General features: G+C 63.3%; 102 protein-coding genes and 3 tRNA genes (2 of these 105 running past the window's edge). 58 read left to right on the top strand and 47 right to left on the bottom strand.

Annotated features, from left to right (window positions below; all coding sequences use genetic code 11):
- On the bottom strand, window positions 1-176 hold the beginning of the coding sequence (locus NEK97_RS15230; protein ID WP_257370642.1) for a hypothetical protein. 244 nt of this gene lie to the left of the window's left edge; only the first 176 of its 420 coding nucleotides appear in the window; its start codon is at window positions 174-176; its stop codon lies beyond the left edge, outside the window.
- A 128-nt stretch (window positions 177-304) separates the two neighbouring features.
- Entirely contained in the window at window positions 305-2,224 is a 1,920-nt protein-coding gene (locus NEK97_RS15225) for a hypothetical protein (RefSeq protein ID WP_257370641.1), read from the bottom strand.
- Window positions 2,225-2,378: 154 nt separating this feature from the next.
- Between NEK97_RS15225 and NEK97_RS15220 the strand changes: the two genes are divergently transcribed.
- Entirely contained in the window at window positions 2,379-3,416 is a 1,038-nt protein-coding gene (locus tag NEK97_RS15220) for an LLM class flavin-dependent oxidoreductase (protein WP_257370640.1), read from the top strand.
- On the opposite strand, the gene NEK97_RS15215 is transcribed toward NEK97_RS15220, so the two are convergent.
- Window positions 3,413-6,130 carry an aminotransferase class I/II-fold pyridoxal phosphate-dependent enzyme gene (locus NEK97_RS15215; protein ID WP_257370639.1) on the bottom strand — a complete coding sequence of 906 codons (2,718 nt, stop codon included), beginning with the start codon at window positions 6,128-6,130 and terminating at the stop codon, window positions 3,413-3,415. The genes NEK97_RS15220 and NEK97_RS15215 overlap by 4 nt on opposite strands.
- Before the next feature lie 27 nt (window positions 6,131-6,157).
- Window positions 6,158-7,648: an amino acid permease gene (locus NEK97_RS15210; protein WP_374111538.1), complete on the bottom strand. Its 1,491-nt coding sequence runs from the start codon at window positions 7,646-7,648 to the stop codon at window positions 6,158-6,160.
- Between the two features lie 341 nt (window positions 7,649-7,989).
- Between NEK97_RS15210 and NEK97_RS15205 the strand changes: the two genes are divergently transcribed.
- The 6 genes from NEK97_RS15205 to NEK97_RS15180 all read left to right on the top strand — a co-directional run bounded on the left by NEK97_RS15205 (window position 7,990) and on the right by NEK97_RS15180 (window position 15,656).
- Complete coding sequence (locus NEK97_RS15205; protein ID WP_257370638.1) at window positions 7,990-9,606, top strand: CdaR family transcriptional regulator; 1,617 nt, start codon at window positions 7,990-7,992, stop codon at window positions 9,604-9,606.
- 4 nt (window positions 9,607-9,610) lie between these two features.
- Entirely contained in the window at window positions 9,611-10,522 is a 912-nt protein-coding gene (locus tag NEK97_RS15200; RefSeq protein WP_257370637.1) for a glutaminase, read from the top strand.
- A gap of 15 nt (window positions 10,523-10,537) precedes the next feature.
- On the top strand, window positions 10,538-11,356 hold the full coding sequence (locus NEK97_RS15195; RefSeq protein WP_257370636.1) for a DNA alkylation repair protein: 819 nt from the start codon (window positions 10,538-10,540) through the stop codon (window positions 11,354-11,356).
- Between the two features lie 90 nt (window positions 11,357-11,446).
- Window positions 11,447-12,724, top strand: a complete 1,278-nt coding sequence (gene cobA, locus NEK97_RS15190; RefSeq protein ID WP_257370635.1) for a uroporphyrinogen-III C-methyltransferase — start codon at window positions 11,447-11,449, stop codon at window positions 12,722-12,724.
- A 20-nt stretch (window positions 12,725-12,744) separates the two neighbouring features.
- The gene (locus tag NEK97_RS15185; protein WP_257370634.1) at window positions 12,745-14,211 is read left to right on the top strand and encodes an FAD-dependent oxidoreductase; all 1,467 of its coding nucleotides are present in this window, start codon (window positions 12,745-12,747) and stop codon (window positions 14,209-14,211) included.
- Between the two features lie 80 nt (window positions 14,212-14,291).
- Complete coding sequence (locus NEK97_RS15180; protein ID WP_257370633.1) at window positions 14,292-15,656, top strand: rhodanese-like domain-containing protein; 1,365 nt, start codon at window positions 14,292-14,294, stop codon at window positions 15,654-15,656.
- A 3-nt stretch (window positions 15,657-15,659) separates the two neighbouring features.
- Here NEK97_RS15180 and NEK97_RS15175 read toward each other — a convergent pair whose 3' ends face one another.
- The 3 genes from NEK97_RS15175 to NEK97_RS15165 form a co-directional block, all read right to left on the bottom strand.
- Window positions 15,660-16,340: a FadR/GntR family transcriptional regulator gene (locus NEK97_RS15175; protein WP_257370632.1), complete on the bottom strand. Its 681-nt coding sequence runs from the start codon at window positions 16,338-16,340 to the stop codon at window positions 15,660-15,662.
- Window positions 16,337-17,635, bottom strand: a complete 1,299-nt coding sequence (locus NEK97_RS15170) for an MFS transporter (RefSeq protein ID WP_257370631.1) — start codon at window positions 17,633-17,635, stop codon at window positions 16,337-16,339. The genes NEK97_RS15175 and NEK97_RS15170 overlap by 4 nt, the downstream gene beginning before the upstream one ends.
- Window positions 17,636-17,702: 67 nt before the next feature.
- Window positions 17,703-19,145, bottom strand: coding sequence for a PucR family transcriptional regulator (locus tag NEK97_RS15165; protein ID WP_257370630.1), 1,443 nt, complete (start codon window positions 19,143-19,145; stop codon window positions 17,703-17,705).
- 143 nt (window positions 19,146-19,288) lie between these two features.
- Here NEK97_RS15165 and NEK97_RS15160 point away from each other — a divergent pair, with 143 nt between their 5' ends.
- Entirely contained in the window at window positions 19,289-20,719 is a 1,431-nt protein-coding gene (locus tag NEK97_RS15160) for a gamma-aminobutyraldehyde dehydrogenase (RefSeq protein WP_257370629.1), read from the top strand.
- A 56-nt stretch (window positions 20,720-20,775) separates the two neighbouring features.
- A complete protein-coding gene (gabT, locus tag NEK97_RS15155; RefSeq protein ID WP_257370628.1) occupies window positions 20,776-22,131 on the top strand; it encodes a 4-aminobutyrate--2-oxoglutarate transaminase in 1,356 nt (451 codons plus the stop codon).
- A gap of 172 nt (window positions 22,132-22,303) precedes the next feature.
- Here gabT and NEK97_RS15150 read toward each other — a convergent pair whose 3' ends face one another.
- Complete coding sequence (locus tag NEK97_RS15150) at window positions 22,304-24,709, bottom strand: polysaccharide lyase 8 family protein (RefSeq protein WP_257370627.1); 2,406 nt, start codon at window positions 24,707-24,709, stop codon at window positions 22,304-22,306.
- A gap of 155 nt (window positions 24,710-24,864) precedes the next feature.
- Complete coding sequence (gene rarD, locus NEK97_RS15145; RefSeq protein ID WP_257370626.1) at window positions 24,865-25,929, bottom strand: EamA family transporter RarD; 1,065 nt, start codon at window positions 25,927-25,929, stop codon at window positions 24,865-24,867.
- A gap of 116 nt (window positions 25,930-26,045) precedes the next feature.
- On the opposite strand from rarD, the gene NEK97_RS15140 reads away from it, so the two are divergent.
- The 6 genes from NEK97_RS15140 (at window position 26,046) to NEK97_RS15115 (ending at window position 33,777) form a co-directional block, all read left to right on the top strand.
- Window positions 26,046-27,497, top strand: coding sequence for an FAD-dependent oxidoreductase (locus NEK97_RS15140; RefSeq protein ID WP_257370625.1), 1,452 nt, complete (start codon window positions 26,046-26,048; stop codon window positions 27,495-27,497).
- A 121-nt stretch (window positions 27,498-27,618) separates the two neighbouring features.
- Window positions 27,619-28,968, top strand: coding sequence for a GAF domain-containing protein (locus NEK97_RS15135; RefSeq protein ID WP_257370624.1), 1,350 nt, complete (start codon window positions 27,619-27,621; stop codon window positions 28,966-28,968).
- 96 nt (window positions 28,969-29,064) lie between these two features.
- Window positions 29,065-30,588, top strand: a complete 1,524-nt coding sequence (locus tag NEK97_RS15130; protein WP_257370623.1) for an aldehyde dehydrogenase family protein — start codon at window positions 29,065-29,067, stop codon at window positions 30,586-30,588.
- 42 nt (window positions 30,589-30,630) lie between these two features.
- Entirely contained in the window at window positions 30,631-31,641 is a 1,011-nt protein-coding gene (gene adhP / locus NEK97_RS15125; RefSeq protein WP_257370697.1) for an alcohol dehydrogenase AdhP, read from the top strand.
- Window positions 31,641-32,057: a DUF779 domain-containing protein gene (locus tag NEK97_RS15120; protein ID WP_257370622.1), complete on the top strand. Its 417-nt coding sequence runs from the start codon at window positions 31,641-31,643 to the stop codon at window positions 32,055-32,057. The genes adhP and NEK97_RS15120 overlap by 1 nt, the downstream gene beginning before the upstream one ends.
- A 166-nt stretch (window positions 32,058-32,223) precedes the next feature.
- Complete coding sequence (locus NEK97_RS15115; protein ID WP_257370621.1) at window positions 32,224-33,777, top strand: APC family permease; 1,554 nt, start codon at window positions 32,224-32,226, stop codon at window positions 33,775-33,777.
- A 110-nt stretch (window positions 33,778-33,887) separates the two neighbouring features.
- On the opposite strand, the gene NEK97_RS15110 is transcribed toward NEK97_RS15115, so the two are convergent.
- From NEK97_RS15110 to NEK97_RS15095, 4 genes are all read right to left on the bottom strand, one after another.
- Window positions 33,888-34,523, bottom strand: a complete 636-nt coding sequence (locus NEK97_RS15110; protein WP_257370620.1) for a DUF2461 domain-containing protein — start codon at window positions 34,521-34,523, stop codon at window positions 33,888-33,890.
- Between the two features lie 124 nt (window positions 34,524-34,647).
- Entirely contained in the window at window positions 34,648-36,129 is a 1,482-nt protein-coding gene (locus tag NEK97_RS15105; protein ID WP_257370619.1) for a catalase, read from the bottom strand.
- A gap of 13 nt (window positions 36,130-36,142) precedes the next feature.
- A complete protein-coding gene (locus NEK97_RS15100; RefSeq protein WP_257370618.1) occupies window positions 36,143-36,619 on the bottom strand; it encodes a Fur family transcriptional regulator in 477 nt (158 codons plus the stop codon).
- Between the two features lie 30 nt (window positions 36,620-36,649).
- Window positions 36,650-37,417 (bottom strand): hypothetical protein, encoded by a 768-nt coding sequence (locus NEK97_RS15095; RefSeq protein ID WP_257370617.1) that lies wholly within the window; start codon window positions 37,415-37,417, stop codon window positions 36,650-36,652.
- Window positions 37,418-37,502: 85 nt separating this feature from the next.
- Between NEK97_RS15095 and NEK97_RS15090 the strand changes: the two genes are divergently transcribed.
- Window positions 37,503-38,774, top strand: coding sequence for an MFS transporter (locus tag NEK97_RS15090; protein WP_257370616.1), 1,272 nt, complete (start codon window positions 37,503-37,505; stop codon window positions 38,772-38,774).
- A 104-nt stretch (window positions 38,775-38,878) separates the two neighbouring features.
- Window positions 38,879-39,748 (top strand): zinc metalloprotease HtpX, encoded by an 870-nt coding sequence (gene htpX / locus NEK97_RS15085; RefSeq protein WP_257370615.1) that lies wholly within the window; start codon window positions 38,879-38,881, stop codon window positions 39,746-39,748.
- Here the strand turns inward: htpX and efeB are convergent.
- From efeB to NEK97_RS15065, 4 genes are all read right to left on the bottom strand, one after another.
- Window positions 39,745-41,085 (bottom strand): iron uptake transporter deferrochelatase/peroxidase subunit, encoded by a 1,341-nt coding sequence (efeB, locus tag NEK97_RS15080; RefSeq protein ID WP_257370696.1) that lies wholly within the window; start codon window positions 41,083-41,085, stop codon window positions 39,745-39,747. The two genes, htpX and efeB, sit on opposite strands and share 4 nt — an antisense overlap.
- Before the next feature lie 95 nt (window positions 41,086-41,180).
- Complete coding sequence (efeO, locus tag NEK97_RS15075) at window positions 41,181-42,368, bottom strand: iron uptake system protein EfeO (protein WP_257370614.1); 1,188 nt, start codon at window positions 42,366-42,368, stop codon at window positions 41,181-41,183.
- 43 nt (window positions 42,369-42,411) lie between these two features.
- A complete protein-coding gene (gene efeU / locus NEK97_RS15070) occupies window positions 42,412-43,266 on the bottom strand; it encodes an iron uptake transporter permease EfeU (protein WP_235517204.1) in 855 nt (284 codons plus the stop codon).
- A 1,391-nt stretch (window positions 43,267-44,657) separates the two neighbouring features.
- A complete protein-coding gene (locus NEK97_RS15065; protein WP_017200185.1) occupies window positions 44,658-45,149 on the bottom strand; it encodes a YajQ family cyclic di-GMP-binding protein in 492 nt (163 codons plus the stop codon).
- Window positions 45,150-45,331: 182 nt separating this feature from the next.
- Here NEK97_RS15065 and NEK97_RS15060 point away from each other — a divergent pair, with 182 nt between their 5' ends.
- Together NEK97_RS15060 and NEK97_RS15055 are read left to right on the top strand one after the other, a co-directional pair.
- Window positions 45,332-45,598, top strand: a complete 267-nt coding sequence (locus NEK97_RS15060; RefSeq protein ID WP_257370613.1) for a hypothetical protein — start codon at window positions 45,332-45,334, stop codon at window positions 45,596-45,598.
- Window positions 45,599-45,726: 128 nt separating this feature from the next.
- A tRNA-Tyr gene (locus NEK97_RS15055) sits at window positions 45,727-45,808 on the top strand.
- A 141-nt stretch (window positions 45,809-45,949) separates the two neighbouring features.
- On the opposite strand, the gene NEK97_RS15050 is transcribed toward NEK97_RS15055, so the two are convergent.
- Both NEK97_RS15050 and NEK97_RS15045 read right to left on the bottom strand, forming a co-directional pair.
- Window positions 45,950-46,708, bottom strand: a complete 759-nt coding sequence (locus NEK97_RS15050; RefSeq protein ID WP_257370612.1) for a potassium channel family protein — start codon at window positions 46,706-46,708, stop codon at window positions 45,950-45,952.
- 36 nt (window positions 46,709-46,744) lie between these two features.
- Window positions 46,745-46,966: a hypothetical protein gene (locus NEK97_RS15045; RefSeq protein ID WP_211712050.1), complete on the bottom strand. Its 222-nt coding sequence runs from the start codon at window positions 46,964-46,966 to the stop codon at window positions 46,745-46,747.
- A 165-nt stretch (window positions 46,967-47,131) separates the two neighbouring features.
- On the opposite strand from NEK97_RS15045, the gene NEK97_RS15040 reads away from it, so the two are divergent.
- Window positions 47,132-47,677 carry a thioesterase family protein gene (locus NEK97_RS15040; RefSeq protein ID WP_257370611.1) on the top strand — a complete coding sequence of 182 codons (546 nt, stop codon included), beginning with the start codon at window positions 47,132-47,134 and terminating at the stop codon, window positions 47,675-47,677.
- Here the strand turns inward: NEK97_RS15040 and NEK97_RS15035 are convergent.
- From NEK97_RS15035 to NEK97_RS15025, 3 genes are read right to left on the bottom strand one after another with little or no spacing between them, the layout of a single operon-like run.
- Complete coding sequence (locus tag NEK97_RS15035; RefSeq protein WP_257370610.1) at window positions 47,674-48,474, bottom strand: ABC transporter permease; 801 nt, start codon at window positions 48,472-48,474, stop codon at window positions 47,674-47,676. The two genes, NEK97_RS15040 and NEK97_RS15035, sit on opposite strands and share 4 nt — an antisense overlap.
- Window positions 48,467-49,492 (bottom strand): ABC transporter ATP-binding protein, encoded by a 1,026-nt coding sequence (locus NEK97_RS15030; RefSeq protein WP_257370609.1) that lies wholly within the window; start codon window positions 49,490-49,492, stop codon window positions 48,467-48,469. The genes NEK97_RS15035 and NEK97_RS15030 overlap by 8 nt, the downstream gene beginning before the upstream one ends.
- A complete protein-coding gene (locus NEK97_RS15025; RefSeq protein ID WP_257370608.1) occupies window positions 49,458-50,165 on the bottom strand; it encodes a TetR/AcrR family transcriptional regulator in 708 nt (235 codons plus the stop codon). The genes NEK97_RS15030 and NEK97_RS15025 overlap by 35 nt, the downstream gene beginning before the upstream one ends.
- A 178-nt stretch (window positions 50,166-50,343) precedes the next feature.
- Here NEK97_RS15025 and NEK97_RS15020 point away from each other — a divergent pair, with 178 nt between their 5' ends.
- Window positions 50,344-52,149, top strand: a complete 1,806-nt coding sequence (locus NEK97_RS15020) for a GDSL-type esterase/lipase family protein (protein WP_257370607.1) — start codon at window positions 50,344-50,346, stop codon at window positions 52,147-52,149.
- 150 nt (window positions 52,150-52,299) lie between these two features.
- On the top strand, window positions 52,300-52,677 hold the full coding sequence (locus NEK97_RS15015; RefSeq protein WP_211712055.1) for a co-chaperone YbbN: 378 nt from the start codon (window positions 52,300-52,302) through the stop codon (window positions 52,675-52,677).
- A 96-nt stretch (window positions 52,678-52,773) separates the two neighbouring features.
- On the opposite strand, the gene NEK97_RS15010 is transcribed toward NEK97_RS15015, so the two are convergent.
- The gene (locus tag NEK97_RS15010; RefSeq protein ID WP_211712056.1) at window positions 52,774-53,052 is read right to left on the bottom strand and encodes a putative quinol monooxygenase; all 279 of its coding nucleotides are present in this window, start codon (window positions 53,050-53,052) and stop codon (window positions 52,774-52,776) included.
- An 83-nt stretch (window positions 53,053-53,135) separates the two neighbouring features.
- Here NEK97_RS15010 and NEK97_RS15005 point away from each other — a divergent pair, with 83 nt between their 5' ends.
- Window positions 53,136-54,812 (top strand): AMP-binding protein, encoded by a 1,677-nt coding sequence (locus NEK97_RS15005; RefSeq protein ID WP_257370606.1) that lies wholly within the window; start codon window positions 53,136-53,138, stop codon window positions 54,810-54,812.
- On the opposite strand, the gene NEK97_RS15000 is transcribed toward NEK97_RS15005, so the two are convergent.
- The gene (locus tag NEK97_RS15000; RefSeq protein WP_257370605.1) at window positions 54,809-55,780 is read right to left on the bottom strand and encodes a DNA-3-methyladenine glycosylase; all 972 of its coding nucleotides are present in this window, start codon (window positions 55,778-55,780) and stop codon (window positions 54,809-54,811) included. The genes NEK97_RS15005 and NEK97_RS15000 overlap by 4 nt on opposite strands.
- A 162-nt stretch (window positions 55,781-55,942) precedes the next feature.
- Here NEK97_RS15000 and NEK97_RS14995 point away from each other — a divergent pair, with 162 nt between their 5' ends.
- The 3 genes from NEK97_RS14995 to NEK97_RS14985 all read left to right on the top strand — a co-directional run bounded on the left by NEK97_RS14995 (window position 55,943) and on the right by NEK97_RS14985 (window position 59,008).
- Window positions 55,943-56,335 (top strand): VOC family protein, encoded by a 393-nt coding sequence (locus NEK97_RS14995; RefSeq protein WP_235517194.1) that lies wholly within the window; start codon window positions 55,943-55,945, stop codon window positions 56,333-56,335.
- Window positions 56,336-56,399: 64 nt separating this feature from the next.
- Complete coding sequence (locus NEK97_RS14990) at window positions 56,400-57,785, top strand: cystathionine beta-synthase (protein ID WP_235517193.1); 1,386 nt, start codon at window positions 56,400-56,402, stop codon at window positions 57,783-57,785.
- A gap of 59 nt (window positions 57,786-57,844) precedes the next feature.
- Entirely contained in the window at window positions 57,845-59,008 is a 1,164-nt protein-coding gene (locus tag NEK97_RS14985; protein WP_257370604.1) for a cystathionine gamma-synthase, read from the top strand.
- Window positions 59,009-59,090: 82 nt separating this feature from the next.
- Here the strand turns inward: NEK97_RS14985 and NEK97_RS14980 are convergent, their stop codons facing one another.
- Entirely contained in the window at window positions 59,091-61,208 is a 2,118-nt protein-coding gene (locus NEK97_RS14980) for a phosphocholine-specific phospholipase C (RefSeq protein WP_257370603.1), read from the bottom strand.
- Window positions 61,209-61,367: 159 nt separating this feature from the next.
- Here NEK97_RS14980 and NEK97_RS14975 point away from each other — a divergent pair, with 159 nt between their 5' ends.
- Together NEK97_RS14975 and NEK97_RS14970 are read left to right on the top strand one after the other, a co-directional pair.
- A complete protein-coding gene (locus NEK97_RS14975) occupies window positions 61,368-61,898 on the top strand; it encodes a helix-turn-helix domain-containing protein (protein WP_257370602.1) in 531 nt (176 codons plus the stop codon).
- The gene (locus tag NEK97_RS14970) at window positions 61,895-63,277 is read left to right on the top strand and encodes an MFS transporter (RefSeq protein ID WP_257370601.1); all 1,383 of its coding nucleotides are present in this window, start codon (window positions 61,895-61,897) and stop codon (window positions 63,275-63,277) included. The genes NEK97_RS14975 and NEK97_RS14970 overlap by 4 nt, the downstream gene beginning before the upstream one ends.
- 75 nt (window positions 63,278-63,352) lie before the next feature.
- Here the strand turns inward: NEK97_RS14970 and NEK97_RS14965 are convergent, their stop codons facing one another.
- The 4 genes from NEK97_RS14965 to NEK97_RS14950 are packed head-to-tail and all read right to left on the bottom strand — an operon-like array spanning window position 63,353 to window position 67,996.
- Entirely contained in the window at window positions 63,353-64,528 is a 1,176-nt protein-coding gene (locus NEK97_RS14965) for an acyl-CoA dehydrogenase family protein (RefSeq protein WP_257370600.1), read from the bottom strand.
- A 17-nt stretch (window positions 64,529-64,545) separates the two neighbouring features.
- Complete coding sequence (locus tag NEK97_RS14960; RefSeq protein ID WP_257370599.1) at window positions 64,546-66,072, bottom strand: APC family permease; 1,527 nt, start codon at window positions 66,070-66,072, stop codon at window positions 64,546-64,548.
- The gene (locus tag NEK97_RS14955; protein ID WP_257370598.1) at window positions 66,069-67,274 is read right to left on the bottom strand and encodes a glutathionylspermidine synthase family protein; all 1,206 of its coding nucleotides are present in this window, start codon (window positions 67,272-67,274) and stop codon (window positions 66,069-66,071) included. The genes NEK97_RS14960 and NEK97_RS14955 overlap by 4 nt, the downstream gene beginning before the upstream one ends.
- 2 nt (window positions 67,275-67,276) lie before the next feature.
- Window positions 67,277-67,996, bottom strand: a complete 720-nt coding sequence (locus NEK97_RS14950) for a Tat pathway signal protein (RefSeq protein ID WP_257370597.1) — start codon at window positions 67,994-67,996, stop codon at window positions 67,277-67,279.
- A gap of 151 nt (window positions 67,997-68,147) precedes the next feature.
- On the opposite strand from NEK97_RS14950, the gene NEK97_RS14945 reads away from it, so the two are divergent.
- The 9 genes from NEK97_RS14945 (at window position 68,148) to NEK97_RS14905 (ending at window position 76,833) form a co-directional block, all read left to right on the top strand.
- Entirely contained in the window at window positions 68,148-69,647 is a 1,500-nt protein-coding gene (locus NEK97_RS14945; protein ID WP_257370596.1) for an ATP-binding protein, read from the top strand.
- Entirely contained in the window at window positions 69,644-70,318 is a 675-nt protein-coding gene (locus NEK97_RS14940) for a response regulator (RefSeq protein ID WP_257370595.1), read from the top strand. The genes NEK97_RS14945 and NEK97_RS14940 overlap by 4 nt, the downstream gene beginning before the upstream one ends.
- Before the next feature lie 30 nt (window positions 70,319-70,348).
- Window positions 70,349-71,002 (top strand): MOSC domain-containing protein, encoded by a 654-nt coding sequence (locus NEK97_RS14935; protein WP_257370594.1) that lies wholly within the window; start codon window positions 70,349-70,351, stop codon window positions 71,000-71,002.
- Window positions 71,003-71,410: 408 nt separating this feature from the next.
- Window positions 71,411-73,558: a DEAD/DEAH box helicase gene (locus tag NEK97_RS14930; protein WP_257370593.1), complete on the top strand. Its 2,148-nt coding sequence runs from the start codon at window positions 71,411-71,413 to the stop codon at window positions 73,556-73,558.
- 190 nt (window positions 73,559-73,748) lie between these two features.
- Complete coding sequence (locus tag NEK97_RS14925; protein WP_257370592.1) at window positions 73,749-74,123, top strand: LysM peptidoglycan-binding domain-containing protein; 375 nt, start codon at window positions 73,749-73,751, stop codon at window positions 74,121-74,123.
- Window positions 74,124-74,241: 118 nt separating this feature from the next.
- Window positions 74,242-74,313 (top strand) — tRNA-Thr (locus NEK97_RS14920).
- 61 nt (window positions 74,314-74,374) lie between these two features.
- Window positions 74,375-74,448, top strand: a tRNA-Met gene (locus NEK97_RS14915).
- A 65-nt stretch (window positions 74,449-74,513) separates the two neighbouring features.
- The gene (locus tag NEK97_RS14910; protein ID WP_257370591.1) at window positions 74,514-75,170 is read left to right on the top strand and encodes an NAD(P)-binding oxidoreductase; all 657 of its coding nucleotides are present in this window, start codon (window positions 74,514-74,516) and stop codon (window positions 75,168-75,170) included.
- A 94-nt stretch (window positions 75,171-75,264) separates the two neighbouring features.
- Window positions 75,265-76,833, top strand: a complete 1,569-nt coding sequence (locus tag NEK97_RS14905) for a Na+/H+ antiporter (RefSeq protein ID WP_257370590.1) — start codon at window positions 75,265-75,267, stop codon at window positions 76,831-76,833.
- A 13-nt stretch (window positions 76,834-76,846) separates the two neighbouring features.
- On the opposite strand, the gene NEK97_RS14900 is transcribed toward NEK97_RS14905, so the two are convergent.
- Complete coding sequence (locus NEK97_RS14900; RefSeq protein WP_257370589.1) at window positions 76,847-78,058, bottom strand: ROK family protein; 1,212 nt, start codon at window positions 78,056-78,058, stop codon at window positions 76,847-76,849.
- Window positions 78,059-78,291: 233 nt separating this feature from the next.
- Between NEK97_RS14900 and NEK97_RS14895 the strand changes: the two genes are divergently transcribed.
- The 5 genes from NEK97_RS14895 to NEK97_RS14875 all read left to right on the top strand — a co-directional run bounded on the left by NEK97_RS14895 (window position 78,292) and on the right by NEK97_RS14875 (window position 84,213).
- Window positions 78,292-79,563: an extracellular solute-binding protein gene (locus tag NEK97_RS14895; RefSeq protein ID WP_257370695.1), complete on the top strand. Its 1,272-nt coding sequence runs from the start codon at window positions 78,292-78,294 to the stop codon at window positions 79,561-79,563.
- Between the two features lie 22 nt (window positions 79,564-79,585).
- Entirely contained in the window at window positions 79,586-80,500 is a 915-nt protein-coding gene (locus NEK97_RS14890; RefSeq protein ID WP_235517174.1) for a carbohydrate ABC transporter permease, read from the top strand.
- Window positions 80,500-81,411, top strand: coding sequence for a carbohydrate ABC transporter permease (locus NEK97_RS14885; protein WP_235517173.1), 912 nt, complete (start codon window positions 80,500-80,502; stop codon window positions 81,409-81,411). The genes NEK97_RS14890 and NEK97_RS14885 overlap by 1 nt, the downstream gene beginning before the upstream one ends.
- A 78-nt stretch (window positions 81,412-81,489) precedes the next feature.
- Window positions 81,490-83,244 (top strand): glycoside hydrolase family 13 protein, encoded by a 1,755-nt coding sequence (locus tag NEK97_RS14880; RefSeq protein WP_257370588.1) that lies wholly within the window; start codon window positions 81,490-81,492, stop codon window positions 83,242-83,244.
- Window positions 83,245-83,259: 15 nt separating this feature from the next.
- Complete coding sequence (locus NEK97_RS14875; RefSeq protein ID WP_257370587.1) at window positions 83,260-84,213, top strand: aldo/keto reductase family oxidoreductase; 954 nt, start codon at window positions 83,260-83,262, stop codon at window positions 84,211-84,213.
- Between the two features lie 97 nt (window positions 84,214-84,310).
- On the opposite strand, the gene NEK97_RS14870 is transcribed toward NEK97_RS14875, so the two are convergent.
- The 4 genes from NEK97_RS14870 to NEK97_RS14855 are packed head-to-tail and all read right to left on the bottom strand — an operon-like array spanning window position 84,311 to window position 88,122.
- Entirely contained in the window at window positions 84,311-85,243 is a 933-nt protein-coding gene (locus NEK97_RS14870) for a TauD/TfdA family dioxygenase (RefSeq protein ID WP_257370586.1), read from the bottom strand.
- Between the two features lie 55 nt (window positions 85,244-85,298).
- Entirely contained in the window at window positions 85,299-86,207 is a 909-nt protein-coding gene (locus tag NEK97_RS14865; protein WP_257370585.1) for an ABC transporter permease, read from the bottom strand.
- The gene (locus NEK97_RS14860) at window positions 86,207-87,097 is read right to left on the bottom strand and encodes an ABC transporter ATP-binding protein (protein WP_235517168.1); all 891 of its coding nucleotides are present in this window, start codon (window positions 87,095-87,097) and stop codon (window positions 86,207-86,209) included. Before NEK97_RS14860 ends, NEK97_RS14865 begins: the two co-directional genes overlap by 1 nt.
- A gap of 2 nt (window positions 87,098-87,099) precedes the next feature.
- Window positions 87,100-88,122, bottom strand: a complete 1,023-nt coding sequence (locus tag NEK97_RS14855; protein ID WP_257370584.1) for an ABC transporter substrate-binding protein — start codon at window positions 88,120-88,122, stop codon at window positions 87,100-87,102.
- Window positions 88,123-88,497: 375 nt separating this feature from the next.
- Here NEK97_RS14855 and NEK97_RS14850 point away from each other — a divergent pair, with 375 nt between their 5' ends.
- From NEK97_RS14850 to NEK97_RS14820, 7 genes are all read left to right on the top strand, one after another.
- Complete coding sequence (locus tag NEK97_RS14850) at window positions 88,498-89,361, top strand: CoA ester lyase (RefSeq protein ID WP_235517166.1); 864 nt, start codon at window positions 88,498-88,500, stop codon at window positions 89,359-89,361.
- A 2-nt stretch (window positions 89,362-89,363) separates the two neighbouring features.
- Window positions 89,364-90,278 carry a DUF2797 domain-containing protein gene (locus tag NEK97_RS14845; RefSeq protein ID WP_257370583.1) on the top strand — a complete coding sequence of 305 codons (915 nt, stop codon included), beginning with the start codon at window positions 89,364-89,366 and terminating at the stop codon, window positions 90,276-90,278.
- A 105-nt stretch (window positions 90,279-90,383) separates the two neighbouring features.
- On the top strand, window positions 90,384-90,608 hold the full coding sequence (locus NEK97_RS14840; protein ID WP_257370582.1) for a DUF3188 domain-containing protein: 225 nt from the start codon (window positions 90,384-90,386) through the stop codon (window positions 90,606-90,608).
- A gap of 30 nt (window positions 90,609-90,638) precedes the next feature.
- Window positions 90,639-91,088 carry a MaoC family dehydratase N-terminal domain-containing protein gene (locus NEK97_RS14835; RefSeq protein ID WP_211712086.1) on the top strand — a complete coding sequence of 150 codons (450 nt, stop codon included), beginning with the start codon at window positions 90,639-90,641 and terminating at the stop codon, window positions 91,086-91,088.
- A gap of 2 nt (window positions 91,089-91,090) precedes the next feature.
- The gene (locus NEK97_RS14830; protein ID WP_257370581.1) at window positions 91,091-91,528 is read left to right on the top strand and encodes a MaoC family dehydratase; all 438 of its coding nucleotides are present in this window, start codon (window positions 91,091-91,093) and stop codon (window positions 91,526-91,528) included.
- Window positions 91,529-91,569: 41 nt separating this feature from the next.
- Window positions 91,570-92,844, top strand: a complete 1,275-nt coding sequence (locus NEK97_RS14825; RefSeq protein WP_257370694.1) for a sugar MFS transporter — start codon at window positions 91,570-91,572, stop codon at window positions 92,842-92,844.
- Window positions 92,845-92,853: 9 nt separating this feature from the next.
- Window positions 92,854-93,921, top strand: a complete 1,068-nt coding sequence (locus NEK97_RS14820) for a UDP-N-acetylmuramate dehydrogenase (protein ID WP_257370580.1) — start codon at window positions 92,854-92,856, stop codon at window positions 93,919-93,921.
- Window positions 93,922-93,967: 46 nt separating this feature from the next.
- Here the strand turns inward: NEK97_RS14820 and NEK97_RS14815 are convergent, their stop codons facing one another.
- Window positions 93,968-94,447 carry a hypothetical protein gene (locus NEK97_RS14815; protein WP_235517162.1) on the bottom strand — a complete coding sequence of 160 codons (480 nt, stop codon included), beginning with the start codon at window positions 94,445-94,447 and terminating at the stop codon, window positions 93,968-93,970.
- Window positions 94,448-94,532: 85 nt separating this feature from the next.
- Here NEK97_RS14815 and NEK97_RS14810 point away from each other — a divergent pair, with 85 nt between their 5' ends.
- Both NEK97_RS14810 and NEK97_RS14805 read left to right on the top strand, forming a co-directional pair.
- A complete protein-coding gene (locus NEK97_RS14810) occupies window positions 94,533-95,657 on the top strand; it encodes a winged helix DNA-binding domain-containing protein (RefSeq protein WP_257370579.1) in 1,125 nt (374 codons plus the stop codon).
- Between the two features lie 645 nt (window positions 95,658-96,302).
- Entirely contained in the window at window positions 96,303-96,986 is a 684-nt protein-coding gene (locus tag NEK97_RS14805; RefSeq protein WP_257370578.1) for a DUF559 domain-containing protein, read from the top strand.
- A gap of 22 nt (window positions 96,987-97,008) precedes the next feature.
- Here the strand turns inward: NEK97_RS14805 and asd are convergent, their stop codons facing one another.
- From asd to NEK97_RS14760, 9 genes are all read right to left on the bottom strand, one after another.
- Window positions 97,009-98,151: an aspartate-semialdehyde dehydrogenase gene (gene asd / locus NEK97_RS14800; protein ID WP_235517159.1), complete on the bottom strand. Its 1,143-nt coding sequence runs from the start codon at window positions 98,149-98,151 to the stop codon at window positions 97,009-97,011.
- Between the two features lie 121 nt (window positions 98,152-98,272).
- Entirely contained in the window at window positions 98,273-98,494 is a 222-nt protein-coding gene (locus NEK97_RS14795) for an NF038396 family protein (RefSeq protein ID WP_235517158.1), read from the bottom strand.
- 10 nt (window positions 98,495-98,504) lie between these two features.
- A complete protein-coding gene (locus tag NEK97_RS14790; RefSeq protein WP_257370577.1) occupies window positions 98,505-99,104 on the bottom strand; it encodes a dihydrofolate reductase in 600 nt (199 codons plus the stop codon).
- Window positions 99,101-99,904 carry a thymidylate synthase gene (locus tag NEK97_RS14785; RefSeq protein WP_308292493.1) on the bottom strand — a complete coding sequence of 268 codons (804 nt, stop codon included), beginning with the start codon at window positions 99,902-99,904 and terminating at the stop codon, window positions 99,101-99,103. Before NEK97_RS14785 ends, NEK97_RS14790 begins: the two co-directional genes overlap by 4 nt.
- Window positions 99,901-101,550, bottom strand: a complete 1,650-nt coding sequence (locus tag NEK97_RS14780) for a hypothetical protein (protein WP_257370576.1) — start codon at window positions 101,548-101,550, stop codon at window positions 99,901-99,903. Before NEK97_RS14780 ends, NEK97_RS14785 begins: the two co-directional genes overlap by 4 nt.
- 71 nt (window positions 101,551-101,621) lie before the next feature.
- Window positions 101,622-102,590 carry an NUDIX hydrolase gene (locus tag NEK97_RS14775; protein WP_257370692.1) on the bottom strand — a complete coding sequence of 323 codons (969 nt, stop codon included), beginning with the start codon at window positions 102,588-102,590 and terminating at the stop codon, window positions 101,622-101,624.
- Between the two features lie 8 nt (window positions 102,591-102,598).
- The gene (locus NEK97_RS14770; RefSeq protein ID WP_257370575.1) at window positions 102,599-104,848 is read right to left on the bottom strand and encodes an RNA degradosome polyphosphate kinase; all 2,250 of its coding nucleotides are present in this window, start codon (window positions 104,846-104,848) and stop codon (window positions 102,599-102,601) included.
- Between the two features lie 90 nt (window positions 104,849-104,938).
- Window positions 104,939-105,910, bottom strand: a complete 972-nt coding sequence (gene mshD / locus NEK97_RS14765; protein ID WP_257370574.1) for a mycothiol synthase — start codon at window positions 105,908-105,910, stop codon at window positions 104,939-104,941.
- Between the two features lie 237 nt (window positions 105,911-106,147).
- Window positions 106,148-106,846: a response regulator transcription factor gene (locus NEK97_RS14760; RefSeq protein WP_090817688.1), complete on the bottom strand. Its 699-nt coding sequence runs from the start codon at window positions 106,844-106,846 to the stop codon at window positions 106,148-106,150.
- Between the two features lie 261 nt (window positions 106,847-107,107).
- Here NEK97_RS14760 and NEK97_RS14755 point away from each other — a divergent pair, with 261 nt between their 5' ends.
- The 7 genes from NEK97_RS14755 (at window position 107,108) to NEK97_RS14725 (ending at window position 113,150) form a co-directional block, all read left to right on the top strand.
- Window positions 107,108-107,842: a permease gene (locus NEK97_RS14755; RefSeq protein ID WP_257370573.1), complete on the top strand. Its 735-nt coding sequence runs from the start codon at window positions 107,108-107,110 to the stop codon at window positions 107,840-107,842.
- Window positions 107,843-108,008: 166 nt separating this feature from the next.
- Window positions 108,009-108,608 carry an FABP family protein gene (locus tag NEK97_RS14750; protein ID WP_235517151.1) on the top strand — a complete coding sequence of 200 codons (600 nt, stop codon included), beginning with the start codon at window positions 108,009-108,011 and terminating at the stop codon, window positions 108,606-108,608.
- A gap of 67 nt (window positions 108,609-108,675) precedes the next feature.
- Entirely contained in the window at window positions 108,676-109,398 is a 723-nt protein-coding gene (locus NEK97_RS14745; RefSeq protein WP_235517150.1) for a flavodoxin family protein, read from the top strand.
- 22 nt (window positions 109,399-109,420) lie between these two features.
- The gene (locus NEK97_RS14740) at window positions 109,421-110,506 is read left to right on the top strand and encodes a folate-binding protein YgfZ (RefSeq protein WP_257370572.1); all 1,086 of its coding nucleotides are present in this window, start codon (window positions 109,421-109,423) and stop codon (window positions 110,504-110,506) included.
- The gene (locus NEK97_RS14735; protein WP_257370571.1) at window positions 110,503-110,913 is read left to right on the top strand and encodes an ankyrin repeat domain-containing protein; all 411 of its coding nucleotides are present in this window, start codon (window positions 110,503-110,505) and stop codon (window positions 110,911-110,913) included. The genes NEK97_RS14740 and NEK97_RS14735 overlap by 4 nt, the downstream gene beginning before the upstream one ends.
- A 103-nt stretch (window positions 110,914-111,016) precedes the next feature.
- Entirely contained in the window at window positions 111,017-111,646 is a 630-nt protein-coding gene (locus NEK97_RS14730) for a PadR family transcriptional regulator (RefSeq protein ID WP_257370569.1), read from the top strand.
- Window positions 111,630-113,150: a DHA2 family efflux MFS transporter permease subunit gene (locus NEK97_RS14725; RefSeq protein WP_257370568.1), complete on the top strand. Its 1,521-nt coding sequence runs from the start codon at window positions 111,630-111,632 to the stop codon at window positions 113,148-113,150. Before NEK97_RS14730 ends, NEK97_RS14725 begins: the two co-directional genes overlap by 17 nt.
- Window positions 113,151-113,227: 77 nt before the next feature.
- On the opposite strand, the gene NEK97_RS14720 is transcribed toward NEK97_RS14725, so the two are convergent.
- The 3 genes from NEK97_RS14720 to NEK97_RS14710 all read right to left on the bottom strand — a co-directional run.
- Complete coding sequence (locus NEK97_RS14720) at window positions 113,228-113,977, bottom strand: GNAT family N-acetyltransferase (protein ID WP_257370567.1); 750 nt, start codon at window positions 113,975-113,977, stop codon at window positions 113,228-113,230.
- A gap of 17 nt (window positions 113,978-113,994) precedes the next feature.
- Window positions 113,995-115,020, bottom strand: a complete 1,026-nt coding sequence (locus tag NEK97_RS14715) for a 6-phosphofructokinase (protein ID WP_018776708.1) — start codon at window positions 115,018-115,020, stop codon at window positions 113,995-113,997.
- Window positions 115,021-115,209: 189 nt separating this feature from the next.
- On the bottom strand, window positions 115,210-115,343 hold the 3' portion of the coding sequence (locus NEK97_RS14710; RefSeq protein WP_235517143.1) for a PspC domain-containing protein. 115 nt of this gene lie beyond the right edge of the window; only the last 134 of its 249 coding nucleotides appear in the window; its start codon lies beyond the right edge, outside the window; the stop codon is at window positions 115,210-115,212.

Here is a 115,343-nt window from a genome sequence, read left to right as displayed (position 1 = left end):
ACCGTGATTGTCGTTGAACCATTCCAGCTGTGTTTGGTTCGGTTGCAGGACAGAAGCATGCCCTTCGTCTTCTGATCGATCGAGATAACGGCGTCCTTAGGGACTTGGGCGGCGATCTCCAGTTCCAAAGCTTGGGTATGAGCTTTGGCATCCTGCCACGTCAGTTCAACTTTCACTGGTTCCTCCTGTGTTTTGGCGGCGCTTGGCACAGTTGACTCTGTCGAACTCGTATTTGGGGTTCCAGCGCAACCCGTAAGCCCCATGAGGCCCGTCAGTAACAACGCCATGGTGCCGCGTCGCCCAATCATCGAGTCACAATTCCAAGCATGTCTTTGAGCGCTTTCTTGTTGTCTTTGCTGTCGGAGGCAATGAGGTTGTGGTTTTCCATGAGGATGTTCCCTTCTTCGACAGTGGTGATTGCCCTAAGTTGGTCGTCGTGGGGGCCGCGGTAGTAGTGCTGTTCAAACTCTTCGCGATGAATCGGATTGTTTCCTTCCCACACCACCCCTTTTTTCGTGACGGGGTTGGTGACTCCCTGGCCATGGATGAGCAGATCATAGTAATATAGGTTCGAATATTCCGTAGTTGGCTGTGGTTTCCAGTCCGGGAGCATGCCTGCCCCAGCAAGAGAGACCACCTTGTCGTATCGGGTTCCGGCGACTTCGGAGCTGGTGAGGTTTGCCAGGCCCCAGCTGTGCCCGATGCCGGTTTGTTCGGCACCGTTCAGGTAGGGATCAGTGCGCATCCCGGCCTCGAACGATGCCAGTTGCTGGCCGGACGTGCGCGCCAGGTTCTCATCGTTCGCCTCCCCGATTCTCGCCAGGTTGGGACCGCCGGCGGTGTTCTCCTCCCCGGGGAACCGTCCATCCTTATAGACGAAAGCCACCGTCCCCGGCACGGCGCCACCGAGGTACTTCGAGACCTGCTGTACCCCGCCTGTGTAAAAGATGTCCATCCCGGTGAAGGTGCCCGGAACGTAGGTGATCACATGCCGTGTGTCGGAGCCCGGAGTGCCGATCATTTCCACAATCCTGGACCGGTCCCGGTCATAAAGGTAAAGCTGTACGTCCCCGGCTTCCACCCGTTTCAGGTACGCCACTTCATTTTCCAGCATTTTTGTTCGGTTAGGGTCGTGGTGGCTTTGCCCGAACTCGGACAACTTCCGTGCTGATTCCAGGTCGTTCTCCGCCGCGCGGAGCAGGCTTGGCACATTCAACTGGTGGGCCCGGACCCTGGCCAGTGCGGGCATTCCGTCCAAAGCGCCGAACACGGCCGGAGCCGCAGTCAGCAGCAGCTCTTGCACCCGCGAGAACCCAGCCACGGCCGTGGCGGTGCCGGCCGGAGGGTTCATGCCCGCCCACCAAGTCCCGATTTTCGATGGCTCGATGCCTTGCAGGGCCTGCTTCCATCCAGGCATTGTGGCCAACGCCTTCACGTCCGCCTCGGTGGCACTGGACAAGTAGCTCAGCAGCGCCGCGCCCGACAACGACATCGGTGCCGTGGCAAGCACAAGAAGGCCGTTCGATACCGTTATCTGGCCAACGTCCCCGCTGCCGCCGGCAGCGCGGAACGTCGACGCGATGTCGGAAAGCCGGCTCGCGTCCTGATGGTTGTCTTCGAGGAACCGTCGTAGCCCGCCACGGACAGCGTGGAGGTCAGAGTGCACCCAGGAGCACTTCTCCTCGAAATCGGACACAGCTGCACTGACTTTGTCAGCCGAAGCTCGGTCTGAGTCGTCGTGGATCCTGAAGGTCGACGCTGCCGAGTCCAAGGTGTCCGGATCAGCGGAACTCGCCCCAGCAGTTCTTCCGCTCGCCCAGACACGCAACCCTTGCCGGGCCGTCTCCACGCTCACCACCGGACGGTCAGTCTCCGCCGTCGACGGGCGGGGCCCTACATCCACCCCGAAACCGCCGCCAGCACGGGCCCAGCCGGAGGCCAGCGCCCACTCGGTCACGTCATCCAAGCGACGCTGCTCAACCTCGGCCGCGTTCTTCGCGTCCTGGACCTGACGGGCAACATCTTCCAACATATGGACCAGCTCGGACCGGGCCGCCCTTTCAGAGGCAACGTTTTCCCGGAAGCAGTCTGCGAACACGCCCCGAAATTCCGTGAGAGCAGCAGTCGAGGCCGATTCCCGTCCGCCTCGTTGATCCTGCAACGTACGCGCGGCGTCTCGACATGCACCGATCAGGCGATCAGCAGCATGAGCATCGAAATCCATAAAAACTCCATCGAATAGATAAAGCATCCCCGACGCCTACTCTACCTAATCCTGCGGATCTATTTGCACAGGTAACGGGAAGTGACGGACTATGGACCCTGAGCGGGCACGGTGCCGGTGGAATTTCCCGGCACCGTGAAGAGTTGTCCCGAACATGCACAACAAACGGATCGGTTTCCTCTCCTTCGGTCACTGGGCCCGCGTCCCGGGTTCCCTCGTGTCAACGGCTGGGGAGGCCCTGAAACAGGGCATTGAACTCGCTGTGGCCGCTGAGGAACTGGGCATCGACGGAGCCTTCTTCCGGGTGCACCACTTCGCCCGGCAGCAAGCATCGCCCTTTCCACTGCTGAGTGCTATTGCGGCGCGGACCAGCCGGATCGAGATGGGCACCGGCGTCATCGACATGCGCTACGAAAACCCGCTCTACATGGCTGAGGAGGCAGCAGCCACAGACCTCATCAGTGACGGCAGGCTGCAACTCGGCGTGAGCCGTGGTTCACCCGAACCCGCGCGGAACGGTGCAGCGAACTTCGGCTACGTTCCCGGAGACGGCGAGGACGGCGGCGACATGGCCCGCCGCCACACTGCTCTGTTCCGGAAGGCAATCGCCGGGCACGGCGTGGCCGAAGCGGACCCGCAGTACGCTGGCGGGGCCACAGGTCTGCTTCCCATCCAGCCTCAGTCACCGGGCCTTCCTCAGCGGATCTGGTGGGGTGCGGGAACCCGGAAGACCGCTGTCTGGGCCGCAGAGCAGGGGATGAACCTCATGAGTTCCACCCTCCTTACCGAGGACACCGGTGTTCCTTTCGATGAACTGCAGGCCGAGCAGATCAGCCTTTTCCGCGAAGCTTGGGCCGCCGCCGGGCACGACTTCGAGCCAAGGATCTCCGTCAGCCGAAGCGTGATTCCGATCGTCGACAGCCAAGACAACCACTATTTCGGTCTGCGTGCCCAAGCGGACAGCCAGGACCAGGTAGGAATTCTCGACGGCGCGTTGTCCCGTTTCGGGAAAAGCTACATCGGCGAGCCGGATCAATTAGCGGACGAACTGGCGAAGGACGCAGCCGTGCAAGCAGCCGACACGGTCCTGCTCACAGTGCCCAACCAGCTAGGCGTCGACTACAACGCCAAGCTGCTGGGCAACGTCGCCAAGCACGTCGCCCCTGCTTTCGGTTGGAACGCGAAAGCCTAGGACGCCACGGCCAACAGCCCGGCAGCTGAAAACGAAGCAGGCTCCACGAATACCCGGTACCCCCGTTCGTGATCGAATCCGTGGATTTCCCGGGTATCCAAAGCAGCCATGAATTCGAGGGTCTCCCGCGTGATCACCTGCCCAGGGACAAGGATGGGGAACCCGGGCGGATACGGCGTAACGAACCCTGCCGAGATTACTTCCTGTCCTTCGGCCACCGCCGCAGCCACTTGGGCCGCGGACAGGTACACCGTGGTATCGAGCTTGTAACTCTCAAAGTAGGCCGCCCGGATGTCTCCGTCCTCGCAGGAACCATTCGTACGAAAGCGCGCGGCGAAGGTGCTGAAGTCCGGGAGCGGGGGAGTGGGATGCGGGGCATCGGATGAGGCAGGTAACGTCCGAGCCCGCGCCGAAGGATGTGGATTCTCAAAACCCTCGGCCAGCTTGACGAGGACCTCGATCAGGTACGCTACGGAGCTGCGGGACGTGCCGATGTTGGTCATGAACAGCACCGTGTTCCGGGACGTTTTGTTCACTTGGATGCCGTGATCATCCATGAGGTAGCTGTGGCGGAAAGTATCGCCGTCGATCCCTGTCTTGCTGATGTCCAGCGTCAGGCGGCTTGGATCGATGACGAACTCGTCCCGCTGCCATGCCTCCTCCAGCTCCGACAGCCCATCCCGCAGCGGCATGCTGGAGCCGGTTTCCCTGTAGCGCGGACCGATGAGGTCCCGCGAGGAAAGCACCCGGAAGTACTTCTTCAGCAGGGGGTGCCGGGCTACGGCTTGGGCCACGGACACGGCAAGGTCGGATTGCCGTTGCACCAGGCCGAAACCTTCCAGTTCCACCTGTCGTCTGCCAATGTCCAAGGACGCCAGAATCTGGTAGTTGGGCGAGGTGGACGTGTGGGTCATGTACGCCTCGCGGAAGGATTCCCGGTTGGAGCCGGCAAAGTCCTGGTCAAACACGTGGATCATTGAACCCTGCCGCAGCGAGGTCAACGTTTTGTGGGTCGACTGCGTTGCGTAGACCCGCAAACGTGCCTTGGCAGGATCCGGAATCAGCCTGGTGGTGAGCCAGGTTTCGTCATCAATGGGTTCGCCGGTGACCGGGTCATGAAGGGCGGCTGCCTGCTCCGCGTAGCGGGCTGCGTAGGCGGGATCGCTGAAGGAAGCTTCCAGGGCGGCTGCTGCCGCCATGCCGGTTCGACGTCGGTACACCGGATGGGAGCGGGCGAAGGCAAACCACGCCTCATCCCACAGGAAGACGAGATCCGGTTTGATGGCCAGGCATTCCTCCATGACCCTTTCGACGTCGTACACAACGCCGTCAAAGGTGCAGTTGGTGAGGGTCACCATTTTCACCTCGTGAAGCCTGCCTGCCCGCCGGTATTCCAGCAGCCTGCGTTTGAGGCTGGCCAGGGGGACAGCACCATAAAAGGCGTACTTGTCCAAGGGATAGGCGTCCAGGTACGAAACCCGGGCGCCCGCGAGCACGAACGCGTAGTGGTGCGATTTGTGGCAGTTCCGGTCCACCAGCACCACATCGCCCGGGGCAAGCAGCGATTGATGCACAATTTTGTTGGCCGTGGACGTGCCGTTGGTGACAAAGTAGGTTCGTTGCGCCCCGAAGGCCCGGGCCGCGAGTTCCTGTGCGCGTTTGATGGACCCATGCGGATCCAGCAAAGAGTCCAGACCGCCCGAGGTGGCGGAGGTTTCGGCCAGCAGCAGGTTTGTCCCATAGAAATCGGCCATGTCCCGGATCCACGGTGAAGTCCCCACCGACGCGCCCCGGGAAATCGGCAGGGCGTGGAAGACGCTGGCCGGGCGGCGGCTGTAGTCCTGCAGAGCGGTGAAGAACGGCGTTTCGTAGCGTTCAGCCACCCCGGACAGCAGTGACAGATGCAGGTCCAAATGATCCTGTCGCCGGAAAATCCGCCGGAACTTCCTGGTGAGGGATCCCGCCAGGGACTCGATGGAAACCCCTGCCACCAAGTAGACGTCCAGCTCCGGCCGCAGCCCGGAAATTGCATCGGCCAGCGCAAGGATCCGTCTGATGGGTCGCGAGTCCTGCAAGTCTGCGGAGGTATGCCGGGCCAGGAACCTCCGGAGGTCGCTGCCCAACAGGTGGGAGCTGCGGAGGGAGAAGCCCGGGCGAAGAACAACGGACTGGATATCGGGGTTCAGCATGATGGCCACCAAGGCATCCTCATAGCTGGGAACCACGTTGACCGTGTACGTGAACGCATCCGAAGGGCGGCGCTGCGCAGCCATGGTGTTCTTGAGCGCCTCGGCTTCTTCGGGCTCAATGGTATCCACCACCAGGACCTCAAAGCGTGGCCGCTCCGCCGGCTCGGACTGGTCAACAACTTCCTCGTCCGGGAGCTCAGCGCGCGGCACCGCAGCTGTTTCCCCGGCAGAGGCGAGCGGGAGGTGGGACAAACCGCCCAGAAGCTGGAGCGCGGCCTGGGGTTCGCCGTCGTCGATTAATTGGCGCAACTGCGCCACGGCGTTGACTCCGGGCTCTGCCCAATACGGTTCCACCGCCGCCAGGAGGGCAAGGCTTCGGTGGATCTGGGACAACAGGCCGGGCTCCTGGTGCCTGGCTGAGGCAAGCTGCCTGAGCGCGTACCCCAGGAATTCCCATGCATCGGCTCGGGACCGCCAAGCCCTGCTGGGCGTGCCGATTTTGAGGGACGGGGAAGGGTTGCTCATGTGTTTCACTTTCGAACTGGGAAGGGTCTAAGACGTCAGCGCTGTGCGGATGCGGCCGCGATACGCATACCAGCCCGCGATCAGGAGCGGCACCAGCACCAGCAATGACGCGAGAACCCAGCGGCCCGTTTCCGAGAAGCCCATGGTTACGACCACAAAGGCGAGGAACCCAAGCGTGAGGTAGGAGGTAAAGGGTGCTCCGAACAGCCGGAAGGCCGGGCGGACCACCTTGCCGCTGCGGACCCACCGCTGGAGCTTGATGTGGCAGAGCATGATGGTGGCCCAGCCGCCGATGATGCCCACCGCCGAGATTTCCAGCACGATCTCAAAGACCTGCGAGGGGACAACGGCGTTCAATCCAACGCCCACCAGGGTGATGACCGCTGTCAGGAGGATGCCACCGTAGGGCACTCCGGACGCGCTGATCCGTCCGGTGAATTGCGGAGCCGAGCCATTCACAGCCATGGACCGGAGGATGCGGCCAGTGGAATAGAGGCCGGCGTTGAGGCTGGAGAGCGCGGCGGTGAGGACCACGAAGTTCATCACGGAGGCGGAGATGGCTCCGGCCTGCGGATCGCCGAGGTGCGAGAAGAAGGTGACAAAGGGGGACTCGCCGGCCTTGTAGGACGTGAAGGGAAGCAGGAGCGAGAGCAGCAGGACGGAGCCCACGTAGAACACCCCGATGCGGATTACTACGGTGTTCACGGCCTTGGGCATCACCTTGTGGGGTTCGGCGGTTTCTCCGGCTGCAGTGCCCACCAGCTCCACAGCAGCGTAGGCGAACACCACGCCGCTGATGGCCAAGAGCGGCGCCACGGCGCCCATGGGAAACATGCCACCGTTGTCGGCGATGACGTTGAAGCCCGGAACGCCAACGTCCGTCCGGCCGCCGAAAACAATGAAGCAGATGCCCACCACGAGGAACGCGACCAGGGCGCCCACCTTGATCATGGCGAACCAGAACTCCATCTCGCCGAAGATCTTCACGGACACCAGGTTCAAGGAGAGCACCACTACCAGAGCGATCAACGCGATCAACCACTGCGGGATGTCATTGATGGGCGCCCAATATTGGCCCCAGAACTTCACGTAGAGGGCAACGGCGGTGACGTCCACAATGGAGGTCATGGCCCAGTTCAGGAAGTAGAGCCAGCCCGCCGCGTAGGCCATCTTTTCGCCGTAGAACTCCCGGGCGTAGGAAACGAATGAGCCGGACGTGGGGCGGTACAGCACCAGTTCGCCCAGCGCCCGGAGGATCAGGAATGCGAAGAATCCGCAGACGGCATAAACGAGCACCAGCGCGGGCCCGGACCCGTTGAGCCGGCCTCCGGCGCCCATGAAGAGCCCGGTTCCGATCGCACCGCCAATGGCGATCATCTGAATTTGCCGGGGCTTGAGGGTTTTGCGGTAGCCGCTTTCCTCCGGGGCTACAGCGTTCGACGACGGCGCCGCGGCTATGTCTTTCGGGGAATCTTTGGGGGCGGAAAGGGTGTGTGTGGACGCAGGGGTGGGTATCACTTCGGGGGTCTCCTTTGACTCCGTTGCCACCTTAGGTGGCTCAATACTCCAAAACGTGGGGGTGGCCTGCCGGCTTGATGTATCTGAATTTGGCCCAGATGCAGACAGGCTTTGTGGTGTTTGGGACAGTCACCAACTCTAGGTCGCCGCCGTCGCCGACAAATTGGCTGGCGAACCAAATTCCAGGGCCGGCTCTTGTGCCGGGCGGACAACACTGGTGTTCTGAAGGGCCGGTAATGTTTCTCGCTGTGCGTGCCTGCGTACAGGTACCGGCTGCGCCCCTCAATGGCGAGGAAGCGTCTTGCCGAAGACACTGATGAGGAAAGGAAGCGATAGCTTCGTTGAACGCTTTGGACATTGACGACGACGGTGTCGTCACCTTATTGAGCGACGTCCTGGAAGACCTTGGCGTCGACAACGCCCGGTTGGTGCTGGCCCCTGCAAGTGACAACAGAACTGTCAGTGAAACAGTCATTGTCGACGCTGAAGACGACGATGAGATCCGCCCCCGGGTGCTGGTCATGCTGATTGGTGTCCGTGGACGTGCCGCCCTCCCCGCACTTCGTCGCATCATTGCCGGCCGCCCCACCGCGATAGCAGTCAAGGGCAGTGAGCGCGAGCTGGAGGCCGCTGCTGAGTTGCTCCAGGCAACGGGTATTGGCCTGGTGGCCGTGGCTCCCGGACTCCGCTGGGACAAATTCGAAAGCATCGCACTGGACCGGATCCGCGAAAACGATGTGCCGGGGGAATCCCCAAACGCCGTCCACCGGGACCTGTTTGCGATCGCGCAAACTACAGCCACGCTGACCAACGGCCACGTGGTGATCGAAGATCCGGGCAACAGGGTGCTTGCCTACTCGCCTGCGTCCAATGACGTTGATGAGCTTCGAAGGCTGTCCATCCTGGCGCGGCGTGGCCCTGAGAAATACCAGAAACTCTTGAAGGAATCAGGAGTTTACAAGCATCTGCAAGCCACTGAAGCACCCGTTCATGTGGAGGCCAACCTGGAGGCCGGGCTTCGGGAACGCGTCGCAATCGGCATTCACGCCGGCAGCCGGGTCATGGGATACATCTGGTTGCAGGAAGGCGCAGAACCCCTGGCGGAAAACACTGACCGCATCATGGTGGGCGCCGCCCGGCACGCAGCCATTGAGCTGGTACGGCACCGCAACGAGCAGTCGCAATCGATGCGGGAGGACCGGGTATCCAGCCTGCTCAGCGGCACGGCACAAGTTCATTCCCAAGCCCAAGCTGCTGGAATCGATCCTTCCAAACCAGCGGCTTTGGTTCTGATTTCTGCAGGGGGCCTCAGCCAAAGCGCAGCCGGTCTCCAGCTGCGCAGGGGCGAACTCTCCAAAGTGGCCTCGATTCATGCCGCGGCTTACCGGCCAGGCGCGGTGGTGGGTGCGCTTGGCATGGAGACCGCCATCATTCTCCCGGACCTGGACCCGCAGAAATCGCTGCCCGCCATCAATCGGCTGGTCAACACGATTGTCCGTGATGCCACCACCCACCTCCACTTCCAAGTGCAGGCAGCAGTAGGCCCCATCGTTCCACGCCTGGACGCACTGCAAGCCACTCTTGACCATGTGCGCAGCGTCCTGAAAGTCATGGAATCAACCCCCGATGTTCGCGTTGCCTCGTACAGCGACGTTGAGACCACCGTCCTGACCCGGGAACTGCTGGAACTGTTGGAATCACGGACCGGTTTGCGTCATGCGGGTATCACCCGGCTTTGCAGCCGCTATCCGGAATTCGCGCTGACCCTCCTGACCTACCTGGAGTTCTTCGGTGACGTGAACCGGTGCGCCGAGGAAATGGCTGTCCACCGAAACACTGTTCATTACAGGCTTCGCCGTGCCTGCGAAGTGGCTGGCCTGGACCTGCAATCCGCGGATGAACGCCTGCTGGCACACCTTCAGATCAGGCTCTGGACCTATGCAGGGACCAAAGGCTAGAACTGTGGACATTCAAAACCTCCTCGACGACATCGTCGGAGCAGTTCAACCGCATATCGGCCAAGGAAATGTGGCTGACTACATTCCGCAACTCGGTGCTGTTGACCCGTATCAATTCGGGATCTCGGTAGTTACCCGCGACGGTGAAGTCTTCTCGGCGGGTGATGCGCACGTGGAGTTCTCCATTCAAAGCATCTCCAAGGTGTTCGCTCTCGCCCTTGTGCTGGCTTCCGACGGCGACCACATCTGGAAGAGGGTCTTCCGCGAACCATCGGGCAATCCGTTCAACTCGTTGGTTCAGCTGGAGAGCGAGGAAGGCATTCCCCGCAACCCCTTCATCAACGCCGGTGCGATTGTGGTGACGGACCGGCTCCTGAGCCTGACCGGCAACGCAGCGCACGCCGTGCGGGACCTGATGCGGCAGGAAACCACCAAGGAAAGCATCGACACCGATCAGCGTGTTGCCGGCTCGGAACTGGCCAATAGCCACCGCAACGCTTCCTTGGCGCACTTCCTTGCGAGCTGCGGAAACCTGGAGAATCCTGTCGAGGATGTCCTGGACTCCTACGCAAAGCAATGCGCGCTCGCCATGACCTGCGAGGACTTGGCGCTCGCCACCCGTTTCCTTGCCTCGAATGGTCTGGGCGTGGACGGAAACCTGCTGCTGTCTCCAGCCCAGACCAAGCGCATCAATGCCGTCATGCTGACCTGCGGAACCTACGACGCCGCGGGCGAGTTCGCTTACCGGGTGGGTCTGCCGGGCAAGAGCGGGGTGGGCGGTGGAATCGTTGCCGTGGTTCCCAACAAGTGCTCCATCAGCGTGTGGAGTCCGGGCCTGGGAAGGTCCGGGAATTCGGTTGCGGGAGTAGCGGCACTGGACGAATTCACCACCCGCACTGGCTGGTCGGTCTTTTAGGCGCATGATGGAGTCATGACCCCCAAAGACGGTAAGGCTCCCAAGGACGGTAAGGCGCCCAAAGACGGAAAGGCCCGCAAGCCTGCCGCGCCCGCGCCGGGAACGCAGCCCACCGCCGTCGCATTTTTGCAGCGCCTGAAAATCCGTCAGTCGGACGTGGAGCAAGCTAAATACCAGCGGTACTTCAAGACCGGCAAGGGCGACTATGCCGAGGGTGACTTCTTCATGGGCGTGCGCATGGGTGAGGTTTTCACGTTGAGCAAAGAGTTCGCAGCCATGTCAATGGAGGACATCGAGCAGCTTCTGGAGCAGGACATCCACGAGGCCCGCGCAGGAGCCGTGAAGATCATGTCGCTCCAAGCCCAGAAAAAGAAGACCACCGAAGAGCGTCGCCAACGCCTCTACGAGCTCTACTTGCGGAAGCATGACCGGATCAATAACTGGGACTTGGTGGATCTTGGGGCAGGACGCGTGGTGGGTGGCTGGCTGATGGACAAGCCTCGTGACCCGCTGTACCAACTGGCTCGCTCGGAGAACATGTGGGAGCGCAGGACAGCAATCGTAGCGACGTCCGCGTTCATCCGCGAAGGCCAGCTGGATGACACGTTCGCCATCGCCGAGGTCCTGCTTCACGACCCGGAGGACCTGATCCAGAAAGCCGTGGGCGGGTGGATTCGTGACGCAGGCCGGAGCAGCCGCGAGCGTCTTCTGGCTTTCCTCGACGAGCACGCCGCCACCATGCCGCGGACCACGCTTCGTTACGCGATCGAGCACCTCGGCAAGGAGCAGCGGGCCCACTACCTGACGCTGAAAGACAGGGTTTCCCCGAACTAGGCCGGTAGATATGTGACGCCGGATTACCCAGCGTTACCGGGTGTTTCCGAGCCTTTGAAGCATATTACGAGCCCGCCCTACAGTTTTTTCATGGCAATACAGGACATTTACCCCACCGCGCTGCGGCTGCTCGGGCGCCCGGTGCTGGTGGTGGGCGGCGGACCCGTGGCTGAGCGCAGAGCCAAGGGACTGCTCGACGCCGGTGCGAAAGTCACCGTCGTCGGCCCCGTTGCCACCGAAAACCTTCACGGCCTGGCCGCTTCAGGGCTGCTCACCTTGGAGCAGCGCGAGTACGTAACGTCAGACCTCGACGGCGTCTGGTTCGTCCAGACGGCCACTGGCACTTCCGCTGTGGACACCCAAGTAGCGTCCGACGCCGAAGCGCAGCGCATCTGGTGCGTCAACGCCTCCGACCACGAAGCCTCAGCAGCATGGACCCCCGCCGTAGCCGTGGTGGACGACGTCAAGATCGCCATCAACGCCGGGGGAGATCCGCGCCGCGCCATGGCTCTTCGAAATGCCGTTGCCACTGCCCTGGAAACAGGTGACCTTCCGCTGCGCCGCCACCGCAAACCGGACGCCTCCGGCACGGCTCCAGTTGGCTCCGTCGCCTTGGTGGGCGGCGGTCCCGGCGACTCCGGCCTCATCACAGTCCGCGGTCGGCGCCTCCTGGGCCAAGCAGATGTCGTGGTTGCCGACCGTCTCGGCCCGCGCGAGCTGCTGAAAGAACTGGCTCCGGATGTCCGTGTGATTGAAGTTGGCAAGACGCCCGGCCACCATCCCGTCCCGCAGCTTGAGATCAACCGGATCCTCGTTGAGGAAGCCCTTAAGGGCAACCGCGTGGTCCGTCTTAAAGGCGGCGATCCCTATGTCCTGGGCCGCGGTGGTGAGGAAGCAGAATTCTGCCGGCAGAACGGCGTCGAGGTTGAAGTGGTGTCCGGCGTGACGTCGGCCATCTCGGTCCCGGCCGCAGCGGGCATTCCTGTCACGCACCGCGGACTGGCCAAGGGCTTCAGCGTGGTGACCGGCCATGAAGAGCTGTCCGAAGTCCCCGCACGCCCGGACCACACTGTGGTGTTGCTCATGGGAGTGGCTCAATTGCGCGATTCCGCGGCTGCCCTGGCAGGCTCGGGTCTGCCTTTGGACACACCAGTAGGTATCGTAGAGAACGGGTATTTGCCGGATCAGCGCGTCACCATCGGCACCTTGGGTACCATCGCGGACCAGGCGGAAGCCGTTGGCGTGGCCAGCCCGGCAGTCATCGTGATCGGCGATGTCGTCCGTGTCAGCCCCTTTGCACCGCAGCATTTCAAGACCGCTGACTACAGCACCATCACCCCCAACCGTCCCCGCGTCCGCAGTAACTGAGAAAAAGAAGGAACACAGCCGTGTCAATTAGCACCCCCGTAGGTTCTGCGGACCGTCCGCTTCGCGTCGCCGTCATCGGTTCCGGCCCGGCCGGCGTGTACGCAGCGGACATCCTGACCAAGAGCGAAGCTGTCAAGAGCGGCGAACTCACCGTCAGCATCGACCTCTTTGACCGCTACCCGGCACCGTACGGCCTGATCCGCTACGGCGTTGCACCGGACCACCCCCGCATCAAGGGCATCGTCAACGCTTTGCACAAGGTGCTTGACCGCGGCGACATCCGTTTCTTCGGCAACGTGGACTACGGCACGGACATCTCCATCGAGGACCTCCGCAAGCACTACGACGCCATCATCTTCGCCACCGGCGCCATCAAGGACGCCGACCTGAACATTCCGGGCATCGAACTCCAGGGCTCCTTCGGCGGGGCCGACTTCGTGTCCTGGTTCGACGGACACCCGGACGTTCCCCGGGAATGGCCGCTGGAAGCCAAGGAAATCGCCGTCCTGGGCAACGGCAACGTGGCCTTGGACGTAGCCCGTGTCCTGTCCAAGCACGCCGACGACCTGCTGGTCACCGAAATCCCGGACAACGTCTACGCCGGCCTGAAGGCCTCCCCCGTCACCGACGTGCACGTCTTCGGCCGCCGCGGTCCTGCACAGGTGAAGTTCACCCCTCTGGAACTGCGCGAACTCTCGCACTCCAAGGACGTGGACATCATCCTCTACGCCGAGGACTTCGAATTCGACGAAGAATCCGACCGCCAGATCCAGAGCAACAACCAGATCAAGACCATGGTTGGCACACTCACCAACTGGATCGCCGAGCAGCCCGAGGATCTTTCCGAGCTCACGGCGTCCCGTCGCCTGCACCTGCACTTCCTGCACAGCCCGGTTGAGATTGTTGACTCCACCGAAACTCCGGGCAAGGTTGCCGGTATTAAGTTCGAGCGCACCGAGCTGGACGGCACGGGTAACGCCCGCGGCACCGGCGAGTTCATCGACTACCCCGTCCAGGCCGTCTACCGTGCCATCGGCTACTTCGGTTCGGCCCTGCCGGACGTCGAGTTCGACCACAAGAAGGGCGTGATTACGAACGACGGCGGTCGTGTCCTGGATGCCGACGGCCAGCACGTCCCTGGCCTTTACGCTACGGGTTGGATCAAGCGCGGTCCGGTTGGCCTCATCGGCCACACCAAGGGCGATGCCCTGGAAACCGTGACCTACTTGCTGGAGGACCGCGAAAACCTGCCGGTCGCCGAGGTTCCTGCGGCAGACGCCGTCGTGGATCTGCTCGACGCCCGCGGCGTGAAGTTCACCAGCTGGGAAGGCTGGCTTGCGCTCGACGCGCACGAGCTAGCCCTCGGCGCCGCGGCTACCGAAGCCGGCGGTTCGCACGGTGTTGAGGTCAAGCGTGAGCGCATCAAGGTTGTGCCGCGCGAGGACATGGTCAACATCTCCCGCGACGGCGTAACGGCCGAAGTTTAACTACAACGCGGGGTCACTTAGTGCCGGTCCGGGGCTTCCGGATGGGCCCTAAGTGACCCCGCGTTGTTTTATGGTGGGGTATGGACGTCGTGGTCATCGAGACACCCCAGCTGGGGGACCGGAGCTACCTGGTGCATGATGGCACCGTGGCGTTGGTGATCGACCCCCAACGGGACATTGACCGGGTGGAGGCCGCCGCCACAGCTGCGGGCGTGCGGATCACGCATGTGGCCGAAACACACCTCCACAATGACTACGTCACCGGCGGTTTGGTACTGGCTTTGAAACACGGCGCTGACTACCTGGTAAACGCCGAGGACCACGTCTCTTTCGCCCGAGTCCCTGTCAGCGACGGCCAGGTTCTGCGCATCGGCCGGTTGTTGGTGCGGGTTGTGGCGACCCCGGGACACACCCACACGCACCTTTCGTACGTGGTGCGGGATGAAACGCACGACGGCGGCACGGAGGCCGTTTTTTCCGGCGGCAGCCTGCTCTACGGTTCAGTTGGACGGACGGACCTGGTCTCGCCCCACGACACCGCTGCGTTGACGCATGAGCAGTACGCATCGGTCCGGCGGCTGGCCTCCCAAGCCAGCCCCGACGCGGCGTTGTACCCGACACACGGCTTCGGCTCGTTTTGTTCGATAGGGCCCGCCAGCCACCAGGAAGCGTCCACCATCTCCGAGCAAGCAGCTTCCAACCACGCGCTGACGGACGCCAATGAGGACCACTTCGTTGCAGAGCTGTTGGCGAACATCACGGCCTACCCGTCCTATTACGCCCACATGAGCCCACTCAATGCTGCCGGGGTAGGGCCTGCGTCATTGGATGTACCCGAGTCGGTGGATGCCGAAGAGCTTGGGCGGCGCCTCAAGGCAGGGGAGTGGGTAGTAGACCTCAGGCATCGGGTGGCCTTCGCGGACAACCATCTTCAGGGCAGTTTGAGCTTCGAATACGGTCGCGGGGACAACTTCACCAGCTACATCGGCTGGGTGATCCCGTGGAACCAGCCGCTCACTTTACTGGGGCCGGGGGACGAGGTGGAACAGGCGATCCGTGATCTGGCGAGGATCGGCATCGAAAGTCCGGATGCCGCCGTCGGGCCTGAACCGGGCGCTTTGGCGCCTGACTCTCAGCGAACCTCCTACCCCCACGGTAACTGGAGCCTCCTGGCCAAAGAACGGGCACCCCACGATGTCGTATTGGACGTTCGAAGGCCGGAGGAATTCGAAGCATCGCACGTGGGTGGAGCGCTTAACGTGCCCGTGTATGAGCTGCCCGGGAGGATCCCAGAGCTGCCGGTGGCGAGGACCTGGGTGCATTGCGCCACGGGTTACCGCGCAAGTATTGCGGCCAGCCTATTGGACCGGGCGGGCCGGAACGTGGTGCTCATTGATGCCAGGTTCAAGGACGCAGCCGGCGCGGGGATCGAAACAGTGCCGTAAGACTTACGGCTGGGCCTGGTCAGCGCAGAAGTCCAGGTTCCGGTACACACTGCTGACCGCAGCATCGGGATCATGGGCTTCCAGCGCATCCACCAACTCGTCATGCCCTTCGCGGGGAATGCCATTGAAGCCGCCCTTGCGCTGCTGGCGGAGGAGGTCGTTGTGGAAGACACCGCCGAACGAGACGTACAACTGGTGAAGCAGGGGGTTCCCGGAGGCCACGGCCACACGTTCGTGGAATTCCCAGTCGGCCGAGGCCCACGAGGGGTAGTCCTCGGCGAGCCACGCATCATGACGAAGGGCGAGGAGGCGGCGCATCTCTGCGATGTCCTCTGGTGTGGCATGCTTCGTGGCCAAACGGGCTGCCTGCGTGTCCAGGCCGAGCCGGACCTCCACAATGTGCTCTTGCGTGTGCTCCAAATACATCCGCTGGGCGGCGCCGGACATCTCGCTGTTCGCCCGGACGTACGTGCCGTCGCCGCGACGGACCTCAAGCATGCCCGAGTGTGCCAGCGCCTTAATGGCTTCCCGCAGTGTTCCGCGGGAAACACCAAGAGTCGCCATCAGTTCGGGCTCCGCAGGAATGCGTTCCTGCAGCGGCCACTCTCCGGACTTGATCATGTCCCGCAGCTTGGCCGTGATTTCCTCGGCCAAGGCTGGGCGATGCGAAGGGGTCAGGGTCATGCTGTCCTCGGTCCGGTCTTGGTGGCAGTGCGCTTGCTGGTGAGCATATGGCAGGTAACCATGAGTGCCACCGCCACGATCGACAGCAGGCTCAGGGGCAGCACCCAGCCGCCCGTGGCGCTGTGGAGGAGTCCCATGCCAAAGGGGCCAACTGCCGCAATCAAGTATCCCAGCGATTGGGCGATGGTGGAGAGGGCGGTGGTTTCCGCCGTCGAACGTCCGCTGCGGCTGATGATCACCAGGACCAACGGGAAGATGCCCAAGCCGAAACCGAACAGCACAGCCGGCACGACTGCCAAGGATGTGGGCAACCAGATCATGGCGGCGATGGCCAACAGCGTGGAGCTGCTGGCGAGGTACAGCGCCGGGCGCAGCATGCCCGGCCGGGAGCCGAACGCGAGCAGGATCATGCCAGCAGCGACGGAGACGAGCTGCATGACCCCGAACTGCAGACCGCTTTCGGAAGCGCTGAGGCCCTGCGAGGTCAGGATGTAGGCGAACCAGCTCATCACGGCGTAAGCCAGGAAGGCCTGGAACGTGAAGATCGCGGTGATCAGGATGCCGAGGCGGGTGCGCAGGAGCGGCCACATGGAGACGCGGGCGCGCTCGGTCCTGGTGCTGTTGCGGTGCGTGTGCAGGACCATGGGCAGGAAGCCCAGGAGGGCGGCAACGCCCAGCAGGCCCCAAGCGGCCAGGCCCATCGAGGGAGAGCCGAGCTGTTGGGACAGGGGGACGCTGACCGCTGCGGCGAAGGTGGCCCCGCCTGACATGGTGAAGGTGTAGAGGCCGGTCATCATGGAGGTGCGCTCGGAGTAGTGCTCCCGGATGAACGACGGCATGGCCACGTTGCAGACGGCCAGGCCGGACATTGCCAGCACCGTTCCACCCAGCAGGGCCCCGGTCGCGGGAATACCCCGCACCAGCAAGCCAGCGGCGAGCAATGCCAATGCGATGGCGATGGCCTTCTCGACTCCTACGCGGCGCGTCAGCCATGAAGTTCCCATTCCGGCGACAGCGAAGCAGAGCAACGGGATGGACGGCAGGATGGACGCCACCAGTGCGCCGTACCCCAGGACCTGCTGGAGATCGTGGAACAAGGCGGCGGCGCTGGTAATACCGGCGCGAAGGTTCAGGCCGATGAGCACCACGGCGATAATGCCGACGACGGCGACGACGCGCGTCTTTGGAACTGCCTGGCTCGCCGAACTCGCCGAAGTCACCGAACTGGCAGTGTCAGCGGGGCAGGTCGTAGGGATGTTTCCTGTCGTGGGAGTCAAAGGGGTCGTCGCAGCCATAACTAAAGGTTAGACGTTTGACGTCTAATGTCCACACTTCTGTGGCGAACCTCTCCGCCCTGGGTGCCTACCTGGGGTTCCGCGAGCCCAGACGCTGGACGGCCAGCGCCAGCCAGAGCTGAACGCGATCCTGCGTCTGGGAAGGGTCGTAGCCCGTGAGCTCGGTGATCTGCGCAAGCCGGTAGCGGACGGTGTTCCGGTGCAGCGTCAGGGCTTCGGCCACGGCTGCCACTGATCCGTTGTGGTTGAGGTAGCTCTCCAACGTGGTCACCAGCTCGGCTCCGTGGGCGGCATCGAACTTCCGGAGGGGAGTCAGCGATTCGCTCGCCATATCGGCAAGGGGCACATCCTCGCTGGCGAGCAACAAGGACGTCAGGCTTAGGCGTTCCGGTTCGTTGACCGGCAAGCCGTGCGCCACGGCGTCGCGCGCTTCAAAGTAGCTCCAACGCAATCCGTTCGGCTTCGTGTAGGCGCCACCGATACCAATCACGGCGTGGATGCCGGCTTCCTGCAGGTGATCGCTGAGGCTCTTGGCCAAGGCGGTGGCCGAACTGCCGTCGTCGCTGATGACCGTGACCAGGTCCTTCCCGACGACGGCGCTGACGCCGGCTTCCAGGGCTTGGGGGAGCGAGATGCTGACCAGTTGTTTGTGGTGCGCCGTGGACTCCGCCACCAGCACCACGTTCTTCCGTGTGCTGTTGATGCCAACCCCGGCCAAGCGGCGGGCAGCTTCAATGGTTTCCAAGGTGCCGTGAATGACGTCATCCAGCACCTGTCCCGCCATGGCCCGCTGCGACTGCCGCTGCTTGACCATGTTGTTGAGCTCCACGCTGATCAGGTTCTGCGCGTAACTCACAATCCCGGAGTCCACGAAGGGCTGTCGCAACCACAGCGTGCAGGCGTCCCTGCGGCCGGTGGGAATAGGGTACGACGCCCAGCCATCCGCCGTCGGCGCCGGCTTCCCAGCCACGCTGTTGTAAAGCTGGGCACTGAACTGGGTGAGCACCACATCGGTGCGGAGCATGCTGCCCAACTGCTTGAGGAGCTCGTTGAGCCCGCCTCCGGTGAGGAGCGAGCGGGCCAGGATCTGGTGCCCGGCCAGGAGGCGTTCGAGGTTGGCATAGTGGTCCGCGGAGTGCGACTCGGCCACGAGTTTACCGATGGCAATGAACGGGATCTCGTAGGGGACCTCCACCAGTGGCAGACCCCAGCGGTTGGCCTCTGCGACCAGAGCCTCCGGGACGGACTCGTGGGTCAGGCCGATGCCGAAACCGATCCCGACGGCACCGGCGCGTTGGGCCTGCCGGACGAAACGCCGTTGGTCCGCGGCGCTCTTGAGGCGCAAGCCCGTGGTGAGGACCAGCTCGCCACCGCTCAGGAAGCGCTGGGGATCCTCGAGCTCCGTTACCGCGACCCAGCTGATGTCCTGGTTAAGCGTGGTCTCTGCGAGGCCAGCCTGGCGGAGTTTGAGGGAGGGGACAGCGACGAGCGAAGCGAGGGACATGGCCATGGATTAAGGGTAACCCGGCGCTGGGCAAGCGCACTAAGGGAGCGGGTCGTCTGTGTGCAGCTGACTATTCCTTGGACCCCCTCCCTGGCATAGGCTCTGATCAGCTCAATCCATGCCCAGACACCGAAAGAGGGTTGCACGCCGTGGTTCAAACCTTGCAGAACTTCATCAATGGCGAATTCGTTACGCCGGCAGGTACGGGTCTCCTGGACATCGTCAATCCTGCCACCGGCGACATCGTTGCCAAGTCGCCCATTTCGGTCCAGGCCGACGTGGACGCCGCCATGACCGCTGCCAATGAAGCGTTCAGGTCGTGGAAGAAGGCCACCCCCGGCCAGCGCCAGCTCATGCTCCTCAAGCTCGCGGACGCAGTAGAGGCGCACAGCGACGAACTGGTCGAAGCTCAGCACCGCAACACCGGACAGGTCCGCTCGCTGATCGCCTCCGAGGAAATCGCGGCAGGCGCAGACCAGCTCCGCTTCTTCGCCGGTGCTGCACGCATCATGGAAGGCAAGTCCGCGGGCGAGTACTTCGAAGGCCACACTTCCTACGTGCGCCGCGAACCCATCGGCGTCGTGGCCCAGGTTGCGCCGTGGAACTACCCGTTCCTGATGGCCATCTGGAAGATCGGCCCCGCACTTGCTGCCGGTAACACGGTGGTCCTCAAGCCTTCCGACACCACGCCGGAATCCACCCTCGTCCTGGCCCGCCTCGCAGGCGAGATCTTCCCTGCCGGCGTCCTCAACGTCGTCCTCGGCACTGGAGAGACCGGCGCCATGATGGTTGACCACAAGGTCCCCGGCCTGGTGTCCATCACCGGTTCCGTCCGCGCCGGCATCGCCGTCGCCAGCGGCGCAGCCAAGGGCCTCAAGCGTGCCCACCTGGAACTTGGCGGCAAGGCCCCGGCCATCGTCTTCAAGGATGCCGACATCAAGAAGAGCGCAGCGGCCATCGCCGAGTTCGCTTTCTTCAACGCCGGCCAGGACTGCACCGCCATCACCCGCGTGCTGATCGAGGACTCGGTCCACGACGACGTTGTGGCAGCGATGGTGGAGCACACCAAGACCCTGCACACCGGCTCGCAGAACGACGAAGACAACTACTTCGGCCCGCTCAACAACGTGAACCACTTCAACGCCGTGACCTCCGTGGTGGAGCACCTCCCGGAGAACTGCAAGATCGAAACCGGTGGCCACCGTGCAGGCGAGAAGGGCTTCTTCTTCGAGCCCACCATCATCTCCGGCGCCAAGCAGAGCGACGACATCGTGCAGAAGGAAACCTTCGGACCGGTCATCACCGTCCAGAAGTTCAGCACTGAAGAAGAAGCGATCGAAATGGCCAATGACGTCGAGTACGCCCTGGCTTCCAGCGTCTGGACCACCGACCACGGAACGGCCATGCGCATGAGCCGCGACCTGGACTTCGGTGCAGTCTGGATCAACACCCACATCCTCCTCACGGCAGAGATGCCGCACGGTGGCTTCAAGCAGTCCGGCTACGGCAAGGACCTCTCCATGTACGGCGTGGAGGACTACACGCGCATTAAGCACGTGATGTCTGCATTGGATGCATGACACACCCGCGTAGCGCGTCCGCCCCACCCGTACGAATTTCCCAGAAAGGCAAACCCATGACCACCACCGCGAACGAGCTCTCGTACCGCATCGAGCAGAAGCGCAACATCAACGGCACTTTCCCCGGCCCCAAGTCGCAGGCACTTGCCGAGCGTCGCGCCGCCGTCGTTGCTGCCGGCGTTGCTTCCGGCGTTCCCGTCTACGTTGAAGACGCCGACGGCGGCATCATCCGCGACGTCGACGGCAACTCCTTCATCGACCTCGGCTCCGGCATCGCCGTGACCAGCGTCGGCGCGTCCGATCCCGCCGTCGTCGCCGCCGTGCAGGAAGCTGCCGCACACTTCACGCACACCTGCTTCATGGTGACCCCGTACGAGGGTTACGTTGCAGTCGCCGAGCAGCTCAACCGCCTGACCCCGGGCGACCACGCCAAGCGCACCGTGCTGTTCAACTCCGGCGCTGAAGCTGTGGAGAACGCCGTCAAGGTTGCACGTCTGGCCACCGGCCGCGACGCCGTCGTAGCTTTCGACCACGCCTACCACGGCCGCACCAACCTGACCATGGCACTGACTGCCAAGGCCATGCCGTACAAGACCAACTTCGGCCCGTTCGCGCCCGAGGTCTACCGCATGCCCATGAGCTACCCGTTCCGTGAAGAGAACCCGGAGATCACCGGTGCCGAGGCCGCCAAGCGTGCCATCACCATGATCGAGAAGCAGATCGGTGGCGACCAGGTTGCCGCGATCATCATCGAGCCCATCCAGGGTGAAGGTGGCTTCATTGTTCCGGCCGAAGGCTTCTTGCCGGCACTGTCCGCATGGGCCAAGGAAAAGGGCATCGTGTTCATCGCTGACGAGGTCCAGTCCGGCTTCTGCCGCACGGGCGAATGGTTCGCCGTTGACCACGAAGGTGTTGTCCCGGACATCATCACCATGGCCAAGGGCATCGCCGGCGGCCTTCCGCTCTCGGCCATCACCGGCCGCGCGGACCTGCTCGACGCCGTTCACCCGGGCGGCCTCGGCGGCACCTACGGTGGCAACCCGGTAGCTTGTGCAGCAGCGCTGGCAGCCATCGACACCATGGAGCAGCACGACCTCAACGGCCGTGCCCGCCACATCGAAGAGCTGGCCCTGGGCAAGCTCCGCGAGCTGGCAGCTGAAGTTTCCGTTGTTGGCGACGTCCGTGGTCGCGGCGCCATGCTGGCCATCGAGCTGGTTCAGGCCGGCTCCAAGGAACCGAACGCCGAGCTCACCAAGGCTGTTGCGGCTGCTTGCCTCCAGGAAGGCGTCGTCATCCTGACCTGCGGCACCTACGGCAACGTCATCCGCCTGCTCCCGCCGCTGGTCATCAGCGACGAGCTGCTCATCGACGGCCTCGAGGTCCTCGCCGCAGCCATCAAGGCCCACGCGTAAGGGCAGTTTTCCAGCGCAAGAGGCGGGCCGGGGTTTTACTTCCCCGGCCCGCCTCTTTTGCGTTTCCACCATGGACCGAGTTCGTGGGAACCGCGCGAGTTCGCTGTCCAGCTCCGGACTGTTTGGCGCTCTTCCCACGATTTGGGCGCGTATGCACGACGGCGGTGCTTGCCTAGCTGCCCAGCGTCAGGTTCTTATGGTGGCCGTGTCCGTCGAGCTGGACCTCGATGGTGTTGCCGGCAGTGAGCACAGCACCGGCATCCGCCTGGACCACGGTGTTCCACGAGCCGGGAAGCGTCACACGCACCGAAGCCTGCGTCCGTGACGGGTCCGCCACGGACACCGTGAGGTTGTCACCGATCCTGTGTGCGGACACCGTGCATGGCCCGGATGCTGTGTATCCGCCCCCGGATGCTGCAGCGAAGAAGTTGGCCATGACCAGGCTGTCTTTGCCGGACTCAACCATCTGCACATCCGCCGAGTTGGCAAGAACTTTCACATCCGGGTTCGCCGACTGGGAGAACGTGGTCGAATGGTCGGCGGCAGGCAGGATCATGTAGGCGTAGCCCGATCCCGCAGGGTCAACGCCGTGGCGGTGCGTGATGGTCACATAGTCCCTCGTGACGGGATCCGTGCTTCCACCGGTGTCTGCACCTGAATTGATGTCGAACCAGGTCCCTGTCCGGCGCACCACCGCAACGTCGGGAGCCCCGGAAACGCCCGGAGCATCAAGGAAGACGTACCCGCCGTGGCCTTCAAGATGCACGGACCGTTTCAAGACCACGGGCGCTTCCCCGGGCGCCATCCGCCGGTTCCTGGAGTCTGTCCGGACCGCCGGGGCGGAATCTGTGGCGAAGGACCTGTTCTCAATGGTGGTCCGCACCGCAGCTCCGCCCGTTCCCGTGATGCCTGCGCCGAGGCAGACCACAGCGTCATCCAGGAAAAACCACGACTTACGGCCGGACAGGGTCTTGTTGTGGTTGAGGTGGTCCATGCCGATGACACCCCAGCGGCCGTCCACGGTAAGCCCGCCGGCAAAGGCCTGGAAGGCGCGGGGGATTCCGGTTCCTGCGGCCCCCGCCCCAGTGGCACGAACTTGGTCGTTAACGGTGGTGCCGGGAAGGGCATAGGGGTCCACAGTGGGCCAGAAATCGGCACTGAACTGGGACGGATCCTGCCGCGTGTAAAGGAACGTCATGCCATCGCCCTGGTACCAGCCGAGGTTGTTCTCGCTGTTGCCCCACTCATAGCGTCCAATCCGCTTGGAGGACAGGTTTACCGTGCAGCCCCAGTCCGGACGGTGCTGGACCAACCTGTCCTGGTCGGCGAACATCCGGCTGTAGACGGGAGCCGGTGCGGCAACCACTGCGGAATCAGAAAGCACTCCGAGGGACAGCAACGACTTTGCCAGGCTCTGGGTAGGATGCCCGACGAGCTTCTGGTCCGCGCAGCGTTCCAGCCAGCCTTTCGCCAGAGCCAGGAAGCGGGAACGGTACGGTTCGTCGCAACCAGGCGCCAGGAGAAGGACCGCTGAGATAAGACCGAAGCCGCTGACGTAGTCGGGTTCGCGCTGGCGGGAGACGGCGCGTCCGCGGATGGTGTCCATGATCCGCCCATCCCAGACGAAGGGGGCGTAGGTGTCCTCCACGGCATCAAGGAGCACCGAACGTTTGGGATCATTGACGGCCCAGCTGCTTCCCCCGAGCATCGCGATGATCTCGGCGATCCCAGCCAAAGCCACCACACCGTAAGTTCCTGCGTAGGGCAGATAGGAGTGCTGGACATAGGAGCCGTCCGCGTAGAAGCCGTCGCCGCTGGTGACATAGGTGAAGACACTGTTGGTTCCGCCGCGTACGGTATCGCTCAGGGCGTCGCGGCCCAGGGCGATCTCGTCCGGTCTGTTATCCAGGATCCCCCGCATGCAGCAGGCCAACGACTTGTCGACGCGGTTGGCGCCCGTCTCTGCCAGGGAGGGAGCGCGGCCGCGCCAGTTCGGGTTGGGTGCGAACCAGCGGACAGCTGCCAACAGGGAGGTCCGCAATGCTTCGGGAACTTCGGCATGAAGAAGCGTCAGGATGTCGACGGCTTTGCGCGGGACGCCGATCTCCCAGAACCACCAGTTGCCGGCTGCCTTGATGGACGGCTTGTACGCAGTGTCATTCAGGAGTTGCAAGCCGGCAACGATGTCCGCGGCCAGGTTCGCGTTGCCGGCGCAGGGGTTGCCTGGGACTGCGTATCCGAGGGCCATGTCGTAGAGGCGGTTGAAGTGCAGGCCCATGTTTCCGGTAGCGGCAGTGGACTGCCCGATGCCGGTCAGCGGAATGTCGGCCCACAATGCTGTCCGGGAGGATGCCTTGTCCATGGAGGACCACCATTTCTCGGTGGTCTGGCCCATGCCTTCAAGCTGCGAGGCCAATTCCGGAATGCCCGCTGCGCTCTGTCCACCCGTGAGGACCAGCCGCCGTCGGTCGATGAGTTCCTGCAGCCCGGAAGCCGCAAAAGAAGGTCCAGCCTGGGAAAGCATGACGCCGGCAAGGGCGGCCGCCCCTCCGGCGCGGAAAAGGGTCCTGCGGCTCACTGGGGGTCCATTGAAGTTCAAAACTGCTCCGTTCAAAACTGCTGGGTGCGGGGAGTGGACATTGCGGTAAAAGTTTCCGCAACTTTATGTCCGACTCCCGGGCCCCTCAGCAGAAATGAACAAAAGTGCTCATGGCTCCCGGATAGCGGAAACCCTTACGGGTGCGACGCCTCGAGCCGGGCTTTCTTCTTGAGCACGGAGTTTTTCCGCGTCGTCCGGAGCATGTCGATGGTCAGGAGAACCAGGGCGAGCCACACCACGCAGAAACCGATCCAGCGGGCCGTGGTCATGGTCTCGTTGAAGACTGTCAGGGCAACGATGAACTGGAGGACCGGGGCGAAGTATTGGAGCAGGCCGATGGTGGTCATGGGCAAACGGCGGGCCGAAGCACCAAAGAAGAGCAGGGGGACGGCCGTGATGACGCCCGATGCCACCAGCAACCAGAAGTGTCCGGCGCCGTGGGTGGTCAATGTTGCGGCCCCCGATACGCCGAGGACCACCATGGTGATCGCGGCGAACGGGGCCAGCACCACCGTTTCAACCGACAGACTCGTGAGCGCGTCAACCTTGGGTCCTACGCGCTTTTTCACGAAGCCGTACAAACCGAAACTGAAGGCAAGGATCAGCGCGATCCAGGGAAGCTGTCCGTAGGAGAACGTCAGGACGCCAACTGCGACGAAGCCGATGCCCACCGCTGCCCACTGGAGGGGACGCAATTTTTCCTTCAGGACGAAGACGCCCAGCAGGACCGAGACCAGCGGGTTGATGAAGTACCCCAGGGACGTTTCGACGGCGTGTCCCGTGGTCACGCCGAAGGTGTAGGTGAGCCAGTTGATGGCGATCAGGCCGGCGGCCAACGCCAAAGGACCAAAGACGGACCGGTCTTTGACTGCGGCACCGAAGACGCGCCACGCGCGGGTAATGGTGATGAGCAGCGCGCAGAAGATCAACGACCAGACAACCCGGTTGGCGACGATTTCCACGGCACTGGCCGGCATGAGAATGAAGAAATAGAGCGGGAGCAGACCCCACAGCCCGTACGCGCCAATGCCGAACAGGACGCCCGCCGTCGATTCGCTCCTCACCGGTTTACCGGCGTTGCCGGTACCGCCGCCCTTGCCACCCGCCGTCGTTGACGTAGTTGTAGAGGAGCTTGAGATGATCTGATCCGGAGTCGACACAATGTCGCAAACACCGTTCATGGGCGCAATATTCCGCAATCTTTATGAATTTCTGTGACTCCTGCCATATAAGCGGCTTGGCGTAGGGTCGACATCTAGAATTGAACCCTGCGCGCCCACCAACGGCGCGGCTCACTGCTTCGGAAGGGCTTACGGTGCCAAATTCAGCCGCAACCAATCGTCCGTTACGCGTTGCCATCGTTGGCGCTGGCCCGGCGGGTGTCTATGCCGCGGATATCCTGACCAAGTCCAACGAGGTCAAGGACGGCGAGGTTGAGGTCAGCATCGATCTCTTCGAGGCATACCCCGCACCGTACGGTCTGATCCGCTACGGAGTTGCCCCCGATCACCCCCGGATCAAGGGCATCGTCAACGCCCTGCACAAGGTGTTGGACCGCGGCGATATCCGCTTCCTGGGCAACGTGACCTACGGCCGGGACCTGACTCTCCATGATTTCCGCGCGTTCTACGATGCCGTGATTTTCTCGACGGGTGCCATCAAGGATGCGGACCTGAACATTCCCGGCGTCCACCTGGACGGTTCCTTCGGCGGCGCAGATTTCGTGTCCTGGTACGACGGGCACCCCGATGTGCCCCGCGAATGGCCCTTGGATGCCAAGGAGATCGCGGTCATCGGTAACGGCAACGTCGCCCTCGATGTTGCCCGCATGCTGGTCAAACACCCGGAAGAGCTGTTGGTCACCGAGATTCCGGACAATGTTTACGCCGGGCTCAAAAAATCGCCTGTCACCGACGTCCACGTGTTCGGGCGCCGCGGTCCTGCGCAAGTGAAATTCACCCCCTTGGAACTGCGGGAGCTTTCGCACTGCAAGGACGTGGACATCGTGCTCTACCCAGAGGATTTCGAATTCGACGAAGCCTCCGACGAAGCCATTCGCACCAACAACCAGATCAAGACCATGGTGAACACCATGACCAACTGGCTGGTGGAGGAGCACGCCGAGTCCGAGCAGCCCTCGTCCCGTCGCCTTCACCTGCACTTCCTGCACAGCCCCGTGGAAATCCTGGACTCACCCGAAACTCCGGGCAAGGTGTCCGGAATCAAGTTCGAGAGGATGGAGCTCGACGGCACGGGCAACGTCAAGGGCACTGGCGAGTTCATCGAGTACCCGGTCCAGTCTGTCTACCGCGCCATCGGCTACCATGGCTCGCCGTTGGAGGAACTTGAGTACGACGCCCGCCGCGGTGTGATCCCGAACGACGGCGGTCGGGTCCTGGACTCGGACGGTAACCACGTCCCGGGTATCTACGCCACCGGCTGGATCAAACGCGGTCCTGTAGGTCTCATCGGCCACACCAAGGGCGATGCGCTGGAGACAATCGGCTTCCTCCTTGAAGACCGGCTCACGCTGCCGCCGGCAGAAAACCCGGATCCGCAGGCGATCATCGACCTCCTTGAAGAGCGCGGGATCGAATACACGACGTGGGAAGGTTGGAACCGGCTGGATGCCCATGAGGCCGCGTTGGGCGCGTCATGGAGCGAAGCCGCAGCCGCGGCTGCCGGTGATGGTTCGGGCGACGGGGTGGTCCGCGAGCGCATCAAGGTGGTCCCGCGCGAGGAGATGGTCCGGATCTCGCGTGGCTGACCCTGGAGTTTTTGTCCACCTGGCCGCTCCGAGGGCGTTGGCTGTACAAAAACTCCGGCTCCCGAACTAGACTGCTGGGTACTGTGCCGCCCACCACATGCACGGTACCCAGGGGAGTTCGATGAGGAATCCAATCCATCCACCGGTTCCAGGCGACACCGCGGAATTGGTGCAGAGGCGTGCGCTGGCAGGCCATGAGCGCCTGAATCACAGCGGCCTCCTGGACGATGAAGGCATCGTTGGCCTGCGTCGCCTGGTCCGTGAGTCCTGGCAGCGTTCTGCGACCCTGCAAGCCAATCCAGACGTCGCCGAGGCGCCCCTTGCGATGGACAGGGACGAACTCGAGGAGTATCGCAGGCAGCATCCGTTGGCTGCGATCATGCCGGTGATCAAGAAGCTCCTGGTCCAACCCAGCCATGACAGTGGTTTGTTGGTAGCGGTAGGCGACGATGTCGGGCGGCTCCTGTGGGTTGACGGCGACCCCGTGATGCAGCGCCGCGCCGAGGGCATGATGTTCGTGGCCGGCGCTGACTGGTCCGAAGCCTCCGTTGGGACCAGCGCCCCCGGAACTGCCTTGGCCCTGGACCGCAGCATCCAGATCTCCGGTGCCGAACATTTCAAACGGTCCGTTCACCCGTGGAGCTGTACAGCCGTGCCGTTCCATGACCCTGATTCCGGTGCCGTGCTGGGCGTCGTGGACATTACCGGCACGGAAACAGCAGTGGCGCCGCACACCCTGTCCCTGGTGGAGGCAACCGTTGCTGCGGCCCAGGCACAGTTGCGCATCGAACGGCTCCAACTCGCCGCAGCCATTCGAGACAAACCACGACGGCGGAGCGCGCCTTCAACGTCGACCCAAACCACTGGTGCGCTGTACCGGAACAGCTTGCAATTGTTGGGTCGCGATCAGGCGTTGCTGAGCATTGATGGCCGAACCGTCTCCTTGTCAGCCCGGCACAGCGAAATCCTGGCGATCCTCGGCAACCACCCTTCCGGCCTGAGCGCTGACGATCTCTGCGCCCAGTTGTACCCAGGAGACGGTTCTGCCGTGACGCTGCGCGCCGAGATGGTGCGGCTGCGCAAGGTCCTCCACGGGCTCAGCCCCGATGCTGTTCCCGAATCCCGTCCCTACCGCTTGCCCGTGGAATTGCTGCCCGACTCCGGACAGGTCCTCAGCTGCCTCCAACGCGGCGCCCACCGCATCGCCTTGGAAATCTACAAAGGTGCTGTCCTTCCGCGGTCGGAGGCACCCGGCGTCGTGCAGTTGCGTGAGCGGGTATCGCACTTGTTGCGCGAGGCGTTGCTCAGCGACGGCAGCGTCGATTCGCTCCTCAAGTACGCGGAGCTGCCTGAGGCGAAGTACGACGTCGACCTCCGCCTGGCCGTGCTGAAGCTGCTGCCGCCCCGCTCACCCAAGCGGGCCGCCGTCGTGGCCGACCTAGAGCGGATCGAAACGGACATGACGGCGTGAGCTGAATCACAGGGTTGCAACGTAGCTGCAACCTCCCCGCTCCTAGGCTCGGATCAATGGCGACAGCCACCGTGATTCGCAGCAAAGGAGCTAGCAATGACTGTTTACGCACAGCCGGGTGCCGAGGGTTCGAAGGTCACCTTCAAGGACCGCTACGAGAACTGGATCGGCGGCGAGTGGGTTGCCCCCGTCAAGGGCGGCTACTTCGAGAACATCACCCCCGTCACGGGCAAGGCCTTCTGCGAAGTTGCCCGCGGAACCTCCGAGGACATCGAGCTTGCGCTCGACGCCGCCCACAAGGTTGCACCGTCCTGGGGCAAGACCTCCGCCACTGAGCGCGCAGCGATCCTGAACAAGATCGCCGACCGTATTGACGAGAATGTGGAGCTCCTTGCGGTTGCGGAGACCTGGGACAACGGCAAGCCCGTCCGCGAGACCCTGAACGCCGACATTCCGTTGGCAGCTGACCACTTCCGCTACTTCGCCTCCGCCGTGCGAGCACAGGAAGGCCACCTGTCCCAGTTGGACGACGACACTACGGCATACCACTTCAAGGAGCCGCTGGGAGTTGTTGGCCAGATCATCCCGTGGAACTTCCCCATCCTCATGGCTGTTTGGAAGCTGGCCCCGGCGCTCGCGGCCGGAAACGCCGTGGTGCTCAAGCCCGCCGAGCAGACGCCGACGTCAATCCTGGTTTTGATGGAGCTCATTGGTGATCTCCTTCCGGCCGGTGTGGTGAACGTGGTCAACGGCTTCGGCGTCGAGGCCGGCAAGCCGCTCGCTTCGAGTTCCCGTATCCGCAAGATCGCCTTCACGGGTGAGACCACCACAGGCAGACTCATCAGCCAGTACGCGTCGAACAACCTCATCCCCGTCACCTTGGAACTTGGCGGCAAGAGCCCCAACATCTTCTTCGACGACGTCGCCGACCAGAACGACGCCTTCTACGACAAGGCGCAGGAGGGCTTCACGCTCTTCGCGTTCAACCAGGGAGAGGTCTGCACCTGCCCTTCCCGGGCCCTGGTCCAGGAAGGTATCTACGACTCCTTCATGGCCGACGTCACGGCCCGGACCAACAAGATCATCCAGGGCAACCCGTTGGATACGGATACCCAGGTCGGTGCCCAGGCCTCCAACGACCAGCTGGAGAAGATCCTGTCCTACATCGACATCGGAAAGCAGGAAGGCGCCAAGATCCTCACCGGCGGCGCCCGAGCCGAACTGGACGGTGACTTCGCCGGGGGCTACTACGTCCAGCCCACCATTTTCGAAGGCCACAACCGCATGCGCATCTTCCAGGAGGAGATCTTCGGCCCAGTGGTGTCAGTGACCAAGTTCAGCGACTACAACGACGCCATCGGCATCGCCAACGACACGCTCTATGGCTTGGGCGCGGGCGTCTGGTCGCGCAATGGAAACGTCGCCTACCGCGCAGGCCGGGAAATCCAGGCCGGCCGCGTGTGGGTCAACAACTACCACGCCTACCCGGCAGGGGCTGCGTTCGGCGGCTACAAGTCCTCAGGTATTGGCCGTGAGAACCACGCCATGATGCTGGACCACTACCAGCAGACCAAGAACCTCCTGGTCAGCTACAACGAGAACAAGCTCGGCTTCTTCTAAACCGTCTTGTCTACCGATCAAAGGAGATCGTCAATGAGCACCATGCAAGCTGCAGTCGTCACCAAGTTCGGTACCGATCTCGAGATCAAGGAAGTGGAAAGGCCGACGCCGGGTCCCGGCCAGGCGCTGGTCCGCCTCATCACATCGGGGGTATGTCATACCGACCTGCACGCCGCCGAAGGCGACTGGCCGGTCAAGCCGACGCCACCGTTTATCCCAGGCCATGAAGGTGTGGGGGAAGTGGTGGCCCTCGGTGAGGGCGTCACGGATGTTGCTGTCGGCGACCTGGTGGGCAACGCCTGGCTCTGGTCTGCCTGTGGTGACTGCCAGTACTGCCGGACCGGCTGGGAAACCCTGTGCGAGTCCCAGCAAAACGGTGGCTACAGCGTGGATGGCTCGTTCGGTGAGTACATGCTGGTGGACACCCGTTTTGCTGCGCGGATTCCAGACGGTTCGGACCCGTTGGAAGTGGCGCCTGTACTGTGCGCCGGCGTCACGGTGTACAAGGGTTTGAAGATGACGGAGACCAGGCCCGGCCAGTGGGTCACCATCTCGGGCATTGGCGGACTCGGACACATCGCTGTCCAGTACGCCGTGGCCATGGGGCTGCGCGTGGCAGCCGTGGACATCGCCGACGACAAGCTGGCGCTCGCCAAGGAACACGGCGCAGAGCTGACGGTCAACGCACTGCATGAGGACCCGGCTGAGGTCATCCAACGGGAAACCGGTGGCTGTCACGGCGTGCTGGTGACTGCCGTGCATCCATCCGCATTTGGGCAAGCCATTGGCATGGCCCGGCGCGGCGGAACAATTGTGTTCAACGGTCTTCCTCCGGGGGATTTCCCGGCGCCCATTTTCGAGATCGTCCTCAAAGGCCTCACCGTCCGCGGCTCAATCGTGGGAACGCGGCAGGATCTTGAAGAGGCACTGGAATTTTACGCCCAGGGGAAGATCAAGCCGACGGTCTCCACCCGTGAGCTCTCCGAGGTCAACGCGGTCTTTGACGAAATGAAGCACGCCAAGATCGATGGCCGAGTGGTGCTGAAGTTCTGATGAACAACACCAGCTTGGAAGCTGCGGTGACGCTGCCAGGGGAAGATTTTTCCCGGGTGGCGCTCACCGCAGCGTCCGTGGAACTGTTGCGGAAGCTGTGGGAGCAGCATGGCCCGCTGATGTTCCATCAGTCCGGTGGTTGCTGCGACGGTTCCGCCCCCATGTGCTACCCGGCGGGGGAGTTCCTGACCGGGGATTCCGATGTCCTGCTGGGCCGGTTCGACATCGGGTCCGATGGGCAAGCGCAACCGTTGGAGTTCTGGATGTCCAAGGAACAGTTCGCCTACTGGTCCCACACGCACCTCACCGTGGACGTGGTTCCGGGACGGGGTAGTGGGTTCTCCGTTGAGTCTCCCGAAGGGAAGCGGTTCCTGATCCGCTCAACGCTCATGGACTGGGACGTTCCGAGCAATTAGGTGGTTGGGCTGGTGAGACGGGGGCAACGCGTCCCCGTCACACCAGTCACAGCAGTCACGCTGATTCGGTGGTCGTCTCACTATCTGGGATAAATATGGTCGTCCATTGGCCGGACACTATCCTTGATGAGTCCTATACCACTCCCATCCAGAATGTGGCATTTTTATGAACATTTTCAGGACCAAGTCGATCGAGCAGTCGATCGCTGATGCCGACGAACCCGGGCGCAAGCTGAAACGCAGCCTCAGCACCTGGGACCTCATGATCATGGGTGTCGCCGTAGCCGTCGGCGCCGGCATCTTCTCCGTTGGTGCGAAAGCCGCCGCAAACTTTGCAGGCCCGGCCGTCACCATCTCCTTTGCCATCGCCGCCGTCACCTGTGCGCTGGCCATCATGTGCTACGCAGAATTCGCTACAGCCATCCCCGTGGCAGGCTCAGCGTACGTTTTTACCTACGCCACCATGGGCGAAGTCCTCGCGTGGATCATCGGCTGGAACCTCATCCTTGAGCTGTTCACCGCCGCTGCCGTTATCGCGAAGTACTGGGGAATTTACCTCAGCACCGTCTTTGGCCTGATGGGCGTGGACATGCCGCCGTCAGTGAGCGTTGGCGGCGTTGATCTTTACTGGGGCGCTTTCCTTATTGTCGCGATCTTCACCGTGCTGCTGGTGCTGGGGACAAAGTTGTCCGCACGCGTCGGCAACGTCTTCACGCTGATCAAGATCGCAGTGGTGCTCTTCGTGATCGTTGTTGGCTTCAGCTACGTGAAGTTCTCCAACTACACGCCGTTCGTACCGGCCTCGCAGCCCACTGATTCCGGAGCTGCCGATGTCATGAAGCAATCCTTCTTCGGCTTCCTTACCGGTGCTGCTCCAGCGCAGTACGGGACCTTGGGTGTCTTCGCCGGTGCAGCCCTGGTGTTCTTCGCCTTCATCGGCTTTGACGTGGTGGCAACGTCCGCCGAAGAGGTCAAGAACCCGCAGAAGACCCTTCCCCGCGGTATCTTCGGCGGCCTGGCAGTGGTCACGCTGCTCTACATCTTGGTCTCCCTCGCACTGACCGGCATGGTCTCGTATACGCAATTGGCCGAGGTCAAGAACCCCACCCTGACCACAGCCTTCGAGGCCGTCGGCAACACGGATGCAGCCAAGGTCATTGCGTTCGGCTCCCTGGTTGGCCTCACCACCGTGATCATGGTGCTCCTCATGGGCCTGTCCCGCGTTGTCCTTGCCATGAGCCGCGACGGCCTGCTGCCGCGCTCCTTGTCCAAGACCAGCGACAAGCGCTCCACTCCGGCCCGTCTGCAGATAATCTGTGGCGCCGCAGTGGCAGTGGTGGCCGGCGTGACCAAGGTGGATCTGCTCGAGGAAATGATCAACATCGGTACGCTCTCCGCGTTCGTGATGGTCAGCCTGGGTATTTTGGTGCTGCGCAAGAAGCGCCCGGACCTGAAGCCTGCCTTCCGTGTCCCTCTCGGCAAGGTCATCCCCTGGGTCTCCGCAGTACTCTGCCTTTACCTGATGACCAACCTGGCTGTTGAAACCTGGATCTTCTTCGCGATCTGGCTGGTTATCGGCATGGTCATCTACTTCGCATACGGCCAGCGCCACTCACGCCTCAACGAGAGGTTCGCTTCTGCCAAGGCTTCCGTCAACGCTCCGGCCGGAAGCAAGCAGTCCAAGGGCGACGAGGACGAAGACACCTTCACCAAGGTCTGACACGACCTACGCCTGACCGTAAGAGAGGCTGCCTGTCAGACAGCCATGACGAATCAGCCACAAAAGCGTCCGGAAACAAACAGTTTCCGGGCGCTTTTGGTGTCACCACCCTACGGCGCTGCATGCTCACTGACCCACTCCACCAAAGGCCTCAGCACTTCCCAGCGGGCAGCGATCTGGTCTTTCGCCGCCGGAGTGGATAACCACTCGGGCTGCCCGATCTCCTCCCCGGCGGAGAGGGACTTGTGCTTGAGCAGCTCAGCGCGTGGATGGTCTTTGTCGAAACCCCGCGGAACAGTCTTGAGCTTTTCACCTTCAATGGCGAAGCCGGCCGATCCGACCGCGTCAACGATTCCCTGCAGCTCCGATCCGCTGTCCGGGGCATCCACTGCCGCACGGAAACGGGCCAGCTGGGCCGGGGTATGGGAGTGGTATCCACCGCCAATCAACAGTCCGTCGGCGCTGATCTGGACGTAGTACCCCACGCCTTCCTGGGTTGCCGCGAAGGCTCCCTGCGCTGTCTTATACGGTGACTTGTCTTGGGAGAACCTGATATCCCTGTTCGGCCGGAAGATCTTGGCCGGGCCGAACTGCGGCTCCAGCTCCGAAAGCAGGGCTGTCAGCGGCTCCTTCACCTCGGCGTCGTACGTTGCTTTATGCTCCAGCCACCACTCACGGTTGTTGTTCTCTTCAAGCTCCTCGTAGAAGCGGAATGCAGCCGGGGAAATGCCTTTGAATGTGCTCATGCAAGGATCCTATGAACCGCGCGGTGGTCGGAGCCATAGGTTCAAAGCGCTATGTGGAAAAAGAACACCCCGCTGCGGAGATCCGCAACGGGGTGTTCCAGGAATTGCTGGAGAGCGAAGACGCTTAGAGCTTGTTGGCTGCTTCTGCGTCGGACTCGGTCTGGCCTGCGCCGAGGTTGGCGCGGAGCTTGGCGCCGAGGTCGGCGTCAACGTTGGTCCAGTACTGGATGGCGCGTTCCTTGATGTCAGCGTTCTTCACGCCGCCAACAGCACCGGTGATGGTGTCCAGGAGGCGGGCCTTGGCGGCGTCATCGTAGACCTCGCGGTACAGCGTACCGGCCTGGCCGAAGTCGTCGTCCTCAGCGTGCAGGGTGTGCGCGGAGAGGGTGAGCTCGCCGTCGTTCTCCCAGCCACCGGCGGGCGACGTCGGCTCAACAGCGGCCGGGCCACCCACGGAGTTCGGTGCGTACACCGGGGTGGACGGGGAGTTGAACAGGTAACGTCCCTGGCCGTCCTGGCTGTAGTTGTTGACCTGGTTCTTGGGCTGGTTCACCGGGATCTGGGCGTGGTTGGTGCCCACGCGGTAACGGTGTGCATCGGCGTAGGAGAAGATGCGGGCCTGCAGCATCTTGTCCGGGGAAGCAGCGATGCCCGGTACGAAGTTCGACGGCGCGAAGGTGGCCTGCTCGATCTGCGCGAAGTAGTTCTCCGGGTTCTTGTTCAGCTCCATGGTGCCCACGTGGATCAGCGGGTAGTCCGAGTGCGGCCAAACCTTGGTCAGGTCGAACGGGTTGAAGCGGTACGTCTTGGCGTCTTCGTAAGGCATGACCTGGACGTGCAGTTCCCAGGAGGGGAAGTTGCCGGCGTCGATGTTTTCCTTGAGGTCGCGGATGTAGAAGTCCGCGTCCGAACCAGCAAGCTCTTCAGCCTGGTCGCCGGTGATGGTCTTGACGCCCTGGTTGGACTTGAAGTGGTACTTGACCCAGAAACGCTCGCCTGCGGCGTTGATCCACTGGTACGTGTGCGAACCGTAGCCCTGCATTTCACGCCAGGAAGCCGGGAGGCCACGGTCGCCCATGAGCCAGGTGACCTGGTGTGCGGACTCGGGGGACAGGGTCCAGAAGTCCCACTGCATGTCGGCGTCGCGCAGGTGGCTGCCCGGGAGGCGCTTCTGGGAGTGGATGAAGTCCGGGAACTTGATGCCGTCGCGGATGAAGAAGACCGGGGTGTTGTTGCCCACGAGGTCGTAGTTGCCCTCGGAGGTGTAGAACTTCACGGCGAAACCACGGGGGTCGCGCCACGTGTCGGGGGAGCCGTTCTCGCCTGCGACGGAGGAGAAACGGATCAGCATTTCGGTCTCGGCACCCGGCTGCAGGAAAGCTGCCTTGGTGTAGGCCGAAACGTCCGAGGTGGTCTTGAACGTACCGAATGCGCCGCCGCCCTTGGCGTGCACTACGCGCTCCGGCACCCGCTCGCGGTTGAACTGTGCGAGCTTTTCCACCAGGTAGTGGTCGGTGAGGATGATGGCACCGTCAGCGCCGACGGACTTCGAGTGCGCGTCGGAAGTAACGGGGGCACCTGACTGGGTTGTTGAAATGGCAGTCATTGTTCTCCTATTTCTATTTATGAGTTACGGAAGTTGCGGGAAGCTGTTGTTTGGACTGGCAGTCCTGGCAGATGCCTTGGTACAGGACATCTGCGATCTGGATGGTCATTGGCTTGGAGTTTTCATCCCAGTGCGGTGTCAGGCACGGGGCGTGTCCCACGGCGCAATCCACGTCTTCCACCCTGCCGCAGCTGATGCACACAGCGTGGTGGTGATTATCGCCAACCCGGGTCTCATAAAGCGCCGGGGAGTGCGGGGGTTCGAAGCGGCGCAGCATCTGCAGGTCCGTGAGATCGCTAAGCACTACATAAACGGACTGCGCCGTCAGTTCAGGAAGCTCTTTGCGGGCAGCAGCAAGGATGCCTTCTGCCGGGGAGTGCGGGTGGTGCTGGACGGCGGCGAGGACTGCCAGACGCTGTTTGGTCACACGCCGGCCGTGGGCATGCAGGGCTGCGGCCCATTCTGCTTGCTCGGCTGTGTGATCGGTCATGTAATCAGTAAAACACTTATTATGAGGAGTTCACAATAAGGCAAGACTAACTTCGGGTGAACAGAGCAAAGACTCCAAGGGATTCGCTTCCTCTGCGGCCGACCGTCCCAGTGCATGGACGCGTACTGTGGCCCCGTTGTCTGGTTCCAGCGCCAGGCAGCTGAACCCGCTGAGCCCGCCGGCCAGGGGCAGCGAGCCCAGGGCAGCGCCCATGGCCAAGAGCTCCGCCGGAGAGACTTCCGCGATCGACCCCACGGCCCTGATCGGTTGGATCACTGCGTGGTTGCGCCCCGCGCCCGTCGATTCAACCAGCCCGCCCGGGTCCAGGATGGGCTCGACGGCGGTACCCACCCCGTCCGGGAACGGAGCCGTCGCTGCTGGTCGGGCACGTACCAGCGCATCCCTGATCGCATCGTCAGTTGCTTCCAAACGTTCCAGCGGTTCCCCCGCGCGCCGGTGCGCCGGCAACAACAGTTGGTGTCCCGGCGTCGTGGTTTCACCCGGTCCACGCCCGAAGAGGTGGAAGGTGGGTGTGGAGGATTCGGCGACGGGTTCGCCGATCGCAGCACCGAGCGGGTGCCAACGGTAGGTAAACATGATTGGGCAACGGACAACGCCCATGACATCGCGGAGTGCCGTCCGGATCAGGTTGTGGCAGAGCAGCCAGTCGGTCGCCGAGGGGTAGGCGAACTCTGTGGAAGGGTCAGACAACCTGAGCAGCACATGGCCGGCGGTGAGGGGATGGCGCGGCCGGGCTATCTCCCAGAAGGCCGAACGGTACAGCAATCGTCGCGACATGACGTGTCAACTCCCTCCCCGGGGTGAGCCTACCAAGCAGGGAGCCGCGTGCGGGAGGCGCCCTCATGCTGGTTAGGGTTGGACGGTGGCGAAACTACTGGCAGACATCACTCCGTTGAAGGAGAGTCCCGCTTTCCGACGACTCTGGCTGGGAGCCTCGGTGGCCGCCATTGGTACCCAACTGACGTTGGTGGCCGTCAGCCTGGAGGTTTACAGGCTGACGCAGGAAAGTTTTTACGTGGGCCTCCTGGGAATCTTCGCACTGGTTCCCTTGGTCATTGCAGGGCTCTACGGAGGCTCTGTCTCGGATGCCTACGATCGCCGCAAGGTGGCGATCATCGCTTCACTGGTCCTCTGGGCAACCACGGCAGGACTGGCGTTGCAGGCCTGGCTGGGGATTGGCAACATCTGGATCCTCTACGCCCTGGTGGCGATCCAAAGCGGAGCGCAGGGCATCAACGGTCCGGCCCGCAGCGCCATCATTCCGCTCCTTGTCCGGAAGGACCTGCTTCCGGCCGCCAACGCCCTGAGCATGCTGACCTTCGGCCTTTCCATGACGGCCGGACCACTGCTTGCCGGTGTCCTCGTTGCCACCATCGGGTTTGGTTGGACCTACACCATTGACGTCATCAGCTTCACGTTTGCCCTCTGGGGACTCTTCAGGCTTCCGCCGCTGCCGCCGTCCAAGGACGCGGTGCGGCCGGGGCTGCGTTCAGTGGTGGAAGGCTTCCGCTTCCTGGGAACCCGGCCCAATGTCCGCATGACCTTCATCATTGACCTCATCGCCATGATCTGTGCCCAACCCAGGGCGCTCATGCCTGCCATTGGCGCCGTCATGATCGGCGGAGGCGAAACAACGGTGGGCGTATTGCTGGCGTCCACAGCCGTGGGGGCTTTCCTTGCCGGGCTCTTCTCCGGGCCCCTCGGCCGGGTACGGAAACAGGGGAGCGCCGTGGTGTGGTCCGTGGTTGGCTGGGGAGCCTCAATTGCCGGATTCGGACTGGTGGTGCTGCTGGCCGGGGACTCGGGCCGTGAGGGCGTCACGCCCTGGTTGCTGCCTGCTGCGCTGTGTTGCGCACTTGCGGGGATCTCCGACTCCATCAGTGCGGTCTTCCGCACCACTATTCTTCAGTCCGCAACTCCCGACCATCTCCGGGGACGGCTTCAGGGCGTGTTCATCGTGGTGGTTGCGGGCGGCCCGCGGGTCGGCGACATGCTGGCCGGTGGGGTCTCCCAGTTCCTCAGCGAAGGCGGGGTGCTGTTGCTCGGCGGGCTTTTGTGCATTGTCCTGGCGTGGCTGGCCTCGCGCATCCAGCCCGGCTTCGTCGCCTACGACGCCAAGCACCCCGTCCCTTAGCTCCGCCAGCGGCAACGCCGACGTAGGCTGATAACGGAACCCGGGGACCGGCGTCGGCGTTAATCCGTACAGAACCCCTGCAAGAGCGGAAGAAAGCGATAACCGTGCATAAACACAACAATGGACTCAAGACTGCAGCGCTTTTTGGTGTGCTGTGGGCAGTGTTGTTGGGGTTGGGCGCCATCATCGCAGCCGGGACGCGCAGCACCACGCCCATCTGGATCATGGCCTTGATCGGCGTGGGCACAACAGCTTACGGATACTGGAACAGCGACAAGATCGCCATCCGTTCCATGGCCGCCTACCCGGTCACCGAAGCGCAGGCGCCGCAGCTTTACCAGATTGTTCGTGAGCTGTCCGTGCGCGCCAACAAGCCCATGCCGCGGATCTACCTTTCGCCCACCATGACACCCAACGCTTTTGCCACGGGCCGCAATCCCAAGAATGCCGCTGTCTGCTGCACCGAGGGAATCCTGCATTTGCTTGATGCCCGTGAACTTAGGGGCGTGTTGGGGCATGAACTGATGCACGTGTACAACCGCGACATCCTCACCTCGTCCGTCGCTGCGGCGGTGGCCGGCGTCATTACGTCCGTGGGTCAGATGCTGTTGATCTTCGGCGGCGGCGATCGGCGAAACGCCAACCCGTTGGCCACCATTGCCATGGCCCTGCTGGCACCGTTCGCGGCCTCATTGATCCAGATGGCTATCTCCCGGACGCGCGAGTACGACGCCGACGAGGACGGCGCCCAGCTGACGGGTGATCCACTGGCCCTGGCTTCGGCCCTGCGCAAGATCGAGTCCGGCGTGAGCCAACTGCCGCTGCCGCAGGACCAGCAGCTGGTCAATGCCTCACACCTCATGATCGCCAACCCGTTCCGGGGCGGTGGCATGCGGCGGATGTTCTCCACGCATCCTCCGATGAAGGACCGGATCAGCAGGCTGGAGCAGATGGCCGGGCGGCCGCTCTCCTAGCCAGCGAACAGCCCTTGGCCGATAAACCCGCCCGCCTCCACGCCCGGAGGCACCGCGAAGAGACCCGAACCGGTGTGCTTCAAGTACTCCACGGACAGGGTGTCACCCTTGGCCAGTGCCAGTTGCATGGGGACGTAGTGCGTCCGTGGATCCTTGACGAAAGCAATGAAGAACAGCCCGGCGTCCAGGTGTCCCAGGCCGTCTGAACCGTCGGTGAAGTTGTAGCCGCGGCGCAGCATCCTCACACCGCCGTTCTGGTCCGGGTGGGCGAGGCGCATGTGGGAGTCGAGTGGGATGAGCGGAGCGCCTTCCCGGCCGGCCAAGGCAAAGTCGGGAGCGGTAAATTCATCGCCGCCGGACAGGGGAGCGCCGGCACCCTTGGTCCGGCCGATCAGTCCCTCCTGTTCCCGGAGCGAGGTCCGGTCCCAGGTTTCGATGTGCATTTGGATCCTGCGCGCTACCAGGTAGCTGCCGCCGGCCATCCACTGCTCGGACGAACGAGCCGTGTTGGAAACCCAAACGTGCTCCTCCAGCAGTGCATTGTCCTCAACCTTGAGGTTGTTGGTGCCGTCCTTGAAGCCAAAAAGGTTTCGCGGTGTCACTTGGGCCCTGGACGTCGATGACGTTCGGCCAAAGCCCAGCTGCGACCAACGGACCCGGACCTTGCCGAAGCCAATCCTCGCCAGGTTCCTGATAGCGTGCACAGCGACCTGGGGGTCGTCGGCGCAGGCCTGGACTACAAGGTCGCCACCGGTGCGTGCTGGCTGCAGGTCGTCACCCGGGAAATGCGGGAGATCGATCAAAGCCTCGGGGCGGCGCCCCTCGAGACCAAAGCGGACCTTGCCGTCCTTTTCAAACAACCCAGCGCCGAAACCGAACGTCAGGGTCAATTTCGCCGCCGGCAGGTCCAACGCTTCGCCGGTGTCCTCCGGTGGGGCATCGTAAGGTCCATCCACCGCGCCGGTTTTACCCGTCGAAGCGCCGGTGGTCATGGCCTCAGCCGCGGCAGTCCAATCCTTCAGGAGCTTGATGAGTTCCTTGCGGTCCTCGGTGGTGACATCGAACGCGGCCATATGTAGACGGTCCTGCGCTGGTGTCGTGATGCCGGCCTGATGCTGGCCAAAAAACGGAACAACCGCTGACGAAGCATCTGGTGTTGCTGCCTTCGCTTCAGCAGCCGTCACCACGTCATGGCCTAGGAAACCGGCCGCGAGGCCTGCCACGGCGCCCGCGCCGCCCACACCGGCGAGGGACAGGAGCCCGCGGCGGGAAAAGCGCGTCCTGCCGGTTCCAGCAGCAGCTGCCGTACCGCCGTCGGACGCTTCCTGCGAACTCACCACGGCGGCAGTCCCGCCGGAACGTTCGACGCCGGCAACCTCACCAGTGCGGTCCGCGTCGGCGGGACCGCTGGTGTGCCCGTAGGGGCAGCCGCTCACAACACGACGGCTGAAGTGAGCTTGGACAGGGGCTCACCCAGCGAATCGACCAAAGCTGCGAGCTGCTGGACCTGTTCCGGGGTCAGCTCGTTGTAGTAGGCGAAGCCGTCGCCCTTGGCGTGCTTCTTGAGCTCAGCCTGGAGGGCGTCGAACTTGCCTGCCAGGGACGTGGCGAGCTCAGGGTTCTTCTGCTCCAAGGCCGGCTTCAGGCTCTCGAAGGCGATCCGGGCCCCGTCAACGTTGGCCTGGAAGTCCCACAAATCGGTGTGCGACCAGATCTCTTCCTCACCCGTGACCTTGCCCGTGGCTACTTCGTCCAGCAGTTCCTTGGCTCCGTTGCCCAGCTTGTCCGCCGTGAGCTCCACTGTACGGGTGCGCTTGGCAAGGTCCTCGGTGTCGGCGACGAGCTGCGTGGAGATGGCGGTCCGCTCGGCGGAGGTCATGGCCGTGTAGCCTGCCGGCGGGAAGAGGTCCTTCTCGGCCCGGTGCCAACCAGTCCATTCCTGGCCAGGCTCAAGGTCTGCTTCCCGGGCGTCGAGCTTGGGGTCCAGATCGCCAAAGGACTCCGCGACGGGTTCAATGCGCTCCCAGTGCATTCGTGTGGCGGCGTACAGGTCACGTGCCTTGGCGGCGTCACCCGCAGCGAAAGCGTCTGCGAACGCCTTGGTGCCCGTGACCAGCTGCTCGGTCTGGTCCTTGACGTAGGCCGCGTACTGCTGGGTCCCCGTGTCCACGAGCTTCTGGAGATCGGCATCGACGCTGGGCTTGTTGCCGGACTCAGTGACTTCGAAGGACGCCCGGATGCCGTCACCCTGCATGCCCGGCTTGCACGCCGTGGTGTACTTTCCTGCGGGAGCAGTCACCACCAGGTTTCGGGAAATGCCCGGGCCGATGTTCTCCACTTCACCAATGATCCGCAGGCCATCCTCGGCGAGCAGGTAGAACTCGGTGACTTCCGTGCCCTCATTCTTCACGGAAAAGGTCAGGTTGCCGCTGGGTGCCGTGCCCGTGGACACCTTGCACTCGTTGGCGGTGCTGGAGACCTGGATGGGGCCATCGGTGGCGCTCACCGGCTTGGTGTTGTCCGTGCAGCCCGTCAGGACCAAAGGCACGGCAACCGCTGCTCCGATGACGGCAAGGGCCTTTCGGAACGTGGGGGATGAGGGCAGGAAAGTGCCAAACATAGGTGTTTCCTTCGTTAAGGAGGAGTGGCGTCGGGGCGCAGGATCAGGGGTGGGCCGCGACGACGGGAGCGGAGGTCTTGCTTGCAGCCTGGGTTGAAGGCTTGCGGTTGGCCCGGATGTACAGGAACAAGACGGGAACAACGTAGAGGAGCCAGGCTGCGGCTTCAAGCCAGGTGGTGGCCGGGGAAAAGTTGAGGGTGCCCTTCAGCAAGGTGCCGTACCAGGACGACGGCGGGATGGCAGCTGAGACGTCGAAGGCAAGGTTGTGGAGGCCCGGGAGGATTCCGGCTTCCTGGAGATCATGGATTCCGTACGCCAGGACGCCGCCTGCGATGACGATCAGGCCTACCCCGGTCCAGGTGAAGAACCGGCCCAGGTTTACTTTGAGGACGCCCCGGTGGAGCAGGTAACCCAGGCCCGCGGCGGCCAGCAGGCCCAACAACGCGCCGAGCAGCGGGAACGTGGTTTGTCCGGTGGCTTGCGCCGCGGCCCAAATAAACAGCGCTGTCTCCAGCCCTTCCCGTCCCACGGCGAGTGCTGCCACGAGCACCAGGCCCCAGGCGGCGCCGTCGGCTGCTTTGTCCACGTGGGAGCGAAGCTCGCTGCCCAGGCTGCGCGCAGTGCGTGCCATCCAAAAGACCATCCAGGTCACCAGGCCCACAGCGACGATGGACAGTCCGCCGCCTATGGCTTCCTGGGCTTCGAACGTCAGGCCGCGCGGACCGAAGGTGAGGACTGCACCGAAGGCGAGGGAAACTGCGATGGCGAGTCCCACTCCGGCCCAGAGCCGGGGGATCAGGTGCCGCCGGTCGGTCTTGACGAGGTAGGCCATCAGGAGGACCACGACGAGTGATGCCTCAAGGCCTTCGCGCAGGCCGATCAGGAAGTTGGCGGTCATGTAGGTTTCTTTCACTAAGGGGAGCCGTACTTAGGCCCGCCTAAGGAAGAAGAATACTGGGTTCCATCGATTACGCAAACTATTCATGTCCTAATTTGCGGCTGCATTACGGTGATCATGTCGCCGAAGGGCTGGGGCTCGCTTCGTGCTCGCCCAGTTCCTAGGGGATTCGCAACTCCGCGGCCCACCTTGTATCGAAGTCGGCTGAGCTACCCAGGGAGTTCGCTCGGGTAGCCGTCAACCGAATGGAGCCGGTGAGCAGGTCGAGACGCTTCCAGCTTCTGCGGGAGGTCGCGACTGACTCCCTGGCGCTATCAAACTATCGGACAAGCTATTTAGCCATTTGTTGGATTTATTAGTTGGGTATTGATAGTCTCGGCCATGTCCGGCCCCGGTGGTGATGCCGCTGGCGGTTCATATTTTCACTTTGGGGGTTTCTATGTCGCGTGTGTTGTCGAATGCCAGCGATTAGGACGCATATAAGGATTCTCACGGCTGCGACGGCTGTGCTCATGATGGGAATGACAATGACCGCATGCGCTGAGAAGGGGCCCAACTCGACAATGTCTGACGATGCGACGCCGGAAGAGACCATCAGTGCCAGGGAAGGACGGGACCGCGTGGTCGAACTCGTCATCAACACCACGAAGCAGCTCGACGTCACCGGTTGGTGGCCACGCAACGGCGTAGCGTGGGCACAGGAGTGCTCCCTCGGAACGGGCGGGAAGGGAGCCGGCTACGGTTACGACCACTGGGCGCCGCAAGGAACTAATCATATTGAGGACGCCAAACGCGTAGCCGAGTATTGGAAATCTCTCGGCATGACCGTACGCACCGTGAACCCGACAACCCACCCGACCGTTTACGGGGAGGGTGGACCGGTCCTGCGCGCTAGCTTCGATACAGATAGGCTGCGTGAATACTACGATGTGGGCGCTGTTGCCCCCTGTTCACCGGGCGACGCGGTTACTTTGGACGACGAAGACGAAACAGAACGTAACAAGGCAAAGTACTCCCCGGGGACGAAGGCGTTGTCGTTCGAGAAGACCCCACGCAATAGCTCCGCGAGGCGACCACACCCGCTGTCCGCCACGCGGTCCTTACTGTCGCTCCCGCGAGGCAGCCGGGATAGGGGACTTCACCCTTCACGAGTTCAGCCACTTCGCATCCGGTCTGATCGCCGATGGCTGCGACGTCGTGACCGTACAGCGGTCGCTGGGGCATGCGGCGCCGTCGACCACGCTAAACACCTACTCCCACCTGTGGCCTACCGCCGAAGACAAAAACGAGGACCGCAGGATCAAGGCTGATCGCTGCGGTCCTCGGAGATTCTGCGGACCCTATGCAGACTACCGGGACAAGCGCCCAATAATCACGCGGCCAGATCCGGTTTAGCTGCGGAAGTTCACGAACTGAAGGTCGGCCTCTTCGAACTTCTTGAGGATGTTCATGGTCTCCTGCAGATCGTCGCGCGACTTGGAGGTAACCCGGAGTTCATCGCCCTGGATCTGGGACTTGACGGACTTGGGAGCCTCGTCGCGGATGATCTTGTTGATCTTCTTGGCGATGTCCTGGGCAATGCCCTCCTTGATGGTGCACTCAAGGCGGAACTCCTTGCCGGACGGGAACGGCTCACCCTGGTCCAGGGACTTCAGCGAAATGCCGCGCTTGATCAGCTTGGACTGGAAGACATCCAGGACAGCCAGGACGCGGTCCTCGGAGTTGGCCTTCATGAGGATCTTCTCACCGCTGAAGTCGATCTCCGCGCCGACGCCCTTGAAGTCGTATCGCTGCGCGATTTCCTTCTGGGACTGGTTGAGCGCGTTGGCGACCTCTTGCTTGTCTACCTTGCTGACGACGTCGAATGTGGATTCGCCTGCCATGACTCTCCTTAGGTTTGGGGCCCTGTAGGGCGGGGTTGGTCTGCCATCCAGCCTAATACGGAAGGCGCCTTTAGGGGCGGTGGACGGCTTTCACAGTTCGCTCACAGCACACGCAAGGTTGGAACTGAGGCAACGCGCCGAAAGTTGTACCAGTTGGAAGAGCGCAACGTCGGAGGAACAGCATGAGCAGCAAGGCCGTCCAGTCCATCAGCAAGTCCGCTTCCGCGGCAGCGGGCTCCATTGGGACGGCGGCAGTGGCTGCGGCGAGTGCGGTGGCAGCGGCGGCTGTGGCAGCCTCGATTGTCCTGAGCCCCGTTCCGGATGCAACGTCCCGCATGGACGGTGTGCACGCGGACCTGCTCCGGGCCGTACAGCTGAACCAGATCACTCCTGAGCAGGCCGAGAAGTTCGAAGCGAAACTGGCCGGCCGGATCCTCGGCGAATCCTGAACCACGTGGAATTTCAGCGTGCTGAGCCTCGATTAGATTCTTCGCACAAACTTCTGTAAGGTTGTCTCTGCCTTCGGTTACCGGATCGAAAAGAAACGGTCTCCGGAAGTGATCTTCTTTTGAAGTTCGGCAGATTACCCGAGCGGCCAAAGGGGGCTGACTGTAAATCAGCTGGCAACGCCTACGGGGGTTCGAATCCCTCATCTGCCACCCAGGAAAAATCCCCGGAACCAATGGTTCCGGGGATTTTTTTTATGCCCAAAAGCGCGCGGGTCCAGCGGGGCGCGCGGGTCCAGCGGGGCCCGCGAGCCCGCGGGTCCAGCGGGGCATGCGAGCCCGCCGGGCCTATAACTAGGGGCGTTCGGTGATGCGCCGGAGCTCGGCGATCTCCATCCTCAGTGCGGCGATTTCAGCAACCAGGTCGGCCATCTCCGCGCGGACGGGCTGCTCGGCCGCTGCGGCCTTCACTTCGGCGGCCGCCGCCATGCCCTCCGCGTTCTCCTCGATCCTTTGCACCAGCCAGGATGCGATGGACGCGGTGACGATACCCAGGACAGCGATGCCGCTCATCATGAGGGCAGCGGCCACCACCCTGCCAATGGGGGTAACCGGGTAGAGGTCGCCGTAGCCCACTGTCGTTATGGTGGTGACAGCCCACCAGGCGGCGTCGCCGAAGGTCAGGATTTTGGCGTCGGGGGCGTTTTGCTCGACGTCGAGGACCGCAAGGGCGCCAATGAGGATGAGCATCGCGGCGGCCCCCGCCACATACGTGGCCACGCGCCCTCGCAACGTTTCTCCTACCGTGCGTTGGAGGACCGAGAGGAGTGTCACCAGCCGCAACAGACGCAGGGGGCGGAAGAAGGGAAGCACGACGATCAGGAGTTCATGCAGGTTCCACAGGAACCAGCGCGTTCTGTTCTCGGCGAGCCACAGGTTGACGAAGTAGTCCAGCGCGAAGATGCCCCAAGTGATCCACATGATGACTTCGAAGGGTGTACCCGCGGCACCGTCGACGCGCCCGATGACCTGCCAGGCGTAGGCAGTGAGGAAAATAAGTGCCGTGGCCATGAGCGGCCATTCCACCAGATCGCGGTATCGCGCTTGAGTCATAGGGGAATACTAGCCACGGCGGAAGCTAAGCCTGCGTTAGGCGGCAGGTGCTTCGAGCCAGTAACCGTCCAGGTAGTGAATCAGTTGCCGCCCCAGGCCGCCTTTGAGTTGGATCCACAGGGTGCTGCGGTCATTCGTCATACCGTCAATGGTTCCTTCGATGCGGTTGCCGCGGGCATCCTGAAGGACAACAACCTGGTGGCGGGAGAGTTCCGGCCAGACTTCACCGTGAGGCTTGGTGGTTTGCAGCGTGCTCAAAGGGGTCCCCTTGTATGTTCTTCCATCGATTCAGTTCCAGATATTGTGCACGTGTTTGATGAACCGGCGGTAAACGTTAGTGCAATCGTTGGACATGAAGTGCGGCATGCGTCCAACCCGGGCTCGTCTATTCCCTCAGAAGTTACCCGCGGGTAACATTGGGGTATGCACCTGTTACTTCGCACTCTCATGCTGCTGTTCACCTCGTCACGACGCTCCCGGCTGGGCGTGTGGGAGGAATCATCCCTGCCTTTGCGGGTGCTGCCGACGGACATTGACATCGCCATGCACGTCAACAACGGTATGTATTTCTCGCTCATGGACCTGGGCCGGTTCGACCTCATGGTCCGCAGCGGTATCTGGAGCAAGATGCGCAAACGCGGATGGACCCCGGTTGCAGCCGGGGAGACCATTGCCTTCCGCAAATCCCTGCAGCTGTGGCAGCAATACAGCATCGAAACACGCATCATTGGCTTGGACACCAAGGCCATCTACTTTGAGCAGCGGATGGTGGTGGACGGCGAGATCTACGCCCGCGCGCACATCGCCACCCGCTTGGTCCGCAAGGGCAAGCCGGTCACGCAGGAAGAAATCATCGCGGAATTCGGTGCACCTCCCGCAGGCCTGGAACTGCCGGAATGGATCCATGAATGGCGGGAGAACAACGCCCTCCCGGGAGCACGCCGCCCCGCCCCGCATGCTTGGAGCTAGACTCCCACATCCCTGCGCTGCAGAGCCACGGCCGCCAGCACGATCAGTGCTGCCGAGATCCCGAGCAAACCCACGGCAACTCCCCAATCGGCCCCATTGGCCACCGGGGAGTTGCCGTACGCCCAGTGGTAGGGCGAAAGGTTCAGCAACCAATCAACTTTGGGGCTTTGCCTGCCCACGGCGTTGAACACGTAGCCCAGGACCGCCACCGCGGCGCCAGCCGCGACGCCGAACACCTTCCGGCCCGTCAGGGCGCCCACGAAGAGCGCGGCCGTCGCGCTCAGCAAGGCCAACGCGGCGAACAGCAGGACAGCGCCGGCGAGATGCCCGACGTCGATGTTCAGTTGCGCCGGACCGTTCAGTCCCAGCACCAACACGAAGACGAGAACGGAGAGGGCTGCAACCCGGACAACGATCGCCAGTGCCCTCTCCAGCACCACCTGAACACGGGTAACGCTGTGCGCCAGGGTCAGTTCCAGCAACCCTGATTCCTCGTCGCCGCCAACCGCGGCAGCGCCCCAGCCAACAGAAGCCATGGACATCAGCAAGAAGCCAATCAACCCGAACAGGGTGGCCTGCGTATAGCCGGGACCGGTCGCGATCTGGTCGTAGTTCAAGGCTTTGGTCATCTGTGGTGGCAACGCATTGATCAGCTCCTGCATCTGCGAGCTGCCCCCGATGGAGGGATAGATCGGCAGGTACAGCATGCAGGCCCCGGTGAGGCCCAAAGCCCACGCGAGGGTGGAGCGCCAGGAGTCCGTCAGGGCTTTTGTGAACAGTGGCAGGATCCTAGGCACGGTGTGCCCCTTCCTTAAGGTTGCGGCCGGCTTCAGGGCTGCGGTTGGCTGCGGAGCCGTCAGATATACCGGTGTTATCCGATTCCGCAAGGTCACTTCCTGCGTAAAGCGTCAGCACCGCCTCTTCGAGGTCGGGTTCTTCAAGCACAAGGTCCGTCAGGTTCAAACGCGCCAACTCCTGGACAAGGGCCTGGACGGGTCCGGAGAGCGAGGCGGTGGCCTCCACTGTCCGGGCCGCATGGCCGTCGGCGGGGAGCTCCCGTACTACCACGTTGGCGACTCCCGGCACCCTGGCCAGCAACGCGCCGACGTCGTCCGTCCGTGTGCCTATTGCGTTGAACTTCAGCTGCCGGACGGCAGCGGTGCGGAGGGCTTCCACCGTGGAAACGGTGACAATGTCGCCGTCGCGAAGGATGGCTACCGCGTCTGCTGCCTGCTGGACTTCGCTGAGGACGTGAGAGCTGAGGAACACCGTGGCGCCGGCATCGACCGCCTCACGGACCATCGCGTGGAACTGTTGCTGGACCAGGGGATCCAGGCCGCTGGTGGGTTCGTCCAGCACCAGCAGCTCGGGTCGGTGCATGAACGCCTGCAGAAGACCGAGCTTTTGTTTGTTGCCTTTGGAGAGCTTGCGGGTCTGCCGGTCCAGGTCCAGGTTCAGCCGGTCCGCCAACTCGTTGATGTACCGCGGTTCCACTGGCCCGCTGATTGCCGCGAAGTGATCCAGCATGCGACGTCCGGTGGTCCGGTTTTCAAGTTGCAGCTCACCTGGCAGGTACCCGATCCGGCGTCGAAGGCCTGTCCCCGCGCGCCGCGGATCCTGGCCCAGCACCGAGATGGTTCCCGCGCTGGGCCTGATGATGTCCAGCAGGCAGCGCATGGTGGTGGTTTTTCCTGCGCCGTTCGGTCCGATGACTCCGAACACCGTTCCGGCCTCGACGGCGAAGTCCAGTCCGTGCAGGACCTCGCGACGGCCGAACTTCTTACGCAACCCCTCGACGACGATTGCCTGGGTCACGGGGCATGCTCCCTTCGGTGGTGCTTTCTTGTTGTTGGAGGGCTTCGCGGGCCGCATCAAGGAACCGCGAGTCTGTGTAGAAACCGTTCGTGTAGACATCCAGGGCGGGCAACGTCAGCTGCCTCAGCAACTCCGGGCCGATGCCGTGTGGCCCGGACACCGGAGCGCCCAGCACCCGGGACAGGTGCCTGCCCAGCATCAGCATGGACAGGCTGTTGGAAGCGATAACGACGGCGGTGGCCCGGATATCCGCAAAGGCCCGGATGGTTCCGGCCTGGATACCGGCGTTGATGATGTCCTCTGTCTGGCTGACCACGCCATCAAAAAACGCGTTGCCGGCATCTGATTCATCGCCCAGTGCACGCCGGATGTATGCGATCTCATCGGCGTATTCGTCCGGGTGGTTGAGGTAATCCTGGATAAGCATCCGGGTTGTTCCCGGGTCGGTCTTCTCGCGGCCTTGGCTGGCGGTCTGTGACAGTACGTGCTGGTCGCAGGCCTCACGGAGTCCGGCTTTGCTGCCGAAGTGGTGGATTACCAGGCCCGGGCTAACTCCTGCCTCGGTTGCCACGGAGCGGACCGTGGCGCGGGAGAAACCTTCACGGCCAAAGAGGCCAATTGCCGCATCCCGGATACGCGCCCTGGTGGTCAAATCTTCTACGGTTGAACGCATGTTTCAAATACTAAACACTTGTTCAATGTGCGGCAAGGGCTGCAAGAAAAGTAACGATGTCGCAGCAATGGACGCGTCGCCGTGCAACTGGGTGACATGCATCGGGATACTTGGCTGAGTGTTTCCGGCAGGGAAGCAACGGCAGGGCAATCCGCCCGCGTTTATATGGGGTAGCAGCATGGGGTCCTCAGGATCGGACACCGGAGGATTCCGGCACAAAATCGCCACAGCGGCAGCGGCATTGCTGCTCATGGTCCTTCCGTCAGGGGTGGCGTCGGCGGAAACCGGGGTGCAGGGGCCGGCCGTCAGTGGCGCCATAGGACAGCTGTACAACACGAGCCCCTGGGCGCGCGGCGTCTTGCTGCGGCCAACAGGTACCGAGCAGTGCACCTCTACAGGATGCGTGCAGAAATTCGCCGGTGGAGACATCGCGTGGTCGGCCAGGACTGGAGCCAGGGTTGTAGTGAACGGTGCCGTTCGCACGGCGTGGTGGGACTTGGGTGGGCCGTTCGGCTCCCACGGCTATCCCACGACCGACACGGCGAGCGGGCTTCGGGATGGTGGAACAAAGCAGGTCTTCGAACGCGGCGCCATCATTTCCTCGAGGGCCACCGGCACGCAGGAGACCACGGGATCGATCCACTTTGCCTGGCTGCGTACGGGATCCGAATCCGGCTACCTTGGCTATCCCGTTACCGGCGAGCGTACGGGACTGCCCGACGGCGGCACGTACCAGGTGTACGAACACGGCTTCATCGTTTGGTCGCAGGCAAGCGGAGCGCATCCGTCCATGGGAGCCATCCGTGAGCGCTGGCGCCAGTCAGGGCTTGAAGGCGGGGAACTTGGATACCCCACCACGGACGAATCCACCGGACTGAAGAACGGGGGATCGGCACAGCAGTACCAACGCGGAATGATCGCAAGGTCCCCGGCCACCGGAGCCCACGCTCTGACCGGTGCAATCCGTGCCTACTGGTCGTCCACGGGCGGACAGAACGGTGCACTGGGGTATCCCGTGGGGGAGGAAAACCGCCAAGGGAACTTTGTGTACCAACAGTTCCAAGGCGGCACGGTCTATTGGTCGGCGGCAACCGGGGCGCACTCCACCACGCACGGTGACATCCACAACCGCTACGTGGCCCTTGGGGGAGCGGCCGGGAGCCTGGGCCTGCCCCTCACAGACAAACTTCCGCGGGCCGGCGGTTTGGTACAGCAATTCTCCAAGGGGTGGCTGGTCTGGGGGCCGGGCACCGGAGCGCAAGTCGTTGGGAATCCGACATACAGGGTGTGGTCGGAAAACCCGGGTGACTTCGGCTGGCCGCTGCGTGACACCTGGACCGATTACCGCGGCGAACATGCGGCATTCCAAAAATTGGAGACCATCTGGAACAAGGCCACCCAGGAGCTGTATTCAGCCGAGCCCGTGGACGCATCGACAGCTGTGTTCCTTGGCGACTCCCAGCTCGACCTTGATTCCTGGGCGGAACAGGGAGCCCGTGCTGCCGGCTACCCCCGGCAGGTGGTGCGGAGCATCGGCGGAATAGGTTACGTCTCCGGAAGCGCGGTTGGCTCGGCAACGGACGCTGTCCTGAACGACCGGATCCTTCTGCCCCAAGGCAACCCGGGCCTGGTGGTGGTGAACCTTGGTGGCAACGATGCGCGGATCTTCGCGACGGATGCAGCCATCCTGTCCCAGGCCAACAAGCTGTGGGACGAGCTCAGACGCAAGTACCCGCGCAGCACCATCGTGATCAATGGCGTTTTGTCCCGCTACGACTCCAGCCACTTCCAGCGTCGATGGGTGGATGGAATGCTGATGCGCGAAACCGCGCTCCGTGGCTGGCCGCACATTTCCATGGCCGGTACTGCCACCATTGCCGGAGCAGACGGCAATTACCTCGACAACATCCACATGAACCAGGTTGGCCACAACAAAGTGGCTCCGCTCTACGCATCGGCCCTGAGGTACGTCCTGGGCAGGTAGCATCCCGTTGCGGGGCCCGCTCTACGCCCTGCGGATTGGTTTTGGCCCGCTAAGGGGACCCCGCAACGGAGGGGACCCCGCCGTTATTCCCTGTGACGCGGGAAGCGAACACCGCGGGACATAGCAGGCAGGGTCGCGTACCGTGGAAGCATGGCTACAGTTGACATCACTGGAGAACAGTTCGCATCGACCATCGAGGACAACGATATTGTCCTGGTGGATTTCTGGGCTGCCTGGTGCAGCCCATGCCGCCAGTTTGCTCCCACTTACGGGGCAGCCTCGGAGAAGCACTCTGACGTCGTCTTCGCGAAGGTGGACACCGAGGCCGAGCAGCAGCTCGCCGCCGAAGCCGGAATCACATCCATCCCCACGTTGATGGCCTTCCGCGAGAAGGTTCTGGTCTTCTCCCAGCCCGGCGCCCTCAACGGACCCCAGCTGGAACAGGTCATTGAAGCCGTCAAGGGCCTGGACATGGAAGAAGTCCACGCCCACGTTGCCAAGGCCCGTGCCGAGGCCCAGGAAAGCTAAACCCCTCCGGTGAATTCGCCGGAAACGCACCGAGGTCGCCGGAAAATTCCGGCGACCTCGGTGCTTTAAGGCGTTCTCGCAACCCCCGGCGAATCCTTAGAGCCTGTCGAGCTTGACGGGCTCGGCAAGCAGGGCGCTCAGCGACTCGTTGAGGTCCTGCACCGCGATGCCCTTGGAGTGCTTCTCGAGGAGTTCCTCGGATTCCCAGCGCTCCGTGAGGACGAGCTTTTCTTCGGTGGCTTCCGTCAGTTCGTAACGGATGCAGCCGGGTTCGTTGACGACCTCATCGATCGCGATTTCCAAAGCGAGCTTCACGCGGAAGAACTCGCCCTCGTTGGGGATAAATGTGGCCTGCAGGTCAATGGGTGCACTCATGGTTCCAACCCTACCGGCAGGACACGGCGGCGCTGGAGGTGATGACGGTTCTGTTGCGGGCACTGTCTTGGTAGCGTTCCGTCATGTTGTCCTACACCGCCGGAGACACTGACGTCCCGCTGCTCGAAGAGACCATTGGTGCCAATTTTGAGCGCATCGCCGCCCGGTTTCCCCTCCGGGACGCCCTGATCGAGGCGGCGCCCACACCGGGAGGGGACGCCCGCCGCTGGAGCTACCAGAAGCTGAACGACGACGTCGACCGCCTCGCCCGCGCGCTGCTGGCCACAGGCGTGGCCAAGGGCGAAAGGGTGGGTATCTGGAGCCCCAACTGCGCCGAGTGGACCATCCTGCAGTACGCCACAGCGAAGATCGGCGCGGTGCTGGTCAACGTCAATCCTGCCTACCGTAGCCATGAGCTGGAGTTCGTGGTGAAGCAGAACGGCATGCGGATGCTGGTGACTGCCCCGTCGGACAAAAACAGCGACTACGTCGGCATGGCGCGTGCTGCGGCTGTCTCCTGTCCCGAGCTTCGCGAGGTGGTGTTCCTCCCCGGTGACCCGGCGAACGGACTCACAGCCGGCGTCCCCGAAGCGGGCCACGAACTGTCCTACGCCGAGCTGCTGACCCGTGCTGACGGCGTCGGGCCCTCAGCGGTACGCGACCGCATGGCAGAACTCGATCCGCACGATCCCATCAACCTGCAGTACACCTCGGGCACCACGGGCTTCCCGAAGGGCGCCACCCTGACCCACCACAACATCCTCAACAACGGGCACTCGATCGGCAGGCTCCTGAACTATACAGAGCATGACCGTGTGGTCATCCCGGTGCCCTTCTATCACTGCTTCGGTATGGTGATCGGCAACCTGAATGCGCTGAGCTTCGGTGCTGCCACTATTATTCCCAGCCGTGGGTTCAGCCCGTCGGCGGCCCTGGAAGCGGTGCAGGACTTCGGCGGCACCTCGCTGTACGGCGTTCCAACCATGTTCATCGCGGAGCTGGCCCTGGAGGATTTCGGCTCCTATGATCTCTCGACCTTGAGGACGGGAGTCATGGCCGGATCCCTTTGTCCCATCGAGGTTATGCGGCGGGTCATCGATGAGATGCACATGGTGGATGTGGCCATTTGCTATGGCATGACCGAGACCTCGCCCGTGTCCACCATGACGCGCGCCGGAGATACGTTGGAGCAGCGGACCAGCACCGTGGGACGGACCATGCCGCACCTCGAGAGCCGGATCGTTGACCCTGGAACCGGTGAGGTGGTGGAGCGGGGAGTGATTGGTGAGCTCTGCACCAGGGGCTACGCGGTGATGCAGGGATACTGGGGCCAGCCGGACAAGACCGCCGAGGCCATCGACGCCGAGGGTTGGATGCACACCGGCGACCTCGCCCGCATGGACCAGGACGGCTACCTAGTGATCGAGGGCAGGATCAAGGACATGGTGATCCGCGGTGGTGAAAACATCTACCCGCGTGAAATCGAGGAGTTCCTGTACTTGCACCCGTCCATCCAGGACGTGCAGGTGATCGGCGTCCCCGACGAAAAGTACGGCGAGGAGCTCATGGCCTGCATCATACTCAAACCCGGAGCCGGTCCGCTGACTGCCGCGGACCTGGCCGAGTACTGCCGGGGCAAACTGGCCCACTACAAGATCCCGCGCTACGTGGATGTCCGCGAGAGCTTCCCCATGACGGTGTCCGGCAAGGTACGGAAAGTGGACATGCGCCAAGAGGCGGTCTCCCGCCTCCACCTCTAATGGGAGCGGTGGTCCTGCACTGTCATCCGGGGTCCGAACGTGGGCTTCCGGAAGCCACTCAAGTACAGCATCCGGACCACCCGTTGCCGCTGCCCATGCCAGGGTTTCATCAGCTCGATCATGCCGGCGTCGTCGGTCTTCTGTCCGGTCAGCGCGTACCCGACGTAGGAAGCCAAATGGTAGTCGCCCACGGAAATCGAGTCGGGGCAGCCGTGGGTTCGTTGGACCACCTCGGCGGCGGTCCAGATCCCGATGCCCGGGATGGTCTGCAGCTTGGCTCCGGCCTCGGCTGAGTCCAGTTGCCCGAGACGTTCAAGGGCGACGGCGGACTGCAGCGCCCGCATGACTGTTGCCGAGCGCTGTGGCCCGACTCCGGCTTTGTGCCACTCCCACGATGGAATGGCCAACCACTGCCTGGCAGTTGGGGGAACGAGGAGCCCCGCGGGGGCCATGCCAGGGGCCGGCGTTCCATACCTGTACATCAGGTACCGGTACCCGCGCCGTGCCTCCAAGGTGGTGACCTTCTGCTCCAGGATGGTGGGCACCAATGAGTCAACCATTCGCCCGGTGGAGGGTAGCCGCACAGCCAGGTTCCGGCGTCGTGATTCTGTGACCAGGCGGGGGAGCGTGGCATGGAAGGCTGGTTCGTCGAAAGCGGTCCAGTCATCGTGGGCGCCGAGCAACCTGGGCACCGCGGCCACGGCATCCGCGGCGCCGGGGCCCCACGCCTGGGCATCCACGAAGCAGCCGGCCCCGAGGCCGCCTCCCGAGAGACGCAGCGTAACCGGTCCCGAAGCAGCGGTGAACGCCATCCAGTAACCGGAGGAGTGCGCCGCAAAGGATGGATCAGCATTGCCCCGCATGAGGGGGAACATGGTCTGATCCAAACGGAAGGAACTGCCGGGATGCCACCTGATGGCTGCATCTGCCGCGGCCGCAATGCGTGGCGGGGCTTCTGCGATGGTCATGTTTTCATGGTCCCACGCCCGGCTGACAATCCCATTAATAGCCCCTTACGGCAGCTAATAGCCCCTTACGGCAGCGGCCGCCCGGGTCTAGACTCCCTGATGTGGCACGGGTGGGCCGCGCCGCATCCCAGGAAAGACTTCCAGGAACAAGGAGCGCCAACCATGGCCGCAATAGTGCATTTCGAGATCCCCACGGATGACAAAGAACGGGCAAACACCTTTTACCAGAGTGCTTTCGGCTGGAACCTCAGCCCCATGCAGGGGATGGACTACACCATCGCCATGACCACCCCATCCGACGAGAAGACCGGTGCCCCCAAGGAGCCAGGCGCCATCAACGGTGCCCTGTTTCCCCGGACGGAGGCGCTGAGGACTCCTATCCTGACCATCGACGTCGATGACATCGGCGCGGCCCTGGCGCAGGTGGAGTCGGCCGGAGGCAGTGTGGTTCAAGGGAAAGACGCGGTACCAACCATGGGCTGGTACGCCTACTTCAAGGACACCGAAGGAAACATCATGGGCCTCTGGCAAACGGATCCGGGGGCGGGTAGCTAGTCGGCGGTGGCGGCCCACATGGCTGAGGCAGGGCTGGGCGCAGGCAAGCGGTAGCTTTGTATCTATGAAGTACGCCCAGTCCGTGTTGGACCTCATCGGCAATACGCCGCTCATCAAGCTCAACCACGTCACCGACGGCATCAAAGCCACCGTCCTGGTCAAGCTCGAATACATCAATCCCGGCGGGTCCATCAAGGACCGGATCGCCGTGAAGATGATCGAAGATGCCGAGAAGGATGGCCGGCTCAAGCCGGGCGGAACCATCGTTGAGCCGACGTCGGGCAACACAGGCGTGGGTTTGGCGCTCGTGGCCCAGCAAAAGGGCTACAAGTGCATCTTCGTGGTGCCGGACAAGGTGGGAGAGGACAAGCGTGCGGTCCTGAAGGCGTATGGCGCTGACGTGGTGGTAACGCCCACTTCCGTTGCTCCCGAAAGCCCGCAAAGCTACTACGGCGTGTCCGACCGCCTGGTCAAGGAGATCCCGGGCGCCTTCAAGCCTGACCAGTTCTCCAATCCTGCCGCTCCCGGCAGCCACTTCGAATCCACCGGCCCGGAGATCTGGAACGACACCGACGGCAAGGTCACGCACGTGGTGATCGGCGCCGGTACCGGCGGCACCATCACCGGCACCGGGCGGTATCTCAAGCAGGTATCAGCCGACCGGGCAGAGTCCGACGGCGGCCCGGTCAAGGTCATCGGGGCGGATCCGGAAGGTTCGGTCTACTCCGGCGGCACCGGCAGGCCCTACTTCGTTGAGGGTGTGGGCGAGGACATGTGGCCGGCCAACTACGATCCCGCCGTCCCGGACCGGGTCATCGCCGTCTCGGATGCCGACTCGTTCTCCATGACGCGCCGCCTTGCCCGCGAAGAGGGCCTCCTGGTGGGAGGCTCGTCCGGCATGGCCGTGGTTGCGGCCCTCGAGGCGGCCAAGGACCTGGACGAATCGGCCGTGGTTGTGGTGATCCTTCCGGACTCCGGCCGTGGATACCTTGCCAAGATCTTCAACGACCAATGGATGCGCTCCTACGGCTTCCTTTCCGGCGGTGAGGAAGCATCGGTGGGTGAAGTCCTGAAGTCCAAGACCGGCGAAATGCCGGACCTGGTGCATATCCACCCGAACGAAACCGTCCGCGACGTCATCAACATCATGAACGAGTTTGGTGTCTCCCACATCCCGGTCCTCTCGCAGGAACCGCCCGTGGTCATGGGCGAGGTCCTGGGTGCCGTGGACGAACGCAGCCTCACCAGCAAGCTGTTCCGTGGCGAAGCCAAGCTGGCGGACAAGATCTCCGAACACATGGGTGAACGCCTCCCGGTGATCGGCTCGCTGGAAACCATTTCCGCCGCCCGTGAGCTGCTGTCCGACGTTGATACCGTCATGGTGACCTTCGCGGGGGCCCCGGTGGGCATCCTGACCCGTCACGACCTTTTGGCGTACCTGAGCAACTAAGCGTGCGCCCGATCCACCCGCTGAACGAACAAACCTTCAAGAAACAAAGAGGTGCTTCCATGACTGCCAACAACAACGCCGGATTCAACACGCGAGCCGTTCATGCGGGACAGGCTTTCGAGCCCCGGACCGGGGCAGTTGTTCCGCCGCTGCATTTCAGCACCACCTACGCGCAGGACGGCATTGGCAACCTGCGGTCCGGCTACGAGTATGGCCGCGGTGGCAACCCAACACGTGACGCACTGCAGGAACAGCTGGCCGCCCTGGAAGGTGGATCGGCCGCGTTTTCCTTCGGTTCCGGGCTCGCCGCCGAAGACTCGCTGATCCGCGCGCTGGCCCGCCCGGGCGACCACATCGTGCTCGGCAACGACGCTTACGGCGGCACCTACCGGCTCATCAACCGTGTCCTGGGGGACTGGGGCATCGGCAACACCCCCGTGGACATGTCCGACCTCGATGCCGTAGCTGCGGCAGTCAGGGCCAACAAGACACGTATTGTCTGGGTCGAAACGCCGTCCAACCCGATGATGAAGATCACCGACATTGAGGCGCTCGCCGCCGTAGCGCACGACGCCGGGGCCCTCCTGGTGGTCGACAACACCTTCGCGTCTCCCTACTTGCAGACCCCGCTCGCCTTGGGCGCCGACGTCGTGGTCCACTCGACCACCAAGTACATCGGCGGCCACTCCGACGTCGTAGGTGGTGCCCTTGTGGTCAAGGATGCGGAGCTGGCTGAGAAGATCGGCTTCATCCAGTTCGCAGTGGGCGCCGTTTCCGGTCCCATGGACGCGTTCCTGACGACCCGTGGCTTGAAGACACTGGGCGTCCGCATGGATCGCCACAGCGAGAACGGCCAGGCCGTTGCTGAATGGCTGCTGCAGCGTCCCGAGGTGGAAGCGGTGCTTTACCCGGGCCTCCCGGACCACCCCGGCCACGATCTCGCCGCGAAGCAGATGAAGAAGTTCGGTGGCATGGTCTCCGTCCAGTTCAAGGGCGGCGAGGCAGCGGCCCGGACCGTTGCCGAGAACACCACTGTGTTCACGCTCGCGGAATCATTGGGTGGCATCGAGTCGCTTATGAACTACCCCTCGGAAATGACCCACGCATCGGTCAAGGGCACAGAACTGGCCGTCCCCGTGAACCTCCTGCGCCTGTCCTGTGGCATCGAGGAAGCAGCGGACCTGATTGCGGACCTCGAGCAGGCTTTCGCCAAGATCGGCTAACGATCGCGTGACCCCGCTCTTGTCCGTCACGCCCACCCTTCTACGGTGGGCGTGACGGACAGAGGCGGGAACGGGGGACTCGCTAGCCCGAGATGCCCTGTTGCCCGTCTTCCTCACGGCCGGTCAGCCGACGCCTGAAGGATCCGTCCTCCGCGGAGGTGACCTGGACGTCGTACCAGCCGTTTGCAGTGTCCCAGCCGATCTTCCTGCTCTGGCCCGGCTTGAGCTTCACCGTTTCCTTGCCGGCAACGTATTGCAACGACTCCAGTGAAACCGTCACGGTCGCATTGCCCGCGTTGCGCACTTCGATTTCCACGGCTTTCTTGCCGCGGCGCCCCGTGACGGCGACGTCGACGCCGGAGGCGGCACCCGCCATCGTGCCTTTCAGTTCGTACTGGTAGCGGTTGGGCCCGGTGACGACGACGTCGAACGTTCCCGTGGCCAGCGGGAGTTCAACGGTCCGGCTGCCCGTGACGTCCGCGTGCAGGGGTTCGGACACTTCGCCGGCGTAGCCGTAGACAGTGAAATGGGTGGAGCGCGACCCGCTGTTCGCAAGGGCCAGGTTGATCTTCCCTTGCTGGACCGTGGCGGAAACCCGCGGCCGATACGGCAGCGGCCGGGCAGGCCGGGCGCCCGTTTCCTGGATCGGGGCAACCTGGACGGCAGGGGGATTCGGGTGCCAGCGGCTGATCTTGGCGGGCACCGGGGCGGGGTGGTCGAGGGTTGGGGGCGTGCCCGGGGAATCGAAGTTGAAGACACCGGTGAGGTCGCCGCAGACCTCGCGCCGCCATGGCGAGATGTTGGGTTCCTCGACGCCGGTCCATAGCTCCAGGAATCTCAGGACGGACGTGTGGTCGAAGACCTCGGAGCTGACGACGCCGCCAATCGTCCAGGGGGAGACCACGGTCATGGGGACGCGCGGGCCCAGGCCGATAGGCCGTGCCGTGGTCCAGTCCGTGGATTCCCCGGAGACCGGGCGCGGCTGGACCGGCGGCGGAACGTGGTCGAAGTAGCCGTCGTTCTCATCGAAGTTCAGGAAAATGGCCGTGCTGTCCCATGTCGCGGGATCGCTGGCAATGGTATCCAGCAGGCGGTACACGAAGTTGGCACTGCCCACGGGCGTGGAAGCTCCGGGGTGTTCGGAATCCGCCGCCGACGGAACGAGCCAGCTGACCTGTGGCAAAGTGCCGTTGGCGATGTCGGTGCTGAGGCGTTCAAGGAGGGTATTGGGGCGCCCCCTCCACATGGCTTTGTCGAACAGCGACCTTTCGGCATCGGTCAGTGTGCTCCGGCCCGCTTCCAATTGGGCGAGGAGACGATCCTGCTCTGCAGGGTCCTTGCCGGCGAGGCTGTCGTAGAACTCTTCGGTGGTGCGCAGCTTGCCGTCTACGGAGGCCAGCATCTTCCTGCCAATTGCCTTGAATGTCTGGAAGTACTCCACGGCGTTGTCCGTGAAGTTGTCCCAGTCCTGGTAGATCCGCCACGGGATACCGGCCTGCTCCAGCCGCTCGGGGTAGGTGGTCCAGTCGTAGCCGCCGTGGTCGTAGCCGTAGGCTGCGTTGGTGACGGCCCTCTTGCTGCTCCCGGGTTCGTTGCCCGTGGTGCCGCTCCAAAGGTAGGTGCGGTTCGGGTTGGTGGAGCCGTTGACGGAGCAGTGGTAGGCGTCGCAGATGGTGAAGGTGTCAGCGAGTTCGTACTGCAGCGGGATGTCCTGGCGCTCGTAGAACGTCATGGTGGAGGCGCTTTTGGCGGGAATCCATTTGTCACACCAGCCGTTGTTCCAGGCCGTGGTGGTGCCGGCGAAGGAGTGGTCCAGGTCGCCAAGGTATTGGATGTCCGAGCCTGGCCGTCCGGCGAGTTCGGCGGCCTTGCGGAGGGAGAAGGGCAACACCGTCTCCCCCGTGGCGCGGGGCTGTTCGAACACGGACTTGCCGTTGGGCAGGCGGGTGACGGACTTGTCGGCGTAGCCGCGGACGCCGCGAAGGGCACCAAAGTAGTGATCGAAGGAACGGTTTTCCTGCATCAGCACGATCACATGCTTGATGGACTGGAGGTTTCCTGGTGGAACGGGTTTGGCCATCGCCGCCTGGACGGAGGGAGGCAGCAGGGATCCGGTCGCGGCCAGTGCCGTGGCTGCGGCAGCGGTGCCGAGGAAGCCACGACGGGACAGTCCGGCTGAGCCGTCGGTTGAACGTTTCACCAAATCAGGGGAGTGCGAGGACATCAAGGGGCCTTTCATGGTCAGGGTTGACCACGCCAGCTTAGGCACTCCAAGTGAACCGATGATGAAACCGCGGCAAACCACCGGTGCGTGCCGGGACTCTGGCTTTCTTTAGAGAAGTCAGCTACTTTGGTGCACATGCCCCTCCGATCTGACTGGTCCGCCCGCACGTGCAGCCTCGCCCGCGGCCTGGATGTCCTCGGCGACCCATGGGGAAGCCTGGTCCTCCGCGAAATCTTCTTTGGAAACGGCCGCTTCGACGCCATCAAACGGCGGCTCGAGGTGGCAGACAATGTCCTGAGCAAACGCCTGGCCTGGTTGGTTGAATCCGGCGTGCTCGTCCAACGCCCGTACCAGGACGGAGCACGTACCCGCCAGGAATACGTCCTCACTCCCAAAGGCGAGGACGCGCTGCCTGTCCTGAACGCCATCATCATCTGGGCCGAAAAGCACCTGGACGCCCCGAACGAGGTCTCCCATATGCGGGTCATCCATACCGACTGTGGGCAAGCGACATCGTCGGCTGACACCTGCGCGCAATGCGGCGTCGCACTGACTGCGGCCAACACCAGCTGGCACAGTTACAAGCGGAGCGACCATCCCCTTCCCCTCGCCGTGGCACGCCGCGAAAACCACGCGCCCGTCCTCACATCGGAGATTCCGGCATGACCGCTCCCGACCTCACAGGAACCCCCGCCGGAACAAAAGGCGCTCCCTCGGGCAAACGACGACGCCTGCATCCTGCCTGGATCGTTGCCGCGGTAGCCTTCCTGGCGCTTGTCGGCGCGGCAGGGTTCCGGGCGGCACCAGGCGTGCTCATGGTCCCCCTTCAGCAGGAGTTCGGCTGGTCAACCACGGTGCTGTCCCTGGCCGTCAGCATCAACCTGGTCCTGTTCGGGTTGACCGCGCCCTTCGCCGCTGCGTTGATGGAACGGTTCGGCATCCGCAAAGTCACCTCGCTTGCCTTGTGCCTGATCGGTTTGGGCTCGGCACTGACGGTCTTCGTTAACCAGTCCTGGCAAATCCTGCTCACGTGGGGCGTGCTGATCGGGCTCGGCACGGGATCCATGGCATTGGTCTTCGCCGCGACAATTGCCAACACCTGGTTTGCAAAGAACCGGGGCCTGGTCATCGGGATCCTCACCGCGGGAAGCGCAGCCGGACAGCTGGTCTTCCTGCCATTCATCGCAGCGCTCGCCCAGAACCCCGGGTGGAGGGGTGCTTCCCTGCTCATTGCCGCGGGTGCCCTCGCCGTGGTTCCGCTGGTGCTGCGCTGGTTGCGGAACTCACCGGCCGACGTCGGGGTGTTGCCTTATGGGGCAGAAGAACCCAATGCGAAAGCCGCCGACGCCGGTACCACGCCGCCGCTGTCAGGCGGAGCCGGCGCTGGGGTTCCGTCGCCGGCAACGTCCGACTCCGCCAACGCTGCCGTGCGTGCCCTGCAGGTCCTCAAGCGTGCCAGCAAAGTCCGTACCTTCTGGGCGCTGGCGGCCGGGTTCGCTATCTGTGGAGCCACCACCAACGGGCTTATCGGCACGCACTTCATCCCCTCGGCCCACGATCACGGCATGCCGGAAACCACAGCGGCGGGCCTGCTGGCCGTCGTCGGAATTTTCGACATCGTGGGGACTATCGCATCCGGCTGGCTCACCGACCGGTTCAACCCCAAGGTCCTGCTGGCCGTGTACTACCAATTCCGCGGGATCGGCCTGCTGGTTCTGCCGTTGCTGCTGGGCTCATCGGTGGAGCCGAGCATGATCATCTTCGTGGTGGTCTACGGGCTCGACTGGGTTGCCACGGTGCCTCCCACAGCAGCGATTTGCCGGTCAGTGTTCGGCGCTGACGGCTCCGTGGTGTTCGGCTGGGTATTCGCAGCCCATCAGCTCGGTGCCGCTGCCGCAGCACTGGCAGCCGGGTTCATACGCGACGCCACGGGACACTACAACTACGCGTGGCTCGGTGCAGCCGCCATGTGCACCGTGGCGGCCGTCATCAGCGCCACCATCCGAAAGGACGCCGCCAAGAAAGTACCAGTCGCGGTGGCTTGATGGCGTTTGTTGGGCCCGCTCTGCACGGTATTCCGGCCGGGGAAAGCGTAGAGCGGGCCTCGCAACTCGGGACGGTCAGCCGCGGAATGCCCCGATCCCGGTGATGTGCTGCCCCAGGATGAGGGTGTGGACCTCGTCCGTGCCCTCGTAAGTCCGAACAGATTCCAGGTTGTTGGCGTGCCGCAAAGGGGAGTAGTCCAGCGTGACGCCGTTCCCGCCCAGGATGGTCCGTGCCTCCCGGGCGATCTTGATGGCCTCACGGACGTTGTTCAGCTTTCCGAGCGAAATTTGCTGCGGCTGCAGGTGACCGGCGTCCTTCAAACGGCCCAGGTGGAGGGCCAGGAGGGTGCCCTTCTGGATCTCCACCAGCATGTTGACCAGTTTTTCCTGCGTCATTTGGTATCCGGCCAAGGGGCGGCCAAACTGCAAACGTTCGCCCGCGTAGTCCAGGGCTGCCTCGTAGGAATCCCGTGCTGCACCCATCGCGCCCCACGCGATTCCGTAACGTGCCTCGTTCAGGCAAGTGAACGGCCCCCGCAAACCCGCAGCGCCCGGGAGGATCGCGTCCGCTCCCAGTCCCACGGCGTCGAACGTCACATTGCACTGGATCGAGGCGCGCATCGACAGCTTTGGTTCGATCGGCGTAGCGGTCACTCCCGGGGTTCCCGCCGGGACCAGGAAACCGCGGATGCCGTCCTCGGTGTTGGCCCACACCACCATGACGTCGGCGATCGAGGCGAGGCCGATCCAACGCTTGGCTCCGTCCAGGACCCAACCGTCGTTGGTCCGTCGGGCAAACGTGGTCATGGACGACGGGTCCGAACCCGCCGTCGGCTCCGTCAGGGCGAAACAGCCGATCAGCTCGCCCGCCGCCATCCGTGGAAGCCATCGCTCTTTCTGCTCCTCGGAACCCCACTTATGGATGGCAGTCATGGCGAGGGAGCCCTGCACCGAGACAAAGGTGCGGATCCCTGAATCGCCGGCTTCCAGTTCCATCGCTGCCAAGCCATATTCGACCGCGGTCCTGCCGGGGCATCCATACCCCTCCAGGTGCATTCCCAGCACCCCAAGCTCACCCAGTTCAGGGGCAATTTCCCGGGGAAAGACGGCGTCCTCATACCAGCGGGCGATGTTCGGCCTGATCCGCTGCGCTGTGTAGTCCCGCACCCTGTCACGGAGGGCTACCTCGTCCGCCGTCAACAAGGAATCAAGCGCCAGGATGTCGGAGGGGTTCGTCGTTGAATCGCTCATTCCAGCATCCTAGGCGGCTACTCGCCGCGGACGATCCCAGCCTCGGCACGTTCGCCCGTGAAATACCCGCGGGTGGACGGCGCGAACCTGCACACAACGGCCAGCACCACGCCGAGGGCCAGGAGCAGGACACCGCTGACGAACGCGCCACCGATGCCGAATATCTGGGTGTCGCCGTACGACGGATCCCACATCTGCACGGCCGAGATGAAGAAGGCAGCGGTCAGGGACAGCGCGCCGAGCAACGGCAGGATGCCACGGAACCACAGGTTGCGGGCTGAGTCGCGCAGCGTGGAACGGAAGAACCAGATGCAGGAGAACCCGGTCAAGGCGTAGTAGAACGCGATGAAAAGGCTGATGGCGCTGATGGAATCGGAGAGCAGGTTCTGGCTGAGGAAGCTCATGGCCACGTAATAGACAACGGCCACCACGCCCATGACCTGCGTGGAGAACCCCGGCGTCTGGAAACGCTCGTGGATCTTGCCGAAACGCGGAGGGAGGGCTCCGTGAACACCCATGGACAGGGTTCCGCGGGCAGTCGGAAGGATGGTGGTCTGGGTGGAGGACAGGACGGAGGCCAGCACGGCAACAACGATCAACCAACCCCAGGGGCCCAGCACAACGTCCTTCATGGCCAGGAAGACGTCATCCTGGTTGGCTTCATTGCCAAGCCCGATGCCGTCCGTGCCGATGGTGGCGTACATCATGACCAGCAGCGCCACGGAAACGTAGATGGCCAGGAGGACGGTGGCTGAAATGACGGCGCCGCGGCCCGGGGTCTTCGCCGGGTTCTCGGTTTCTTCGTTGAGCGCCAAGCACGTGTCCCAGCCCCAATAAATGAACAGCGCCAGGAGAGCCCCGTGCACCACGGCGCCTGGGTCCGCGAAGGCCCCCGCGGGGTTGAACCATTCGATGTCGAACGGCTGCCCCTCAGGCGCGCCGCCGGTGATCCTGAAAACGATGGCCACGGCGAAAATGCCCAAGGAAATGTACTGGATGTACGTCAGGGTGCGCTGGACGTGCTCGCCAAGCCGGATCCCGCGATGGTTTACGTACGTCATGAACACAATGAAAAGCACTCCCGTGGCCGTCACCAACCAGGTGTTGTCCGCTAGGGAACCGTCGCCGACCAGCAGCCAGAGATACTTGCCGGCGATTTGGGCCAGGTTGGCCAACACCACGATCCCGGCGAGGGCAACCCCCCAGCCACCAAGCCATCCAGCCCACGGACCAAAGGCCTTGCGGGCCCAAAAGAACGTGGTGCCGCAGTCGGGCATGGCGCTGTTGAGTTCCCGGAAGGCATAGGCAATGAACAGCACCGGGATGAAGCCGAGGACCAGGATCAGTGGAGTGTAGTTGCCGTTGACAGCCACAATGAGGCCCAGCGTCGCGGCCAGCGAATACACGGGCGCGGTGGAGGCCAGGCCCAGCATGACGGAGTCGCCCAGGTCCAGGATGCCGGCGCGGAGGCCTTTGGAAGGCACGACGGCGGAACGGTCGCCGCCCGCCGCGCCGCCACCCGGCGTCGTAATTTCAGTGCTCATAGGGCAGCTCCGTAGGAAGTAGCAGGGGGCGCCACAGGCGCCGGGGCATCGATGGTGTTGGGCACGAAGCGGCAGAAGTAGTCCGTGATGGGGCCGTCCGATTCGCGGATGCCGCAGCCCACGGATTCACCATCCACTACCCACAGGCCCAGGACTGGGTGGTTGCCGTCGAAGTCCGGAAGGGAGTGGTACTGCTGGAAGCACCAGCCTTCGCGGCCGTAACCGCCGGGCTGCTGTATGTCGATCCCGGGGGCGTGGATGCGGATGTTGTCGCCCTCACGTCCATGCAACGGCTTGGCCACCCATTCCTTGAGCGGACCCGGGTCTCCCAGGTACGCGGGCAGCAGGTTCTCGTGGTTGGGGTAGAGGTGCCAGAGTGCTGCGAGCAGGGCTTTGTTGGACAGCAGCATCTTCCAGGCAGGCTCAACCCAGCGTGGGTTGTGGGCACGCTGCAGCAGCCGTTGCCCAAAAGGCTCCTTCATCATGAGTTCCCACGGGTACAGCTTGAACATGGTGCTGATCATGAAGTTGTCCAGGTCCACGAAGCGGTTGAGGTTCGGGTCCCAGCCGATATCGGACATGTTGATGCCGATGGTGGTCCACCCGCCTTGGCTCGCGACGTCCCGCATGTAGGCGGCCGTCATCCAGTCTTCGCCTGACTCCTCAGCCTCGGAGTGGGCCACGTGCAGGGTGCTCATGCCGGTGCGGAACTGCAGCTTCTTCCACTGCCGGATCAGGGCTTCATGGATGCCGTTCCACTGGTCCTTGTCCGGGAAGACGTCCTGAAGCCAGAACCACTGGGCCACCGAAGCTTCGATCAACCCTGTGGGGGTATCGGCGTTGTACTCCAGCATCTTCGCTGGACCGCCCTCGCCGTCATAGATGAAGTCGAAGCGGCCATAGATGTCCATGTCCGCAGCCTGCAGGGAGTCACTGGCAAGCTCCAGCGCCTGTGGCCCGATCCCGATGTCGCCCATGGCACCGGTAGCGAGGTATTTCGCCGCTTCCAAGCACATGATGTGCATGTCCTCGGCGGTCTTTTCCAGCGTTTCCACCTCGTCCATGGTGAATTCGTAGTAGGCCGATTCGTTCCAGTATTCGATCTTGCGGCCATCGGGCATGGTGGTGGTGGAAAAAACCAGGCCCTGTTCTTCGATCTTCTTCTTCCAGTCCGGCCTCGGCACGGAGGGCAGTCGACGCATCCCTAGCCTCCCGAGCTTCCGCCGCTTTTGGAACTGCTGCCAAAGCCACCACGGCTGACTGTGCCGCCCTTGGTGCTGTACCCGGTGGAGGACTTGGCACCGGACGGCACGTTCTTGGTGTAACTCGGGTAGGCCGACCTGTTCTGCCCGACCGCCGGGACACTGGCGCCCCGCGAGTAGAAGTACCAGGCGTAGACGCCCGAGCTGCGGCCCGCCGAGCTGCTGTTGTCGCACTGGTTGTCGTCGACGCGCTCGCCGGTTTCCTCGTTGAAGCAGACCTGGGCGTAGTCGGCTTCCTGCTCGTTGCTGGCCACGATCGCGGTGATGGTTCCAGCCAGCAAGGCAGTCACGCCAAGGCCCACCACGACGGTCCGGCGCTGCGAGCGCTTCTTCCTCTTGGCTGCTTCCGCTGCGCCACGTTCGCGTTCCTTGGCGAAAGGATCAATGACGGGCAGGGGCTGGCCGGGCTCAGGAGTTCCTGCCTGGCCCGGGGATGCCCCAGCGGGTACGGTGCGCTTCTTGCCTTTGCTGGCGGCGCGGGTCTTGCCTTGCTGTTCCTGGGCCGGTTCTTCAACGGGCGCGAACAGTTCGGGGTGGAGTTCGGGTTTGGGCACCTGCCAGGGCGGGGGCTTGGGCGGATTGTTGTCCGCTGCGAAATCGGGGTTGTTGTCCCCGCCGTTGCCGTTGGTGCCGGCAGCGTCAGGGTTGTCTTTCGGGCCCATGCGTATCCCCCTGGATAGACCGTGGAAGTGTCCGGCGCCACGCCGGACCAGAATGCTCAGAGCAAGCCTAGTACCTGTGCGCATCGCTGGCACCGGTGACAGTCCCACATGGGGACAACTGCCCACCAAGCAACCATGTAAGGATGTAGCCATGGCGGCACCTGAGACACACAGCAACGGCGAGGACGGCGTACTGCTGCGGCTTCCGTCGGTGCGGGGCATCGGCCAGGGCAGGGTCATCAGCGGCCTGGTCCTGGCACTATCGCTGCCCCCCGCCGTCGAACTTCTCGTAACGGTGCTGGGTTTCCGTAACTTTGCGATGATCATGCTCCTGCAACTGGCGGTTGCAGTGGCCGTGGCCGCGATCGGGGGCTTGTGGCCGGCTGTGGTGGCAGCTGTGCTGGGCAGCTTCCTGCTCAACTACTTCTCCGCGGACCCTGTGGGTTCGCTCTCCATCGCGGACCCCAGCACCCTGTTCACCGTGGTGGTCTTCCTTGCCGTTGCGTGTGGGGTAGGGCTTGCTGTGGGCCTGGCCACCCGGCGGGCGCAGGAAGCGGCGAGGTCGGGGGCGGAGGCCACGGCGCTGAGCGAGCTGGCCTTGCGGATCCTCAGCTCCGACGACAGCCTGGAGTCGTTCCTTGAGAAGGTCCGTGGCAATCTGGGCATGGAGGCGGTGACACTGCTGGGGAGCCAGGGAATCACGGCGCAGGGTGCGGCACCGGAGTGGCGTGTCCTTGCCTCTGCCGGCTCCAATGCGCCGGTGACCCATGCCGCCGCAGACCATGCCGCCGTCGTCGATCCCCACTACACCCTGTTGCTGCGCGGCGGGCCGTTATCGCCGCAGCATCAGCGGATGCTTGCGGCCTTCGGCGCGTTTGTTGTCGCCGTGCGCGAGCGGCAGCAGCTGGTGCAGAGCCGGCGCGATAACGTGCGGTTGTCGGAGGGCAACAAAATGCGCACGTCTATCCTGCGCGCCGTGTCGCATGACCTGCGGACGCCGTTGGCCGGGATCAAGCTGGCGGTCAGCAGCCTGCGCCAGGACGACGTGGATTTTCCGCCGGATGTGGAGCGGGAATTGCTGGAGACCATCGAGGATTATGCGGACCGGCTGGACCACTTGGTGGACAACCTCCTGGACATGTCGCGCATCACGGCGGACGCCGTCAATCCGTTGCTGACCGGTACTACGTGGGCCGACGTGCTGCCGGAAGCGCTGCAAGGTATTCCCCGGAACCGTCTCCGCAACGAACTGCCGCCCAACCTCCCACCGGTTCAGGCCGATACCGGCATGCTCGAACGCGTGGTGGCGAACATTGTGGAGAACGCTGTGAAGTATGCACCTGACTCGGACGTGGTGCTGAGGGCCTCGGCCGGTGCGGGGATCACCTTGGGGGAGCGGCCGGCCAGTGAGTTGCGGATTGTCGATCAGGGGCAGGGGATAGGCCCTCAGGAGGTCCTCACCATGTTCCAACCGTTCCAGCGGTTTGGGGATGCGCCCACACCGGGCCCGGCCGGTGGGATCGGGTTGGGGCTTGCGGTCGCCAAAGGATTCACCGAGGCCATGGGTGGAAGCCTCGCGGCGGAGCCGACGCCGGGTGGCGGACTGACGTTGGTGGTCACGTTGCCGCTGTGGACCGGGGAGCAGCTGTGACGCTGGTTTTGATCGTTGAGGACGAGGCACGCATTGCCCGGGCCATGCAGGTGACCCTTCAGGCCCACGGGTACCAGGCGTTGACAGTGGGAAACGGCGCGGATGCTCTGAACGCCGCCGCGAAGCAACCGGTGAAGATTGTGGTCCTGGACCTCGGCCTGCCTGACATGGACGGCGTGGAGGTCATCCGGCGTATCCGGGGCTGGTCCAGCATGCCCATCATCGTGCTGTCCGCCCGGCACGCCTCGGAAGACAAGGTGGAAGCGCTCGACGCCGGTGCGGACGATTACGTGACCAAGCCCTTTGGCCTGGATGAGCTTCTTGCCCGGTTGCGGGTTGCCTCCCGCAGGGTAGTCACCGGAGAAGAAGAACCCACCCTGGCCACCGCCGACTTCGTAGTGGACCTGGCGGGCAAGAAGATCGTCCGGGATGGTGTGGACGTGCGGTTGACCCCCACCGAGTGGAACATCCTGGAGTTGCTGGTCCGGAACAAAGGGAGACTGGTGAGCCAACAACAGATCCTCACCCAGGTTTGGGGTCAGGCATACGCCAAGGAAACCCAGTACCTCAGGGTGTATATCGCCCAGCTCCGGCGGAAACTGGAGAGGGATCCTGCGGAGCCACGCCACCTCCACACGGAAGCGGGCATGGGCTACCGGTTCGATCCCTAGTTCGGTGTGGGCATCCGTACACTGTTGTCCATGAACACCGCTTCCCTGCTGGCCGTCTGCCGTGTCCACCAGTTGCTGCCCGATCCCGGCAATGTGGGCGTCACTGCCATTGACAAGCGTCCCGTTGAAGGGCCGGTCAAGGTACACAAACTCGGGCTCCATGGTGATGTGCAGGCGGACCGGGCCAACCACGGCGGAGAGGACCAGGCACTGTACGCCTATTCGCAGGAGGACGCTGACTACTGGTCGGGGGAGCTGGGACGGGAGCTCGCGCCAGGTTTCTTCGGCGAGAACCTGCGCGTCACCGGCATCGAAACCACGGGCGCGGTGATCGGCGAACGCTGGAGGATCGGTCTGGACGTGGAACTGGAAGTGACCTCGCCCCGCGTTCCCTGCGCCACCTTCCAACGGGCAGTCGACGAGCCACAGTGGGTGAAGAGGTTCACGCAGGCCGGCAGGGTTGGCAACTACCTCAGGGTGATCCGGGCGGGCACCATCTCGGCGGGGGACCACATCCACCGCACGTTCGTTCCGAATCACGGCGTCACCGTGGGCCAGTGGTTCAGTGAACCCACCCCGGAGCTCATCCAGGCCCTTTTGGATGCCGAGGCAGACGGAGAGATCCGGCTGCAGGACGAATATCACGCGAAGTTCGAAAAGGTCCTGCGCCGCAGCGGCCTCTGAGACCGGCTTTGCGGACCCGTCGGGCCTGCGTTCACTACCCGGCGGGGAGAATGTGAACAAGCTCACCGGACTCCGGGTCGCGGACCTAACGTCCTGTGCCCTACACTTGAAATATCCCCCACTCCGGAAATCCCTTTATCCTGCCCAATTCTTGAGGCAGGACTGGTAAGTGTTGGGGCCCGCAACTGTGTGCGGGCATTTTCATAGGGAGAGCCGGCTAAAGAAAACGCTGTACAGACTGCTGGGATAGCAGCCAAGAGATGCAGCGGGAAGTCCTGCCATGGGATTGCGATAGCGCCGGACTTCTTGCGAAAGCAGGGCACCTTTTTCCCTGTCTCTTCGCGACGAGTACTGCGGCCAGCCCAACCGGGTCGCGCCGACTGCCCTATGGATGAGGAATTTCTCCCTATGACCGAAAATCTCAACGAAGACTTCGACGCCCAGAACACCGTCTCCGCAGAAGCCGAGACCACCGCTCCCGCCGAAGCCGAAGCACCGGCTGCTGCCGCTGCCCCCGTCGAGACCGCTGCAGCCGAGACTGCAGCCCCCGCCTCCACCGACGCTCCCGCCCCCAAGGTTGAGGACGAAGAAGAAGGCATCCGCTTTGCCGAGCTCGGCATCGATGGCCGCGTTCTGGCCGCACTCCAGGATGTTGGCTACGAAAAGCCGTCTCCCATCCAGGCCGCCACCATTCCGCTGCTCCTTGAGGGTCGCGACGTCGTTGGCCTGGCCCAGACCGGTACCGGCAAGACCGCAGCGTTCGCTGTTCCTGCCCTGTCCCGTCTGGCAGAACTCCATGACCTCAACGGTCCCTCCCGCAAGACCCAGGCCCTGGTCCTGGCTCCGACGCGTGAACTTGCCCTCCAGGTTGCCGAGGCCTTCACCTCCTACGCCAAGCACATCGATGACTTCACGGTTCTCCCGGTATACGGTGGCTCGGCTTACGGCCCGCAGCTTGCCGGCCTTCGCCGTGGCGCGCAGGTTGTTGTCGGTACCCCCGGCCGCGTGATCGACCACATCGCCAAGGGTTCCCTGGACCTGTCCGAACTCCAGTACCTCGTGCTGGACGAAGCTGACGAGATGCTGCGCATGGGCTTCGCCGATGACGTGGAGCAGATCTTCCAGCAGACCCCCGAGGACCGCCAGGTTGCCCTGTTCTCTGCCACCATGCCGGGCCAGATCCGCCGCATGTCCAAGCAGTACCTGAACAACCCGGCTGAGATTTCGGTGAAGTCCAAGACCACCACCGGTGCCAACACCCGCCAGCGTTACCTGCAGGTCATGGGCCCGCACAAGCTGGACGCACTCACCCGCATCCTCGAAGTTGAAGAGTTCGACGGCGTTATTGCCTTCGTGCGCACCAAGATGGCTACCGAGGACCTCGCCGACAAGCTGAAGTCCCGCGGGTTCCAGGCTGCCGCCATCAACGGCGACATTCCGCAGCAGCAGCGTGAGCGCACTGTTGACGCGCTGAAAGAAGGCCGCATCGATATCCTCGTGGCCACCGACGTCGCGGCCCGTGGCCTTGACGTTGAGCGCATCAGCCACGTGATCAACTACGACATCCCGCACGACACCGAGTCCTACGTGCACCGCATTGGACGCACGGGCCGTGCAGGCCGTTCCGGTGACGCGATCCTGTTCATGACGCCGCGAGAGAAGTACTTGCTGCGTTCCATCGAGAAGGCCACGCGCCAGCCGGTGGAGCAGATGCACCTGCCCACCGCCGAGACCGTGAACACGCTGCGCCTTGGCAAGTTCGCCGAGCGCATCACCGAGACCCTGGCGTCCGAGGATGTTGCAGCATTCCGCGACCTCATCTCCTCCTACGAGGAAGAGCACAACGTGCCGGCCTCGGAGATTGCCGCAGCCCTGGCCGTCATGGCCCAGGGTGGTCAGCCCCTCCTGGTCAAGGAACTGCCTGCAGCTCCTGAGTACCAGAAGCGTGAGCGCTCCAAGGACGGCTTCGGTTCCCGCGGCCCGACCCGTGCACTCACCGAGGGCAATGCAACCTACCGGATCGCCGTCGGACGCCGTCAGCGCGTCATGCCGGGTTCGATCGTTGGCGCTATTGCCAACGAGGGCGGCATTTCCTCCGCACAGATCGGTGGCATCGACATCCGCTCGGACCACTCCCTGGTGGAGCTCCCGGCAGACCTTAGCCCCGAGCAGCTGCGCGCACTGTCCCGCACCCGCATTGGTGGCGAACTGATCCACCTTGAGCTGGACAACGGCCGCAGGCCCAACAGCGAACGTGGCGGCTCCGGCGGTGGACGTGGTGGCTACGGCGACCGCGAAAACCGTGGTGGCGGCAACTTCAAGGGCAACGGCGGCTTCAAGAAGGACTTCCGCAAGAACGACGGCGAGCGTACCTCCGCTGACCGTGGCGGACGCTCCTACAGCGACCGTTCCGAGCGCACCGCAGGCAGCTTCGGCGACCGCGACCGCGGCCAGGCCAGCGGCTCCCGCTTCGGTGGTCACGGCGACGGCGCACGCAAGCCCCGCAGTGGCGGCGAAGGCGGACACCGCGACTTCAACCGCAAGGGCAAGTGGTAAACACGGCCCGGTGGTAATCACCGCTTGGCGGTGACCACTCAGTAGTTCCCTCAGGGGGTCGGCTTTCGAGCCGGCCCCCTGTTGCGTTTAAGTACCGTCCCGGGATTGTTGGCCGGGCCCGCCCTTGTACGCCGGCTGTTTCGAACGAGACCGGGTTACGGTGCGCGGGATCCAGCCGTACCATCGCTTCATGGGATTGCTCGAGAACGTGAAGAAAGCCCTTGGCATCGGCGATAAGGATCAAGGCGACAAGGATCACGCCGAAGAGGAGCACAGTGCCCCAGCCGTTCCCGACGTAGCGGGCGAGCAGGCGGCCAGGGAGCCGGAGGCAGGCACCGACGGCGCCAGGCAGCCGCAGGAAGCCCAGGAGGGCGCCCCTGAGGGCTCCGCTGGGTTCTCCCAGGGTGCCGGCAGGATCACCGAGGTGGTGGTGGAGCACGGGGACACCATGAGTGGGATTGCGGCCCAGTTTGGCGTGGACCTTGGCGCCCTGATTGCAAGCAACGCGGACACCGTGCCAAATCCCGATTTTCTCTACCCCGGCCAGGTGCTTCGCTTGCCCTGATCTTCTCCATTCGGAGATCAACTCCGGGGCACTTTTGCAAATTGTGTCGCGGCGGTTTTTCCGCGTCGTTTCGCCGATTTGTAGCTTCTGAAAACGTCCGGTAGAGTATTTACTCGTTGCCCCCCTAGCTCAGTGGTAGAGCGCGTTCTTGGTAAGAACGAGGTCACCGGATCGATTCCGGTGGGGGGCTCTGAATGAGGGCCTGTGTCAGGGCGGTTTTGACCGGCTTGACACAGGTTTTTCTCATTCGTGGCGGTGTAGCTCAGTTGGTTAGAGCGCACGACTCATAATCGTGAGGTCGGGAGATCGAGCCTCCCCACCGCTACAGAGCAAGACCCCGCAGAATTCACCTGCGGGGTCTTTTTTCATTTCCTGGGACAGAATGGGTCCATGAGCCGAATCGCAATCATTGGCGGCCACGGCAAAGTGGCCCTGCATCTGTCCAAAATCCTCAGTGGCGAAGGTCACGATGTCACGTCCTTCATCCGAAATCCCGACCATGTGTCCGATGTCACGGAAACGGGAGCCTCTGCTGAGGTGCTGGATGTGGAGAACTCGACGACGGCGGAACTCGCCCAAGCGCTCAGCGGCCACGATGCCGTGGTCTGGTCGGCCGGAGCTGGAGGGGGCAACCCGGACAGGACCTATGCGGTGGACCGGGACGCCGCGATCCGCTCCATGGATGCTGCAGGGCAAGCCGGTGTCTCCCGTTACGTGATGGTCTCGTATCTCGGCGCCGCCAAGGACCACGGCGTGCCACCGGACAATCCATTCTTCGCGTACGCGGAGGCCAAGGCTGCCGCCGACGATTACCTGCGGAGCACAGACCTGGACTGGACTGTCCTGGGCCCGGGCACACTGACTGATGAGCCGGCCACAGGGTTGATCGAAACGGACCCCCGCAACACAGCAGACGGGACCCGGACTTCACGGGCGAACGTGGCGCTGGTGGCCGCTGCCGTCCTGGAACTACCGGGGACGGCCCACCGGACGATCCCCTTCAAGGACGGCACCGAAGACGTGGTGGACGCCCTGACCAAGGACTGACAGCTCCTGACCGGGGGATGGCCCGGGATATGTTGGTAGGGAACTTTTTCGGCATTGCCGGGAAGGGCCGTACAACATCTGGGGAAGCAGGGTTATGGATCAGTTGGCGCTCATTATCGGGTTGCTGCTTGCGACGGTGGTGGCTGTGGGCCTTGGCGACCGGCTGCGCCTTCCTTATCCGGTGCTGATGCTGCTGCTCGCTGTAGCACTGACGTTCATTCCGGGCTTTCCCGAGTTTGAGATCTCGCCGGACCTGATCCTGCCGATCTTCCTCCCGCCACTGCTGTTCGCCACGGCGCAGAAGAGTTCCTGGGCAGTCTTCCGCGTGCGCTGGCGGACACTGCTGCTCATGGCCGTGGCCCTGGTGGTAGTGTCCACTGCCACGGTGGCCGGCGCCGCGTGGCTGATGATTCCCGGCATCGGCATACCGGCGGCCATAGCGCTGGGCGCCATGGTGGCACCCCCGGACCCTGTAGCCGTGGAATCCGTTGCCGGACGCGTCCATATGCCGCGGCGGCTCATCACAGTCCTCCAAAGTGAAGGCCTGTTCAACGATGCCGCGGCAATCGTGATCTTCCAGGCCGCCGTGGCGGCAACGGTCTCAGGCAGTGACGTGGGGCCGAACGTGATACTTCAGTTCGTGGTGGGCGCGGCCTTGGCCATCCTCATCGGCATCGCGATGGGCTGGGTGACCAAGGTCATCACCAAGCTGGTTACCTCCATGGTGGCCAGAAGTGCTGTCACCCTTGTTGTGCCTTTCGCCGCATACATCCTCGCGGAAGAGCTGCACGCATCAGGCGTGGTGGCCGTCGTCGTCACCGCCTTGGAGCTGCAACGCCATACGCGACCCCAGGACGCTGCCGAACGGATCACCCGGACGGCTTTCTGGGACGTGGTGGAACTGCTCGCCACGGGGTTGGCCTTCGGCCTGGTGGGCCTCGAAATCCGTCACGTCATCCGGGATGAGGGAACGGCCATTTTCGGGATGATCGGCATGGCCGTGGTGATCTGCGTCCTGGTCTTCGTGGTGCGCTTCCTCTGGCTGGGCCTGCTCTCCCTGACTGCCCGACGGCGGCGTAACCTCCTGCCGACGTCCCCCAAGGAGGTGCTGATCCTGACGTGGTGCGGTATGCGTGGGCTGGCAACGCTGGCGTTGGCACTGGCGCTCCCCATGACTTTGCCCGATGGCAGCGATTTCCCGGCCCGGCACGAGATCCTGGTCATTGCGTGCGCCGTCCTCCTGGCCACTTTGGTCCTCCCCGGTTTGACGTTGCCGTGGCTGATGCGGGTCCTGAAGGCCACCGAGGATGGCTCGCACGAACAGGACGCAGCGCGGGTCTTGGCACGGCGTGCCCAGTCGGCGGCCGTTGCGGCGCTGAAGGAACACGACCTCATGAAGGAATTGCCTGCTGAGAAGGTGGCCTTGATTAAGGAGAAGATGCGCCGGCTTCACGCCGAGCTGCTGGATGGCACGTTGCAGAACGAGACCACGGCCGAGAAGCGCAAACGCGGGCGGGAACTGTCAATCGCCGTTCAGACGATCGCGCTGGACGCCGCCCGACAGGAAGTGGTCTCAGCGCGCAACGAGCCCGGGACCGACCCGGAGGTGGCTGACAGGGTGCTGCGGCAATTGGACCTCCGGACCATGTCGATGCCCGACTAAGTCCTGGGCGAGCCTAGGCTCTGTTCAACGACGCAGGGGAGAGGTCAAGGGCATTCGCTTCCACGTAGTCCAATGCGTGACGAACCGCTCCGAGAGACACGATGCCATCGCCCAGGGCGGAGCTGGCAAGTCGTGGGGGAGTGAAGGTGAACTCCGGCAACTGCTGTTCGATGGCGGGAATCAGGGCGTTGGCGGACGCTGCGACACCGCCCGCGATCACTACCAGTTCGGGATTCACCAGGGTGCTGATCGAGCCGATGACCCGGGCCATTCGATGTGCCAAACGGTCCAGGGCGCTTTGCGCGGCCGGGTCGCCGTCGGCTGCCGCTGCAAAGACCATCTCTGCGGTCAGGGCTGATGGGTCACCGCCACACAGGCCGCCGAGCGCCGAGGCAGCGTCGTTTTTGAGGGCTTCGCGGCCCCACAGGGCAGCGTAGTGGGCAATTCCGTAGGTGTCGCCGACGCCGTCGACGTTGTCGAGGTAGCCGAGCTCGCCGAAGCCGCCCAGTTGGCCGTGGAGCAGGCGTCCTGACTCGAGGATGCCCGAGCCCAGGCGGTCGCCGGCCAGCATGACCACCAGGTTGTCCACTCCTTGGGCTGTTCCCTGCCACCGCTCGGCGAGGGCCGCAAGGTTGGCGTCGTTTTCGAGGAGCACATGCCAGCCATGCCGTTCGGAAACTATTCGGCGCACATCGAACGAGCGCCAGAATTCCTGGACCGTGGGCACTTCGCCTTGGCGGTTGACGGGGGCAGCTACGCCGACGGATACGGCGAGGACGGAGTTGGCCGTGATGCCGGCCTTGTGCATGGCATCTGCAGCGATGCGGTCCAGGACGTCGGCCCGTTCATCGGCGGCCACGTTGTCGGTCCGGAAGGGCATGGTGACCTGGGACAGGGGGGTGCCGGCCATGTCCGCCGCAATGGTGGTGATCTTGGTGGCACCGATGTCTATGCCCAGGACGTGGGCCGCACTGTTGTCGAAGACGAAGCGGCGGGCCGGGCGGCCCTTCACGTAATCTCCGGCCACCCGTTGATTTTCCAGTTCCTGGAGCCATCCCAGCCGGACCAGTTCATCGCAGATCGAGATGACGGTGGCACGCGACAGTTCGGTGGAGGCCATCAGTTCGGTGCCTGTAACGACTCCCGCGCCGCGCATTGCCTTGAGCATTGCGCTGGCGTTAACCCGGCGGACCAGCTGCGTTGACGGTGCGGTACCGGTCAGCATGCTGCTTCCTCACTTTCCCGACCGCCTGCAGGAACTGAGACAGCGGCCTCTCTAAATTTAGTTCATAAATTTAGATCCCGACACATTTCGCCGAAAGTCTTGACGGTGTGGCGGCCGTCACCCAAGCTTAGCGATAGGTTGTAAATTTATCTCCTATCTAAACTCGGCGGGCAGGACGGATGGCCCTCAGATGGTGACGCGGCCGTTGGGGTCCGCAGGATGAAAGGACTATGGTGTCTGCACAATCGACACGCAAGAAACGCCTGGCAGCGATGGGGCTGGGGCTGGCCCTGCTGGCAGGCCTCCTCTCGGGTTGCACGGGCGAACCGGGCAAGGAAACAATCCGGTTCACGTTCAGTAAGCGTGAGGCCATCGGCTTCATGGGCAAACTCGTTGCCGACTACAACGCTTCGCAGGACAAGACGCAGGTTGTCATGGACACCTCCGGCGTCGACGTCGTCTCAGCCAGCTTCGTACGAGGCAACCCGCCGGACATTGCACTGGCCAACTACAACATGGAATCGTCCCGGTTCGTCCAGCGCGGGGTTTTGAGCGATCTTTCCGGAACCAACGCTGCCTCCCGCATCAGGGAAGACCTCCAGCCGTTGATGGACCAGTACGGCAAGTACCCAGGGCGTACCAGTGCCCTTCCCTATTCGGTGATGGCGTCCTCCGTGATCTACAACAAGGACATCTTCGCTGCGAACAACATTGAGGTCCCGACAACCTGGAGCCAGCTGATCGCCGCCTGCGAGAAATTGAAAGCCGCTGGCGTGACGCCGTTCTACGCCACGTGGAAGGACGACTGGACCATCGCGCAGGGATGGTTCGACTACTCCGTTGGCGGTCAAGTGGACACCCTTGACTTCTTCAAGAAGCTCGCCGATGAAGGAACGGGCGTCGGTCCGGATTCCTCGGTGTCGTTCCAGAAAGACTTCGACCAGCCGGTTTCCAGGATGCTGCAGTTGACCAAGAACTACGTCAATAAGGATGCGGCGAGCCGGGCCTATGGCGACGGAAACCTGGCCTTTTCACAAGGCAAGGCGGCCATGTACCTGCAGGGGCCTTGGGCATTCAGCGAAGTGGCCAAGACCGCACCGGACCTCAAGCTCGGGACTTTCCCGTTGCCGATGACCGAGAATCCGGAGGACCTGCGCGTCCGCGTCAACGTGGACCTCGCCGCGTGGATTCCTGAGGCGTCCAAGCACAAGGACGCCGCACGTGACTTCCTTGAGTATCTGTACAAGCCGGAAGTGATGGACGCCTATAACAAGTCCCAGCTCGGTTTTACCCCAACCAAGGACTCCACGGTGGTCCCGGACCCGCGGATCGCGGGCATGGCCGGGTACTACGAGCAGGGAAAGGTCTATCAGGGCCCCTCGGTCCTGGTGCCAAAGACCATCCCGATCATGAACTACACCCAGGCGCTCGTCTTCGGCGCGGGACCTGAATCCACCCTCCGCACCCTCGACGCAGATTGGGCGCGCCTGGCGTTTCGCCAGTAGCGCCGGACCCTGGAGCCAAGAAATGTCAATCCTCACCAACAAAACCACCTCCGGCAGGGGCCTTCCCCGGCAACGCGCCAAGCGTCCCGTCGAACCGATCTTCTACCTCTTCCTTCTGCCCAGCCTTCTCTTGTTCACCCTTGCCATCACCGTCCCGGCCATCATCGGTATCTTCTTCAGCTTCACGGATTCCATTGGCATCGGTGACTGGAAGTTCGTTGGCCTCACCAACTATGTTGCAATCTTTGGTGATCCTGCGATCCTGCAGAGCTACCTTTTCACCTTCGGTTTCTCGCTGGTTACGGTAATCGCCGTCAACGTCGTGGCCTTCCTCCTGGCAGTGGGCCTGACCTCGCGTATCCGGATGAAGTCTGCGCTGCGCACCGTCTTCGTCATCCCCATGGTGGTTTCCGGCATCATCATCGCCTACGTCTTCAACTTCCTGTTTTCCAACTCGCTGCCCGCGGCCGGGGCGGCAGCAGGGATTCCATGGCTGGAAAGCAGCCTGCTGGCCAACCCGGACCTGGCATGGATTGCCATCGTGCTGGTGACCGCGTGGCAGGCAGTTCCCGGCGCCCTGCTCATCTACATCGCGGGCCTGGTCGCTGTTCCCGGGGATGTTTATGAGGCAGCGGACATCGACGGCGCCAGCAAGTTCCAGCAGCTCGTCAAGATCACCCTCCCGCTGGTGGCCGGATACGTGGTCATCAACATCATTCTCGGGTTCAAGGGCTTCCTGAACGCCTACGACATCATTGTCGGGCTGACGAACGGCGGCCCGGGAACCTCGACCCGAAGCATCGCAATGACCGTGATCGCCGGCTTCAACGGCGGCGACTACGCCTACCAGATGGCCAACGCAACGATCTTCTTCGTTGTCGCCATCCTGATTTCCCTTGTACAGCTCTCGTTGACCCGCGGACGGAATGCCCTCTGATGACCAATCAAGCCACCATCGAAACCGAAGCCCGGCAAACCAAGCCACGCACCGCCGTCGGACGTTCCCGCTCCGCTGCGGGAGTTAAGCCGGAGCGGGCCAACTGGTCGGGGACCGCCATCCTCCTGTTGTGCGCCGTTACTGTCCTGCTTCCCCTGTACGTCACGGTTTCCATGGCGTTCAAGACCCAGGGGCAGGCAGTTGACGGCAATGCGTTCTCCTTCCCGGCGCCATTCAGCCTGGACGGCTTCGTCCAGGCCTGGACGTTGACGAACTTCCCCGTCGGCGCTGCCATGTCGCTGCTGGTCACGGCAGGCACGGTGGTGGCAACCATCATCCTGGCTGCGTTCGCGTCGTACGCGATAGTGCGTAACTGGGAGCGCAAGCTGTTCCGGTACTCGTTCTTCTACCTGCTCGCGGCCATGTTCATCCCGTTCCCTGTGGTTGCACTGCCGCAAATCCAGCTCACCGGCCGGCTGGGCCTGGACAATCCCTTCGGCGTCATCCTGCTCGCCACCATGTTCCAACTGAGCTTCAGCGTGTTGCTCTTCACCGCGTTCCTCCGTTCAATCCCCATGGAGTTGGAAGAGAGCGCCCGGATCGATGGTGCCACGACGTGGCAAACGTTCTGGAAGCTGATCTTTCCGCTGCTGGCGCCGATGAGCGCAACGGTTGGCATCTTCGCGTTCCTCTATGCCTGGAACGACTTCATGATGCCGTCCTTGATCATCTCCGATCCGGCCCTGCAGACCCTCCCGGTGCGGCAGAACCTGTTCCAGACCCAATTCAGCAACAACTACCACGTGTCCTTTGCGTCCTACCTCATGGCCATGGCACCCGCGATCGTTGCGTATCTCTTTACCCAGAGGTGGGTCATGGCGGGCGTCACGCAGGGCGCAGTCAAGGGCTGACCCACTGTTGACCTTCCCGCGTCCAGCGTTTCATACTGGTCCGGGATCTAAATTTAGAATCTAAATCAAAGGAGTTCCGTGAGCACCCCCACTACGCAGGCACACCGTACCGACGCCGGACGCATGACGGATCCGAACTGGTGGCGCCAAGCAGCGGTCTACCAGATCTATCCCCGCAGCTTCCACGACGCGAACGGGGATGGGCTGGGCGACATCAAGGGCATCACAGCCAAGGTCCCGTACTTGAAGGAACTGGGAATCGATGCCGTCTGGCTCAGCCCGTTCTATCCCTCGGCCCTGGCTGACGGCGGCTACGACGTGGATGACTACCGCAATGTAGACCCCAAGCTGGGAACCCTGGAAGACTTCGACGAGATGGCAGCAGCCCTGCACGCGGCAGGGATCAAGATCGTGGTGGACATCGTGCCCAACCACTCTTCGGACCGTCACGAATGGTTCAAGGAGGCCCTGGCATCGCCGAAAGGGTCGGCCGCCCGCGAGCGCTACATCTTCCGTGACGGCAAGGGCGAGAACGGTGAGCTTCCTCCCTCCGACTGGGATTCCGTCTTTGGCGGTCCCATCTGGGAGCGCATCACCGAGCCGGACGGCACTCCCGGGCAGTGGTACATGCACATCTTCGCCAAGGAACAGCCGGACTTTAACTGGGAGAACCCGGAAATCCGCGAAGACTTCCTCAAGACCCTGCGTTTCTGGTCGGACCGTGGTGTGGACGGCTTCCGCATCGATGTTGCCCACGGCATGGCCAAGGACCTGTCCGAGCCGATGCCCATGAAGGCAGACCTGCTGAAGAAGGCGCACGGAACCGACGGTTTCACCGACGGCTCCCACCCCTTCTGGGACCGTGACGAGGTGCACGAGGTCTACGCCGAGTGGCGCAAGCTCTTCAACGAATACAACCCGCCGCGGACAGCCGTTGCCGAGGCATGGGTCCACGAGTCCCGCCGGGCCCGGTACGCCAGCCCTGAGGGACTGGGCCAGGCCTTCAACTTCGACCTGCTCCAGTCCGACTTTGACGCCGCATCGTTCAGGAAGATCATCACGGACAACCTGGTCCACGCCAAGGAATCCGGCGCATCTTCAACGTGGGTCTTCTCCAACCACGACGTCGTCCGCCACGCCACCCGTTACGGGCTGCCGAAGGGCGGCTCAGTGGCACAGGGAACCAACGCCGCGCAGGACATCACCGGCAGCGAACCCAAGGGCCAGGACGGCAAGGGCTGGCTTCTGGCCGGCGCGCCGGCTGAGGAGCTCGACGTCGAACTTGGCTTGCGTCGCGCCCGCGCCGCAACGCTGTTGTTGCTTGCGCTGCCGGGCTCCGCGTACCTGTACCAGGGTGAAGAGCTGGGCTTGCGCGAAGTGACGGAGATTCCCGACTCCGAGCGTCAGGACCCGTCCTTCTTCCGCAACCCGGGAGTGGAGATCGGCCGTGATGGGTGCCGTGTCCCGCTGCCGTGGACAGCGCAGGGCCCGTCGTTCGGTTTCGGGTCCGGCGGCGCGCACCTCCCGCAGCCTGCGTGGTTTGCGGAGTACGCGGTGGCCAAGCAGGACGGCGTTGAGGGTTCCACGCTTGAGCTGTACCGGAAGGCGCTGCACCTGCGAAGCGAACTCCAGGCCGATGAGGAACTCGAATGGGTGGAGACCGGCAACCCGGATGTGCTGCACTTCAGCCGTCCCGGAGGGTGGCACACGCTGACCAACTTCGGCAGTGAGCCCGTTGATCTTCCTGAGGGCGAGGTTGTGGTCTCCAGCGGACCATTGGAAGAGGGCAAACTGCCGTCGAACACCACTGCCTGGGTTGTCAGCAAGGCGTAGGGGAGTACTGACGCTATGGCGAACGGGCGTGGACGCCTTATATACGGCTGCATGGGACTTGGCGGATCGTGGGACGGTACGTCCTACGGAGCTGCGGAAATCGACCAGGCCGCTGCAGTGATTGACGCCGCGCGCGGGATCGGTGTTGAGCTGTTCGATCATGCGGACATCTACCGCAGCGGCAAGTCCGAGGCAGTTTTTGGGGAGGTCCTCGCCCGTTCGCAGGGCCTGCGCGAAAACATCCAGTTGCAGACCAAGTGCGGGATCAGGCTGGGGGAGCGGGGGTTGGATACGCACTACGACCTCAGCCGGGAAGCCATCCTTGAACGGGTCAACGGGAGTCTGAAACGTCTTCAAACGGATTACGTGGACCTGTTGCTCCTGCACCGGCCGGATCCCCTGATGGACCCGCATGAGGTGGCGGCCGCCGTCGGGCAGTTGATGGCAGAAGGAAAGGTGCGGCAGTTGGGGGTGTCCAACATGTCCGGCGCGCAGATTGCCTTCCTCCAGGACGAGTTGGAGACACCCATCGTGGCCAACCAGTTGGAAATGAGCCTGCTGCGGCGGGACTGGGTGGAGAGCACCGTGCTGGTGAACCATCCGGAAGGCCGGGGCTACAGCTTTCCGCACGGGACCGTCGAGTACTGCGTGGCTAATGGGGTGGAACTTCAGGCGTACGGGTCCCTGGCCCAAGGCCGTTTTACGGGGGCGCAGTCTGCAGAGCTTTCGCCGGCCGAATCGGCAACTGCAGACAAGCTTGCACAGTTGGCGGCCGGGAAGAACACCACGCCCGAATCAGTGCTGCTGGGCTGGCTGATGAAGCACCCGGCCGGGATCTCGCCTGTTGTAGGGACCACTAACCCCGCGCGTATTCGCGCATGCGCTGATGCCGCCTCTGTGGCCGCCGGCATGTCCCGTGCCGAGTGGTACGGACTATGGATATCGGCGAGGGGAAGCAACATCCCGTAACGCTGGTTTTAACCCAACTGAGCCGCAGCTGTGTGCGTGATGACCTCTCAAAACGCGCTCAGCTGCGACTCAGTTGGGTGCTTACAGCAACACATGGCTACGAGACGGGGCTGGCCGGAGCCACCACGGAGTACGTGCTGGAGTCACCCTGGATCGCCTGGCTTGGCTTTCCGTCGATGCCTACGGGGATGTCGCCGGCGATGGTCACTCGGTTGAGCTTGCGCGGCTGGCCATCGTAGTTGTCCGGTGCGTAGTGCTGGGTGATGCGGTTGTCGAACAAAACCACCTGGTTGGGCTCCCAGTTCACGCGGACCACATTCTCCGGTCGCGTCACATACGCCTGAAGCAGGCGGATGATGTCCTTGGACTCCGTGTTGGACAGGCCCACGATGCGAAGCCGCTGCGCGAAGCCCCCAATGAACAATCCGCGCTCGCCGGTCAATGGGTGGACCCGCACCACGGGGTGGGCGGTCTCGAACTTCAGCCGGGTGAACTCCTTGCGACGTTCCTCGGCGTTGGAGTGCTCCAGGTTCTTGGGCACCGAGTAGTCGTAGTCATTGGTGTGGATGGCCCACAGGCTGTCCGCGAAGGTGCGCAGTTCCTCGGGCAGGTCCTGGTAAGCCCCGCCCGAGGAGGCAATCAGCGTCTCTCCGCCGTAGGCCGGAAGGTCGATGCTGCGCAGGGTGGATGCCTGCGGCGGGTTCACCACGAACGTGACGTCCGTGTGCCAGTTGTTGGCCGAGCCGTTTTCGCTGTCGACGGGCAGGACGTTCTCTTCCCCTTCCACTGAAGCCACGGTCGGGTGGGCCTTGGTCAGTGGTCCGAAGTGTGAAGCAAACTTCACCTGGGCCTCATCCGTGAGGATGTTGGCCTCGCGGAACACCAGCGCCTTGTGCTCGTTGAGGGCTGCCCTGATCTGCGCCACGGTTTCCTCGCTGAGGTCTCCGCTGATGTCCAGCCCACGGATTTCGGCACCGATGCGGGAGCCGAGCTTGGCGAACTCGAGTTTGGTTTCGGTAATGACGGTCATTGTTTTTCCTTTTCGTTTCTGTGATGTGTGTGGCTGGGTCGCCACGGGTAAAAATTCAGGAGGCTGCAGAACCGACGGCGGTCCGCCACCGGGAGAAGTGCCGTTCCAGGGCCACCAGCAGGAAGTTCACACCGAGGCCCAGCAAGGACACCGTGAGGATGCCCGCGTACATGTCCGGGATCAGGAAGCTGCTCTGCGCATTGACAATCAGGTAGCCCAGGCCAGCCTTCGCGCCCACCATTTCGGCCGCGATCAACACCAGGATGGATGCGGTACCGGCCATGCGGATGCCCGTGAAGATCGTGGGCACCGCGGAGGGCAGGATGACTTTCTGGAAGAGCCGGAAGCTGTTGAGTCCCAAGGAACGCGCTGCCCTGATCAGGAGCGGATCCACGGTCTTCACCCCAGCGATGGTGTTCAGCAGCACCGGGAAGAAGGCCGCGTAGGCCACGATGCTGATCTTGGATTCCTCGCCGATGCCCAGCAACAGCGTGAACACAGGCAGGAGCGCCAGGGCCGCCGTGTTGCGGAACAGCTCCAAGAGCGGGTTCAGGACCGAGTTCAGCCGCCCGTACCAGGCAATGAGCAAACCCAGCGAGACACCCGCGACCAGCGCGGCACCGAAGCCCGCAACGGAGCGCGTGAGGCTGGCCGCGATGTGGCCCTGGATGGTGCCGGACTCAAAAAGCTTGCCCCAGGCCAGGAGCACTTCGTGCAGCGGCGGCAGGAACACCCGGGTGGAGGGACTCGCCAAGTACGTGGGCCCCAACTCCCACAGCGCCAGGAACGCCAGGACCGCCGCGGACTTCCACACGGCTGAACCAAGCACCGCGGCGACACGACGCACTATGCCGGGTGCCGACGTCGTACCCTCTCCGGCGGCTGCCCTCACGGAAGGTTCGACGGCGGTGCGTGCGTCAGCCGCGGAGGCTGCGGTTTCTGGATGTGCCAACGTGGTGGTCATCAGGCCGCGCTCCTTTCAATAGTGGTGGTCACAGGTTCGTCCGGTGCGCTGCCATCCGGGAGGATCTTGCGGTGCCCGGCGTCCTGTGCCCGGCGGACTTCGTCGTGCAGCAGGGTCCAGACCTGGTGCCGGTGCTCAACAAAGGCAGGGTTGGAACGGATGTCTTCGTCGCCTTCACGGTCCGGGATGTCGATGTCCACGATCTCCTTGAGCCGCCCCGGTCGCGCGCTCAGCACGGCAACGCGCTCGCCGAGGTAAACGGCCTCGTCGATGCCGTGGGTGATGAACACGATCGTTTTGCCCGTGGCCTTCCAGATCCGGAGCAGTTCGTCCTGCAACTGTTCACGGGTCTGGGCATCCAGTGCGGCGAACGGCTCATCCATGAGGAGCACGTCCGGCTCATAGGCCAGGCTGCGGGCGATGGCAACCCGCTGCTTCATTCCGCCGGAGAGTTCATGCGGGTAGCGGTCCTCGAAGCCGGCAAGGCCTACCAACGCCAAGTACTCCTTGGCTTTTGCCGCACGTTCCCGGCGATTCAGCTTCTTCCCGTCGGGACCCACCCCTTCGAGGCCGATCGACACATTGGCTGACGCCGTCCGCCACGGAAACAAGGCGTACTGCTGGAACACCACGGCCCTGTCCTTGCCCGGACCGGTAACCGGTTTGCCGTCGACCAGCACTTCTCCTGACGTCGGGGTGGACAATCCGGCGAGGAGGTCCAGCAGGGTGGTCTTGCCGGAGCCGCTTGGTCCCACCAGGGTGAGGAATTCGCCGTCGCGGACATCGAGGCTGAGCCCATCGATGGCGGTCAACCGGGTGGCCGCAGCAGTCTTGGTGGCGCGGACCGTGAATTCCTTGGTGACGTTGCGCAAGCTGATTTTCGCCGTCATGGCTATCCCTTCTTCGCGAGGTCGTTGAAGTCGTTGGTGTAGTACTTGGACGGCGCCAGGTCGCCCTTGAGGATGCCCGAGGACTTGAGCCAGGCCTCCCAGCGGGTGAAGTCCTCGTCCTTGATCACGCCTGCATCCGGAACGCCCGGGCTCTTCCAGAACTTCAGGTTGGCTGTGCTTTCGTTACGGCCGCGGCTCTCGATGATCTTGGTGAAGCGGGCGATCACTTCTGCGCGCGGCGTTTCCGTTGCCCACTTGATGGCCTTGGCCACGCCTGTGGTGAAGGTACGGGTGGTGTTGGGGTTCTTCTCGATGAAGTCGTTGCGGAGCACGATCTGCCCGCCGGCAAACGATCCAAACAATTGGACATCGCTGAAGAGGGACCGCAGTCCGCCTGCTTCGACGGCATGGTCCTGCAGGATCCCGCCGAGCGTTCCGGCATCGACCTGGCCGCGGCGGATCGCTTCCTCGGTGTCGTTCGGTGCCAGCGGGACAAGCTGGACCTGCTTGATTTCATCCTGGCTTAGTCCGTTCTTGGTCAGCCACGTGTTGATGACTGCCTCATGGTGGGCGCCGAGGGTGTTGACTGCAATCTTCTTGCCGATCAGGTCCTTCGGGCCTTTGATGTCGCTGTCTGCCTTGACGTAGTAGCCGCTGAAGTTCTTGTCGTCAGAGCCGTAGTAGTTCACGACGCCCTTCACGGGCGCTCCAGCCTCGATCAGTTTGACTACCGCGCCGGAGAAGGCGCCGCCGAAGTCGGTCTGGTTGGTTGCTGCCGACTGGATGTCCTGCGGGCCGCTGGTGGTGTTGCCCACCCAGTTCAGTTTCAGGTCGCCCAGGTAGCCCAGGTCCGCTGCGAGTTCGGGGAAGGTCACGTTGTTCGCTGAGCCCTGGTAGCGGAGTTCCTTGACCTCGTTGCCTGCTTGGTTGGCTTGTCCGGCTTCGGCTGCACCGCCGCAGCCGGATACCGTCAGCGCTAGTACGACGGCGGCCGCGACGCTCAGGAGGGGCAGATGCAGTTTCATGGGAGCTACTTTCAGATGATGGGGGTGTTGGGTGGTCGGCCGATGCAGGAGTTTGGAAACCCGTGCAACGGCTTGGGAACGATGAAAGCCCATTTCGACGGTGGCTGGAAAGTGCCGCGGTAACGCCCGGAAACGCAGCGAAACAGCCCGACACGGGAAGAAATCGCGGGCAATTCCCGGCAACCGGGGGACACAAGACGCTGCGTTGAGCCCTGTGAACAACAACGTCCGGTGGGCGTCGTGTGACTGGCGGGTACCGCCGTCGGGCGTTCATACTGCCGGACCCCACAGTCATATGGGGTTTAGTTCGTATTGATCCTCACAACCGGGCGAAATTCTTCGCCTTGCGGCGCGCGGGACGGATACGGTAGATACATGACGTCTAGCATCGCCGCCGAGTCCATTCGGCCTACCCGCAATATTCCTGCCGATATCGCCCGTTCCTGGCTTCTTGTCAATGCCATGAAAACGGAGCTTTTTGAAGAATCTGCGGGTTCGCGGGCAGACGCGATCATCCTCGACATTGAAGACGCCGTAGACCCCTCCCAGAAGGATGCCGCCCGCGAGAACGTGGTGAACTGGCTGACCGCAGGTGGACAGGCATGGGTCCGGATCAACGACGCCACCAGCCCGTTCTGGGCCGACGACCTTGCCGGCCTGCGTGGCACGCCCGGACTTCTGGGTGTCATGCTCGCCAAGACCGAGTCCGCTGACCAGGTCACCGAGTCGTACCACCGCATGGATGGCAAGACCCCCGTTGTGGCCCTGGTTGAATCGGCCCTCGGCATCGAGGAAGCCAACCACATCGCCCGTGCGCAGGGCGCTTTCCGCCTCGCCTTCGGTTCCGGCGACTTCCGCCGCGACACCGGCATGGCGGCCACGCCCGAGGCCATGGCCTACCCGCGCGCCAAGCTGGTTGTCGCCAGCCGCGTCGGTAACCTGCCGGGCCCCATCGACGGACCCACCGTGGGAACCAACCACCCGATCCTGCGCGAGCAGACCGGCATCACCGTGACCATGGGCATGACCGGCAAGCTGTGCCTGGCCATTGACCAGACAACGGTCATCAACGAAGTCATCAGCCCCACCCCGTCGGACGTCGCCTGGGCCACGGACTTCATGAACGACTTCGAAGCCAACGGCCGTGTCATCCGCGACGGTTCCGACCTTCCGCGTTTGGGCCGTGCCGAGAAGATCATGAAGCTCGCAGTGGCTTTCGGAGTCCAGCCTTCCCTGTAGGGATGCTGGTCCACGGAGTCTCATGGGACTCTTCCGTCCCTGCGTTGAGGCTGTTGTCGCCGCAGGCGGAATTTACTGATGTTGCGTTGGCCCGGGGTACGTCCCTGGGCCTTCGCGTTGCCCCCGGTTTGTGGTGCCTTGGCCATACAAAGGTCCACGGACCCGGAGACCGGACGTATGTTCCCTGCCCCAGTGGTGCCCCGGCGGAGCGGGGCAAGCAGTGCGGTGCGTGCTTTGCGCGCGACGAGCCGCGGTTGATGCATGACTTCCACCGCGGTGGCTCCGTACCGTCAGGGCTGAGGGCCTACCTCATGCAACCGCACTGGCTCTACGTGGCCACCTTCGCGAACGGCGCAAGCAAGGTCGGGACAGCTTCAGCGCCACGCAAGTGGAACCGCCTTGCTGAACAGGGCGCCGTGCATGCCTCCTACGTGGCGCACGCGGAAGACGGCCGCATTGTCCGTGTCCTGGAGGACCTGATAACCCGCGAACTCGGCCTCGTCCAGCAGGTCCGCTCGGCGGCAAAGGTGACCGGCCTGGTGGAGCCGCGTTCCGGCGTCGAGCTTGCCGCTGGGAACCGCCGGCATGCCGGGCGCGTGCGGGAACTGTTGGGCGGCCTGGCCATGACCGGTTACACGGTGGTGGAGGAAGAGTGGGAGAGGCCTGCGCTGGCGGACACCCTCTGCGCCGCGCACACCGGCCTTCGCCACCGTTATCCGGCAACGTTCGACGGCGGTGGGCACGGTGTGCGGGTCCGCTCGCTGAGCGGAGCAATCGCCTTGGTTGGCCTCCCCGATGCTTCGGGAAACGAGGTGGAGGGCAGTTTCGTGGCAGACCTTGGTGCCTTGAAGGGCCGCAAAGTGGAGTTCGGCCCGCACACCACCGAGATCCCGGCCCTGCAGGACTCCCTCTTCTAACCCCCTCCCGTTGTGGGGCCTGTTGTGCGGGGTATTTCGTGGTCGTGGGGCGCAGAGTGGGCCCCGCAACGCAACCCCTTCAACGCGCGCCGGTAGACTTGGACGGTGCTTGAACAATTCTGGGCCACCGCCCCTATGTCCTACAAAGTGCTGGTCTTTGGCGCCATGGGCCTGATCGCCGTCGGAATTATCCTGAGCATTGTGGGCAACACGTCCGGCAACCAGGGACTGGCATTGGCATCGCTTCCGCTGATCGGCGTCGGCCTGCTCCTGCACGTTGCGGGGCTCGTGGTCCGCGGCCAGAAAATCCGCAAGGACTACAGGAAGTAAACCAACCCTTCGGGCCGATAGGGTTGGATCATGAGTATCAATCCGGACTTGCAGGGCCGAAGCTACCCTGCCGCAGAGGTATACGACGTCGGGCGCGAAAAGATTCGCGAGTTCGCCCAGGCCGTGAAGGCAACCAACCCCGCGCACTTTGACGTGGAGGCGGCCAAAGCCCTCGGACACAGCGACCTCGTAGCCCCGCCAACGTTCGCCATCATCGTCGCCCAGCGCGCAGACGCGCAGCTTGTCCAGGACCCAGAGTCCGGCATCGACTTTTCCCGCGTGGTCCACGCCGACCAGCGGTTTACGCACCACCGCGCCATTGTTGCCGGTGACCGTCTCGTGGCCGAACTGCATGTCGACGGCGTCCGGGCCATGGGTGGTGGGGCCATGATCACCACACGCTCCGAAATTTCCACCGAAGCGGGCGAAAAGGTCGCCACCACCACCTCATCCATCCTGGTCCGCGGAGAGGGACAGTAACCATGAGCCTCACATTCGAAGAACTTGCTGTTGGCCAGGAAATCGGTACCCGCAGCATCGACGTCACCCGCCAGGACCTGGTCAAGTACGCGGGGGCCTCGGGCGACTTCAACCCGATCCACTGGAACGAAGCCTTCGCTACCTCGGTTGAACTGCCCGGAGTTATTGCGCACGGCATGTTCACCATGGGAGCCGCAGTGCAGCTGGTGAGTGACTGGGCGGGCGACCCGGCCGCCGTCGTCGATTACCAGACCCGCTTCACCAAACCAGTCCTGGTCACGGACACCACCGGCACGGACGAACCCGGCGCTGTCATCGATGTCACCGGTGTGGTGGGAGCCCTCGACGCCGACGCCCACACCGCCCGTATCGACCTCACTGTCGTCGCCGGCGGACAGAAAGTCCTCATGAAGTCGCAGGCGGTCGTGAAGGTCTCTTGAATCAACCGAACCCTTCCCCGCAACGCGCCACTGCGACCCAGATGCTCCAGTGGCGCGTCGCTGTCCTGACGTCCTATGCGGCCAGCGGCGTTGCGTTCGCCACGTGGGTGTCGCGGCTCCCGGCGATCCGTGACGGACTGAACCTGACCCCCGGCGGCATCGGGCTTCTGCTCATGTGCATGACCGTGGCGTCGTTCATTTCGATCTCCGCATCCGGGCTCATCGTGCTGCGGCTCGGGCCCAAACTCACCAGCTGGATTGGAAGCTGCATGGTGGGGGCAGGCCTGGTCACGGTTGGCGTCGGGGCGTCCATCGCGGCGAACCCTGTGGTTGTTGCCACGGGTTTGGTGGTACTGGGCCTTGGCACTGCCAGCTGGAACACGGCGTCGAACGTCGAAGGCGCAGCTATGGAGCGGGCACTGGGACGGCACGTCATGCCGCACCTCCACGGCGCATTCAGCCTCGGTACTGTCGCGGCTGCGGGGTTTGGTGCCTGGGCCGCCGCCGTGCACCTGGCCGTGTTCTGGCATTTCCTCATCGCGGGAGTCGTGGTGGCTGGCTCCGTGGTGACCGCAGGCTTCTTCTTCCGGGCCGAGAAGACTGCGGCGCCGGCCCGTGCTCCGCGTCCGGAGGAAACCGATACCTTCCAGGACCCCTCTACTGGACCGTTGCCCATTATTACGGCGGAAACCGGGACCGCCGCTGCGCCACTGGACAACAAACGGCTCGTGGCCCTGGCTTGGCGTGACCGTCGAACGCTGCTGATCGGCGTACTGGTCCTCGGCCTGGCATTGGCCGAAGGGGCTGCTGGAGACTGGGTGGCTTTGGCGTTGTCCGACGGCTACGGCCAATCGGACGCAGCAGGAGCGGTTGGCTACGGCCTGTTCGTGACGTTCATGACCATTGGACGCTTCGCCGGCACCGTCATCCTTGACCGGTTTGGGCGGGTAGTGGTGATGCGCTGGTGCTCGGCCACCGCCGTCGTGGGTTTGGCGCTTTTTGTCTTTTCGCCCGTGCCTTGGCTTGCTTTCGTGGCGCTGGCTGTGTGGGGCCTCGGTGCCTCGCTGGGGTTCCCGGTGGGAATGTCCGCCGCAGCTGATGACCCCGTGCACGCTGCCGCCCGCGTTTCCGTCGTCTCCACCATTGGCTACGGTGCGTTTCTGTGCGGACCGCCACTCCTGGGCCTGCTGGCCGAACACTTTGGCATCCTCCACTCCCTGCTTGCACCTCTTGTGATGCTGGTTGTCAGCTTCTTCCTGGCCCCCCTCGCCGGGCAAACCACAAGGAAGTCCATGGAGCCCAACGAAGCCCGTTAGGCTTGATTGGTGACCCAGACGCTGCTTTCCGAATTGACCACCGCCGCTGTTGGCGGCCCCGCAGGAAACTTTGTGGAGGCCCGCACCGAGGCTGAAATCATCGACGCCGTACGGTCGGCTGACGCTGCAGGCGAAAAACTCCTCATCATCGGCGGCGGATCCAACCTTCTGATCTCGGACGAAGGCTACCCCGGCACAGTCCTTAAGATCGCATCCGAAGGGTTCACAGTGAACTCCGAGGACAGCTGCGGAGGCGTGTCGGTGGTGGTACAGGCCGGCCACAACTGGGACGCCCTGGTCCAACACGCCGTCCTGCACGCATGGTCCGGCCTGGAAGCGCTGTCCGGCATTCCGGGTGCCACAGGAGCTACGCCCGTGCAGAACGTGGGAGCTTACGGCGCTGACGTATCGCAAACCATTGCGGCCGTGCGGACCTGGGACCGTGAACGCAACGCTGTGCAGACCTTCACCAACTCCGAGCTCAAGTTCGGATACCGCGACTCCATCCTCAAGCAGACCACGGTGGAGGGCTCGCCGCGCTACGTGGTCCTGACCGTCGAGTTCCAGTTGCCGCTGGGTCGGATGAGTGCCCCTATCCGGTACGCCGAGCTGGCCCGGGTGCTGGGCGTGGAGGCAGGCAAGCGCGCCTACTCCAACGATGTCCGCCGTGAAGTCCTTCGGCTCCGGGCTTCCAAGGGAATGGTCCTGGACGCAGAGGACCGGGATACCTACTCCACCGGCTCATTCTTCACCAACCCGATTGTGCCCGCAGAGCGCGCCGCGGGGCTGCCAGCGAACGCACCGCAATACCCCGCCGGAACGGATGGACTGGTGAAGCTCTCCGCCGCCTGGCTCATCGACCAAGCCGGGTTCGGGAAGGGCTTCGGGCTTGAAGAGGGCAGTGTTTCCGGGGGCCGGGCGTCCCTGTCCACCAAGCACACGTTGGCCATCACCAACCGTGGTTCAGCCTCAGCTGCGGACATGGTGGCGATCGCGCGCGAGGTGCGTGCCGGCGTCGTCGAGCGTTTTGGTATTGAGCTGCACCCGGAGCCGCTGTTGATCGGTGTGTCCCTCTAAGACGCGTTCGCTGGGGGGCTCCCGGGGATCTTGCCCCTCGGCGGTCCTAGCGTGTTCGCCGCTCGGCGATCGGCAGGACCTTGTTGAGCAGCAGGAACGTCAACCCGCAACTGATGGAGCCCAGAAGGAATATCTGGCTAAAGGCGATGCTCTGGGGCGAGGGACCACTCGGCATGAACAGCCCGGCTGCAGCGAAGCCCACCAAGCCCAGGAGCATGACAACTGACCCGAGCAGGAAGCTGCGGACTTGGGCGGCCGCCGCCGGGTAGAACCACGGCTCCGGGGCGTCATCATCACGATCGGACACGGGCTGGCTGGCCGCAGCTGTTCCAATGAGGAGCGCGGCCGTAGCCGTTGCGACCAGACTGACGGTTTGGATGGCCTGCATCGATGGGGAAAGGCTGACGCCGGTCCCGACGGCCACGATCAGACCGGCACCAAGTCCAACGAGCGTGCAGAACCAGCCGGCGGTAGCCAACCACCGGCTCATCGGCCGCACGAACGGAGCGAGGTCACCAAAAAGCATGAACTTATCCTAGGTTCCCCTGCTGGGTGACGGCTGGGAGGCGCGGCAAGGTTCCCTGTGCCCGCGTGCGCTCTTAGGATGAAGCATGCCTACACCGCTGACTCCCCGCGTCATGGGCCGGCTCCGGCTCGCCAGCCAGGGCCTTCTGGCTGGTGGCTTCCCTGGCATCGCCGATGCCGTCCGCTGGATGACGGCCATGCAGGCCCAGGACCTTGGGATGGCTTTCTGGGCTGTTGGGAAAAGGGTGCCCGGTGTTGCGGCCTCGGACGTCCGTGCAGCCCTCGATGCCGGGACGGTGGTTCGCTCCTGGCCCATGCGCGGGACCCTGCACCTGCTGGCACCCGAAGATCTGCGCTGGATCCTCGGTATCACCAGCGGCCGGCTGGCAATGGCGGTGGCGAGCCGGCACCGCGAACTGGCCATCACTTCCGACGACATCAGCCACTGCCGGGACATAGCGTACAAAACCGCCGAAGTCCTCAAGACAGGCGAGGGTGCCGCCGGGGCAACCCGCGAACAGCTGTTCACCGCTTTTGAGGAAGCCGGCCAGCCCACTACCTCCCAGCGGGGCATCCACATCCTGGGAACTTTGTGCCGCGAAGGATGGCTGGTCCAAGGACCCATGGCGGCCTCTGGCGGAAAAGCCGGCGTCCAGCAACTGTTTGTCCCCTTCGAGGACTGGATTCCGGAGTCCAGGGACCTGGGCCGTGAGGAAGGGATAGCCGAACTCCTCTTCCGGTACTTCCGGGGCCACGGTCCGGCGACCATCAAGGACTTTGCGTGGTGGAGCCAAGTGCCGCTCACCGAGGCCCGCGCTGCCTTGGCAGTTGTGCGGGACCGCTTGGTTGAGCTTCAATTCCGCGGAGCCAGCTACTGGCTGTCACCCGAAGCGGCAGCAATGCTTGACGACGGCGTTCCCGGCTCCCGCTCGCTGCTGGCACTGCCTGGGTTCGACGAATACCTTCTCGGCTACCAGGACCGAAGCCTGGTTCTCGCCCCGGAGTACGCCGAACGCGTGGTGCCGGGGAATAACGGCGTCTTCAAGCGCATCATCGTTTCCGGAGGCGAAGTGGTGGGGACCTGGGCCCGTTCGGGCTCCGGGAAGAACGCCGGGGTGGTCCCGGAACCGTTTGCAGGCGAGCTTGGTCCTGCCGCCGAGCGGGCGTTCCAGGCTCAGGGACGGGCGTACCTGAAGTTCATGGCGAGCTGAGGCCGGCCCGCTGTTCCGCTGCTGGGGGTAGGTCTGGGTGGTCCGTTGCTGGCCCGCTGTTCCGTGGTTGGCCAGCGACGTGGGAGCGGGTTGGCAACGGGTTTGGGTGGGAAGTGGTAGGGCTGGGGCACGGGGCTGGGTTGGTCCGTTGCTGGCCCGCTGATCCGTGGTTGGCCAGCGACGTGGGTGTGGGTTGGCAACGGCTCTGGCTGGGAAGTGGGAGGGCTGGGGCACTCCTCGGCGCCCCGACTCCGATGGGATGGTCGGGGTTGTCCACATACGGGAACTGACCCATGGTGGGCTATGTCCGCGCGCCCGGAGGATGGACACATGCAAACAAAGAAACTTGACCACCACATCTCGCGCCTCTGGCCCGGCACATCGGTAGCCACAACAGCAGACTTGTCCGGACTCGGCTTTAGTGATCGGGTGCTCACAACTGGCGTCCGCTCCGGGAAACTGATCAGGCTTAGGCGTGGTGCCTACGTCAGGGCCCAGGATTGGCATCGGAGAAAGCCATGGGAACAGGACCTGCTGCGTATAGAGGCGCATCATCGTGGCGCGCGAACAACCAGTGTCTACAGTCATGTCAGTGCCGCACGGTTGCACGGATGTTCCCCTTGGGACAGTGGTGCCCAGGTGCACGTGACCACACCGTTTTCCCCGTCCCAGGGGAGCTCTGGTGACGATGTTGTGGCCCACGGAGGGCCGCTGTCGGGTACTGAGATCGTCGAGGTGCTGGCCCCCTGGCAAAGGCCCATCCCGATCACCAGCCTTGAGCGCACCGTGGTGGACTGTGCACGGACCTTGGACTTTGAGCGGGCTCTGGTAATCGCGGACCAAGCTCTTCGAAAGGGTGCTGATCCGCAGGTTATGCGGAATTACCTAAGCACCGGAGCGATCACGCGGGGTGCCCGACGCTTGTGGCGGATCCTGGACGCCATGGATGGGAGGTCCGAATCAGTAGGGGAGACGCGCACACGTGCGCTTCTGGACCGGCTCGGCATCGTTGGCGCAGACCTTCAGGTAGAGGTCACGACGCCCATCGGAACCTACAGGGGAGACTTCGGCTGGAGGGACCACAAGCTCATCCTTGAGTTCGATGGTCGAGCCAAGTACTTCGACTACGCACCAACTGAGGACGTCATATTCCAGGAGCGGCGGCGGGAGAAAGCCCTTATGGCAATGGGCTGGAACGTCATTAGGATCGAGTGGGGAGACCTCAGCAGGCCCTGGGAGGTTGAGCGTCTGCTCAAAACCGCCTTGGCCAAGGCAGGAAGTCGAAAACCCGCTGTTCCGTTGCTGGGCAGCAACAGAACAGCGGGTTAGCGACGTTCGGGGCGGGCGGGTACTAGAGCTTGCCCGTCGCGATGTTGAGCATACGGCGGAGCGGCTCGGCTGCACCCCACAGGAGCTGGTCGCCCACGGTGAAGGCGCTGATGTATTCCGGGCCCATTTCGAGCTTGCGGATACGGCCCACGGGGATGTCCAGCGTGCCGGACGCAGCCACCGGGGTCAGGTCCGCCATGGAGGCTTCCTTGGTATTGGGAACAACCTTGGCCCACTCGTTGTCCTTGGCCAGAAGGTTCTCAATCTCGGTGACGGACAGGTCCTCACGCAACTTGAGCGTCAGTGCCTGCGAGTGGGAGCGCATGGCACCAATGCGGACACAGAGACCGTCCATGGCGATGTGGTCCTTGCCGGCGGTACCGTTTCCGGTGCCGAGGATCTTGTTGGTTTCTACGCCGGCTTTCCACTCTTCCTTGGATTGGCCGTTGCCGAGGTCGGCATCGATCCAGGGAATCAGGGAGCCAGCCAACGGGACGCCGAACTGGGTGGCGTCAACGCCGGTGCGCTGTGCCGCGAGGACCTTGTGGTCGATCTCCAGGATGGCGGAGGCGGGATCTTCCAGTTCACTGCTGACCTCGTTGTTGAGGGTGCCGAACTGGTTCAGGAGCTCACGCATGTGGCGGGCACCGCCACCGGAAGCGGCCTGGTACGTCATGGACGTACCCCACTCCACGAGGTTGTTCTTGAAGAGGCCGCCGAGGCCCATCAGCATGCAGGAGACCGTACAGTTTCCGCCGATGAAATCCTTCACCCCGCCGGAAAGGCCTGCGTCTATGACGTCGCGGTTGATGGGGTCCAGCACGATGATGGAGTCGTCGTTCATGCGCAGGGTGGAAGCAGCGTCGATCCAGAGGCCGTCCCAGCCACGGCTGCGGAGTTCACCATGAACCTGCTTGGTGTAGTCGCCACCTTGGGCGGTGACAATAATAGGCAGCTTGGCCAGCGTCTCAATATCGAACGCATCCTCGAGCTTGCCTGCCCCCTCAGCGAAGGAAGGGGCGGCACCTCCTGCATTCGAGGTGGAGAAAAATACCGGGTTGATGTTGGCGAAGTCGTTCTCTTCCTGCATGCGCTGCATCAGGACGGAGCCGACCATGCCACGCCAACCGACCAGTCCAACGGACGGATTAGCTGCTGTAGTCATTCACCAAGTCTAAACTTTCGGAGCGGACTGCCGCTGTTGGTTACGTCACGGGCGGGACGCACGACGACGACACCCGGCCAGGCGGCCGATCCAACCTCCACGCCCGCTTCCGGCTGGAAAGCTAGTTGCCGGCTTCATGCTCCTGAACCAGAGCAGCTTTGCGTGCCCGGACGGCGAAGAATGAGCCAAACGTGAATACCTGGGTCACGATCACCAGGATGATGATGCCCACGATCTTGTTTCCGCCCAGGATCATGGTCAGTCCCACGATGGCAGAGATCAGGGCAAAGAGCGGCAGCAGCATGTAGCCCAGCACGAACAGGGTTTCGGGTTTCTTCAGCATGCAGTCGTTCCTAGGGTTCGTTCCGGCGCCACGAGGTGAACCGGTAGTTTGTGCCATTTTTGGCGGTGAGCCAGCCTTCGGCCGGCGCCATGGTGTCAAAAGTCCAATCATCCCCGAGTTCAGGCGCAAAAGTGTCGCCATCGAAGTCGGCATCGATGATGGTGACCACTGCGAGGTTGGCGAGGTTCATGGACTGCTCGAAAATCTGCGCGCCGCCGATGATCCACACTTTTTGGCCGCCGGGCGCGAACTGGGATTCCAGCAGGGCCTCGTCAAGCGAGGAAACCACCAGTGCGCCTTCTGCTTCTGGCGTGGAGGCCCATTCAGCGTTCCGGGTCACCACGATGTTGGTGCGCCCGGGCAAGGGGCGGTACTTCGCGGGGAATGACTCCCAGGTCTTGCGTCCCATGATGACGGGGTGACCGGTGGTGAGTTGGCTGAAGTGCTTCAAATCTTCCGGCAGGTGCCATGGCATGCTGCCGTCCTTGCCGATCACGCCGGCCTTGGTTTGGGCCCAGATCATTCCGATCCCGGTCATGGCGGCAGCCGTCTCCTGGGTAAAGATGACGCCGGGGAGTTGCGCGGGAACGTCGGGGGACGGGGTGCTCATACGGCGATCGGTGCCTTGATGGTTGGGTGGTGGCGGTAGTCCACAACCTCGAAGTCATCCAGGGTGTAGTCGAAGATCGAGTCAGGTTTGCGGAGGATCTTCAGCTGCGGGTATTCGTACGGTTCGCGGCTCAGCTGCTCGGCAACTTGCTCCACGTGATTGTCGTAGATGTGGACGTCCCCACCCGTCCACACGAACTCACCGGGTTCAAGGCCCAACTGCTGCGCGACCATGAGCGTCAGCAGGGCGTACGAGGCAATGTTGAAGGGGACGCCCAGGAACGTGTCCGCCGAACGCTGGTACAGCTGGCAGGACAACTTTCCGTCGGCCACGTAGAACTGGAAGAACGCGTGGCATGGGGGCAGGGCCATGTCCTTGAGCTCGGACACGTTCCAGGCGGAAACAATGTGTCGTCGTGAATCCGGGTTGCTGGCCAGGCCCTTCATGACCTCGGATATCTGGTCGACATGTCCACCGTCAGGAGTGGGCCAGCTGCGCCACTGGACTCCGTAAACCGGCCCGAGCTCGCCGTCCTGATCCGCCCATTCGTCCCAGATGGAGACGCCCTGGTCCTGCATCCATTTCACGTTCGAGTCGCCGCGGAGGAACCACAGGAGCTCCACTGCCACGGACTTGAAGTGAACCCGTTTGGTGGTGATGAGGGGGAAGCTTTCGGCAAGATCGAACCTCAACTGACGGCCGAAGACGCTGCGCGTCCCGGTTCCGGTGCGGTCCGACTTGTGCGTGCCGTTGGCCATGACGTCGCGCAGAAGGTCTTCATAGGGGGTGGGGATACTCACGGGTCCAGCTTACTTTGCCGGGGCGGGTTGGCCATCACGGAGTTGGCATGTCGAGGGCGGGGAATAGCCTGGATAAGTCCCCGTACAGGGGTGATGGCGGTGATGACGGCGATCGCTGCCAGCACCATTCCGAGGGTAACGGCGGGGCTTGGTGCGAGCGGATAGACCCCCGGGGTGGGCACGAACAGCTGGTACCAGGCATCCCCCGAAGTCATGAGGAGAAGGGCCGATTGCCCCAGGCAGTAGGCGCTCAGCGTCCTGATGATGCGGTACATGGAGATTGCCCTCAGGGCGGCGTCCAAGCCGGTGTCGCCGTCGTCTTCGGGGATACCACGACGCCGGCGGGCAGCAAGGATAGCAGCGGCACCTGCCGCGGCGGCCAGCAAGGTCCCGGTTACGGCAGCCGGCCATGCCGCGGCAGCGAATGGTTGCCCGGCGTGGATGGCCACGACGAAGGTGAGGGACGCAACGAACAGCAGCGCGCTGGCCAACGCGAAAGACGACAGCCCGCGGGATATTAGTCGTAACGGCCACCTGACGGGTGCCTCAAGGGTTCCGTAATTTCGTCCGATGAGAATGTCTCCTCCCCAAATGGTTACCAGGAGGAGTGCTGTCACCAGCCCGAGCGCAAGGGGTGCGACCCACGAATTTTGGGGTTGGCTCAGCGCGTACATTGCAACGAAACCCGCGACTGCCGCCAGCCCTCCAAGAGTGCCGAGTGCAACGCCGATGCTGATGGTGAGCCGGGCTGCTCCGTGAGTTCCGGGGTGAGCACGGAGGGCCCATACGCTGGTGGACTGCCCTGCAGTGCAGAGCGAAGGCATGCGGGGAACCGGCCACCACAACATCACCAGCAGTACCGCCATATTGACCACGCCCAGGGCATTGAACCAGGACGATTGCCACCCGGATCCGGTTTCTGGTTGTGCCGCGAAATTCCCGGCAATGGTGGCAAGCCCGGCCGCAATGGTTGCCACCGTGCGCAGGAGCCGGTTGGCCGCGATGCGACGGAGGGTTCGGTCGTCGTCGGCGTCGAGCGCTTCCAGCTGGCGGCGGCGCCCGATCAACCACAGCAACAGCAGGGTGCCGGAGGCGAGGACCAGCAGCGCGCCTCCGAGCCACGCGGCCAGCTCCCAACCCGGAATCCTGCCGTCCTGTCCTTGACCGTAGTATCCGGTGTCGACGTCCTGGGGCTGCGGGGTAGCTGAAGGGGCAACCGGGGTGTGTCCGGGAAGGGTGGCAATCCACGCTAAGACCACGGCCGTGAAGGCGAATATCGATGTGGTGGTCCAGGCGAGCCGTCGGGGGAGGAACTCCCAGCCCGGGCGTTCGGTAAACCTGCGTTGCCCCTTGGCCGCTGGATAGCTGGACTGGCCCAGGGCATGGATGGCGAGGCAGGCGAGGATGGGCCATGCCAGGGCGGTGCCAATCTGTTCAGGAGTTGCTTGAGCAGCCGACACGGTTGGGTTTCCGGGCAGGATCCCGGCGTTCATGGCCCCTTGGAGCGAGCTGGCCATCCAGCCGATGATTCCCACCCAAAGACCATGCGAGGCCAAGGACCGGGCATCGGGCTTTGACCAGACCAGCATCCGAAGGAACAGGTACACCACGACAGCCCCGATACCCGGTCCCAGCACTGCAACCACAACAAGACCCCCAAGTCTTTGAAACGAAGTTCCTACGATTCGTCACAAAGAGCCGGGGGTCAAGTCATACGTCAGTCGTCGAAGGGTTTGACCTGCTCCACGGAGACGATCTTCCGTTCGGCACCCCGCGCTACCTGGCACACGATGACCTCGCCGGGGGCCAGGTAAGGGTCCGCGCCCGGCAGGACTGCCCTTAAAGCCGGAGGCATGTGCTGTCCCAATTGCTTCAAAGCCGTAGGCAGTGCAGGTCTGTGCGTGCACACAGCTATGGGCACCTGTTTGTCGAACAACGACTCAACAGCGGCCGCAGTCTTTTTGGGGGAGCGCTGATGGTGGTGTTCCGTGAGGGCTTCCACCAGCTTCACCTTGGCCCCACTGGCTTTGGCGTAGGGTGCGATGGTGGCGACGCACCGCACCCATGGGCTGGTGACGACGCGCTGGGGCTTCCACACGCCGAGGAGGCGCTGGACTGCCACAGCCTGCCGCTGGCCGGTTGCCGCCAGCGGCCGGTCACCTTCGGCCTTGGTCCACGAGGACCGGGGCTTTGCCTTGGCGTGGCGGATCAGGATCAAAGGCCACGTGTCCAGCTCGCCACGGACGTGCGCCTTTTGAAGGTATTCCAGTGGCTCCACATCGCTCGGGTTGCTCAGGAATGTGGCCGCCCGGTCCGGGGTGCACCACATGACGCTGTCCACCTCTTTCCCATCAGGGCGCAGCTGCGCGCCGTTGACCTTGATGGCCCAGTACCGGACCACCTTCAGCCCGGCAGCCACGTGGTAGTGGATGGGTGGGAGCGGGATGCCCAGGGTGGCCTGGAGCCCGATCTCTTCCCAGACTTCGCGTGCGGCGCATTCGGGAACCGTTTCGCCGGCGTCGAGCTTTCCTTTGGGCCAGGACCAATCGTCGTAGCGCGGCCGGTGGATCAGGAGCACCTCAAGGGCACCCTTGTTGAGCCGCCAGGGGATGCCTCCGGCCGCAACAACGGCCACCGACTCGCCAGGGTGATCTGTTTGATCGGCCACGGGGGTATCGCTGTTCAACTGCTTCTCTACCGCCGTGCCGATGCTCGCTGCCGGGAACGCGATTCCAGGAGCCATGACTGCATATCCAACAGCGGTTTGCCGTCGGCGTCCAGGTGATGGCGCGTCCAGTGCCCTTGGTTGTCCAGGTGCCAGCTCGCTGTTCCGTCGTCAACGTAGCGGCGCATCAGGTCCATGACCGTCATTGTGTCTTCCTTGCTTGCCAACTGCACCAGGGCCTCCACACGACGGTCCAGGTTGCGGTGCATCATGTCGGCCGAACCGATGTACACCACAGGCTCGCCACCGTTCCCGAAAGCGAATACGCGGGAGTGTTCCAGGAACCGGCCAAGGACGGAGCGGACGGTGATGTTCTCGCTGAGCCCCTGAACCCCTGGGCGCAACGAGCAGATACCGCGAACGACGACGTCGACCTTCACGCCAGCCTGCGAGGCGCGGTACAGGGCATCGATGATCGCTTCGTCCACCATCGAGTTGACCTTGATCTGCACCAGGCCGGGGATACCTGCACGAGCATTGCGGATCTCGGTTTCAATCCGTTCCACCAACCCGGCACGCACGGACCGGGGCGCCACCAGCAGCCTCTTGAACGTTGACTTGGGCGCGTAGCCGGAGAGCTGGTTGAACAGCTTGGACAGGTCTTCGCCGACCTGTTCGTTGGCGGTGAGCAGACCCAGGTCCTCGTAGTACCTTGCAGTGCGCGGGTGGTAGTTGCCGGTTCCGATGTGGCAGTAACGGCGCAGGCCGTCCACCTCCTGGCGGACAACCAGCGACAACTTGCAGTGCGTCTTCAGTCCGACGATGCCGTAGACCACGTGCACGCCTGCCTGTTCCAGCTTCCGTGCCCAGGAAATGTTGGCTTGCTCGTCAAAGCGGGCCTTGATCTCAACCAGGGCCAGAACCTGCTTGCCTGCCTCTGCGGCATCGATCAGGGCGTCCACGATGGGGGAGTCGCCGGACGTCCGGTACAGGGTCTGCTTGATGGCCTGCACCTTGGGGTCCGCCGCAGCCTGCTCCAGGAAGGCCTGGACCGAGGTGGAGAACGAGTCGTACGGGTGGTGCAGCAGGATGTCCCTGCGGCGCATCGCGGCAAAGACGTTCGCTGCCTTGGACGTTTCCGATTCGTTCAGGTACCGCGACGTGTGCGGCACGTGCTTGGGGTAGTGGAGGTCGGCACGATCGATGCCGCTGATCGCTGACAGCCCACGCAGGTCCAAGGGTGCCGGCACGGAGTAGACCTCGGACTCCTCGACGCCGAGCTCACGGATGAGCAGTGCCTTGATGTTCGGGTTGATGTCCGTGGTGACTTCAAGGCGCACGGGAGGACCGAAACGCCGGCGCAGCAGTTCCTTCTCCAGGGCCTGAAGGAGGTTCTCGGCGTCGTCCTCTTCAACTTCGAGGTCCTCGTTGCGGGTGACGCGGAAAGTGTGGTGCTCCAGGACTTCCATGCCGGGGAAGAGCTTGTCCAGGTGCACGGCAATAACTTCTTCGAGGGCGATGAACCGGGCCACGCGTCCGGGGATGGCGCCGGCACGCGGACCGTCCACGGAGATCAGCCGGGGGAGCTGGTCCGGAACCTTGACACGGGCAAAGAGTTCCTTCTCGCTGACCGGGTTACTGACAATGACAGCAAGGTTCAGGGAGAGCCCGGAGATGTAGGGGAACGGGTGGGCGGGGTCCACGGCCAGCGGGGTCAGGATGGGGAAGACCTTCTCCTGGAACATGGCGCTGATGCGGTGGCGGGCATTCTCATCAAGTTCATCCCAGTGCATGATGTGGATGTGCTCGTAGGCCAAGGCGGGGCGGATTTGTTCAGCGAAGACCCGCGCGTGGCGTTCCTGCAGCTTGTGGGCCTCCTCGCCGATCTGCTCCAGTACCTCGATGGGGCTCAGCCCGGCGGGGGACGGGACCGCCAGCCCGGTAGCAATACGCCGTTTGAGGCCAGCCACGCGAACCATGAAGAACTCGTCAAGGTTGGAGGCAAAAATGGAGAGGAAATTGACGCGTTCCAGCAAGTAAAGGTCCGGATCTTCGGCAAGTTCCAGGACCCGGGAGTTGAACGCCAGCCAGCTCAGCTCGCGATCAAGGAAACGGTCCGGGGAGATGTCCCCTTCAGGCTCCAGGCTTGGTGCGAACTCAGGAATGTCGATGCGGTCTTGTGTGGCACGCGAGGCCGGGACCTCCGATGATCCGAAGCGCGGAGGCAACGTAGCGCCCTTCGAGGTGGATCCGGCGGTGCCGACGGGGTCCGGCTGCATGGGTTTCTCCTAAGCTCAGGACAGGGTTTCCTCCCACATTACAAGCAATTCGGGTGCCCGAATCCAAGATGTCCCGGCATTCGCACCAGGTTAATCCTTGGCGACCGGACCGTACATGACATCGGTATCCCATCGAACGAAGCCGAGCTTCTGATACAGGGCTACCGCGGCCTCATTGTCGGCGTCCACGTAAAGCATCACAGCGTGCAGGCCCTTGTCCTGGAGATAGGTGATCCCGGCCACGGTAAGGGCCTTGCCGAGGCCCAGGCCTTGGGCTGCCGGGGTCACCCCCACCACGTACACCTCGCCGATGGCCGGGTGCGGACCCTGCCGCGGATGGACCTTGGTCCAGTGGAAGCCCAGCAGTTCACCGTGGCCATTGACGGCCAACAGGAAGCCTTCGGGGTCGAACCAGTCCTCGGACTTGCGGGCCTCAAGGTCCGCCAAAGTCATCGAACCCTGCTCGGGGTGGTGTGAGAACGCCGCCCGGTTGGCGTCCAGCCAGGCCTGCTCATCCTGGCCCGGGACGAAGGCGCGCAGCGTGATCCCGTCCGGAAGGCCGGCGTCGGGCAGTGCTGAAGCAGAAGACATGAGCCGCATTTTCCACAGCTCACGCACCGGCGAATAACCGAAACGGGCTGCAAGCCCGGCAGCGGCTTCATGGTTTCCGTGGGACCAGGCGCTGAGGCCGTCCAGGCTCCGCTTTTCCTGGAGCGCGGCCAGCAGGCGGCCCGCCACCCCTTGGTTGCGGTAGCTCGGGTGGACCGCCAGCTCCAGCACGCCGCTGCCGTCGGGGCCTTCAACCACGACGGCGATCCCCGCCAGATCTTCCCCGGTCGCCGGATCTGAGTCCTCGTCAGGGGCATAGATGGCCAGGGACAGAACGGAAGATTCGCCCGAGTCGGCGCCGCGCAACATCACCAAAGTCTGTTCTGAGAGGGGAGGATTCCCATCGGATTCTTCCGCTGCAGCGGCAAGGGTGGTGAAGTCCTTGAGGAGTTCGGCGTCCAACGCGCCGTTGACGATCAAGACGGGCCAGTTCTCCGGGTGCGCGTGACTCATGATGCAAGGCTATACGCCACGGGCAAACAGCGGGATTTGAAGTAGCCGCTAAACACGGATAGTCTCTATATCTCGTTCGGCTTTGCGGCTAGACCGCAGCAGTGAACGCGAGGGGGATCCACCAGTGGGGTGGCCTCGATACGTTCGACCCGTATGTCCTCCACCACAGAATAAGGAAAAGGCCGGAATCCGCAGGGATTCCGGCCTTTTCTGTATCAGGCCCGCATCAAAACGTGCTCAGGCTTCAGAGAGTTCGTCGTCGGGAAGGCGAACCAACGTCAGCCGGTAGCCGACGTTGCGCACGGTGCTGATCAGGTTTTCGTGGTCCACGCCCAACTTGGCGCGAAGGCGCCGGATGTGGACGTCCACTGTCCGGGTTCCCCCGTAGTAGTCGTAGCCCCACACTTCGGTCAGCAGCTGTTGGCGGGTAAACACGCGCCCTGGGTGCTGTGCCAGGTACTTGAGGAGTTCGAATTCCTTGAAGGTCAGGTTGAGCGGTTGGCCGTTGACGCGCGCTGTGTAGCTCGCCTCATCAATAACGACGCCGGCCGCCCGGATCTCTGTCTGGGTTTCCTCTTCGCCGGTGACGGCCCGCGCCATGGCCAGGCGGATGCGGGCCTCGACCTCGGCCGGTCCCGCGGAGTCCAGCACGATGTCATCAACAGCCCACGCCGACGAGACTGCAGCCATGCCGCCTTCGGTGAGGATCAACATCAGGGGTGCGCTGAGGCCGGTGGCCTTGAGCAACTGGGTCAGCGAGCGGGCACCCACAAGGTCTTTACGGGCATCCAGGAAGACGATGTCCGTGGGATCGGTTTCCAGCAAGGCTGTGGGTTCCGCCGGGAGGATGTGCACACGGTGGTTCAACAGTTCCAAGGCAGGCAGAATGTCCACCGAAGAGCCGGTGCTGTTCGTTAGGAGCAGGATGTGCGACATAGTTCCTCCAATGGGCTTTACGCGCATCATCGGGCGTCGAAACCGGAGTCTCACCGGTCGGTCACAGCACGCAGGCCGCCTCTTCCCGTTGTAACGGGATCAAGGCATACACTGTGCGCCGTTGAAGTCTGAGTATACCCACCCGGGCCCGGCCAGACAGGGATTCGTGACGGGCAGGGGGCGGAATTACGACATATTGGCCTGGGTTAAGGCAGGATTGTCGAGAGGTCGTAAGGCGCATCGGATTGAGGTCGGCACACAGTGAAGTCTTGGAGCATCGGGGTATTCGGACTTGTGGCGCTCGCAGCCATCGTGGCCAGCACCTTCGTTTCCCGGGAAGCCATGGTGGGCGTGGGCATCGTGGCCTCTGCAGCCGTGGGCATCGGGTGGCCGCATTTCCTGGCGGTTCCGGCCAAGAAGACCCTGGCCGCCGTCATTGGGCTTTCGGGTGCGGGATCGGCTGTGGCCGCGGCTTACATGCCGGCGCCGGGTTTCCTGGATGGCGCCCCCGCTTTCGTTGCTTTGGGCGTCATGGCAGTTTTCGTCGTCCAGCTTGTCCGTGGCACGGGCCAGGCCCAACGCCTCGAATCGACCCTTGGCTGCTGCGCCGGCGTCCTGCTGAACTGCCTGGGCGCAGGCTGGATTGCCGGTGCCCGTTTCAACGGGGTCAAGGAAATGGTCCTCGTGGCAGGGCTGAGCGCTGCGGTTGCCCTGCTGGTGGGAATCATCCGTTGGCCCGACCGTATCGTGGCCCCGCTCGGCGTGGTCATGGCGGCCCTGATGGGTCCGTTGGCCGGCCTTGTCTTCTCGGACATCGCAGTGCTTCCCGCGGCGCTGGTGGGTGTCGTCGTCGGATCGGTGCTGGTCAGCTTCCGGCGGATGACCACGTTGCGGCGCGGCCGGCTTAACCTTGCTGCCGCGATTGGCATGGGTGTCGCACCCGTATGGGCCGTGGGCGCCTTGGCTTACTTCATCGACAAACTTCTCATCTACTAACGGTTAGGATGGCATCATGTCTGTTCTCGCATATGAAATCTTCTTCCTCGTTCTCCTCGGCCTGGCAAGTGTCGCGATGGCATGGTTTGCCGGCTATGTCGTCTACCGTCTGTTCCAGGGCCAGAAGTAGGACTTTTGGTTCTGCAGTCCAAGCAAGGTTGCCGCTGTGCCTATTGAGATCCCAACTGACCTGACGCCTGAACTCGTCCCCCTTTCCTGGCTCATTGGTGAGTGGGAAGGCCGTGGACGGCTAGGCAGTGGAGACGAGGATTCCGAGCACTTCGTCCAGCATGTCTCCTTCACCCACAACGGCCTTCCGTACTTGCAGTACAGGGCCGAAACCTGGCTCAGTGACGACGCCGGCGCAAAGCTGCGTCCGTTGACGGTTGAGACGGGTTTCTGGGCATTGGAGCGAAAGCTTGAAGAGGGCGACGGCGGCCCGGGACTGATCCCGGCCGACATCGTCCCTGTGCTCAAGACCGCGGACGAGGTGGAGGAGCGCCGGAACGACGACGGTGGCTTCGACATCTCGGTGTCCATCGCTCATCCCGGTGGCATCACCGAGCTCTACTATGGCCAGATCAAGGGGCCCCAGATCCAGCTCAGCACCGATATGGTGATGCGCGGAAGCCACTCCAAGGAGTACACCGCAGCAACCCGGATCTTCGGCCTGGTTGACGGCAACCTGCTATGGCGCTGGGATGTTGCTGCCAGTGGCAAGGCCCTCGAAGCGCACGCCTCGGCTTTCCTCAACAGGGTTTCCTGACAAGAGGTCTTCCTGACAAGAGGTCTCACTGTACGTTCCGCCTAGCAACCAGCAAAAGGAGCAGATAGTGAACACCAACCTCAAGCCCCAGGGCTACGAGGGCCTGAAGGCCGTCTTCTTCAATGGCACCCTCAAGCCCTCGCCGCAGTTGAGCAATACCGACGGCCTGATCAGCATCAGCCGCGCCATCATGGAAAAGCAGGGCGTTTCCACCACCCTCATCCGCACGGTGGACCACGACATCGCCAGCGGCGTCTACCCGGACATGAGGGAACATGGTTGGGCGACGGACGAATGGCCCGAGCTCTACCCCGCAGTGCGGGATGCCGACATTGTGGTGGTTGCCGGTCCTATTTGGCTGGGTGACAATTCATCGCAGACCAAGAAGCTGATCGAACGCCTGTATGCCCATTCCGGCGAGTTGAACAGCAAGGGCCAGTGGGCGTTCTACCCGAAAGTCGGCGGTTGCCTCATCACTGGCAACGAAGACGGCATCAAGCACTGCGCCATGAACGTGCTGTACAGCCTCCAGCACGTCGGCTTCACGATCCCGCCCCAGGCCGACGCCGGGTGGATCGGTCCCGTGGGTCCGGGCCCCAGCTACCTGGACGAAGGATCGGGTGGCCCCGAGAGTGATTTCACCAACAGGAACACCACGTTCATGACGTGGAACCTCCTGCACATGGCCAAGATCCTTCGGGACGCCGGCGGGATCCCCGCGTACGGCAATCTTCCGGCGGAGTGGAAAGCCGGCACCCGTTTTGATTTCGAGAATCCGGAATACCGCTAAGCCGCAAGGACTTCTACTACATATGACTTACAAGAGCCCCCTGTTGTCGCGCCCTGGCGCGGTCGAAGATACCGGCCTCGACGCCGGTGTCGCGGCGCATTACGGTGAACCCCTGCGGGAGCAGCGCGCCCTGGCGACCGGAACCGCCGTCGTCGATCTTTCGCATCGTGGGGTGGTGACTGTGTCCGGCCCGGACCGGCTCAGCTGGCTCAACACGCTGTCGTCGCAGCAGCTCACCAATCTGCAGGCCGGCGTCTCAAGCGAGTTGCTCCTCCTCAGTGTCCAAGGCCGCATTGAATTTGATGCCCGGGTCATTGACGACGGCGCGACCACCTGGCTGATCGTCGAGGCGGCAGAAGCAGGTCCCTTGGCCGAGTGGCTGAACAAGATGAAGTTCATGCTCCGTGTCGACATCCAGGACGTCTCTGAGCAGTGGGCGGTGGTGGGTGCCACCAAGCCCGTAGAGCAGTTGTCGTCGAGCCTGGTGTGGGAAGATCCGTGGCCGCGTGTCGGCCCGGGCGGCTACGCCTACAGCATCGTCCCGGAGGAGTCCCATCCGGGCCTCGAGCGGCCCTGGTTCGAGTACCTGGTCCCGTCCGCTGAGCTGGAACATGCCGTGGATGGCCTGCCGTTGGCCGGCGCGATGGCCGCGGATGCCCTCCGTGTTGCTGCGTGGCGGCCAAGGCTTGGCGCTGAGACGGACGAAAAGACCATTCCCCACGAATTGGATCTGCTCCGCACGTCCGTCCATTTGAACAAGGGCTGCTACAAGGGCCAGGAGACCATCGCGCGGGTCCATAACCTGGGGCACCCGCCGCGGCGCCTCGTCTTCCTGCAGTTGGACGGTTCGCAGCACACGTTGCCGGCAGTCGGTAGCGTCGTATTTGCCGGGGAACGCAAGGTGGGTACCCTGACATCTGTGGCGCAGCACTTCGAAATGGGGCCAGTGGCCTTGGCTGTCATCAAGCGGTCAGTGTCGGCTGAAGAAGACCTGACGGTTATGGACGGTGACGAGCCTTACGCCGCTGCCCAGGAAGTGATCGTCGCCCCCGACGCCGGCCAGGTCGTCGGGCGCCAGACCGGATTCCTGAAGGGACCCCACCGATGAGCCAACCCACCAACGCCGGTACCGAGGGCGGCGCAGACGACGACGCCTTGGCACTCGCCCACGCTCTGTTCGATGCTGCCCGTGAAGGAAACACGGACTTACTGAGGGGCTACTTGGATGCCGGTGCTCCGGCGAACCTGACCAATGCCGCAGGGGATTCCCTCTTGATGCTGGCCGCCTACCACGGCCACGACGAGGCCGTGCAGCTGATCCTCCATCACGGCGCTGACGTCAATGCGGCCAACGACCGCGGCCAGACGCCACTTGCCGGCGCTGTTTTCAAGGGCTACACCAGCGTCGCACGGGTCCTGCTGGATGCGGGTGCGGACCCCGACGCCGGTCAGCCCACCGCCCGGGAGGCCGCCGCGATGTTTGCCCGGGCGGAGATCCTGGCACTCCTGGGCTGAACCACCACCAGGACGGCCCGGTCGCCACGGCGGCCGGGCTTTCTTGCGTCATACTATTCCACGTGGAATAGTTGTTGTGGAATATATGAGGGGAAGGCCCTGTATGCCCAAAGCTGCAGAACTGACGCCACTTGGTGTGGCGTCGTTGGCTCTTCTGGCCGAAGGGCCAATGCATCCCTACGAGATGTACCAGCTGCTCATGGCCCGCCATGAAGACCGGCTGGTCAAGGTTCGTCCGGGTACGCTGTACCACTCGGTCGGCCGCCTCGAGGAAAACGGACTCGTGGAGGCCACCGGAACCGAGCGGGAAGGTAACCGGCCCGAGCGGACGACGTATCGGATTACGGATGCCGGCCACCAGGCCTTGGACTCGCGGCTGCAGGCCATGCTGTCCACGCCCGTCAATGAGTATCCGATTTTCCCCCACGCCATCGCCGAAGCCCACCACCTGCCGGCCCTGGTGGTGGCCGAATTGCTGGAACAACGGGTGGTGGCACTCACCGCCGACCTCGACTTCCTGGTCCATGCCGAGGACGTCGTGACTGGCAAAGGACTGGACCGTAAGTACTGGATTGATATCTCTTACCAACAGGCCATGCGCCGTACGGAGATTGCGTGGATCCGCGGTCTCCTCGAGGAGTTGAGCAGCGGGCAACTGCCCTGGGATGAACCCCGGCCAACTCCTGTCGAACTTTCAAACAAGCCTAAGGAATCCCTTGGAAAACGTAGCTAAACCGTGGCCCGCGCTGTGGTCACTCGTCGTGGGGTTCTTCATGATCCTCATCGACACCACCATTGTGTCGGTCGCGAATCCGCGCATCATGGAGGGCCTCAACACCGACATCAACGCCGTCATCTGGGTCACGAGTGCCTACTTGCTGGCCTATGCGGTGCCCCTGCTGATCACCGGCAGGTTGGGTGACCGGTTCGGTCCCAAGAACCTCTACCTGATTGGCCTGGTGGTCTTCACCCTGGCTTCCTTGTGGTGCGGCCTCTCAGGTGATGTCACCATGCTGATCGCCGCCCGCGCAGTCCAGGGGCTGGGTGCTGCCATGATGACACCCCAAACCATGGCCGTCATCACCCGGATCTTCCCGCCGGACCGTCGGGGTGCGGCCATGGGCCTGTGGGGTGCCACGGCAGGCATGGCAGTCCTCGTCGGCCCCATCCTCGGTGGTGTCCTGGTGGACAGCCTCGGATGGGAGTGGATCTTCTTCGTCAACGTTCCCATCGGACTCGTCGCCTTCATCCTGGTGACCCGTTTCGTGCCGAAACTGACCACGCACAGCCACACCTTCGACGTCGTCGGAGTGCTGCTTTCCGCCGTCGGCATGTTCCTGCTTGTGTTTGGCATCCAGGAGGGACAGACCTACAAGTGGGGCACCGTTTCCGGTGTCATTTCGGTGTGGGGACTCATCATCACGGGACTTGTTGTGCTGGCCCTCTTTGTCGCATGGCAGTGGATTCTTGAGCGCCGCGGCGGTGAGCCCTTGCTTCCGCTGGGCCTGTTCAAGGACCGGAACTTCTCGCTGGGCAACACCACCATCATGGTCGTTGGCTTTACTGTGACTGCGTTTCCGTTGCCCACTATTTTCTACTACCAGACGGTTCGCGGCCTGACGCCTACCCAGTCGGCGCTGCTCATGATCCCCATGGCCGTGATTTCCGGTGCACTGGCGCCGTTCGTGGGCAAGCTGATCGACCGTGCCAACCCGCGGTGGTTCGCTGCCTTCGGCTTGCTGTGCTTGTCGGGTGCCTTGTTCTGGACGGCGTCCCTGCTGGGTCCTGATAGGCCCATCTGGATGTTCCTTTTGCCGAGCGCTCTGCAGGGTGTTGCCAATGGCTTCATTTGGGGCCCGGTCTCCAATGCCACCACACGCAACCTGGATCCCCGCCAGGCTGGTGCTGGTTCAGGTGTCTTCAACACCACTCGCCAGATTGGCGCTGTACTGGGTTCGGCCGCTATCGCTGCCTTGATCCAATCCCGCCTGGCCGCGGAACTGCCGGCAGCACCGGCCGGTGCACCGGCCGGCGAAGCGTCCATGGGCGGCGTCCTGCCGGAGTTCCTCCACGCAGGATTCTCGACGGCGATGAGCCAGTCAATCCTGTTGCCCGCCTTTGCCGTCCTGGTCGGCGCCATCGTGGCGTTGTTCTTCGCGAAGCCGAAGTCCGTATCAGGTTGGGGTGGCAAGGCTCCGGCGCAAGCCGAGGAAGCGAACGCCGAACTCCAGAGCTAGCAGTGGTGTTCTTGTGCAGCTGACGTGCTCATTGGCGCTTCTTTGGGCCGTCAGCTGTACAAAACTTCCGCGAGGAGTCAGCCGAGCCGAACGCTTGCGTGGAGACCGCCCGTGGCGAAGCCAAGGTGGCGGGCCATCGCAAGTGCTCCGGTGTTGCTGACGTCGGACTTCCATTGGAGCGTAAGGCCAGCTGCGAGGGCTTCGTGGGCGGCGATGGAAGCAGCCAGTGTTCCCAGTCCGCGCCGGCGCCATGGCGGAGCAACCAGCACACCCATGTCGGCCAGTATCCCCTCCCACTCGGAGTAGGCTCCGCAGGCTACAGGCGTGGATTGCTCATCTGCCGGATTCATGATGGTGAACCGGTGTTCAAGGCCTTGGAGCCCCACTTCGTTCACGTCATCCGGAGGGCACAGCCCTTCCAGGAGGATGGCTTCGGGGTTGCCCGGCGAAACCATGAGGTCGTCAGAGGGCTGTTGGAGCGGCAGATCGTCGGCGAAGAACAAAGCCGACGATCCCAGTCCGTGCCCCCCATGTGAACGGGTGAGGGTCAACAGCGTCACATGCTGTGCGAGGTCCGTGTCCGGGATCCCTGCTGCCGCGTCCAGTGCCCATTGCGGTCCCACCAGGGCTGACACCCCGAACAACCGCAGAAACACAACGTCCCGGGCGGACTCGTCCACACGGGTGATTCTGTGGGCAGGTTCTCCCGGGGCAGCCCCGGTAGAGGCGAGCCTGGTAGCGGCGGTGGCGAAAGCGTCGTCGTCGAGCCCTAAATGGCGAGCCCACGCCAGCTGGATAATTGCAGCGGACGTGGGCTCTAATGTCATGGATTCAGCCTAGCGGACTAGCCGAACAGGACTGACGCTTCGTCGTAGCGGTGCTGGGGCACAGTCTTGAGCTTGCCCAGGGCCTCCTCGAAACCGACGTGCGAGATGTCCGTTCCCTTGAGGGCGACCATGGTGCCCCAGCGGCCTTCAACCACGGAATCGATGGCGGCCATGCCAAGGCGGGTCGCCAGGACACGGTCGTAGGCGGTGGGGACGCCGCCGCGTTGGATGTGGCCCAGGATAGTGGCACGTGTCTCGATGCCCGTGCGGGCCTCAATCTCGGGGGCGAGCTGATCGGCGATGCCGCCAAGCCTCGGACGGCCGAAGGTGTCCAGGCCGCGTTCGGAGTGCGGGGATTCCATGTGGTCAGGTACGAAGCCTTCGGCCACGACCACCAGCGGCGCACGGCCGCGGTCGTGGGCTTCCTGGACCCACTCGGTGATCTGTTCGATGCTCGCCTTCTGTTCCGGAATCAGGATGGCGTGCGCACCGGCCGCCATTCCAGCGTGCAGGGCGATCCAGCCGACGTGGCGGCCCATGACCTCGGCGATCATGCAGCGGTGGTGCGATTCACCGGTAGTGCGAAGCCGGTCGATGGCCTCAGTGGCAATCTGCACGGCTGTGTCGAAACCAAAGGTGTAGTCGGTAGCGTCGAGGTCGTTATCGACGGTCTTGGGGACCCCGACAATTTTCAGGCCGGCATCCGTGAGCCGCTTGGCAGCAGCCAGGGTTCCCTCGCCGCCGATCGCGATGATTGCGTCAATGCCCAGGCGCTCCATGTGCGCCTTGATGACGTCCGGTCCGCCGCCGTTTTCGAAAGGATTGGTCCGGGAGGTGCCCAGGATGGTTCCGCCTTGCTTGGCGATACCGCGGACCATGGTGCGCGGGATGTCGATGACATCACCTTCAACAACTCCACGCCAGCCGTCGCGGAAACCCACAAACTCCTGGCCGTGGATCGCGATGCCTTTGAGGACTGCTCCGCGGATCACTGCGTTGAGGCCGGGGCAGTCGCCGCCGCTGGTAAGAATGCCAATTTTCATGTTTGCTCACTCATGGCTTGGAGGAATACGTCAGAGCGCCACGCTGAGCTCCCCATGATTGTAGACGGGCATGTGGGGTGGGACACAAACGGTTACTTTTTAACCTGGCCGTGCGGTATTGGAAACCTGCCTGAAAACAAGCAAAAGCGCCCTGCCGGCAGGCAAGGCGCTTCTCTACGATTCAGGCTATTACCTGGAACGCTGGCTAATGAAGGATTCGAGTGCGATTTTGCCCTGCTGGTCCGGCAGGATGAGCCAAGCCAGGATGTAGACCACGAATGCTGGCCCTGGGAGCAAGCAGAAGAGCAGGAACGCGACGCGGA

The organism is Paenarthrobacter sp. UW852 (assembly GCF_024608385.1).
GTDB lineage: Bacteria > Actinomycetota > Actinomycetes > Actinomycetales > Micrococcaceae > Arthrobacter.
Note: the sequence above shows the minus strand (reverse complement) of the source record. Positions and strands in the feature narration are given on the sequence as shown.

Coding starts and splice junctions, on each gene's coding strand:
- mshD (WP_257370574.1), bottom strand. CDS start 105,910: ATGAGTCACGCGCACCCGGAGAACTGGCCCGTCTTGATCGTCAACGGC.
- efeU (WP_235517204.1), bottom strand. CDS start 43,266: ATGACCGCCAACTTCCTGATCGGCCTGCGCGAAGGCCTTGAGGCATCA.
- gabT (WP_257370628.1), top strand. CDS start 20,776: ATGACCACCACCGCGAACGAGCTCTCGTACCGCATCGAGCAGAAGCGC.
- NEK97_RS14815 (WP_235517162.1), bottom strand. CDS start 94,447: ATGCTTTTTGGTGACCTCGCTCCGTTCGTGCGGCCGATGAGCCGGTGG.
- NEK97_RS15095 (WP_257370617.1), bottom strand. CDS start 37,417: ATGTCGCGACGATTGCTGTACCGTTCGGCCTTCTGGGAGATAGCCCGG.
- NEK97_RS15105 (WP_257370619.1), bottom strand. CDS start 36,129: ATGACTGCCATTTCAACAACCCAGTCAGGTGCCCCCGTTACTTCCGAC.
- NEK97_RS14825 (WP_257370694.1), top strand. CDS start 91,570: ATGCTCCAGTGGCGCGTCGCTGTCCTGACGTCCTATGCGGCCAGCGGC.
- NEK97_RS15065 (WP_017200185.1), bottom strand. CDS start 45,149: ATGGCAGGCGAATCCACATTCGACGTCGTCAGCAAGGTAGACAAGCAA.
- NEK97_RS14945 (WP_257370596.1), top strand. CDS start 68,148: ATGGCGGCACCTGAGACACACAGCAACGGCGAGGACGGCGTACTGCTG.
- NEK97_RS14990 (WP_235517193.1), top strand. CDS start 56,400: ATGAAGTACGCCCAGTCCGTGTTGGACCTCATCGGCAATACGCCGCTC.
- NEK97_RS14930 (WP_257370593.1), top strand. CDS start 71,411: ATGACCGAAAATCTCAACGAAGACTTCGACGCCCAGAACACCGTCTCC.
- NEK97_RS14790 (WP_257370577.1), bottom strand. CDS start 99,104: ATGAGCACCCCGTCCCCCGACGTTCCCGCGCAACTCCCCGGCGTCATC.
- NEK97_RS14995 (WP_235517194.1), top strand. CDS start 55,943: ATGGCCGCAATAGTGCATTTCGAGATCCCCACGGATGACAAAGAACGG.
- NEK97_RS14830 (WP_257370581.1), top strand. CDS start 91,091: ATGAGCCTCACATTCGAAGAACTTGCTGTTGGCCAGGAAATCGGTACC.
- NEK97_RS14835 (WP_211712086.1), top strand. CDS start 90,639: ATGAGTATCAATCCGGACTTGCAGGGCCGAAGCTACCCTGCCGCAGAG.
- NEK97_RS14925 (WP_257370592.1), top strand. CDS start 73,749: ATGGGATTGCTCGAGAACGTGAAGAAAGCCCTTGGCATCGGCGATAAG.
- NEK97_RS15220 (WP_257370640.1), top strand. CDS start 2,379: ATGCACAACAAACGGATCGGTTTCCTCTCCTTCGGTCACTGGGCCCGC.
- NEK97_RS14845 (WP_257370583.1), top strand. CDS start 89,364: ATGCTGGTCCACGGAGTCTCATGGGACTCTTCCGTCCCTGCGTTGAGG.
- NEK97_RS15130 (WP_257370623.1), top strand. CDS start 29,065: ATGACTGTTTACGCACAGCCGGGTGCCGAGGGTTCGAAGGTCACCTTC.
- NEK97_RS15020 (WP_257370607.1), top strand. CDS start 50,344: ATGGGGTCCTCAGGATCGGACACCGGAGGATTCCGGCACAAAATCGCC.
- NEK97_RS15165 (WP_257370630.1), bottom strand. CDS start 19,145: ATGGCCATGTCCCTCGCTTCGCTCGTCGCTGTCCCCTCCCTCAAACTC.
- NEK97_RS14955 (WP_257370598.1), bottom strand. CDS start 67,274: ATGCGTCGACTGCCCTCCGTGCCGAGGCCGGACTGGAAGAAGAAGATC.
- NEK97_RS15215 (WP_257370639.1), bottom strand. CDS start 6,130: ATGAGCAACCCTTCCCCGTCCCTCAAAATCGGCACGCCCAGCAGGGCT.
- NEK97_RS15195 (WP_257370636.1), top strand. CDS start 10,538: ATGACCCCCAAAGACGGTAAGGCTCCCAAGGACGGTAAGGCGCCCAAA.
- NEK97_RS15025 (WP_257370608.1), bottom strand. CDS start 50,165: ATGCGTTCAACCGTAGAAGATTTGACCACCAGGGCGCGTATCCGGGAT.
- NEK97_RS15135 (WP_257370624.1), top strand. CDS start 27,619: ATGAGGAATCCAATCCATCCACCGGTTCCAGGCGACACCGCGGAATTG.
- NEK97_RS15040 (WP_257370611.1), top strand. CDS start 47,132: ATGCACCTGTTACTTCGCACTCTCATGCTGCTGTTCACCTCGTCACGA.
- NEK97_RS14960 (WP_257370599.1), bottom strand. CDS start 66,072: ATGAGCACTGAAATTACGACGCCGGGTGGCGGCGCGGCGGGCGGCGAC.
- NEK97_RS14875 (WP_257370587.1), top strand. CDS start 83,260: ATGGCGAACGGGCGTGGACGCCTTATATACGGCTGCATGGGACTTGGC.
- NEK97_RS14715 (WP_018776708.1), bottom strand. CDS start 115,020: ATGAAAATTGGCATTCTTACCAGCGGCGGCGACTGCCCCGGCCTCAAC.
- NEK97_RS14870 (WP_257370586.1), bottom strand. CDS start 85,243: ATGACCGTCATTACCGAAACCAAACTCGAGTTCGCCAAGCTCGGCTCC.
- NEK97_RS14720 (WP_257370567.1), bottom strand. CDS start 113,977: ATGACATTAGAGCCCACGTCCGCTGCAATTATCCAGCTGGCGTGGGCT.
- cobA (WP_257370635.1), top strand. CDS start 11,447: ATGGCAATACAGGACATTTACCCCACCGCGCTGCGGCTGCTCGGGCGC.
- NEK97_RS14900 (WP_257370589.1), bottom strand. CDS start 78,058: ATGCTGACCGGTACCGCACCGTCAACGCAGCTGGTCCGCCGGGTTAAC.
- NEK97_RS14905 (WP_257370590.1), top strand. CDS start 75,265: ATGGATCAGTTGGCGCTCATTATCGGGTTGCTGCTTGCGACGGTGGTG.
- NEK97_RS15000 (WP_257370605.1), bottom strand. CDS start 55,780: ATGACCATCGCAGAAGCCCCGCCACGCATTGCGGCCGCGGCAGATGCA.
- NEK97_RS14860 (WP_235517168.1), bottom strand. CDS start 87,097: ATGACGGCGAAAATCAGCTTGCGCAACGTCACCAAGGAATTCACGGTC.
- NEK97_RS15170 (WP_257370631.1), bottom strand. CDS start 17,635: ATGGCTGCGACGACCCCTTTGACTCCCACGACAGGAAACATCCCTACG.
- asd (WP_235517159.1), bottom strand. CDS start 98,151: ATGACTACAGCAGCTAATCCGTCCGTTGGACTGGTCGGTTGGCGTGGC.
- NEK97_RS15015 (WP_211712055.1), top strand. CDS start 52,300: ATGGCTACAGTTGACATCACTGGAGAACAGTTCGCATCGACCATCGAG.
- NEK97_RS14795 (WP_235517158.1), bottom strand. CDS start 98,494: ATGCTGAAGAAACCCGAAACCCTGTTCGTGCTGGGCTACATGCTGCTG.
- adhP (WP_257370697.1), top strand. CDS start 30,631: ATGCAAGCTGCAGTCGTCACCAAGTTCGGTACCGATCTCGAGATCAAG.
- NEK97_RS14970 (WP_257370601.1), top strand. CDS start 61,895: ATGACCGCTCCCGACCTCACAGGAACCCCCGCCGGAACAAAAGGCGCT.
- NEK97_RS15175 (WP_257370632.1), bottom strand. CDS start 16,340: ATGACCCTGACCCCTTCGCATCGCCCAGCCTTGGCCGAGGAAATCACG.
- NEK97_RS14885 (WP_235517173.1), top strand. CDS start 80,500: ATGACCAATCAAGCCACCATCGAAACCGAAGCCCGGCAAACCAAGCCA.
- NEK97_RS14975 (WP_257370602.1), top strand. CDS start 61,368: ATGCCCCTCCGATCTGACTGGTCCGCCCGCACGTGCAGCCTCGCCCGC.
- NEK97_RS14850 (WP_235517166.1), top strand. CDS start 88,498: ATGACGTCTAGCATCGCCGCCGAGTCCATTCGGCCTACCCGCAATATT.
- NEK97_RS14810 (WP_257370579.1), top strand. CDS start 94,533: ATGCCTACACCGCTGACTCCCCGCGTCATGGGCCGGCTCCGGCTCGCC.
- NEK97_RS15120 (WP_257370622.1), top strand. CDS start 31,641: ATGAACAACACCAGCTTGGAAGCTGCGGTGACGCTGCCAGGGGAAGAT.
- NEK97_RS15115 (WP_257370621.1), top strand. CDS start 32,224: ATGAACATTTTCAGGACCAAGTCGATCGAGCAGTCGATCGCTGATGCC.
- NEK97_RS14855 (WP_257370584.1), bottom strand. CDS start 88,122: ATGAAACTGCATCTGCCCCTCCTGAGCGTCGCGGCCGCCGTCGTACTA.
- NEK97_RS15010 (WP_211712056.1), bottom strand. CDS start 53,052: ATGAGTGCACCCATTGACCTGCAGGCCACATTTATCCCCAACGAGGGC.
- NEK97_RS14985 (WP_257370604.1), top strand. CDS start 57,845: ATGACTGCCAACAACAACGCCGGATTCAACACGCGAGCCGTTCATGCG.
- NEK97_RS14965 (WP_257370600.1), bottom strand. CDS start 64,528: ATGAGCGATTCAACGACGAACCCCTCCGACATCCTGGCGCTTGATTCC.
- NEK97_RS14730 (WP_257370569.1), top strand. CDS start 111,017: ATGCCCAAAGCTGCAGAACTGACGCCACTTGGTGTGGCGTCGTTGGCT.
- NEK97_RS15110 (WP_257370620.1), bottom strand. CDS start 34,523: ATGAGCACATTCAAAGGCATTTCCCCGGCTGCATTCCGCTTCTACGAG.
- efeO (WP_257370614.1), bottom strand. CDS start 42,368: ATGTTTGGCACTTTCCTGCCCTCATCCCCCACGTTCCGAAAGGCCCTT.
- NEK97_RS15180 (WP_257370633.1), top strand. CDS start 14,292: ATGGACGTCGTGGTCATCGAGACACCCCAGCTGGGGGACCGGAGCTAC.
- NEK97_RS14950 (WP_257370597.1), bottom strand. CDS start 67,996: ATGGGCCCGAAAGACAACCCTGACGCTGCCGGCACCAACGGCAACGGC.
- NEK97_RS14865 (WP_257370585.1), bottom strand. CDS start 86,207: ATGACCACCACGTTGGCACATCCAGAAACCGCAGCCTCCGCGGCTGAC.
- NEK97_RS14735 (WP_257370571.1), top strand. CDS start 110,503: ATGAGCCAACCCACCAACGCCGGTACCGAGGGCGGCGCAGACGACGAC.
- NEK97_RS14910 (WP_257370591.1), top strand. CDS start 74,514: ATGAGCCGAATCGCAATCATTGGCGGCCACGGCAAAGTGGCCCTGCAT.
- NEK97_RS14935 (WP_257370594.1), top strand. CDS start 70,349: ATGAACACCGCTTCCCTGCTGGCCGTCTGCCGTGTCCACCAGTTGCTG.
- NEK97_RS15100 (WP_257370618.1), bottom strand. CDS start 36,619: ATGACCGATCACACAGCCGAGCAAGCAGAATGGGCCGCAGCCCTGCAT.
- NEK97_RS14760 (WP_090817688.1), bottom strand. CDS start 106,846: ATGTCGCACATCCTGCTCCTAACGAACAGCACCGGCTCTTCGGTGGAC.
- NEK97_RS15225 (WP_257370641.1), bottom strand. CDS start 2,224: ATGGATTTCGATGCTCATGCTGCTGATCGCCTGATCGGTGCATGTCGA.
- NEK97_RS14740 (WP_257370572.1), top strand. CDS start 109,421: ATGACTTACAAGAGCCCCCTGTTGTCGCGCCCTGGCGCGGTCGAAGAT.
- NEK97_RS15005 (WP_257370606.1), top strand. CDS start 53,136: ATGTTGTCCTACACCGCCGGAGACACTGACGTCCCGCTGCTCGAAGAG.
- NEK97_RS14770 (WP_257370575.1), bottom strand. CDS start 104,848: ATGCAGCCGGACCCCGTCGGCACCGCCGGATCCACCTCGAAGGGCGCT.
- NEK97_RS15050 (WP_257370612.1), bottom strand. CDS start 46,708: ATGACTCAAGCGCGATACCGCGATCTGGTGGAATGGCCGCTCATGGCC.
- NEK97_RS15060 (WP_257370613.1), top strand. CDS start 45,332: ATGAGCAGCAAGGCCGTCCAGTCCATCAGCAAGTCCGCTTCCGCGGCA.
- NEK97_RS14890 (WP_235517174.1), top strand. CDS start 79,586: ATGTCAATCCTCACCAACAAAACCACCTCCGGCAGGGGCCTTCCCCGG.